Raw genomic sequence first — 112,435 nt, forward strand, 5'->3', positions numbered from 1 at the left:
CCGGCGCCGGATCCCCCGCCGCCCCGCTCTCCCGCGTCGAGGCCCGGCGCGCCGCCCGCGCCGCCAAGGAGAGCGTCGGCGTCGTCGCCAGCCGGGTCGTCGGCGAACTCTTCATCACCTTCGGCGTCGTCATGCTCCTCTTCGTCACCTACCAGCTCTGGTGGACGAACGTGCTGGCCGGTCAGGAGACCGACCGGGCCAAGGCGCAGATCGAGGACACCTGGGCCAAGGGCGAGCAGGGCGGGGCCGAACCCGACGCCTTCGAACCCGGCCAGGGCTTCGCCATCATGTACATCCCCAAGCTGGACGTCGTCGTCCCCATCGCCGAGGGCACCAACAAGACCAAGGTCCTCGACAAGGGCATGGTCGGCCACTACGGCGAGGGCGGCCTCAAGACGGCCATGCCCTCCGACAAGCAGGGCAACTTCGCCGTCGCAGGCCACCGCAACACGCACGGCGAGCCCTTCCGGTACGTCAACCGGCTGAAGCCCGGCGACCCGATCGTCGTCGAGACCCGCAACACCTACTACACCTACGAGATGGCGAGCATCCTCCCGCAGACCTCGCCCTCGAACGTCTCCGTCATCGACCCGGTGCCGAAGGCCTCGGGCTTCACGAAACCCGGCCGGTACATCACGCTGACCACCTGCACCCCCGAATTCACCAGCACCTACCGCATGATCGTGTGGGGAAAGCTGGTCGACGAGCGCCCGCGGAGCAAGGGAAAGCCCCCGGCGCTCGTAGGCTGAGTCCGCACATTTCCGGAACATCTCCGGACAGGACGACGGGACGACCTCGTGGCACGCGCGCGCAACCGGATCGCCGGGTTCATCAGCTTCCTCGGCGAACTCCTCATCACGGCGGGCCTGGTGCTCGGCCTCTTCGTCGCCTACTCCCTGTGGTGGACGAACGTGCTCGCCGACCGCGCCGCCGACAAGGACGGCGCCCAGGTCCGCGGCCACTGGGCCGAGGAGAGCCCCGGAGCGCTCGACACCAAGGACGGCATCGGCTTCCTCCACGTACCGGCGATGAAGAACGGCGAGGTCCTCGTCAAACAGGGCGTCGGCACGGACGTCCTCAACCACGGCGTCGCCGGGGTCTACGACGACCCGATCAAGGCGGCCCTCCCGCAGGAGAAGCAGGGCAACTTCACGCTCGCCGCCCACCGGGACGGACACGGCGCCAAATTCCACAACATCCACAAGTTGAGGATCGGCGATCCGATCGTCTTCGAGACCAAGGACACCTGGTACGTCTACAAGGTCTACGAGACCCTGCCGGAGACCACCAAGTACAACGTGGACGTCCTCCAGCCGGTCCCGCTGGAATCCGGCAAGACCAAGCCCGGCCGGTACATCACGCTGACCACCTGCACCCCGATGTACACCTCCGACTACCGCTACATCGTCTGGGGCGAGCTGGAGCGCACCGAGAAGGTCGACGCCGCGCGCACGCCCCCGGCCGAACTCCGCTGACCGCTCCGCCGGGGAACCGGACGGACAAGAGGGCCCCGGCATCCTGTGCGGATGCCGGGGCCCTCCCCGTCCCACCGGATCCGGTGGGACGGGCTCAGTCGAAGAGACCGGCGCCCGGGAAGCCGGGGTTGCCGCCAGGGTTGCCCCCGTCGCCGTTGCCCCCGCCGTTGTCGCCGCCGTTGTTTCCGGGACCACCGTTGCCGGGGCCGTTGCCGCCGAGGGTGTACACGACCACCGTGTCCCCGGTGTTGACCATCTGACCGGCCCCCGGGTTCGCGCCGATCACCCGGTCGTCCTCGCCGCCCGAACCCTGCTGCTGGACGACCAGGCCCATGGCCTCAAGCTGCTGCTTGACGTCCTTGAACTTCTTGCCGCCGATGTCGGTGGGGATCTGGACCTGCGTCTGCTGCGGGCCCTTGGAGACGCGCAGCTTCACCGTGGTGTCCTGCGGCGCCGACGCGTTCCCCTCCGGGGTCTGCGCCAGGACCTGGTCCTTGGGCTGCTCGCTGTCGACGTACTCCGTCGTCACGTTGAAGCCCAGCTGCTTGAGCTGCTGCTCCGCCTGCGACACCGGGTTGCCGACCACGACCGGCACCGTCTTCAGCTTCTGCTTCGAAACGGTGATCGTCACCTCGGAGTTCTTCTCCGCCTTGGTGCCGCCGTCCGGGTTCTGGCGCAGGACCGAACCGGGATCCTTGTCGGACTCCTCCTGCTCGACCTTCACCTTGAAGCCCTTGGACTTCAGGGAGTCCTCGGCGCGCTCCTGCGACTGCTCGACGACATCCGGGACCTCAAGGAGGGGCGCGCCCTCGGAGACGTACACCTGGACCGTGCCGTCGGTGTCCATCTTCGCGATGTTGTCGGCGACCGGGGTCTGACGGCAGATCGAGCCCTTGGGCTGGTCGCAGCGCTCGGTTCCGGCCTGGAGGACCTTCACCGACGCGTTGGCCGCGAGGCCCTGCGCCCCCTCCATGGTCTGGCCGACCAGTTGCGGGACGACGACCTGCGGGTTCTTGTCCTTCTTGTCGAAGAGGGAGACGACGATGAAGACCGCGCCGACCAGCAGTATGACGGCCGCCACGACCAGCATGATGGTCGAGGTGTTGGACTTCTTCTGGCCGCCCCTGCCGCGCCGGTCCGGGCGGTCGTCGTAACCGCCGTAGCCCCCGTAACCGCCGTCGTTCGGGTTGACCGGCGGCATCATCGAGGTCTGGCCGGCCGGGTCGCTCTGGTGCAGCGCCGTCGTCGGCTGGTCCTCCGGCGGATAGCCGCCGTAGCCGCCGCCGTACACGGGCGCGCCCGCCATGCCCATCCCGATGCCCATCGCGGCGGCTGCCGCGACCGGCTGCCCGTCGAGGCACGCCTCGATGTCCGCGCGCATCTCGTCGGCGGACTGGTAGCGGTAGTCGGGGTCCTTGACCAGGGCCTTGAGGACGATGGCGTCCATCTCGGGCGTGATCTCGGGGTCGAAGTTGCTCGGCGGCTGCGGTTCCTCGCGTACGTGCTGGTACGCGACGGCGACCGGGGAGTCGCCGATGAAGGGCGGCCGGACGGTGAGCAGTTCGTAGAGCAGACAGCCGGTGGAGTACAGGTCGGAGCGGGCGTCGACCTGCTCGCCCTTGGCCTGCTCGGGGGAGAGGTACTGGGCCGTGCCGATCACCGCGGACGTCTGCGTCATGGTCATGCCCGAGTCGCCCATGGCGCGCGCGATGCCGAAGTCCATGACCTTGACCTGGCCGGTGCGGGTCAGCATGACGTTGGCGGGCTTGATGTCGCGGTGCACGATGCCGGCGCGGTGCGAGTACTCCAGTGCCTGGAGGATGCCGACCGTCATCTCCAGGGTGCGCTCGGGCAGCAGCTTGCGCCCGGAGTGCAGCAGCTCGCGCAGGGTCGACCCGTCGACGTACTCCATCACGATGTACGGGATGGAGACCCCGTCGACGTAGTCCTCGCCGGTGTCGTAGACCGCGACGATCGCCGGATGGTTCAGCGAGGCGGCGGATTGTGCCTCACGGCGGAACCGGGCCTGGAAGGACGGATCGCGGGCCAGGTCGGCCCGCAGCGTCTTCACGGCGACGGTGCGGCCGAGCCGGGTGTCCTGCCCGAGGTACACCTCGGCCATGCCACCGCGGCCGAGCACCGAGCCCAGCTCGTACCGGCCGCCGAGGCGACGCGGCTCTTCCATAGCTAATCCAGCCCTCTCCGTCTGTCCCGACCGCACCCATGGGTGGTCCGGCGGTGTGTGCTGTTCGCGCATACGGTACCGGCCCGGGGCATGCCGTCCGCCAGGGACCGGTGCCCGATACCCGACCGGTACACGAGTGGGATCAGCCCTTGGTCTTCATGACCGCCTTCATGACGGCCTTCGCGATCGGGGCGGCGAGACCGCCACCGCTGATGTCCTCGCGGTCGGTGCCCTGGGAGTCCTCGACGACGACGGCGACCGCGACCGGGGAGCCCTCGGCGGTCTTCGCGTACGAGATGAACCAGGCGTACGGGCGCTTGGCGTTCTTCTCGCCGTGCTGGGCCGTACCCGTCTTGCCGCCGACCCTGACGCCGTCCATGTGCAGATCGGCGTTGCCGCCGGTGCCCTTGGTGACGACGCTCTCCATCATCTGCTGGAGGAGCTGGGCGTTCTTCGGCGAGACCGGGCGGCTCATCTCCTTGGGCTCGTTCTGCTTGACGAGGTCGACGTTCGGGGCGCGCAGCTGGTCGATCATGTACGGCTGCATCAGCTTGCCGTCGTTGGCGATCGCCGCCGTGACCATCGCCATCTGGAGCGGGGTGGTCGCGGTGTTGAACTGGCCGATCGAGGAGAGCGCGTTGCCGCCGCGGTCGGCCTTCTTGTCGTAGACCGAGGCGGAGGAGCGGACCGGGGTGAACTGCTCGGCGTTGAAACCGAACTTCTCGGCCATCTCGACCATCTTGTCGCGGCCCACGTCGTCGCCGAGCTTGGCGAAGACCGAGTTGCAGGAGACTTCCAGGGCGCGGGTGAGGGTGGCGTTGGCGCAGCCCTGGGCGTGGTTGATCATCTCCCGGTTGGAGAGGGGGATCTTCCAGCCCTCGGGGGTGTCGGTCGCCGCGTTGATGTCGGTGACCTTGCCGTTCTCCAGTGCGGCGGCGGCGGTGACGACCTTGAAGACGGAGCCGGGGGGGTAGGTCTCGCGCAGGGCGCGGTTCAGCTTCGGCTTGTTCTTGTCCTTCTCCAGGGCCACCCAGGCCTTCTCGTCCTCGCCGGAGTATCCGGCGAAGGAGGAGGGGTCGTACGAGGGGGTGGAGGCCAGCGCGAGGATCTTGCCGGTCGTCGGTTCGATGGCGACGACGGCGCCGGTCTTCTTGCCGAGCCCCTCGAAAGCGGCCTTCTGCGCGGCGCCGTTGAGGGTGGTGACGACGTCGCCGCCCTTCTTCTGCTCGCCGGTGAACATGGCGAGCGTGCGGTCGAAGAAGAGCCGGTCGTCGTTGCCGGTGAGGATGCCGTCCTCGATCTTCTCGATCTGGTTGGCGTCGTACGCCTGCGAGGCGTAGCCGGTCACCGGGGCCCACATGGGGCCGTCGATGTAGGTGCGCTTGAACTTGTAGAACGTGTCCTTGGAGTCGACGGAGCCGGTGATGGGCTTGCCGTCGACGATGATGTTGCCGCGCTCGTTCGCGTACCGCTCGATCTGCACCCGGCGGTTCTTGGGGTGGGAGGTCAGCTCGTCGGCGCGGACGAACTGGAGCCAGTTGTCGCGCAGGAGCAGGGCGAGGACGAGCAGGCCACAGAAGATCGCGACCCGCCGCAGCGGCTTGTTCACGGACGGACCACCTGGGTCATCTCGGCGTCGGGGGACGGGGCGGGCGCGGGCGCGGGGCGGCGCGCGGTGTCGCTGATCCGGATCAGGATGCCGATCAGGGCCCAGTTCGCGATCACGGAGGAACCGCCGTACGCGAGGAACGGCATGGTCATACCGGTGAGCGGGATGAGGCCCATGACACCGCCGGCGACGACGAAGATCTGGAGGGCGAAGGCGCCGGAGAGGCCCATCGCGAGCAGCTTGCCGAAGGGGTCGCGGGCGGCGAGGGCGGTGCGGACACCGCGCTCGACGATCAGACCGTAGAGCAGCAGGAAGACCATCACACCGGCGAGGCCGAGTTCCTCGCCGACGGTGGCGAAGATGAAGTCGGAGTTCGCGGCGAAGCCGATGAGGTCGGAGTTGCCCTGGCCGAGACCGGTGCCGAGGATGCCGCCGGAGCCGAACGACATCAGGACCTGGGTCATCTGGTCGCAGGCGTACGCCATGTTGGTGCCGGGAGGAGCCGTCTTCAGACACTCGAAGGGGTCGATCCAGGCCGCCACGCGGGACTGGACGTGGCTGGCGAAGGAGCTGACGGCGACCGCGCCGCCCGACGCCATCAGCAGACCCATGACGATCCAGCTGGTCCGCTCGGTGGCCACGTACAGCATGATCACGAACATGCCGAAGAACAGCAGCGAGGTGCCGAGGTCGTTCTCGAAGACCAGGATGAGGAGGCTGACCGCCCAGATCGTGAGGATCGGGCCGAGGTCGCGGCCACGCGGCAGGTAGAGCCCCATGAACCGGCGGCTGGCCAGTGCCAGCGCGTCCCGCTTCACCATCAGATAACCGGAGAAGAACACGGCGAGGACCAGCTTGGCGAACTCGCCGGGCTGGATGGAGAAGCCGCCGACGTTGATCCAGATCTTGGCGCCGAAGACGTCCGTGCCCAGACCGGGGACGAGCGGCAGCAGCAGCAGGACGAGCGCGACCGCCATCGAGATGTACGTGTAGCGCTGGAGGATCCGGTGGTCCTTCAGGACCAGCAGCACGCCGATGAGCATGGCGACGCCGATCGCCGAGTACATCATCTGACTGGGGGCGTCGGGGCTGAAACTGCCGTGCTCCCGGATGGACTTGGCGATCAGCCGGGGCGACTGGTCGAGCCGCCAGATCAGCACCAGGCCGAGCCCGTTGAGCAGGGTCGCGAGGGGCAGCAGCAGCGGGTCCGCGTACGGTGCCCACTTCCGCACCACCAGGTGCGCGACACCCGCGAGCAGGGTCAGGCCGAGGCCGTAACCGAGCATGCCTGCCGGGACCTTGCCGTCGATGGCCAGGCCCACGTTGAGGTACGCGAACACCGGGATGACGACGGCGAACGCGAGCAGCGCCAGCTCCGTGTTGCGGCGGCTCGGTGCCTCGATCGCGCCGATCGTGGTCGTGTTGGTGACAACGCTCATGGTGGTGAAAGGCCCCCTACGGGTGCTTACTGCTTGCCGCAGTTCGAGGCCAGCCGCTGCTCCTCCGCGGTAAGGGCGGGACCCGGCGACGGAGCGGCTGTGGTGGGCTTGGATTCGGGTGCGGCGGCGCCGTCCGCGTTCTCGGGCGTCTCGGCCGGCTTGGTCGGCTGGGCGGCGGCCTTCTCGGAGGCGGCCCGGCGCTGCTCGGTCTTCTTGCAGGCGGAGACCTGGAGAGCCAGCTCGGAGATCTTCGTACGGGCCTTGTCGAGGCTGCCGCCCGCGATCGTGTCCTCGACCTGCTTCCGCTGGTACGCGGGAAGGTACTTGAGCTCGATCTCGGGGTGGTCCTGCTCGACCTTCGACATCGAGATCCACGCCAGGTCCTGGCTGATGCCCTGGTAGAGCGCCACGTGCTGGTCCTTGGCCCCGACGAAGTACTGCTTCTGCGTCCAGCGCCAGCCGCCGTAGAGACCGCCGCCGACGAGGGCCAGGACGAGGACGAGGAAGAAGAGGCGCTTGAGCCACTTGAGGCCCGTCCGCGGCTTCACGAAGTCGTCGTCCGTGTACTCCTCGTAGGAGCCTTGCGGGGCCATGCCGTAGCCGTGGTCGTCGCCGCTGCCGGGCGGGCCGAACCCACCGGCGGGCGGCTGCTGGTGCGAGGCCGGGCGGCCGAGACCGGAGGCACGGCCGGCCGGGGTCTGCATCGCCCCGCCGTCGTTCAGCTGCGCCTGGTTCTCCGCGACCGCGCCCACGATGACCGGGGTGTCGCTGAGGTGACCGGCGAGGGTGTCGCCGCCGTCGACGTCCAGGACGTCGGCGACGATCACCGTGATGTTGTCGGGGCCACCGCCGCGCAGCGCGAGCTGGATCAGCTCCTGCACGGTCTCCTGCGGGCCCTGGTAGCTGGCGAGGGTGTCTTCGAGGGTCTGGTGCGAGACCACGCCGGACAGGCCGTCCGAGCAGATCAGATAGCGGTCTCCGGCCCGGACCTCACGGATCGACAGATCCGGCTCGACGTGGTCGCCGCTGCCGAGCGCCCGCATGAGAAGCGAGCGCTGCGGGTGGGTCGTCGCCTCCTCCTCGGTGATCCGGCCCTCGTCGACGAGCCGCTGCACCCAGGTGTGGTCCTGTGTGATCTGGGTCAGCACCCCGTCGCGGAGCAGATAGGCGCGGGAGTCGCCGACGTGCACCAGACCGAGCCGCTGGCCGGTCCAGAGCAGGGCGGTGAGCGTGGTGCCCATGCCTTCGAGCTGCGGGTCCTCCTCGACCATCATCCGCAGCTGGTCGTTGGCGCGCTGCACCGCCGTGCCCAGCGAGGTGAGGATGTCGGAGCCCGGGACGTCGTCGTCGAGGGTGACGAGGGTGGAGATCACCTCGGAGGAGGCGACCTCCCCGGCCGCCTGGCCGCCCATGCCGTCGGCGATCGCGAGAAGGCGCGGACCGGCGTATCCCGAGTCCTCGTTCCCCTCGCGGATCATGCCCTTGTGCGAGCCCGCGGCGAATCGCAAGGACAGTGTCATGCGCACCTGCCCTGTCGACGCCTCATCGGGGTACAGCCGGTCTCGACCCACACTGCCCACCCTCCGGTCGATCCGGTCACACCGGTCGCTTCGATCGCTCCGGTCGGGAGCGTGGCACGGACGCTGGAGGGGCCCGTCCCGACTCGCTCGCTCCGCTCGCGCCTATTCATGATGTAGCACTACTTCCGCAGCTCGATGACGGTCTTGCCGATGCGGATCGGCGCGCCCAGCGGAATCGGGGTCGCGGTGGTGAGGCGGGTCCGGTCGAGGTACGTGCCGTTGGTGGACCCGAGGTCCTCGACGATCCACTGCCCGTCCCGGTCCGGGTAGATCCGGGCGTGGCGGCTGGAGGCGTAGTCGTCGTCGAGGACGATCGTCGAGTCGTGCGCCCGGCCCAGCGTGATCGTCTGGCCCTGGAGGGCGACGGTCGTGCCGGTGAGGGTGCCCTCGGAGACGACGAGTTTGGTCGGGGCGCCCCGGCGCTGCCGCCCGCCGCCCGCGCTCTGCTGGCCGCGCTGCTGCGGTGGCGCGGCGGTCTGCCGCGCCTGCTGCTGTTGTTGGGGTCGCGCCTCCTGGCGCCGTGAACCGCGCTGGGTGACCCGCGTACCGAAAAGGTCACTGCGGATGACCTGGACGGCCACGATGACGAACAGCCACAGAACGGCCAGGAAACCCAACCGCATGACCGTCAGGGTCAGCTCTGACATTGCCCCCGCTTCACCCTTCGGCTTGCCGGTAAACGATGGTGGTGCTGCCCACGACGATCCGCGAGCCGTCGCGGAGCGTAGCGCGGGTGGTGTGCTGCCCGTCCACCACGATGCCGTTGGTGGATCCCAGATCCTGGATCGTCGAGGGCGTTCCGGTCCGGATCTCGCAGTGCCGGCGGGACACGCCGGGATCGTCGATCCTCACGTCCGCGTCGGTGCTGCGGCCGAGGACCAGGGTCGAGCGCGAGATCTGGTGGCGGGTGCCGTTGATCTCGATCCAGCGGCGCGTCTGGGCGCCTGCCCCGCCGGTGCCGCCGGGGCCGGGGGCCCCTGCCGCGGGCCGGTGACCGGGCGTGCCGGGAGGCGGGGACGCGGGCATGGGCGGGGCGCCGGCCGGGGGATACCCGTAGCCGCCGCGGCCCTGCGCCTGGCCCTGCTGCTGGTGGGGCTGGTGTCCGCCTGCGGGCGGCTGCGGCTGCGGCTGGGACGTGCTTGACGCCAGCGTGCGGCTGCGGACGCGGTACAGACCGGTGTCGAGGTCCTCGGCCTTCTCCAGATGGACCTTGATCGGGCCCATGAAGGTGTACCGCTGCTGCTTCGCGTAGTCCCGGACCAGGCCCGCGAGCTCGTCGCCGAGCTGACCCGAGTAGGGGCTGAGACGCTCGTAGTCCGGCGTGCTCAGCTCCACGATGAAGTCGTTGGGGACGACGGTCCGTTCGCGGTTCCAGATCTGCGCGTTGTTGTCGCACTCGCGCTGGAGCGCGCCCGCGATCTCGACAGGCTGGACCTCGGACTTGAAGACCTTGGCGAAGGTGCCGTTGACCAGACCTTCGAGACGCTGCTCGAAACGCTTCATGACTCCCATGGGGCACCTCCTCCGTCGTTGTCGTCCTGGTACTGCTTACAGATCGTATCCACGCGTCGGGAAATCGGCTGGTTCCCCTTCCCCGCCCTGTGGACGAGTGTCACCTCTCACAGGCTTTCCCCACGGATCGTAGAGGCGCCCTGTGGACAGTGTCCCGCACCTGGCTGTGGGGAGAGGGCGAGAGGGTTCCCGTACGGAGGCCCGGAGCGGGTGTCCCGGACGGTTCCGGGGCGGTCCGTACCGTTCCTCCGCCGATGCTCCTCCCCCGCGCCGTCGCCCCCTCCCCTCACCTTGTTCTGCCCGAGCGCGGCCGAAACAACGGATGTGAATCCACGGCCTGCGACGTGCTAATCTTCAGATGTCGCCAGGCGCTCACACCGAAAGGTGAGGGAGCCCGGAGCACACCCAATGCGCGGGTGGCGGAATAGGCAGACGCGCTGGATTCAGGTTCCAGTGCCCGAAAGGGCGTGGGGGTTCAACTCCCCCCTCGCGCACCAGAGGATATCCGTAGGGATGTCCTGGTAGGAACGACGAAACGGTCGGCATCGCAATGATGCCGACCGTTTTGTTTGCGTTCTGGGGATGCTGGGGATGGGGCGGGGCGGGGCGGGGGCGGGGGTGGGTGCGGGTGTGGGTGGTACGGGGGTACGTGGACTGCCGGTGGCCTTCGGACCGTCAGCGGCCTTCGGGGGCCCGGCGGCCTCCGAGGGTGTCGGCGGTGTGACTTCCGTCGGGTCGGGCGGTGACCTGCCGACGCATTGCGGGATGTGATCTGTCTTACTCGATCGGTTCTGCGGGGTGGCTTTCAGGGAGCCGGAAGCCGGAAGACGGAGGCCGGGCGGCGTCGTCTTGTGGAAGCGGGGGTGTCGTCGCGAGGCGACGGGTGGGGTGTCTGGGGTGTCCGGAGTGTCGGTCGACGGGGTTGACCGTCGTCGGCTGTCGGCGCGACCGTCGTACTGCCCGGAGAACCCGGTAAGGCCCAGGCCGCCGTTTCACGAAGCCGAGCCGCTGCCGACCGTGCCGACCGTGACGACGGGAGGCGCGTACAGCTTGTCCGTGTCCCAGACGGTGTCGGTCTGGTGCCCCCCCCCGGCTCTGAGCGCGTGGGGTCGTTGGGCCTTTAGTCCGCTGGGCCGCTGGGCCGTTGGTTTCCGGTGGGTGAAGTCTCTTTCGTGCCGCGACTTTTGTCGTTGCCGGGCGAGACGAAAGAGAGAAGCCGTGGGCCGAGGGCGCTGCCTAGGGTGCGAGCGTGAAAGCGATGTCGAAGTCGGAGAAGCCGGGCGCGCGGGGGTCGGTGCCCGAGGGCGGGCGGGGGGCCCGTGCGGGTGCCTGGGGCGTTCTCGGTGCCGCGTGGGCCTGGTTCGCGGTGCCGGGGCAGTGGTCGGGGCGCAGGACCACCGGTGAGCTGGCGTTCGCCGCCGTCCTCGCACTGCTGAGCGCCGGAACGGAGGAGCTTCTCGGCGGCGAGGGTCTGCGGCTGGCCGGGGTCGCCGTCGGCTCCGCCCTGCTCTTCCTGGTGCGCCGCAGACTGCCCGCGAGCGTCCTCGTGGTGACCGCGGGGCTCGCGCCCTTCCTGCCGGGCATGGGGCTGCCGCTGCTCGTCGCGGGCTGGTCGGCGGGCCGGTACGTCGTCGGGGTGGGACGGGCCCTCGCCGCGTTCATCGTGGCCTTCGTGCTGAACGTCGGCGGCACGGTCCTGGACGTCCTGGACTCGCGGCAGCTGCTCACCGTCGCCCTCATGACGACCCTCTACTACCTGGGAGCCGTCCTGGCGCCGGGGCTCGCGCACCGCTACTGGGGACAGCGGCGGACCCTGCTGCACGCCCTCCAGGAGCGCAACGCGCAGCTGTTGAGGGAGCGTTCCATGGTCGTCTGGCAGGCGCGGCAGCGGGAGCGGCAGCGGATCGCTCAGGACATGCACGACAGCCTCGGGCACCAACTGGCCCTGATCGCCGTGCACACGGGCGCCCTGGAGGTCGACCGGGAGCTGGGCGACCGGCAGCGCGAGGTGGTCGGCGTCCTGCGGAACGCGTCGGTGACGGCGATGCACGAGCTGCGGGAGGTCGTCGGGATACTCAGGGACGGCGTCGAGGCCTCGGGCGGCGAGACGGCCGGCTCCGCGCGGACCGGGGACGAGACGGGCAGGGCGGCGCGCGGGATAGCGGGCATCGAGGGACTCGTGGAGTCGGCACGGGCCGCCGGGACCGAGGTCGGGCTGCGCAGCGCGGGGGAGGAACGGCCACTGGCGCCGGCCGCCGACCACGCCGTGTACAGGATCGTCCAGGAGGCCCTGACGAACGCCTACAAGTACGCCCCCGGCTCCCCGATCGGAGTCGAACTGCGCTACGAGCCCGACACGTTCGTCGTCGAGGTCGTCAACGCCCGGCCCACGTCGGGCCCCGCGAAGGACGTCGTCAGCGGAGGACAGGGGCTGACCGGCCTCGCGGAGCGGGCGCGGCTCGTCGGCGGCATGTGCCACGCGGGCCCGGCCGACGGAGGCGGCTTCCGCGTCGCGGGAATGCTGCCGTACGGGGCCGCGCCCGTGGCGGAGGCGGCTCCTTTGGTCGATGCGGCCGACGACTTCCGGCAGCAGACCACCAGGCCCCTGGCGGGAGATGGTCGTCCGGTCGAGGTCGGACCGGCCGACTGGACGTTCACGGAGCGGGAGCTGGCCATGGCGGTTCGCGGGGGCAGGGGCAGAAGCACGGGCGGTTCGATCGCGCTGGGCTGCGGCATAGCGTTCGCCGCGCTGGTGCTGCTCGTGGTCGCGGGGGGATTCGGCCTCTACTTCCTGATGGGATCGGTGAAGGACGGCCTGATCACGGCCGACCAGTACGAGATGATCGAGGTCGGGATGACCGAGGCGGACGTACGGGATCTGCTGCCCTCGGGCGACACGATCGCCACCGCGGGCATCGAGGGCAAGGGCCCTGCCGAGCCGGAGGGTTCGGAGTGCCTGACGCTGATGTCCTACGAGTTCGGTGCCGACTCCGAGAAGGAGCCCGTCTACCGGTTCTGCTTCAAGGACGGCAAGCTGATCGAGAAGAAGTCGTACGAGATCGACGCGCGGTAGCGCGCAGGGGACCGCTCGTACCGGAGCACGGGGGAAACAGCTGTGGCAGGGCAGCCCATCAGGGTCGTGATCGCCGATGACGAGCCTCTGATCAGGGCCGGGATTCGGATGATCCTCAACTCGGATCAGGGGATCGCGGTCGTCGGAGAGGCCGCCGACGGGCGGCAGGCGGTCGAGGCGGCCCGAGCGCACGCGGCGGACGTGGTGTTGCTCGACATCCAGATGCCGGTGCTCGACGGGCTCTCCGCCCTCCCGGAGCTGCGCAGGGCGGCCCCGGCGGCCCGAGTGATCATCCTGACGACATTCGGCGAGCGGGACAACGTGCTGCGGGCACTGGAGTACGGCGGGGCAGGGTTCCTGCTCAAGGACACGGCCCCGGCCGAGCTGATCGGCGCGGTCAGAGCGGCAGCGGCGGGAGACGCCTATCTGTCGCCCGCGGCGACCCGGCACGTGGTGGAACGGCTCGCCTCGGGCCGGGAAGCAGCCCGTGCCGAGGAGGCACGAGGCCGGGTGGCGGCCCTCAGCGAGAAGGAATGCGGGGTCCTCGCCCTGCTCGGAGAAGGCCTCTCCAACGCGGACGCGGGACGCCGACTGCATATGAGCGAGGCGACGGTGAAGACATATGTGAGCCGCATCCTGTCCAAACTGGGCTGCGAGAACCGCGTCCAGGCAGCCTTGCTGGCCAGAGACGCGGGGCTGTAGGGGGACTTGGGGGCGGACGGGGGACGGGGGACGGCGGACGGACGCGGGTGGGGGCGGACGGGAGTGGGCACGGACGCGGACGCTGACGGGGGCTTGGGGACGGGGGCTTGGGGACGGGGGCTTTGGGACGGGGGCTTTGGGACGGGGGCTTTGGGACGGGGAACGGGAACAGGGCGGGAGGGGAGGGGGGGGGGGGGGAGGGCCCCAGAAGTCCGGACAGTGCGACCGCCGGGCCGCCTCAGGAGTTATCCACAGGGGAAGACGATCACCGAGGTGCGGCGGTAACGTCGGCGCCGGATGATGTTGAAAAGTCGCATCGGGGGAGGAAGTGCCATGGACGAGATCCAGGCCGTGGTGCCGGGGCAGCGCGGTTCGGGCGGGGAGCGGGACGGCGGGCGTGTGCCGTATGTGCCGGGTTTCGCGCGTCGGGCCGTCGTCGGTACCGGCGTCTCCCCCAAGGTCCGGGGCAAGGAACTGCGTGACCGCGTCCCCCGCTCCGTGCACAGCGCGCCCGCCCTCGCCGCCGACCGGCCGGACGCAGTCCGGGCCGTCGAGGAGTCGAACCGGGGCCGTGTGCCCGAGCTTGCCCCGCTGCGGGTCGGCCGGATGGCGGCGGGCCCCTTCGCGTTCCTGCGGGGTTCCGCCGGGCTCATGGCCCACGACCTCGCCGGCACCCCCGTCACCGGCATCGCCGCCCAGCTCTGCGGCGATGCCCACGCCGCCAACTTCGGTCTCTACGGAGACGCCCGGGGTCGGCTCGTGATGGACCTCAACGACTTCGACGAGACCATCGTCGGGCCCTGGGAGTGGGACCTCAAGCGGCTCGCCACCTCCCTCGTCCTCGCGGGCCGGGAGGTCGGCGCCGACGAGGACGTCTGTCGTGCCGCCGCCTTCGACACCGTCGGCGCCTACCGCCGGACCATGCGGCTGCTCGCCCGGCTCCCCGCGCTCGACGCCTGGAACGCGATAGCGGACGAGGAACTGGTCTCCCACACCGACGCCCGTGATCTCCTCGGCACCCTGGAACGGGTCTCGGCCAAGGCGCGGAACAACACCAGCGCCCGTTTCGCCTCCCGTTCCACCGAGGCCGTGACCGAGGCCGAGGGCGGCGGCCGCCGGTTCGTCGAGGCGCTCCCGGTGCTCCGCCGGGTGCCCGACGCGGAGGCCGCGGCCGTCGCCGCCGCCCTCGGCCCGTATCTGGAGACCGTGTCCGAGGACCGGCTGCCGCTCCTCGCGCGGTACGCGGTGCACGACGTCGCGTTCCGGGTCGTCGGCACCGGCAGTGTCGGCACCCGTTCCTATGTCGTGCTTCTGCTGGACCACCGGGGCGAGCCCCTGGTTCTCCAGGTGAAGGAGGCCAGGGCCTCCGCGCTGCTTCCCCACCTCCCGGCCGCCGGTTTCCTCGCGCCGGACGCCGGGCACGAGGGGCGACGGGTGGTCCTCGGCCAGAAGCGGATGCAGGTCGTCAGCGACATCCTGCTGGGCTGGACGACGGTGCGGGGGCGTCCGTTCCAGGTGCGCCAGTTCCGCAACCGCAAGGGGAGCGTCGACCCGCTCGCGCTCACCCCCGCGCAGGTCGACGACTACGGCCGGATGACCGGCGCGCTGCTTGCCCGCGCGCACGCCCACAGCGCCGATCCGCGTCTGATAGCCGGGTACTGCGGGAAGGGCGAGGAGTTCGACGAGGCCGTCGCCGCCTTCGCCGTCTCGTACGCGGACCGCACCACGGCCGACCACGCGGACCTGCTCGATGCCATCCGAACGGGCCGTATAGCTGCGGACCCGGGCGTCTGACCCCGGGGGCGGACCGTAGGCTGGGCGGGACGAGCCGGATCGAGTACGTAGGCGGGCGTGGACGTGAGCGGGCACCAGGGTGCGAACGAGGGCTCCGAGGCCGGGTCGGTGCGGGACGAGCAGACCGAGCAGGCCGGACCGGACGGTCGGGCCGGGCAGGAAGGTCCGGCCGGGCAGGACGGGCAGGACGGGCGGTCCGGGGACGGTTCGGGGCAGGACGAGCGGCCCGAGGCGCGGCTTGAGCGGGCCGTGCGGGTCGCCGAGCAGGCGCTGATCGAGTTCGAGATCGCCGTCGAGACCTTCCGGGTCGAGGTGGACAACTTCTCGCGGCTGCACCACCAGAAGCTCGGTCCGATGTACGCGCGGCTCGACGAGCTGGACGCCCGGATCGCCGAGGCCCGTGCGGCGCGTACCGGCGACCCGGAGGATCTGCGGAAGGCCCGGGAGGCGCGGGCCGCAGTGCTGCCGATGCCCGGGGTGGACGAGCTGTTCCACGACTGGCTCGACTCCGACGGCCTGTCCCCCGAGGCGGCGGCGATGCTCACCGACAGCCCGGTGCAGCCGCCCAAGCGGGTCCGTCCCGGCGACGAGGCCCGCCGGCTCTACCGGGAGCTGGCGCGCAAGGCCCACCCCGATCTGGCCCGCGAGGAGGACGAGCGCAAGCGCCGCGAGGAGTTCATCACCCGGGTGAACGCCGCCTACGCCCGCGGTGACGAGGGCCTGCTGCGCGAGCTGCTCGCCGAGTGGGAGGCGGGCCCGGTGATCGCCGAGCGGCTCAGCGAGAGCGAGGAGCTGTACGCCCGTCTCGAATGGCTGGCCGAGCGCAAGGACATGCTGTCAGTGCTGGCGCGTGAGCTGGAGGAGAGCGCGATCGGCGCGATGCTGCGGATGGCGCCGGACGATCCGGACCGTCTCCTTGAGGAGATCGCCGAGCAGCTGCTCGGGCAGGTCGCCGAGCGGGAGAACGAGCTTGCGGAGCTGGTGCAGTAGGTTTTCCGTGCGCCCGAATCCTTCGGGTCGTACGCCGTGTGAGACCCACGAGAGAAGGCCCCTCCCATGAATTTCTCCCCGCTGCCCTCGGTGGACGCGGCTTCCGTGCCGGCCGATGCCCTGGTGCTGGACGTCAGGGAGGACGACGAGTGGGCGGCCGGGCACGTCGAGGGCGCGCTGCATGTGCCGATGAGCGACTTCGTGGCCCGCTTCGGCGAGGTCACGGAGGCCGTCGCCGAGCGGGGCCGTGCGTATGTGATGTGCCGGGTGGGCGGCCGGTCGGCGCAGGTCACGCAGTACCTGGTGCAGCAGGGCTTCGACGCGGTGAACGTCGAGGGCGGAATGCTCGCCTGGGACGGCGCCGGACGGCCGATGGTCAGCGGGAGCGGCAGCCCGGCCTTCGTCCTCTGACGCACGCCCGGCCTTCGTCGGCTGACGTACGGGCCTGACGGCCCCGAGGCTGACGTTCGGCTCCGACGGCCCCGAGCCTGACGTACGGGCCTGACGGGTGGGGCCGACGCCCGCCCGAGTCCGGCGTACGGGTCCGACGGCCTCCGGGGCGCCGGAACCGGGGGCCGTCAGCCGAGCAGGTGGGCGGCCAGCAGGTCGCCCAGTGCTTCCTCGTGGGCCGGAGCGGGGCCGAGGCACAGTTCCAGGTACTTGGCCCAGGCGTGGTAGCGGTGCAGCGGGTAGTCGGTGTCGGCGCCGACTCCGCCGTGCAGATGCTGTGCGGTCTGCACCACGCGCCGGACCCCTTCGGAGGCCCAGATCTTCGCGACGGCGATGTCCCCCGCGACGGGCAGCGGGGCCTCGGCGTCGGTGCCGAGGCGCCAGGCGGCCTGCCAGAGGGTGACTTCCATGGCCCGCAGGTCGATGTAGCGGTCGGCGGCCTGGACGGCGACGGCCTGGAAGGTGGCCACGGGGTGGCCGAACTGTTCGCGTGTGCCGGTGTACCGGCTCGTCATGGTGAGGACGGCTTCGCCGAGGCCGAGGGCGAGCGCGCAGGTGCCGGTGGTGAGGAGTCCGCGCAGGCGTTCCCAGGCACCCTCGGCGTCGATGACGTCGGCGGCGTCGAGCCGGACGGAGTCCAGGCTCAGCTCGGCGAGGAGTTCGCCGTGGGTGGAGTACTGCGCGGCGAGGCCGAGGCCAGGGTGGGCGCGGGGCGACAGGGCGAGGACGGTGTGGCCGTCGGCGGTGTGCGCGGGTACGGCGATCAGGTCGGCGCGGTGGGCCCAGGGAACGCCGGTCTGGCGTCCGTCGAGGATCCAGCCGTCGCCGTCACGGCGTGCGGTGACGGCGGACTCGGCGGGTTCGTGGCCGGTGCGCCCCTGGGAGGCGGCGGTGAGGACGAGTTCGCCCCGGCCGACGCGGGGGAGGAGTCGGGCGGCGGTCGCGCGGGGCGCGTACCGCTCGATGGTCATGGCGACGGCGCTGGTCTCCAGGAGGGGGACGCGGGCGAGGACCCGGGCCGATTCGCGCAGGACGAGGCAGAGGGCGACGGGGTCGAGCCCCGCGCCCCCGTGGTCCGGGGAGACGGTGAGGGCGAGGAGCCCGGTGGCCGAGAGGTGGGACCAGAGCGGCCGGTCGAAGTCCTCGGCCACCGCTCCCCGGGTGAGGGCGGGACTGGGGACGGAGTCGGGTGCGACATCCGCGAAGACGGCCCTGGCCGCCTCGACGGCCGCCTGCTGCTCTTCGGTGAAGGTGAAGTCCACTGCCCTGACCTCCAGTTGGAGCCCACACGCATCTGACGGATCGTCAAAATAGGGCAGTGGTGAGGGGAAAGGAAGGGGTGACGCACCCCAGGCCCCGCCAGAGGCGGCCGTACGGCGCTTCGGGCGAGGCGGGCCCGAGGACATTCCGAGGCGCGTCCGAGGGTGATCGAGACGCGTCCGAGGGGGCGTCTCAGCGGTCGAAGTCCAGTTCCACATCCGGGGTCACGGGGTGGGACTGGCAGGCCAGGACGTATCCGGCGGCCGTCTCCTCCGGTTCTAGGGCGAAGTTGCGGTCCATCCGCACTTCCCCGCCGACGAGGAAGGCACGGCAGGTGCCGCACACCCCGCCCTTGCAGGCGTACGGGGCGTCGGCGCGGGCGCGGAGCACCGTGTCGAGCAGGCTCTCCCCCCGCTCCACCGGCCAGTTGCCGGACCGGCCGTGCAGGGTCGCCGTCAGGGTGGCGTGCGCGGGGGTGTCTCCGGCCGGGACCTTGGCCGGGGCGGAGCCGTCGTCGACGTGGAAGATCTCCTGATGGACGCGGGCGCGGTCGACGCCGAGCGTGCGCAGGGCCCGCTCGGCGCCCTGGACCAGGCCGAAGGGACCGCAGAGGAACCAGCCGTCGATGCTGGCGACGGGCAGCAGCGCGGGCAGCAGCGCCGTGAGCCGCTCGTGGTCGAGGCGGCCCGACGGCAGCCCGGACTGCTGCTCCTCCCGGGAGAGGACGGTGACCAGCTGGAAGCGGTCGGGGTAGCGGTCCTTGAGGTCGGCGACCTCGTCGAGGAACATCGTGGAGGCGGCCGTACGGTCGCTCCGGATCAGGCAGAACCGGGCCTGGGGCTCGCGGGCGAGCAGGGTGGCCGCGATCGAGAGGACCGGGGTGATGCCGCTGCCGCCGACGACGGCGGCGAAGTGGCCGGGGCGCGGGGAGAGCGTGAAGCGGCCCCGGGGTTCCATGACGTCGACGAGGTCGCCGACGGCCAGTTCCTTGAGGGCGTACGTGGAGAACGAGCCGCCGTCGACGAGCCGGATGCCGACCCGGAGGACGGGGGGCTCGCCGATTGGGGCGGCGGGGGTGCAGATCGAGTAGGTGCGCCGGACGTCCTGTCCGTCTCCGCCGGTGCGGCGCAGGGCGAGATGCTGGCCGGGCAGGTGTCGGTAGGCCTCGTGGAGTTCGGGCGGGACGGTGAAGGTGACGGCGACGGAGTCGTCGGTGAGCTGTTCGACCCCGCTCACCCTGAGCGGGTGGAACCCGGCCCGCTCGGCGCCTGAGGAGGCCATCTACAGCTCCTTGAAGTGGTCGAACGGTTCACGGCAGGCGGTGCAGCGGCGCAGGGCCTTGCACGCGGTCGAGGAGAAGCGGCTGAGGAGTTCGGTGTCGGTGGAGCCGCAGTGGGGGCAGCGGATGGCGAGGGTGAGCGGGACGGGGCCGTCCGCCGGGCCCTGGGGGCGGGGCGGGGCGACGCCGAACTCGGCGAGTTTGCGGCGTCCTTCCTCGCTGATGTCGTCGGTGGACCAGGCGGGGGCGAGGACGGTGACGACGGAGACCTCGGGGACGCCGTGCTCGTGGAGGGCGCGCTCGATGTCCGAGGACATGGCCTCGACGGCGGGGCAGCCGGTGTAGGTGGGGGTGAGGGAGACCTCGACGCTGCCGGGTCCGGTGACCTGGACTCCGCGCAGGACGCCGAGGTCGGCCAGGGTGAGGACGGGCAGCTCGGGGTCGGGGACGGCGCCGGCGATCCGGGCCAGCTCCTCTTCCAGGGCCGTCATGGTCACCATGTCGCCCCCGGGTGGCTGCGGTGCAGATGCTGCATCTCGGCGAGCATCCGCCCGAAGGGTTCGGTGTGCAGGCCCTGGCGGCCCGCCCCGGCGGACCAGGCGCCGGTGCGGGGGCCGGTGGGCGTGGCGAGGCCGGCCTTGCCGAGGACGTCGGTGACGGCGGCGAGCCAGTCGCCCTCCAGGGCCTCGTGGTCCACGTCGAGGCCGTCGACGGGCTGGAAGAGTTCGCCGGTGTACCGCCACAGGGCGTCGCAGGCGCGCCGCATGCGGTGGTGGCTCTCCTCGGTGCCGTCGCCGAGGCGCAGGGTCCAGTGCTCGGCGTGGTCCCGGTGGTAGGCGACCTCCTTGACGGCCTTGGCGGCGAGTGCGGCGAAGGGCCCGCTGCCGTCGGCCAGTCGCCCGTACAGAAGGTGCTGGTAAGTGGAGAAGTAGAGCTGCCGGGCGATGGTGTGGGCGAAGTCGCCGTTGGGCTGTTCGACGAGCTGCGCGTTCCGGAAGGAGCGCTCCTCACGGAGGTAGGCCAGTTCGTCCTCGTCGCCGACGAGCGAGAGCAGGACTCGGGCCTGGCCGAGGAGGTCGAGCGCGATGTTGGCGAGGGCGACCTCCTCCTCCAGGACGGGGGCGGAGCCGGCCCATTCCCCCAGCCGGTGGGAGAGGACGAGGGCGTCGTCGCCGAGGGCGAGCGCGGCCACCCGGGGGACGGACGCGTGGGGAACGGCCTCCCGGGGAGCGGACGCGGCGGAAACGGAACCGTGGGGAGCGGACGCGGGGGCGGTGGACACACCGGCGGCGGGCGCATCGGCAGGGGACGCACCGGCAGCGGGCGCACCGGCGGCGGGCGCGAGGGCGGTGGTGTCGGTCTCGGCGGTGCTCACAGGTGCTTCACCCCCTCCGGGATCTCGTAGAACGTCGGGTGGCGGTAGGGCTTGTCCGCCGCCGGTTCGAAGAAGGGGTCCTTCTCGTCGGGCGAGGAGGCGGTGATCTCCGAGGAGGGGACGACCCAGATCGAGACGCCTTCGCTCCTGCGGGTGTACAGGTCGCGGGCGTTGCGCAGGGCCATCTCCGCGTCGGGGGCGTGGAGACTGCCCGCGTGGGTGTGGGACAGTCCGCGGCGGGAGCGCACGAACACCTCCCACAGCGGCCAACCGTCGCTCGTCATTCCTGTGCCTTCCCGTCTCCGCCGTGTCCGCCGGTGTCCTGGTGCTTTCTGGCATGGGCCGCGGCGGCTTCCCTGACCCAGGCGCCGTCCTCGTGGGCCTGGCGCCGTCTGCTCAGCCGCTGGTCGTTGCACGGGCCGTTCCCCTTGAGGACGTCCCGGAACTCGGCCCAGTCGATCGCGCCGAAGTCGTAGTGCCCGCGCTCCTCGTTCCACCGCAGGTCCGGGTCGGGGAGGGTGAGGCCGAGGGCTTCGGCCTGCGGGACGGCGATGTCGACGAAACGCTGGCGCAGCTCGTCGTTGGAGTGGCGCTTGATCTTCCAGGCCATCGACTGGGCGGAGTGCGCGGACTCGTCGTCCGGGGGGCCGAACATCATCAGTGAGGGCCACCACCAGCGGTCCACGGCGTCCTGGGCCATGGCGTGCTGCGCCTCGGTGCCCCGGGAGAGGGCGAGCAGTGCTTCGTACCCCTGGCGCTGGTGGAAGGACTCCTCCTTGCAGACGCGGACCATCGCGCGGGCGTACGGCCCGTAGGAGCAGCGGCAGAGGGGGACTTGGTTGGTGATCGCGGCGCCGTCCACCAGCCAGCCGATGGCGCCGACGTCGGCCCAGGTCAGCGTGGGGTAGTTGAAGATCGAGGAGTACTTCTGGCGGCCCGAGTGAAGCTTGTCGAGCAGTTCGTCGCGGCTGGTGCCGAGGGTCTCCGCCGCGCTGTACAGATACAGGCCGTGGCCGGCTTCGTCCTGCACCTTGGCCATGAGGATGGCCTTGCGGCGCAGTGAGGGCGCGCGGGTGATCCAGTTCGCCTCGGGCTGCATGCCGATGATCTCGGAGTGGGCGTGCTGCGCGATCTGCCGGACGAGCGAGGCGCGGTAGGCCTCGGGCATCCAGTCGCGGGGCTCGATCCGCTCGTCGGCGGCCACGGCGGCGTCGAACACGGCCTCGTACGCGGCCTGCTCCGCCGCCGCGGTCGCGTCCGACGCTCCGGGCACGCCCGTGGTCCCTGCCGTCCCTGCCGTCACTGCGGTCATCGGGCCCCCTACCGACCGATCGTTCGGTTGAATGACTTCAATGGTGAGTCGGCGGCCCGTATGGTGTCAACCCTGTGGATAACCGAGTGGGCCGATCGGGATCGGGGCGGGATGGACGCGGACGTCGAGAAGGACGCGGCCGGAGTGGACGGCGGCCAATCGGCACATCGCCCACCCGACCGCACCGGGGAACCCCTCACACCGGCTCCCACCAGCGGACTTGTCCCTGCCCCCGGGCCTGATCCCACCCCCGGACCCGCCCCTGGCGACGACCCCGGCGACGACCTCGGACCTGCCCGTGGATCCGCCCCCGGGGGCGATCCCGGATCTCTCCCTGGATTCACCCCCGGATCCGTCTCGGGGTCCGTCTCAGGGGCGGCCCCCGGTGAAGACCCGGACCCGAGCCGCCCCTCCGGCGGGATCATGGCCCTGTCGCTGCCCTACCAGGTCGTCCTCGCCGTGGCGCTCGCCGTCGTCGGCGTCTTCGCCGGTGTCCATCTGGCGATGGTGTTCCTGCACGTGGCGCCGGCGAACACGCTGACCAAACGGCACGGTCAGGCCGTGGACGACTGGATCTACCCGGAGTTCGAGCAGAACTGGAAGCTCTTCGCGCCCAATCCGCTCCAGCAGAACGTCTCGGTGGAGGTCCGCGCCGAGGTCGCCGCCCCCGACGGCGCCCGTCGCACCGGCGGCTGGATCGACCTCACCGCCCAGGACGCCGAGGCGATCCGGCACAACCCGATGCCCAGCCACACCCAGCAGAACGAACTCCGCCGGGCCATCGACTTCTACCTCGGCACGCACGGCGACGACCACCGCCCCAACGGGCTGCGGGGCGCGCTCTCGGAGGAGTACATGCGCCGGATCGCGATGCTCAGGCTCGACGCCCTGCCCGGCCTCAGGGACGCCGAGGGGAAGGCGCTCTCCGGGGAGGTGCGGCGCATCCAGCTCCGTACGGTCACCCGGCCCGTCCCCGCACCCGCGTGGAGCACCGAGAAGACCGACACCGCCACCTCCACCCGTGAGTTCCCGTGGTGGCCGGTCACCGACGCCGACCGTCCCGCCGGAACCGACCGAAGCCGTACGGAGGCGGGCCGATGACCAGCCCCAACTCTGCCCCCAACTCTGCCCCCACCCCTGGCCCCACCCCTGGCCCCAGCGCCGCCCCGGAGCCCCTCTCCAGGACCCTCCCGGAGCCCGCGCCCGCGCCCGCCTCCGCCCTCGCTCCCGCGCCCGCCCCCGCCCCCGCTCCCGTCTCGGAATCCGGCTCCACGCGCGCGCGTGCCCCGAAAACCGGCTCCACGCGCGCGCGTGAGTCCTTCGAACGGCGGCTCGCGCGGGCCGTCCAGACCGTCACGAGCCGCTCCCTCGGCCCGTACCAGAGCGCGGTCATCCGGATCGGCTTCTCGCTGACCTGGCTGTTCTTCCTGCTGCGCGAGTTCCCCCACCGCGCCGAGCTGTACGGTCCCGACGGCCCCTGGTCCTGGGAGATGGCCAACCGGCTGATCGCCGACAACCGGGCCTTCACGGTGCTGCTGTGGTCGGACGGGCGCCCGTGGTTCGAGTTCGTCTACGCGGTCGCGGTGCTCTCCGCCGTCCTGCTGCTGCTCGGCTGGCGCACCCGGGCCGTCTCCGCCGTGTTCATGGTCGGCGTCCTGTCGCTCCTGAACCGGTCCGTCTTCGTGGGCGACGGCGGCGACAACGTCCTCCACCTCGCCGCGCTCTACCTCGTCTTCACCCGGTGCTCCCAGGTCTGGTCCCTCGACGCCCGGCGGGCCGCCCGCGAGGCGCGCGCCTCACGCGCGGGAGAGCCGCAGGGCCGGGACCGCGTCGGCCCGCTCCTGTGGACCGTCCTCGGCGGCTTCCTCCTCGTCACGACCTGGTTCTCGAACGTCACCGGCGAGTGGTGGCTGCCGGTGCTCCTGTGGGTGCTCTGGCTGGGGAACGGCCTGTGGTGGCTGGTCTGCCGGAGCGCGCCCGGCGAGCCGCGCACCCTGCTGGACGCGCTGGCCCACCTCGCCCACAACGCCGCCCTCCTGGTGATCATGGCGGAGGTCTGTCTGATCTACGCCACGGCCGGCTGGTACAAGATCCAGGGCTCGCGCTGGCAGGACGGCACCGCGCTGTTCTACCCGCTCAACCTCGACTACTTCACCCCCTGGCCCGCCCTCTCGGAGCTGCTCGGCGCCAGCGGGGTCATGGTGATGCTGGTGACCTACGGCACGGTGATCGTCCAGGTCGCCTTCCCGTTCACGCTCTTCCACCGCAGGGTCAAGAACGTGCTGCTGGTCGTGATGATGCTGGAGCACGCCGGGATCGCGCTGCTCCTCGGGCTGCCGGTCTTCTCGCTCGCCATGATCTCCGCCGACGCCGTGTTCCTGCCCACCCCGTTCCTGCTGGCGCTCGGCGTCAGGGCAGCCAGGGGCAGGGACCGGCTGCTGCGGCGGAAGGGCGCCGAGCCGCTGCCCGAGCAGCGCCGTACGGGTGAGGAGCCCGGCCCCCGTACCCTCGTCGGGTGAGCACCACCGAACAGAGTCCCGGATCCGGGACCGCCGAGCCGGTCCAGTACGACGAGGGTTTCGGCCCCGAGATCGGCGTCGGGCCGCACCCGGAGCCGTGGCCCGAGGGCGAGCGGTACGACCCCGAGCTGCTCGCCGAGGGCGACCGGCGCAATGTGGTGGACCGCTACCGGTACTGGACGCGGGAGGCGGTCGTCGCCGACCTCGACACCCGGCGCCACGACTTCCATGTGGCCGTGGAGAACTGGGGCCACGACTTCAACATCGGCTCGGTGGTTCGGACCGCCAACGCCTTCCTCGCCAAGGAGGTCCACATCGTGGGCCGCAGGCGCTGGAACCGGCGCGGCGCCATGGTCACCGACCGTTACCAGCACGTCCGGCACCACCCCGACACCGCGTCGCTGACCTCATGGGCGGCGGCCGAGGGCATCCCGGTCATCGGCATCGACAACCTGCCGGGCGCCGTGCCGCTGGAGCGGACCGTGCTGCCCCGCCGCTGTGTGCTGCTCTTCGGCCAGGAGGGCCCCGGGCTCACCGAGGAGGCCCGCGCCCACGTGGAGATGGTCTGCTCGATCGCCCAGTTCGGCTCGACCCGCTCCATCAACGCGGGCGCCGCCGCCGCGATCGCCATGCACGCGTGGGTGCAGCGGTACGCGGAGATCGAAGCCCCCTGACGGGAGCGGCCCCCGCGCACGTGGGCGGGCCCGATCGGCCGCACCCCCCCCCACGCGCGCGTGGCTCGCCCCGTTCAGGACTGGCGGCGGACCTCCACCACCCGGAAGCGGTGGGCGACGAAGGCGCCGTCGCACAGGGCGGCGTTCGCCGACGGGTTGCCCCCCGAGCCGTGGAAGTCGGAGAACGCGGCCGTCTGGTTCACGAAGACCCCGCCGGTGAGGTTCAGCGAGAGCTGCGCCGACTCCTCCAGGCAGACCTCCTCCACCGCGCGCTCGGTCTCCTCCGAGGTCGTGTACGCCCCCACGGTCATCGCGCCCTGCTCGCGGATCGTGCGCCGCAGCAGATCGAGGCCCTGTTCGGTGGAGTCCACCGAGACGGCGAAGGAGACGGGACCGAAGCACTCGGCGAGGAAGGCGGCCTGGTCGTCGGGCTTGGAGCCGTCCAGCTTCACGACGACCGGGGTGCGGACCACCGCGTCCGGGTACTCCGGGTTGACCACCTCGCGGGAGGCGAGGGCCACCTCGCCCAGGCCGGCGGCGGCCTCGACGCGTGCCTTCACGTCCGGGTTGACCAGGGCGCCGAGCAGCCCGTTCGCCCGGGTGTCGTCGCCCAGCAGCCCGTCGATCGCGGCGGCGAGATCGGCGACCACCTCGTCGTACGACTTGGGGCCCTGGTCGGTGGCGACGCCCTCGCGGGGGATCAGCAGGTTCTGCGGGGTGGTGCACATCTGGCCGCTGTACAGGGAGAGCGAGAACGCCAGGTTGCCGAGCATCCCCCGGTAGTCGTCGGTCGAGTCGATCAGGACCGTGTTGACCCCGGCCTTCTCCGTGTAGACCTGCGCCTGGCGTGCGTTCGCCTCCAGCCAGTCACCGAAGGCGGTGGAGCCCGTGTAGTCGACGATGCGGATCTCGGGCCGGACGGCGAGGGTCTTCGCGATGCCCTCGCCCGGCCGCTCGACGGCGAGCGCCACCAGGTTCGGATCGAAACCGGCCTCGGCGAGGACCTCGCGGGCCACGCGGACGGTGAGCGCGAGCGGCAGCACCGCGCGCGGGTGGGGCTTGACCAGGACGGGGTTGCCGGTGGCGAGGGAGGCGAACAGGCCCGGATAGCCGTTCCAGGTGGGGAAGGTGTTGCAGCCGACGAGCAGGGCGACGCCCCGGCCGACCGGGGTGAACTCCTTGCTCAGCTCCAGGGGGTCGCGCTTGCCCTGCGGCTTGGACCAGTCGACCCGTCCGGCGGGCGTGCGGGTCTGCTCCTCGTACGCGTACGCCACGGCTTCCAGGCCCCGGTCCTGCGCGTGCGGGCCACCCGCCTGGAACGCCATCACGAACGCCTGCCCGCTGGTGTGCATGACGGCGTGCGCGAACTCGTGGGAGCGGGCGGAGATCCGGGACAGGATCTCCAGACAGACCAGGGCGCGGGTCTCCGGGCCTGCGTCCCGCCAGGCGGCGGTGCCCGCGCGCATCGCGGGCAGCAGGACGTCGATGTCGGGGTGCGGATACTCGATGCCGAGCGCGGGGCCGTACGGCGACGTCTCGCGGCCGGTCCAGTCGTCGGTGCCGGGCTGGTCGAGCTCGAAGCGGGTGTTCAGCACGGCCTGGTGGGCGGCGAGACCGGCCGCGGCGTCGAGCGAGCCGTCCGCCCCGTAGGCCTTCGGGTGCTCGGGGTGCGGCGACCAGTAGGCACGGGTCCGGATGGTGGCGAGCGCCTGATCGAGCGTGGGCCGGTGCTTCTCGGCCAGACGGTCGGTGGTCAGCTGAGCGGTGGCCATGAATGGACCAACTCCTCGTCGAGCTGGGCAGGGAGACGCGTACGGAGTTAGAGTAACCGAACGATCGGTCGGGACAAGGGGGCCTGTCGAACCTGTGGATAACCCATCGGGGAGGATCACCCTATGAGCGCCAACGTGACCGGCAGGGGGAGCGCGGACGTGACCGATCAGGGGAGCGCCGACGTGGCCGACGGGGGAAGCGACGGCGCGGCCGACCGGGGAAGCGGCGGTGGGACCGGCCGGGAGGGCGGCGAGGTGACCGTGACCGGGGGCGCGTCCGCCGCCGTGGCGCGGAGCCGTGCCGTCGCCGTCGTCGGCACCGGCACCATGGGCCAGGGAATCGCCCAGGTCGCCCTGGTCGCCGGGCACCCCGTGCGCCTCTACGACAGCGCTCCCGGCCGTGCCGAGGAGGCCGCGAAGGCCCTCGCCGTCCGGCTGGACCGGCTCGTCGCGAAGGGGCGCATGGACGCCACCGCGCGCGAGGAGGCGCTGGGACGGCTGCACCCGGCCCGGGACCTCGCGGAACTCGCCGACGCGGCCCTCGTCGTCGAGGCGGTCGTCGAACTGCTCCCCGTCAAGCAACGGCTCTTCGCCGACCTGGAGGAGGTCGTCGCCGACGACACCGTCCTCGCCACCAACACCTCCTCCCTCTCCGTCACCGCCGTCGCGGGGGGTCTGCGCCTTCCGGGCCGGTTCGTCGGACTGCACTTCTTCAACCCGGCGCCGCTGCTCCCGCTGGTCGAGGTCGTCAGCGGCTTCGCCACCGATCCGGACGTGGCCACGCGCGCGTACGCCACGGTGAAGGGCTGGGGCAAGACCCCGGTGCGCTGCGCCGACACCCCCGGGTTCATCGTCAACCGGATCGCCCGCCCCTTCTACGCGGAGGCGCTGCGGGTGTTCGAGGAGGGCGCCGCCGACCCGGCCACCATCGACGCGGCCCTGCGCGAGTCCGGCGGATTCCGGATGGGTCCCTTCGAACTGACCGATCTGATCGGCCAGGACGTCAACGAGGCCGTCACCCGCTCCGTCTGGGAGTCCTTCTACCAGGACCCCAAGTTCACGCCCTCGCTCGCGCAGCGCCGCCTCGTGGAGTCCGGGCGCCTCGGCCGCAAGACGGGCCGGGGCTGGTTCTCGTACGCGGAGGGCACCGAGCCGCCCGCCCCGCACACGGCGCCGCTCGCGGAGGCGCCGAAGCGGATCGCGGTCCGGGGCGATCTCGGCCCCGCCGAGCCCCTGGTGGGGCTCTTCGAGGCGGCCGGGATCCAGGTCCGGCGCAAGGGCGGCAACGGGTACGTGCTGCTGCCCGGCGGTGGTCGGCTCTGCCTCGCCGACGGTGAGACCTCCTTCGAGTACGACACCGACGAGATCGTCTACTTCGACCTCGCGCTGGACTACGCGCGCGCGACCCGGATCGTCCTCTCGACCCGGGAAGGGACCTCGGAGGAGACGCTCGCCGAGGCGGTCGGGCTCTTCCAGGCCGTCGGCAAGCGGGTCTCCGTGATCGGCGACGTGCCCGGCATGATCGTGGCCCGTACGGTCGCCATGCTGGCCGATCTCGCGGCCGACGCCGTGGACCGGGGCGTGGCCACCGCCGAGGACGTGGACACCGCCATGCGCCTGGGCGTCAACTACCCGGCGGGACCGCTCGAATGGGCCGCGAAGCTGGGCCACGCGCGCGTACGGGAGCTTCTCGACGCGCTGCACGAGCGCTACCCCACGGGCCGGTACGCGCCCAGCCTGGCCACCGCGCGCCGGGCGTACGCCGATGCCACCGATGACGCCGAGACCGCGGAAGACGCGCAGGAGCCCCGATGACGACCGCCAAGCGCGATACGTACACCCCCGAGACGCTGCTCTCGGTCGCCGTCCGGGTCTTCAACGACCGCGGCTACGACGGCACTTCCATGGAGCACCTGTCCAAGGCGGCGGGCATCTCCAAGTCGTCGATCTACCACCATGTCTCCGGCAAGGAGGAGCTGCTGCGGAGGGCCGTCAGCCGGGCGCTCGACGGGCTCTTCGCGATCCTCGACGAGCCGGAGGCGGGGCGCGGGCGGGCGGTCGAGCGGGTCGAGTACGTCACGCGCCGCACGGTCGAGGTGCTGATAGCGGAACTGCCCTATGTGACGCTGCTGCTCCGGGTGCGGGGCAACACGGGCACCGAGCGGTGGGCGATGGAGCGGCGGCGCGAGTTCGACCAGAAGGTGGCCGAACTCCTGCGGTCCGCCGCCGAGGAGGGCGACCTCCGGGCCGATGTGGACATCCGGCTCGCGACCCGGCTCCTCTTCGGCATGATCAACTCCCTGGTGGAGTGGTACCGGCCGCACCCGGACGCCTCGGCGGACCGCGAGCAGCTCGCCGAGACCGTCGCACGCCTGGCCTTCGACGGGCTCAGGGCGGCCCGCTGAGGCGGCACCGGGCGGGGTCCTGGGAGGGTTCCCGTCAGGTCCCGAAGAGGGGCCCCGTCACGTCCTGGGAGGGGTATCCCGTCAGGCCCTGAAGGGAGTCCCCGTCGGGACCCGAAGCGGGCTGCCGGGGGCTCCTGGAGCCGGGGCCTCACACCCCCGGGTCGGCGTTCAGGTCCGTCTCCTCGAAGACCAGCAACGTGCGCGTGGACAGCACCTCCGGGATCGACTGGAGCCGGGTGAGCACCAGCTCGCGCAGTGACCGGTTGTCCGGGGTGTGCACCAGGAGCAGTACGTCGAAGTCCCCGCTGACCAGCGCGATGTGGGAGGCTCCCGGCAGTGCTCTGAGCCGTTCGCGGACCGTGCGCCAGGAGTTCTGGACGATCTTGAGCGTGATGTAGGCGGAGGCGCCGTGCCCCGCCCGCTCGTGGTTGACGCGGGCGCTGAAGCCCCGGATCACCCCGTCGTCCATGAGCCGGTTGATGCGCGCGTACGCGTTGGCCCGCGAGATGTGCACCCGCTCGGCCACCGAGCGCACCGAGGCCCGTCCGTCCGTCTGGAGCAGCCGCAGGATGTCGCGGTCGATCGCGTCGAGCGGGCGGGCCGGAAGCACCTCGGGGAACATCCCGGACGGGGCGCTCAGCTCCTCCCCCGGAGCCTCGCCCTCACCCATGACGCCGCCCAGGTCCTCTCCGACGGCCTCCCTGAGGCCCTCGCCGACGACCCCGCCGACGCCCTCCCCGACAGCCTTTCCGATGCCTCCGCCGACGCCGTCACCCGTACCGCCCCCCGGATCCCCGCCCCGATCGACGGCCATTTGTTCATCCGCCATGTCCCCCCGCCTCTCTCCGGTGGACGACCTGTACACATCCCAGGCTGTGGAGAACCGTTTGTCCACAGGCTGAAGGTGCCTGTAGCCAAAATGCCTCCACGACCGAACAATCGGTAGGTGAGGCGCGCCACACCCGCGCCACCCGCCTTCGGGTCTTATGCCCGCTCCCACGAGGAGGTGGACTCGTTGCAACAGCGCAGTTCGACAGTCCAAGAGCCGCCCGGTGCCGTCCCGTCCCACCGACCCGTCCCGCCGCCCGCCTGGCAGCCCCGTACCGACCCCGCACCCCTGCTGCCCGAAACCGAGCCGCTGCGCGTGCTCGGCACCGACGCCGTGGCCGACGCCGACCCCGCGCTGCTGCTCCGGCTCTACGCGGAGCTGGTCCGCGGCCGCCGGTACAACGCCCAGGCCACCGCCCTCACCAAGCAGGGCAGGCTCGCCGTCTACCCGTCCACCACCGGGCAGGAGGCGTGCGAGATCGCCGCCGCGCTCGCCCTGGAGGACCGGGACTGGCTCTTCCCCTCCTACCGCGACACGCTCGCGGCCGTCGCCCGGGGCCTCGACCCCGTCCAGGCGCTGACCCTGCTGCGCGGCGACTGGCACACCGGCTACGACCCGCACGAGTACCGCGTCGCACCGCTCTGCACCCCGCTGGCGACCCAGCTCCCGCACGCGGTGGGCCTGGCCCACGCCGCCCGGCTCAAGGGCGACGACGTGGTCGCCCTCGCCATGGTCGGCGACGGCGGCACCAGCGAGGGCGACTTCCACGAGGCGCTGAACTTCGCGGCCGTCTGGCAGGCACCCGTGGTCTTCCTCGTACAGAACAACGGCTTCGCGATCTCCGTACCGCTGGCCAAGCAGACCGCCGCCCCCACCCTCGCCCACAAGGCCGTGGGATACGGGATGCCCGGCCGGCTCGTCGACGGCAACGACGCGGTCGCCGTCCACCAGGTGCTCACCGAGGCCGTCACCCGCGCCCGGCGCGGCGGCGGACCGACCCTGGTCGAGGCCGTCACCTACCGGATCGACGCCCACACCAACGCCGACGACGCCACCCGCTACCGCGCGCCCGGCGAGGTCGAGGCCTGGCGTGCCCACGACCCGATCCTGCTGCTCGAACGGGACCTCACCGCGCGCGGTCTGCTCGACGAGGACGGCAGGCGCGCGGCGGCCGAAGCCGCCGAGACGATGGCGGCCGAGCTGCGCGAACGGATGAACGCCGACCCGGTGCTCGACCCGATGGACCTCTTCTCCCATGTGTACGCGGAGCAGACGGCGCAGCTGCGCGAACAGGCGGCGCAGCTGCGCGCCGAGCTCGAAGCCGAGGGCGAGGGAGAGGCGTGATGACGACCGCGACGACCGGTGCCGCGACGGGCCGGACCGCCGGAGCCGGTGGGGCCGCCGGCGCGGCCGGGCCCGGTGGGCGGCCCAAACCGGCCACCATGGCGCAGGCGCTCCAGCGCGCGATGCGCGACGCGATGGCCGAGGACCCGACCGTCCATGTGATGGGCGAGGACGTCGGCACCCTCGGCGGCGTCTTCCGGGTCACCGACGGGCTCGCCAAGGAGTTCGGCGAGGACCGCTGCACCGACACCCCGCTGGCCGAGGCGGGCATCCTCGGCGCGGCCGTCGGCATGGCCATGTACGGGCTGCGCCCGGTGGTCGAGATGCAGTTCGACGCGTTCGCCTACCCGGCGTTCGAGCAGCTGATCTCGCATGTGGCGCGGATGCGGAACCGTACGCGCGGCGCGATGCCGATGCCGATCGTCATCCGTGTCCCGTACGGCGGCGGGATCGGCGGCGTCGAGCACCACAGCGACTCCTCGGAGGCCTACTACACGGCCACTCCGGGGCTCCACGTCGTCACCCCGGCCACCGTCGAGGACGCCTACGGGCTGCTGCGCGCGGCCATCGCGTCGGACGACCCGGTGGTCTTCCTGGAGCCCAAGCGGCTCTACTGGTCCAAGTCCGACTGGTCGCCCGAGGCGCCCGCGCCCGTCGAACCCATCGGCAGGGCCGTCGTCCGCCGCCCCGGTGCCGGGGCCACCCTGATCACCTACGGCCCCTCCGTGCCGGTCTGCCTTGAGGCGGCCGAGGCGGCGCGGGCCGAGGGCTGGGACCTGGAGGTCGTCGACCTGCGCTCGCTCGTGCCCTTCGACGACGAGACCGTCTGCGCCTCGGTACGGCGCACCGGCCGCGCGGTCGTGGTCCACGAGGCGACCGGCTTCGGCGGGCCCGGCGCGGAGATCGCCGCGCGCGTGACCGAGCGCTGCTTCCACCATCTGGAGGCGCCGGTGCTGCGGGTCACCGGCTTCGACATCCCGTATCCGCCGCCGATGCTGGAGCGGCACCATCTCCCGGGCGTGGACCGGGTCCTGGACGCGGTCGCGCGGTTGCAGTGGGAGGCGGGAAGCTGATGGCCACGGTCCTTGAGTTCAAGCTGCCCGACCTCGGCGAGGGGCTCACCGAGGCGGAGATCGTGCGCTGGCTGGTCGCCGTCGGCGATGTCGTCGCCGTCGATCAGCCGGTCGTCGAGGTCGAGACGGCCAAGGCGATGGTCGAGGTGCCCTGCCCGTACGGCGGAGTCGTCACCGCCCGCTACGGCGAGGAGGGCACCGAACTGCCCGTCGGCGCCCCGCTCCTGACGGTGGCGGTGGGAGGCGGGGGGACGACGCCGAATTCAGGCGCGGGTACCGGTGCGGTTGCCGGTGCGGATCCGGCTTTCGGCGCGGGTGCGGGTGCGGGTACGGCTTCGCTTTCCGGTACGGGTACGAGTCCGGGCCCGGTGTCGGGTGGCGGCGCGGGCAGTGGTGGGGGGTCCGTCCCGGTCGCCGCTCCCGCGCGGACCGCCGCCGAGACGGCCGTCTCCTCGGAGTACTCGGGCAATGTGCTCGTCGGCTACGGCACGGCGGGCCCCGCCGCCCGTCGCCGCCGGGTCCGGCCCGAGAATCCGGCCGTGGCGCGGACCTCTGCGCGGACCTCGGCGCCGACCGCTCCGGCCACGGCCGCCGCTCCGGTCGCGGTGGCCGTGGCCGGTACCGGGCCGGTGCCGGTCATCTCGCCGCTCGTACGGAAACTGGCCAGGGACCATGGGCTCGACCTGCGGGAGGTACAGGGCTCCGGGCCCGAGGGGCTGATCCTGCGGGCCGATGTGGAACAGGCCCTCGCCGCCCCGGCGGCCCCGCCCGCCCCTGCCACGGCTCCGGTCGGCACCCCGGTCGGGGGCGTGGCAGGGGCTCCCGCCGCCGCCTCGGCCGCCGCTCGCGTCGGCGAGCGGATTCCGCTGCGCGGGGTCCGGGGCGCCGTCGCGGAGAAGCTGTCCCGCAGCCGTACGGAGATCCCCGACGCGACCTGCTGGGTCGACGCCGACGCGACCGAACTGATGGGTGCGCGGGCGGCGATGAACGCGGCGGGCGGGCCGAAGATCGCGCTGCTCGCGCTGCTCGCCCGGATCTGCGCCCATTCCCTGGCCCGGTTCCCCGAGCTGAACGCGACCGTGGACACCGCCGCCAGGGAGATCGTCCGGCTTCCGGACGTGCACCTCGGTTTCGCCGCCCAGACTCCGCGCGGGCTCGTCGTGCCCGTGGTCAGGGACGCGGGTTCCCGTACGGCGGAGTCCCTGACGGCCGAGTTCGCCCGGCTGACCGAGGCCGCCCGGGACTCCGCGCTGACCCCGGCCGATCTCACCGGGGGCACGTTCACCCTGAACAACTACGGGGTGTTCGGGGTCGACGGATCCACGCCGATCATCAACCACCCGGAGGCGGCGATGCTCGGCGTCGGCCGGATCATCCCGAAACCCTGGGTGCACCAGGGCGAACTGGCCGTTCGTCAGGTCGTACAGCTCTCGCTCACCTTCGACCACCGGGTCTGCGACGGCGGCACGGCGGGCGGCTTCCTGCGGTACGTGGCGGACTGCGTCGAACAGCCGGCGGTCCTGCTCCGCACGCTCTGACACCCACCGGGGTGACACCCGCCGGGGCTCGGGGCGGGCCCCGGCCTGGACCAGGAACGGCCCGGACCAGGAACGGGCTGAAGCGCGGCGGGTCGGGGCTTGGGACTCGGGGCTGGCGGCTCCCAGCCCCGGACGGTCCCCGGCCCCGGCCCCTGCCCCGGCCCCCAGTCCCGCCCTCTCCCGGCCGGGCCCCGCCTCGTCTCTCTGGGTGGGACGGGGCGGCCGTCCGACGGGCGCGGCGGCCCATACTGCTCGGGTGACCACCGCACATGATGTCGTCGTGCTCGCCGGAGGGGCCGCCCGGCGTCTCGGCGGTTCCGACAAGCCCGGGGTACGGGTCGGGGGGCGGACCCTGCTCGACCGGGTCCTCTCGGCCTGCCCCGACGCGGGCCGGGCCGTGGTCGTCGGGGAACCGCGCCCGACGGTCCGCCCCGTCCGCTGGACCAGGGAGGAGCCGCCCGGCGGCGGCCCGACGGCCGCCCTCGGGGCCGGAGTCCGCGAGTCGGACGCCCCCGTTCTCCTCGTTCTCTCCGCTGACCTGCCGTTCCTCGACGACGGCACCGTACGGCGCCTCCTGACCGCGCTCGACGAGAGCCCCGAGGCCGAGGTCGCGCTGCTGACCGACGCCGGAGGGCGGGACCAGCCACTCGTCGCCGCGTACCGGGCCGGGCCGTTGCGCCGCGCTCTCGACGGACTCGCGCGGGACCACGGCGGTCTCGCCCACCTGCCGCTGCGTCACCTCACGGCGGTACTGCGCCCGGTCAGGGTCGCCGGGGACCCCCTGGCCTCCTTCGACTGCGACACCTGGGAGGACATCGCCACGGCCCGCGCGCGGATCAGGGAGCATGGGACCGTGTTGGACGAATGGATCACCGCAGTCAAGGACGAACTGGGCATCGACCTGGACGTCGACACCGGCCTCCTGCTGGACCTGGCCCGCGACGCCGCCCACGGGGTGGCGCGTCCCGCCGCGCCCCTGACCACCTTCCTGGTCGGATACGCGGCGGCGCGCGCGGGTGCCGACGGCGGACCGGAAGCGGTCGCCGAGGCCGCCCGCAAGGCCGCCGCGCTGGCCCAGCGCTGGGCAGCCGAGCAGGACGAGGCCGGATGAGGCCGGAGACACCCCTCCCCGGAGCCCGGGGAGGCCCGGATGGTCAGGGTGGCCCGGGGGGTTCCGGGACCGGGGGCGACACCCCGACCGCGCGCCCGCACCGCGCCACCGCCTGGCCCGAGGCGCGAGCCGTCGCCGCCCGCGCCGGGGCCGGGGCCCGGGGTGCCCGGACGGTGGTGCGCGTACCGCTGGGACCGGCGCTGGGCCGGATACTCGCCGAGCCGCTGAGGGCCCTCACCGATCTGCCGCCCTTCGACACCTCCGCCATGGACGGGTGGGCGGTGGCGGGGCCCGGCCCCTGGACGGTCCGCACGGAGACCGCCGTACTCGCGGGCCATGCCTCCGGGCCCGGAGCGGTGCCCGAACTCGCCGAGGGCGAGACCGTACGGATCGCCACCGGCGCCCGGGTCCCGGCGGGCGCCACCGCCGTCCTCCGCACCGAGCACGCCCGCACCGAGACCTCCCCCGCCGAATCGGCCCGCACCGAGACCTCCCCCACCGAAGCGGCCCGCGCCGAAGCGGCCCCCGCCGAGTCCGCCCGTGCCGAGTCAGCCTCCGCCGAGCCTGCCCGCACCGGACCCGCCCCCGTACGGGTCGAGGAGCCCCGGACGGGCGCCGACTCCGGCGCCGGGCGGCTCGTGCTGCACGCGCTGCGCGAGGTCGTGCCCGGCCAGGACATCCGGCGCCGGGGCCAGGAGTGCCGTTCCGGCGACGGGCTGCTGCCCGCGGGCACCTCGGTGACGCCCGTGGTCCTCGGGCTCGCGGCGGCGGCGGGATACGACGAGCTTCCCGTGGTGCCCCGCCCCGGGGTGGAGATCCTCGTCCTCGGCGACGAACTGCTCACGGCGGGCCTCCCGCACGAGGGGCTTATCCGGGACGCCCTCGGCCCGATGCTCGGCCCCTGGCTGACCGCGCTCGGCGCCGAGGTCCTCGGCACCCGCCGCATCGGTGACGACGCCCAGGAGCTGTACGAGGCCGTCACCGGCTCCCCCGCCGACCTGGTCGTGACCACCGGAGGCACCGCCGCAGGGCCCGTCGACCACGTCCACGGCGTGCTCGACAAGGCGGGCGCGACCCTCCTCGTCGACGGCGTGAAGGTCCGTCCCGGCCACCCGATGCTGCTCGCCCGGCTCGCCGAGGGCCCGGACCGCTCCGGTCCCGTCCGCCATCTCGTCGGACTCCCCGGCAACCCGCTCGCCGCCGTCTCCGGCCTCCTCACCCTCGCCGAACCCCTCCTCAAGGCCCTCACCGAAGCACCCCGGGAGACCGAAGCACCCCGGGAGACCGAAGCACCCCAGGAGACCGAAGGGCCTCGGGAAGTCGAAGGGCCTCGGGCATCCCAAGCACCCAGGGAAACCGAGGCATCCAGGGAAGCCGAAGCACTCCGGAAGCCCGAGGCACCCACGGAAGTGGGGACGGCCCTCCTGGTGGGAGAGGTGCAGGGGCACCCGTACGACACGCGGCTCGTCCCGGTCGTCCGCCGGGACGGCCGGGCCCTGCCGCTGCGCTACAACGGGCCGGCCATGCTCCGCGGCATCGCGGTCGCCGACGGTCTGGCCGTCGTCCCGCCCGGCGGAGCGCACCCCGGCAGGGAGCTGGACGTCCTCGACCTTCCCTGGCCCATGGACGAGGGGGCCGCAACGGCCCAAGGAGCGTGTTTCACGTGAAACTTCCCAGTCGTGACGTGATGGCCCGCCGGGCGGACGAACGGATCGCAGGTCCGAGCATCCGACTGCCCCGGCGGATCGTCGAACGGCCCCTGCGGCAGGTCGGGAAGCGACTGCTCATGGCCTTGGCCGTGCTCGTCGTGACCGTCGTGATCGTCTACATCGACCGCGGGGGCTATCACGACAACGCCAATGAGACGCTCGACTTCCTCGACTGTGCCTACTACGCGACCGTGACGCTCTCCACCACCGGATACGGCGACATCGTCCCGTACAGCGACTCGGCGCGGCTCGCCAACATCCTGCTGGTCACGCCACTGCGCGTGCTGTTCCTGATCATCCTGGTCGGTACCACTCTCGAAGTCCTCACCGAACGGACCCGTGAAGAGTTCCGGCTGAACCGCTGGAGGTCCACCTTGCGCGACCACACCGTCATCGTCGGCTTCGGCACCAAGGGACGGTCCGCGATCCAGACCCTCTGCGCGACCGGCCTCAGCAAGGAACAGATCGTCATCGTCGATCCGTCCGGCAAGGTCATCGAGACCGCGAACGCGGACGGGTTCGTCGGTGTCGTCGGCGACGGCACCCGCAGCGCCGTACTGCTCCGTGCCGAAGTGCAGCGGGCCCGCCAGATCATCATCGCCACCCAGCGCGACGACACGGCCGTCCTGGTCACCCTCACCGCACGCCAGCTCAACCGGGGCGCGAAGATCGTCGCGGCGGTCCGCGAGGAGGAGAACGCGCCGCTGCTGCGCCAGTCCGGCGCGGACGCGGTCATCACCAGCGCCAGCGCCGCCGGGCGGCTGCTCGGTCTGTCGGTGCTGAGCCCCAGCGCCGGCACGGTGATGGAGGACCTGATCCAGCAGGGTTCGGGCCTCGACCTGGTGGAACGGCCGGTCACCAAGAGCGAGGCGGGCAAGAGCGTCCGGGAGACCGGCGACCTGGTGGTGAGCGTGCTGCGCGGGCACCGGCTGCTCAGCTACGACGACCCCGCCGCGAGCCCGCTCCAGCTCACCGACCGGGTGATCACCATCGTGCGCGCCAACCCGGTCACCCCGCTCAGGACCCCGCCCGAGGACTGAGCGCGGGGCGCCGGTCGGGGGGACGGAGGCGGGAGTAAATTCGCCACCATGCATGCGATCACGATTCCGGAATCCGGTGGTCCCGAGGCTCTGATCTGGGCCGAGGTGCCCGATCCCGTCCCCGGCGAGGGCGAGGTCCTCGTCGAGGTGGTGGCGAGCGCCGTCAACCGCGCCGATCTGCTCCAGCGGCAGGGTTTCTACGCCCCGCCGCCGGGCAGTTCCCCGTATCCCGGTCTGGAGTGCTCGGGCCGGATCGCCGCGCTCGGGCCGGGGGTGGCGGGCTGGGCGGTCGGCGACCCGGTGTGCGCGCTGCTCGCGGGCGGCGGTTACGCGGAGAAGGTCGTCGTCCCGTCCGGGCAGCTGCTTCCCGTGCCGGAGGGCGTCGATCTGGCCACGGCCGCCTCGCTGCCCGAGGTCGCCTGCACGGTCTGGTCCAACATTTTCATGATCGCGCATCTGCGGCCGGGCGAGACGCTCCTCGTGCACGGTGGTGCGAGCGGGATCGGGACGATGGCGATCCAGCTGGCGAAGGCGGTCGGGGCGCGGGTCGCGGTCACCGCCGGAAGCCCGGAGAAGCTGGCGCGCTGCGCCGAACTCGGTGCGGACATCCTCATCGACTACCGCGAGCAGGATTTCGTCGCGGAGCTTGCCGACGCGACGGGCGGGGCGGGCGCGGACGTCATCCTCGACATCGTCGGCGCCAAGTACCTGGAGCGCAACGTGAAGGCGCTGGCCGTCAACGGCCGACTGGTGATCATCGGGCTCCAGGGCGGGGTGAAGGGCGAACTGAACCTCGGGGCGCTGCTCGCCAAGCGTGCCGCCGTCATGGCGACCACGCTGCGGTCCCGTCCCGCCGACGAGAAGGCGGCGATCGTCGCCGCCGTACGGGAGCACGTCTGGCCGCTGATCGCCGCCGGTACGGTCCGTCCGGTCGTCGACCGGACGCTGCCGCTCGCGGAGGCGGCCGAGGGCCACCGGGTCCTGGAGTCCGGCGACCACGTCGGCAAGGTGCTCCTGCTCGCGCCCTCGGCCTGACCCCGGCCCCTGCCCCGGCCCCGGCCCGTCCCGGACACCCCGGTCGGGCATACGGCGAAGGGGCCCGGCACACCGAGTGCCGGGCCCCTTCGCCTTGCCGTGACGTGCCTCGCCGAGCCGTCGGACGGCTACGGACACGGGCTACAGATACGGGCCCGAGCGGACCGCGTGGCCGTGTCCGTGGTCGTCGTCATCGTCGTGGGAAGCGCCGGGCGGGAGCGCCCTGCGCATCTGCTCCAGCTGGGCACGGGCCGCCATCTGCTGGGCGAACAGTGCCGTCTGGATGCCGTGGAACAGCCCTTCGAGCCATCCCACCAGCTGGGCCTGCGCGATGCGCAGCTCGGCCTCGGAGGGGATCGCCTCGTCCGTGAAGGGCAGGGAGAGCCGCTCCAGCTCCTCCACCAGCTCGGGCGCGAGCCCGTCCTCCAGCTCCTTCACGGAGCTGGCGTGGATGTCCTTGAGCCTGACCCGGCTGGCCTCGTCGAGAGGGGCCGCGCGCACTTCCTCCAGAAGCTGCTTGATCATGCTGCCGATCCGCATGACCTTCGCAGGCTGCTCGACCATATCCGTCACCGGGACCTCGCGGGTTTCGTCGTCGCCCTGGGCGCCGCCGAGTGCCATCCCGTCCTGTCCCAAGATGAGGATCGGGGGGCTCTCCTGCGACCTGTCATTCCTCGGCATCTCCATGCCGCCATTCTCTCGTACAGGTGCGTCATCACAGGGTGTGCCCCTGGACAAGGGTGATCCACCCTTGTCCAGGGGCACAGGACGGCAACGAAGAGCGTCAGGTCGCCGCGCGCCGGGCCACCGCCCCGCGCGAACGGGTGACCAGAGCCGCGAGCAGCGCGGCGCCGAGCGGGACGACCACGAGCAGGCCCACGAGGGTCTCCCAGGGGATGACGATCGCGAGGTCCGGCCGGGTCATGTCGCTCGCCCAGCCCTCGGCGAGGTTCATCTCGTAGTAGCGGATCTGGTCGCGTTCCTGGGTGAGCCGGAGCCCCACGGCGGGCAGGATGCCGGCCGCCGAGCCCAGGACCACGCCCATCGCGGCGACGACTCCGCACTGGAAACCGCTGAGGGTACGGCGGACCCGGGGCGGGGCGCCCACGGCGGCGAGCGTCTTCAGATCGGCCTCCGCGTCGGCCTGGGCGAGACCGGTGGCGATTCCGGCGGCGCCGATGGTGACGAGGCCCGCGAAGACGGAGAGCGCGAGCAGGACGAGGGTGTACCGGGCGACGAAGCCCTCCTCCAGATGCATCTCGACGTTGCTGCCGAGCTTGGAGAACTCGGCGTCGAGCTTCTGACGGGCCTCGCCGTCCGGCATCCGCTCGGTGCTGGCGAAGGTGCCCATCGGGACCGTGGCCAGACCGGCGGCCTTGGCCGTGGCCGGGGTCATCAGGGCCCGGAGGCCGTAGGTCTTCGGCTGCCCGGGGACCCGGTAGGCGGGGATGGAGGTGATCTTCCCCGGGGCGGGGCGGCCCTCCTGGGCGGCCTTCTCGGCGGCGGCGTTGTCGGTGATCTGCTTGATGCCGATGCCGCCGTTCTTGTCGACCTGGGCACGGGAGAAGCTGACGATCTTCCCCTCGGCGAGGGCCTTCACCGCGCCCGCGTCCTCGATGCCGAGGACCTGGAGGAGCTTGGCATCGCCGACGAGAAGTCCGCCGTCGGTGTAGATGGTGCCCCTGCCGGACGAATCCGTGCAGCGCCAGTCCTCGGAGAGGAGCTTCTTCCGCTGCTCGGGGGTGAACCGGGCCGAGGGGTCGCTGCCGTCGGCTACCGGGGCGAACAGGGGGCACTCGTTGGCCGGGGGGACGACGACCTCGTAGCTGCCGCAGCCCGCCCCGCCGCCCCACAGGGAGCAGCCCGGCTTGCCGACAGAGACGCGCTCGACGTCGGCGCGTACGTCGACCGGGAAGTAGCGCGAGACGGCCTCGCGGACGGCGGGGACGTCCCGGCCGCCTTCCTCCATGACGAGGGCGGAGACCGCTCCGTAGGGCAGTTCGGCCTGGTACTGGGACCTGCTGTCCGCCTCGGTGCTCGCCATGTAGGTGGAGACGGCGACCGTGCCCGCGACGGCGGCGAGGACGGCGGCGACGGCGGGTGCCGTACGGCCCCGGTTGCGGACGGCGTCGCGTAGGGCGAGCCGGGGCGACAGCGGCAGCCAGCGTCCGACCCGCCCGAACAGGCCCACCAGGGCCGGGGTCATGGCGACGAAGCCCAGCTCGGCGAGGGCGGAGCCCGCCGCGACGAGGAAGGCTTCCTCCGAGACCATCGAGCCGAAGAGGGCTGCCGCGCCGCCCAGGAGGAGGGCGCCGAGACCGATCAGGGGCAGCACCCTGCTGCTGCGGCGGACCCCGCGCCGGCCGGTGAGCGAGGCGAGGACGGTCTGCCGGGAGGCGGTGAAGGCGGGGACGACCGCGGCGAGCAGACCGGTCAGGACGGCGAGCAGCGCGATGCCGAGGATTTCCAGCGGCCGGACGTCGAAGGCGCCGAACCGCTGGCCCATGGCGTCTTCGAGGAGCGGCTGGAGCAGCAGGGTGAGGATCACGGCGAGGACCGTGCCGATGACCGCCGCGGCGACGCCGATCACCAGACCGCCGCTCAGGACGATGGCCCGGATGTGGCTGCGGGCACCGCCGTTGGCCCCGACCAGACCCAGCTGACGGCGCGAACGCCGGGCGCCGACCGCGAAGGCGGGACCGGCCAGCAGACAGATCTCCAGCATGGCCAGGCCCACGACGGTGACGAGGGAGGCGACGGCGGCGGTGTTCGACTCCGGACCGGAGCCGTAGTCGCCCCAGCCGCCCTTCTGGAAGAGCGGGACCTCCGACTTGGCGGGCGGGTCGAGGAGCACGGCGCGCGAAGCGACGGTCACGCCCTTGGTGTTGATCTCCTGGACCGCGTTCCACGTGAAACCACCGGCCTTGCGGACCAGATACGTGGTGGAGAGGTCGGGCGCGGGCAGACCGGCCTTCTCGACGGCCTTCCCGTACGGGGCGAGGAAGGCCCCCGGCAGCGCGTTGATCTGGTCGGTCTTCAGCGAGTCGGGAATCTCGTAGGCGCCGACGATCAGGTACGGGCGATCGAAGTTGCGGGCGGAAAGGGGGGAACCGATCGACAGGCCACTGACTTCGAGGAAGTGGGAGGTCGCCATGACCTCGTCGTTCTTCTCCGGGTAACGCCCTTCCAGAAGCGGCAGGATGCCCCGGGCCATCGGGTCGGACGCCTTCAGCTCGCGTACCTCGGTGGCGAGCAAACCGTGGGCCGTCGTCAGTTTGGCCGAGCCGACGGTGTCCGTGAGGACGGTGGAGCCCGCCGGGATGGCCTTGGGCACGTCGGTGGGACCGCTCGGCCAGGGCTTGTCCTCGTAGTCCCCGACCGGAGTGTTCATGTCGCCGGTCGGGTCCTGGAGGACCGGGGCACCGCCGTAATTCGGGTCCTTGAACCGGGCGTCCGCCGCGCCGAGTTGGCGGTCGGCCTGCTCGACGGGGGAGAGCTGGGAACTGCGGTAGGTCAGATCGAAGGCGCTGACGCCCAGGATCGGCAGGGCGATCATCGCGAGCACGAGGGCGCTGCGGCCCTTGGAACGCCAGGCGTCGCGACGGGCGATGCGGATCGCGGCCCGCCAGGAGTGGAACCAGGTCTTCACGCCTCGGCCACCTGGCCCGAAAGCAGGGAGTCGGCGTCGCTGCGCACCGTCTGGTCGACGATGGCGCCGTCCCGCAGGAACACGACCCGGTCGGCCCATGCGGCGAACCGGGGCTCGTGGGTGACGAGGACCCCGGCGGCACCGGCGTCGCAGCGGCTGCGGAGCAGGGCGAGCACGGACTCGCCGGTCTCGGAGTCGAGGGCGCCGGTCGGCTCGTCGGCGAGGACCAGGCGGCGGTCGCCCACCAGGGCGCGGGCGACGGCCACGCGCTGCTGCTGACCGCCGGACATCTCGTCGGGGAAGCGGTCGGCGAGGTGCCCGAGCCCCATCTCCTCCAGGGCCTTGACGGCTTCGGCGCGCGCCTTGCGGGCGGAGGTGCCGTCCAGTTCGAGGGGGAGGGCCACGTTCTCGGCGGCGGTGAGCGCCGGGATGAGGTTGTAGTCCTGGAAGACGTAGCCGATGCTGCGGCGGCGCAGGGCGGCGAGCTGCTTGGTCCCGAGGGTGGTGATGTCGGTGCCCTCGACGACGACCTGGCCCGAGGAGGGGGCGTCGAGGCCGCCCGCGATGGTGAGCAGCGTGGACTTGCCGGAGCCCGACGGGCCCATGACGGCGACGAGTTCGCCGGGGTAGACGTCGAGGTCGATCCCGCGCAGGGCGTGCACCTCGGTGGCGCCCGAGCCGTGGACTCGGGTCAGGTTCTTGAGTTGCAGCACGGGCTGCGGTGCGGACATGAAGGGTCCCCCCTTGGACGTGCCCGATGGTCGTCCGGGCACGTGAGCGAGCGGTGGAAGGTGGTGCGAAGGAGATACGGGCGGGCGCGACCGTGCGGTCCGCGTGCTTCGCCCGGTGCCGGTGCGGCCGGTGCGGCCGGCGGGTCCGGACTTGCGGTGGGGCGGTAGGTGGCTGCTGCCCGGTGGTGGGGCGGTCAGCGGGTCCGGCCCAGTGGCGGGGCGGTGTCCCGGGCCGCCGGGGGGCCGGGTGCCGTGTCCGTCGCCGGGTCGGTGGTGTGCGGTGGGGTGGTCGGGCCCGGGTTCGGGCCGGTCGTCGAGAGGCGGATGAGGCGGGACTCGCAGTGGTCGAGCCAGCGGGCCTCGGCCTCGGTCTGGAAGATCAGCTGCTCCAGGACGAGCAGCCAGGCCACGTCGTCCCGTTCGCGGGCGCCGCCGGTCTCGACGGCGGCCAGCGCCTGGGCCTTGAGCCGGGTGTAGTCCTGCATCGCCTTCACGGTGTGGCGGCGCTGGGACTGGATGACGTCGCGGATGTCGACACCGGGGGCGCCCACGGCCATGGCGAGCTTGATGGCCAGCTCGTCGCGGGCGGGGCTGCTGCGGTCCACCGGCTTCCCGAACCAGGTTCTCAGCTCGGCGCGACCGGCGTCGGTGATCGCGTAGAGCGTGTGCCCGGCCGTGTCCTCGCCGCTCTGGGTCACCATGCCGTCGCGTTCGAGACGGCTGAGGGTCGTGTAGACCTGACCGACGTTGAGCGGCCAGGTGGAGCCGGTGCGCGACTCGAACTCCGTGCGGAGCTGGGAGCCGTACCGAGGACCGCGTTCGAGGAGGGCGAGGAGCCCATGGCGAATCGACATACTCAGTATGTATACCGGGTATGCCGAGCCCGGCAACCGTCCTGAGAGGGAAGCGGCGGGTCCGTCTCAAGGGGGACCCGGACGGCTCCGGAGGGCTCAGCGGCGTCGCATCCGCAGCCCGAGGAACCCGATGCCGAGCCCCATCAGGGAGAGCCCCACCCCCAGGGTGAACACAGGAATGCGCTGGTCGGCGAGGGGAGACGAGTTTTTCGCCGCCAGTTGCGGTGCGGCGGCGGGCCGACTGGCGGACGGGGTCGCCGGAAGGGGCGCCTCCTCCTCACGTACCGTCCCCTCCTCCTCCCCGGCGCCGTCGCGGGCCCCCGGTTCTGTAGCGGTTTCGGTACGGGTGGCCCCGCCCGGTGTGGTCCCGGCGCTCGCGGAGGCGGTCGGACCCGGTGGGCGTCCGGGCCGCACGCGCCCCTCCCCGGCGGGGAGCCCGGCCAGGGAGGCGGGGTCGCTGGGCGCGGGGGCGTCGGTGGGCTCGGCGCTCGACACGGGGGGCGCGAGGTGCCCGGGGGAAGCGCTCCCGGCGTGCGCGGGCGCTCCGGACGCGCCGGGGGGACGGCCCGGCGACGCGGATCCGGTCCCGGAGGGGGCCGCGGCGGCACCGGCCGGGGGCGGGGCGGGGGCCGGAGGCGAGGAGAGGGCGGGTCCGGGCGTGGGATCGGGAGCGGGGACGGGGGCGTGCGCGGGGCGCGCGGCCGTGTCCTCGCCGAGTGCGCGGGGCAGGGTGGGTGCGGGGAAGGGCGAGTCACCCTCCCCGAGCGCGCGGGGCAGGGTGTGGGCGGAGGAGGCGCTGTCCGCCCCGGCTCCCCGGGGCGCCGCGCCGTACCCGTGAGGAGCCCCGTACAGCGCCGCGGCGCAGGTGAACGCGCAGGCGAGCGTGGGGCCGACCCTGCGTGACCGGGCCCTGCGGAGTGCTGGAATCACCGGGTGAACCCCTCCCGTACCGAGCCGCCGAGGTGGTGCGCCCAGCGTCACACGCCGGACCGCTCCCGGCATCCGGGACGGGGCGGCGGGGGTAAGGGAAGAGTCCGGGGCGCTCTCGTGGCGGAGTACGGCGGAGTACGGCGGAGTACGTACGGGAGGAGCCCCGGGAGTCACGGCGCCGCCGGGCCGAGGGGCCGGGCGGCGCGCGGAGGGGCCGGGGGTTACTGCGGAGGGTTGCCCGTGGAGACCTTGAGGGTGAACTCGGCGTCCTTGTCGGTGATGTCCGCCCCGGCCGGCGGGTACTGCTCAAGGACCGTGCCCTCGCCGTAGGTCGACTCGTCCACCGGGGTCTGGACCATGATCTTCCAGCCCGCCGCCTGGACGCAGTCCTTCACCGACTGGATGTTCTTGTAGGTGAGGCTGGGGACCTCGAACTTCTCCGGGTCGTCGCTCGACTCGGTCGGCTGGGTGCACTTCTTCGCGTCGATGGTCTTGCTCAGGTCGGGACCCTTGTGGCCGGGCGCCGCCGTCTGCTCCTGCCGCCCGGTCCCGCCCGCCTGCTGGCCCTCGTCCTTCTTCATGAGGTCGCGGGCGAGGAACACCCCGCCGACCGCGAGGAGGACGACGACGATCGCGCCCACGACGACCGGGGTGTTCCGCCGGGGGCGCCCGGCGGACGGGGCGGGCGCGGGGGTGTGCACCGGCGCGTAGGGCGCGGGCGCGGGAGCCTGGTACATCGGCGCGGGCGTCGGAGCCTGCGGCGGGTAGCCGTAGGTGGGGGCGGGCGCGGGGGTCGCGGGGCCGTACGGGCCGGGCTGCGGCGTCGGCGGCAGATACGGCTGCTGGACGCCCTGGGGCGCGGGGTGCGGGCCGGGCTGCGGGGCGCCGATCGGCGGGAAGACGGCGGAGCCGACGCCCGCGCCGCTGCTGACGGGACCGCCCTGGACGATCACCGGGGCGCCGCTCTGGCCCGCCGAGAGCACCCGCAGGCACTCGTCGCGCATCGCGGAGGCGCTCGGGAACCGCTCGTTCGGGTTCTTTCGCAGGGCGCGGGCGACGAGCGCGTCCATCGCCGGGGTCACCGCGCGGTTGACGGAGGACGGGGCGACCGGCTCCTCCTGTACATGCGCGTAGGCGATGGCCAGCGGGGAGTCGGCGTCGAAGGGCAGCCGGCCGGTCAGCAGCTGGAAGAGCATGATGCCGACCGAGTAGAGGTCGGAGCGGGCGTCCACGGGGCGGCCCAGGGCCTGCTCGGGGGAGAGGTACTGCGGGGTGCCGACGACCATGCCGGTCTGCGTCATCGAGGTGACGCCGGACTGCATGGCCCGCGCGATGCCGAAGTCCATGACCTTGACCACGCCGCGCTTGGTCGTCATCACGTTGCCCGGCTTGATGTCCCGGTGGACCAGGCCCATCTCGTGGCTGACGTCGAGGGCGGCGAGGACGTCGGCGGTCACCCGCAGCGCCTTGTCGGCGGGCATCGCCCCGTACTGCCGGATGTCGGAGGCGAGGACCGAGCCGAGCGGCTGCCCCTCCACGTACTCCATGACGATGTACGGCATGACGGCGCCGTCGAGGGTGTCCTCGCCGGTGTCGAAGACGGAGACGATGTTGGTGTGCGACAGCTTCGCGACCGCCTGCGCCTCGCGCCGGAACCGCTCGCGGAAGGACTGCTCCCGGCCCAGCTCCGTGTGGAGGGTCTTGATCGCGACCTGCCGGTCGAGGGCGCTGTCGTAGGCCAGGTAGACGGAGGCCATGCCGCCCTCGCCGAGAAGGTCACGCAGCTGGTACCGGCCGCCCGCGACCGAACCGCCCGCGTAGCGGCCCTGTGCGCCGTCCTGGCTCATCCGTGCTTCCCCCTACGCGCGCGTGGCGGCGTCGATCCGAATTTCCTGGCCAAGTCTGCCCCAGGGCACCGACACGTCAAGCCGGGTGCCCGTTCCGTGACCCTCCGCACAGGGCGGATATCCGAAGGGTTCGCGGGCGGGCGGAGGAATCCCATCGAATTTGCACAGGTGTACGTGAACGGGGTTGGATGGCCGGTCCATCTCGGACCGTGATGTCGTACGAAGCCTGTAGCGTGACGACTGGACACGGCACGACAGACGACGGCGAGGACTGATGGCACCCGAATCCGGAGCAGGTGGCGGTGTGCCGGACGCGGCAGCGGAGTCCTGGGGCGTCGGTGGCGTCGTCGGTGACGGACGCTACCGGCTGACGCACCGTCTGGGCCGCGGCGGCATGGCCGAGGTGTTCGCGGCGGAGGACGTACGGCTCGGCCGCACCGTCGCCGTCAAGCTCCTCCGCGCCGACCTGGCCGAGGACCCGGTCTCCAAGGCCCGGTTCACCCGCGAGGCGCAGTCCGTCGCGGGCCTCAACCACCATGCGATCGTCGCCGTGTACGACTCCGGCGAGGACCTCGTGGGCGGGCGGCCCGTGCCGTACATCGTGATGGAGCTGGTCGAGGGCCGCACCATCCGCGACCTGCTGCTCAGCGCCGAGGCGCCGGGCCCCGAGCAGGCCCTCATCATCGTCTCCGGGGTGCTTGAGGCGTTGGCATATTCGCATCAGCACGGCATCGTGCACCGGGACATCAAGCCCGCCAACGTGATCATCACCCACAGCGGCGCGGTGAAGGTCATGGACTTCGGCATCGCCCGTGCCCTGCACGGCGCGCAGTCCACGATGACGCAGACCGGCATGGTCATGGGCACCCCGCAGTACCTCTCCCCGGAGCAGGCCCTCGGCAAGGCCGTCGACCACCGCTCCGACCTGTACGCGACGGGCTGTCTCCTCTACGAACTCCTCGCGCTGCGTCCGCCTTTCACCGGCGAGACGCCGCTCTCCGTCGTGTACCAGCACGTCCAGGACACCCCGGTGCCGCCCTCCGAGGTGACGCACGCCGTGCCGCCGGAGCTCGACGGTCTGGTGATGCGCTCGCTCGCGAAGGACCCGGACGACCGGTTCCAGAGCGCCGAGGAGATGCGCGGGCTCATCCAGTACGGCCTCCAGATGCTCCAGCAGCAGGGCGGCCACACCGGCACGTGGAACACCGGCCCCGTCGGTCTGCACGACGGGGTGCACACCCAGGTCAACGGGATGGCGGCGACCACCGCCATGGGCCACCCGATGCACGGCGAGACCGCGCAGGGCCCGATCCTCCCGCCGATGAACCCGGACGACGGCGGCTACGGCGGCTACGACGGCGGTCCGGTCGCCGCCGGCGGCTACGGCCAGGACGTCGGCTACCAGCAGGGCCGGGGCCGTGCCGGGCGCGGCAAGGTGTGGCTGTTCGCCGCGCTCGCGCTGATCGCGGTCGTCGTCGGCATCGTCTTCGCGCTGGACCCGCCGGGCCGTACGGACGACTCGCCCGGCAACACCCCGACGGTCACCGACGCGCCGACGACCGCCTCGGAGGAGCCCACGCCCTCGGAGGAGCCGTCCCAGGAGCCGACGCGCGACCAGGGCAACTCCGACGGCGGCGCCACCCAGCAGCCGTGGACGCCGCCGCGCACCCACCGGCCGACCACCCAGCCCGCTCCCACGGAGGAGACCACGGGCGAGCCGGTGACCGAGCCGACCCCGTCGGAGGAGCCGACCGAGGAGCCGACGAAGACGACGGCACCGCCGACGGAGCCGACCGGCGAGCCGACGACCGAGGCGCCGCCGACCTCGACCGTCAACCCGGAGACGCCTCCGACGGGCGGCGGCGCCCCGACCGGCTGACCGGCCGCTCTCCGCACGGAAGGACCGCCCGGCACGCACGAAGCGTGCCGGGCGGCCTGTTTCACGTGGAACCGCACCCTGGCACCGTCGCGTGGAGACGCCTTCGTGTGGAGGTGCCTTCGCGCGAGCACACCCGGCACCGAGCCCGTCACCGCGCCCGGCACCGAGCCCGTCACCGCGCCCGGCACCGAGCCCGTCACCGCGCCCGGCACCGAGCCCGTCACCGCGCCCGGCACCGAGCCCGGCACCGCGCCCGGCACCGCGCCCGTCACCCCGTGAACGCGTCCCGCACCGCCTCGTACTCGCGGGTCCACCACACCGCCAGGGCCGACACGGCGGGGAACTGCGGGTCGGCCCGCCGGTCGAGCAGCTGGTAGCGCCAGCGCAGGGTCCAGAAGTCGTTGAGGCGCTCCCACCACACCCGGTGGACGGCCGCCGCCAGTTCCGCGCGTCCCGCGCCCGCCGCCTCCCGGTACGCGCGCGCGTACTCCCGCACCTTGTCCAAGGCCAGCTCGCCTTCCGGGCGTACGAAGAAGATGGCCGCCGCCCTGACCGCTTCCTCGGCCCGGGGGTGTAACCCGAGCCGGTCCCAGTCGATGATCGCGGCGGGCTCGGCGCCCCGGTAGAGCAGGTTCAGCGGGTGGAAGTCGCCGTGCACCCAGCCCGCGGCGGTGGCGGGCGGCGGGCGCCGGTGCGCGTGCTGGGCGAGGAGTCTGCGCCGCTCCCTGAGGCGGTGCTCGGCGAGGGCGTCGAAGCTGTCGCGGGGGTGGTGGGCGCGGGCGAGCCGGAGCAGTTCCCCGATGGCCCGGAAGGTGTCCGGGAGGTCGGCGCTCGCGCGGGCGTCCTCGTCGGCGACCGCGCCGGGCTCCTCGTCCTCCTGCCCCGGGGCGGACATCACGAGGGCCAGGGCGGTGTGGACCTGCCCGAGGAGGGTGCCGAGGCGCCGGGAGCCGCAGGGGGAGAGCTGGGCGCCGTTCCGGTGCCGTCCGTCCACCCAGGGGTGCAGGGCGTAGCAGTGGCCGTCGACGACGGTGACCGTACGGCCCGAGGAGTCGGCGAGGGGCGGGGCGACGGGCAGTCCGAGGGCGCCGAGGCGCTGGGTGGCCCGGTGCTGGCGGGCGATGGTGGCGCGGTCGGCGGTGGGCGCGTCGAGGTGCTGCTTGAGGAAGTAGGTGCCGCGCGTGGTGGAGAGACGGAAGCCCCGGTTGAGCAGTCCCTCGGTGACAGGCACGCAGGAGAGGGGTTCTCCGGCGTGCCGGTGGTGGCGCAGCAGGGCGCCGAGGGGCGGGGTGCCCACGGGCCGGGCGGTCGGCGGCCGGTGGGTGGTCGGCGGGGTGAGCGTTTCAGATGAGCGCGGCACCCGCCAGATGTTAGATCACGCTACGTGGTGGAGGTGTCGCCGTACGGAACGCTCGGCGTTCTGCCGGGCCGAGGGGGGCCCGCCCTGACGGCCCACGGGGGCGGCCGGAGGGTGGCAGACGGGCGTCTCACCGGGGTAGTCGAGGGAGTGGACGGTCACGAACCGCGGGTCGACGCGCATGAAGACGGGGACGAAGGGCTCGCCGTCGACAGTGTCAGGTTGGGAGCCGAAGGCCCTGAGTTGCGCCTCGGTGGGCCGGACGATCTCGGCGGTGCCGGCGAACTGCACGGACCACAGGTGCTCGGATCCGGAGTTGAAGTTGTCCGCGCCGTAGGCGACGACGCTGCCGTTGCAGGCACGGTGGTAGCCGAGCCCTTCGTGGAGCCGGATCAGGACCTGTCCCTCGGACACGATGTGCCGAGCGGGGGCGACGAACGGCATCGCCCGCATGCTGGTCGCCACCCGGCCGTAGGACACGCGGCTGAGCAGCTCAATGGCGCGGATCTCGTCGGAGGACATGTTTCCACTCTCCGCCATCGCCACCCTGCCCGAAAAGGGGCCCCAGCCCCGCTTTCACGGGGACGTAGGTCCCGAAACGTGCGTCCGACCCCGCTCTCGGCCTCCGTACGGACCTCGGCGGGTGCCGTACGGGGAGAGCGGGGTCTCGGGGGACGGCTCCGTCAGTGGCGCTCCGCCTGGAGTCGTGCCACGTACGCGGCGGCCTGCGAGCGCCGCTCCATGCCCAGCTTGGACAGCAGGCTGGAGACGTAGTTCTTGATGGTCTTCTCCGCGAGGTGGAGCCGCTCGCCGATGACCCGGTTGGTCAGGCCCTCGCCGATCAGGTCCAGGATCTTGCGCTCCTGCTCGGTCAGGTTGGCGAGCTTGTCGTCGCCCTTCGGGTTGTTGCCGTCGCGCAGCCGCTCCAGGACCCGGGCGGTCGCCACCGGGTCGAGCAGCGACTTGCCGGCCGCCACGTCACGCACCGCGTTGAGCAGCTCGTTGCCCCGGATGGCCTTGAGGACGTAGCCCGAGGCCCCGGCCATGATCGCGTCGAAGAGCGCCTCGTCGTCCGCGTACGAGGTCAGCATCAGGCACTTGACGTCCTCGTCCTGCGAGCGGACCTCGCGGCACACCTCGACGCCGCTGCCGTCCGGCAGCCGTACGTCGAGGACCGCGACGTCGGGGCGGGTCGCGGGGATCCTGACCAGCGCGTCCGCCGCCGTTCCCGCCTCGCCGACCACCTCGATGTCGTCTTCCACGGAGAGCAGCTCGTGGACGCCGCGCCGGACGACTTCATGGTCGTCCAGCAGAAATACCCGGATTTTTCCTTCTTCGCGCACGCTGCCAGTCTCACATATTGGCTCTTCCCGCGCCCGGGGTGCGCGGGATAACGTCTCGGATGTTCCGGCGGCTCTCCGCAGCCGTTGCCGACGCGTTGACCAGCCGTTGTTCCCCGTTTTCTGGATTTACTTGGAAATCCAAGCAAAATCGCAGGTCAAGTGGGGTTTCGCGGGAATGTCGCGCGATGGGTAACGTGCGTATGACAGGGCGCTCGCCGGGGCACCTGTCACGCCCGACCCCGGCCGCGTCGCACCCACCCCGTGCGAAGGGCACGGATAAGGCGGAGAGCCTCCCCTTGCCCAGCGGCAGGGGGGACCCAGGCCTTACCGGCGAACCCGGGGGGCCGGACCGACGGAGGAGCACGCACGTGACCGTGGAGAGCACTGCCGCGCGCAAGACGACGCGACGCAGCAGCGGCACCAAGCGCACCGCTAGCGCGAGCACCAGCACCACCAAGAAGACGAGCGCGCGCGGCGCGGCGGAGCCTGAGCTCGTCCAGCTGCTGACGCCCGAGGGAGAGCGCGTCCAGCACCCCGACTACGACATCGACCTGAGCGCCGAGGAGCTGCGCGGTCTCTACCGCGACATGGTCCTCACCCGCCGGTTCGACGCCGAGGCGACCTCCCTCCAGCGGCAGGGCGAGCTGGGTCTGTGGGCCTCGCTGCTCGGCCAGGAGGCGGCCCAGATCGGTTCCGGCCGTGCCCTGCGGGACGACGACTACGTTTTCCCGACCTACCGCGAGCACGGTGTGGCCTGGGTCCGGGGCGTCGACCCGACGAATCTCCTGGGAATGTTCCGGGGGGTGAACCACGGCGGCTGGGACCCCAACAGCAATAATTTCCACCTGTACACGATCGTCATCGGTTCGCAGACGCTGCACGCCACCGGATATGCGATGGGTATCGCCAAGGACGGCGCGGATTCCGCCGTCATCGCGTACTTCGGCGACGGCGCTTCCAGCCAGGGCGATGTGAACGAGGCGTTCACCTTCTCCGCCGTCTACAACGCGCCCGTCGTGTTCTTCTGCCAGAACAACCAGTGGGCGATCTCCGAGCCCACCGAGAAGCAGACCCGCGTCCCGCTCTACCAGCGCGCCCGCGGCTTCGGCTTCCCCGGCGTCCGGGTCGACGGCAACGACGTCCTGGCCTGCCTCGCGGTGACGAAGTCCGCCCTGGAGCGGGCCCGCCGCGGCGAGGGCCCGACCCTCGTCGAGGCCTTCACCTACCGGATGGGCGCCCACACCACCTCCGACGACCCGACGAAGTACCGCAGGGACGAGGAGCGGGAGGCCTGGGAGGCCAAGGACCCGATCCTGCGCCTCAAGGCGTACCTGGAGCGCGAGGGCCACGCCGACGAGGCCTTCTTCGAGGAGCTGGAAGCGGAGAGCGAGACCCTCGGCAAGCGGGTCCGCGAGGCCGTGCGGTCCATGCCCGACCCGGACCACACCGCGATGTTCGAGCACGTCTACGCGGACGGGCACACGCTCGTCGACGAGGAGCGCGCGCAGTTCACCGCCTACCAGGCGTCCTTCGCGGATGACGAGGTCAAGTAACCATGCCCGTACAGAAGCTTCCGCTCGCCAAGGCGCTCAACGAGTCGCTCCGCAAGGCGCTGGAGGACGACTCCAAGGTCCTCATCATGGGCGAGGACGTCGGCAAGCTCGGCGGTGTCTTCCGGGTCACCGACGGGTTGCAGAAGGACTTCGGCGAGGACCGGGTCATCGACACCCCGCTCGCCGAGTCCGGCATCGTCGGCACCGCGATCGGCCTCGCGCTGCGCGGCTACCGGCCGGTGGTGGAGATCCAGTTCGACGGCTTCGTCTTCCCCGCGTACGACCAGATCGTCACCCAGCTCGCCAAGATGCACGCCCGTGCGCTCGGCAAGGTCAAGATGCCGGTCGTCGTCCGTATCCCGTACGGCGGCGGCATCGGTGCGGTCGAGCACCACTCCGAGTCCCCCGAGGCGCTCTTCGCGCATGTCGCGGGCCTCAAGATCGTCTCCCCGTCCAACGCCTCGGACGCCTACTGGATGCTCCAGCAGGCGATCCGGAGCGACGACCCGGTCATCTTCTTCGAGCCGAAGCGCCGTTACTGGGACAAGGGCGAGGTCGACACCGAGGCCATCCCCGGCGAGCTGCACAAGGCCCGGGTGGCGCGCGAGGGCGGCGACCTCACGCTCGCCGCGTACGGCCCGATGGTGAAGGTCTGTCTGGAGGCCGCCGCCGCGGCCGAGGAAGAGGGCAAGTCGATCGAGGTCCTGGACCTGCGCTCGGTCTCCCCCATCGACTTCGACGCCATCCAGCGCTCGGTCGAGAAGACCGGCCGACTGGTCGTCGTCCACGAGGCCCCGGTCTTCTTCGGCTCCGGCGCGGAGATCGCCGCCCGGATCACGGAGCGCTGCTTCTACCACCTGGAGGCCCCCGTCCTGCGGGTCGGCGGCTACCACGCGCCGTACCCGCCGGCGCGCCTGGAGGAGGAGTACCTGCCCGGTCTCGACCGCGTGCTCGACGCCGTCGACCGCTCGCTGGCGTACTGAGGAGAGCCGCACCGTGACCATCCGCGAATTCAAGATGCCCGACGTGGGCGAGGGCCTGACCGAGGCCGAGATCCTCAAGTGGTACGTCCAGCCCGGTGACACCGTCGCCGACGGGCAGGTCGTCTGCGAGGTCGAGACGGCGAAGGCGGCCGTCGAGCTGCCGAGCCCCTTCGACGGCACCGTCCACGAACTGCTCTTCCCCGAAGGCACCACGGTCGACGTCGGCCAGGTCATCATCTCGGTGAACGTCGGCGGCGAGGCGGCCCCCGAGGCTCCCGCGACCCCGGCGGCGACCTCCGCCCCGGCGGCGACCTCCGCCCCGGCCGAGCCCGCCCCGGCTGCCCCGGACGCCGAGGAGGAGGAGCCGCAGGGCCGTCAGCCGGTCCTCGTCGGCTACGGCGTGGCCGCCAGCTCCACCAAGCGCCGGCCCCGCAAGGCCGCACCGGGCACGGCCGCCACCCCGCCCGCCCCCGAGCGTCCCGCCGCCACGCCCGCGCCCGCCACGCCCGTCGCCGTCTCCGTACCGGAGCAGCTCAACGGGCACGCGTCCGGTGCCGCACGGCCGCTCGCCAAGCCGCCGGTCCGGAAGCTCGCCAAGGATCTCGGGGTCGATCTGACGACGGTCACCCCGACCGGTCCCGACGGCGTCATCACCCGTGACGACGTGCACGCGGCCGCCGCCCCGGCGCCCGCTCCCGCCGCCGTCCCGGCACCGGCCCCGGTCGCGGAGCCCGTGGCCGCGCCCGTCGAGACCCCGGTCGCGACGCCGGACGCCGCTCCGGCCCTCGCTCCGGCGGTCGGCGTCCGGGAGACCCGTATCCCCGTCAAGGGCGTACGGAAGGCCACGGCGGCGGCGATGGTCGGCTCGGCCTTCACCGCGCCGCATGTCACCGAGTTCGTGACCTTCGACATCACGCGCACGATGAAGCTGGTCGAGGAGCTGAAGTCCGACAAGGACATGGCGGGCCTTCGGGTCAACCCGCTGCTCCTCATCGCCAAGGCCGTCCTCGTCGCGGTCAAGCGCAACCCGGAGATCAACGCGTCCTGGGACGAGGCCGCCCAGGAGATCGTGCTCAAGCACTATGTGAACCTGGGCATCGCCGCGGCCACCCCGCGCGGACTGCTCGTCCCGAACATCAAGGACGCGCACGCCCAGACCCTGCCCGAGCTTTCGGCCTCCCTGAGCGAGCTGGTCTCCACCGCCCGCGAGGGGAAGACGACCCCGGCGGCGATGCAGGGCGGCACCTTCACCATCACCAACGTGGGCGTCTTCGGCGTCGACACCGGTACGCCCATCCTGAACCCCGGCGAGTCCGCGATCCTCGCGGTCGGCGCGATCAAGCTCCAGCCGTGGGTCCACAAGGGCAAGGTGAAGCCGCGCCAGGTCACCACGCTCGCGCTCTCCTTCGACCACCGTCTGGTCGACGGCGAACTCGGCTCCAAGTTCCTGGCCGACATCGCCGCGATCCTGGAGCAGCCGAAGAAGCTCATCACCTGGGCCTGACACCCCGTCCCGGAGGGGGCCGTTTCACGTGAAACGGCCCCGCGCTTCCCGGGGGCCTGTGTTTCACGTGAAACACAGGCCCCCGGGAAGCAGTCCCGAGACGGCCCCCAGGTGGCCCCCGGATGGCGAATCCCCAGGTGGGGAGCGTCTTGGGGCACCGAGACCCCGTCCACATGGTGGACGGGGTCCTCTGTTGCACCCCTGTTGTATCTAAGCTGTGCGCATGCCATCAGCTCCTGTCAAGCAACCTCCTGCGGCCGACCGCGTCTACACCCATGTGAAGCAGGCCGTACTCGACCGGCGCTACGAGGGAGGCACCCTGCTCACGGAGGGGGAACTCGCCACGGCCGTCGGGGTGTCCAGGACGCCCGTCCGCGAGGCGCTGCTCAAGCTGGAGATGGAAGGGCTGCTCAAGCTCTACCCGAAGAAGGGCGCCCTGGTCCTCGCCGTCTCCGTCCAGGAGATCGCCGACGTCGTCGAGACCCGGCTGCTCGTCGAGGAGTTCGCCGTCCGCCGGGCCGTCCCCGCGCCCGCGCCGCTCATCACCCGGCTCGAAGAGCTGCTGGCGGAGCAGGAGCGCCGCGCCGCCGTCGGCGACCTCGCCGAAGTCGCCGTCATCGACCGCTGCTTCCACGCCGAGATCGTGCGCCACGCGGGCAACCAGATCCTCTCCCGCCTCTACGACCAACTGCGCGACCGTCAACTGCGCATGGGAGTCGCCGTGATGCAGTCCCACCCCGACCGCATCGCCAAGAACATCGCCGAACACGCCGGGATCCTCGACCGCATCAAGGCGGGCGACGCCGAGGGCGCCGCGCTCCACGTCCGAGGCCACCTCGGCTCGGTCAAGGCCCTGGTCAGGGGCGAGGACCGGTGAGCCGGGGCAGCCGCAACGGCTACGGCTCGGCCGTCACCCTCCCCGGCGACCCGCCCGGCGGCCGCCGGGCCGCCCTCGTCTGGGGCGTCGGCGTCGCCGTCTACTTCGTCGCCGTCATCTTCCGCACGTCCCTGGGCGTCGCCGGACTCGACGCCGCCGACCGCTTCGACGTCAACGCCTCCGCGCTCTCCACCTTCTCCATACTCCAGCTGCTCGTCTACGCGGGCATGCAGATACCCGTCGGCCTCATGGTCGACCGGCTCGGCACCAAGAAGGTCCTCGCCCTCGGCGTCGTCCTCTTCACCCTCGGCCAACTGGGCTTCGCGCTCTCCCCCTCGTACGGCACCGCGCTCGCCTCCCGCGCCCTCCTCGGCTGCGGCGACGCCATGACCTTCATCAGCGTCCTGCGGCTCGGCACCCGCTGGTTCCCCGCCCGCAGGGGCCCGCTCGTCGGACAGGTCGCCGCCCTCTTCGGGATGGCGGGCAATCTGGTCTCCACCGTCTTCATCGCCCGCGCCCTGCACGGTCTCGGCTGGACGACCACCTTCGTCGGCAGCTCGCTCGCCGGTGTCCTCGTCCTCGTCCTGATGCTCGTCTTCCTGAAGGACCACCCCGAGGGGTTCGAGCCCCAGCCCATGCCGCACGCGGGCGCCGCCTTCGTACGGCGTCAGATCGCCGAGTCCTGGCGGGAGCCCGGCACCCGGCTCGGCATGTGGGTGCACTTCACCACCCAGTTCCCCGCGATGGTCTTCCTGCTCCTGTGGGGGCTTCCGTATCTCGTCGAGGCGCAGGGACTCTCCCGCTCGGGCGCCGGAAGCCTGCTCACCCTGGTCGTCCTGTCGAACATGGTCATCGGCCTGGCGTACGGTCAGATCATCGCCCGCCATCACGCGGCCCGCGCCCCGCTCGCCCTCGGGACCGTCGCCGCCACCGCCCTGCTCTGGGCGTCGACCCTGCTCTACCCCGGCGACCACGCGCCGATGTGGCTGCTCGTCACCCTCTGCGTGGTGCTCGGCGCCTGCGGCCCCGCCTCGATGATCGGCTTCGACTTCGCCCGTCCGGCGAATCCGCCGGAACGTCAGGGCACCGCGTCGGGAATCGTCAACATGGGGGGTTTCATCGCCTCGATGACGACGCTGCTCGCCGTGGGCGTGCTGCTCGACGCGACCGGGGACGACTACCGGATCGCGTTCTCGTCGGTCTTCGTCCTCGAAGCCCTCGGCGTCGTCCAGATCCTGCGGCTCAAGTCCCGCACCCACCGCAGGGAACGCGAGCGGCTCGTCGCCAGCCGCGTGGAAGCCGTCCACGTACCGGTCTGAGCGGACCGGCCGCATCCGTGCGCCCGCCCGTGCCCGTACGGGAACGCCGGGAGGGGTTCAGCGGGGCGTCACCGCGAAGTGGTCGAGGATCGCCCGCGCCAGGTCCTCGTCGCCCTCCGCCTTGACCCGGTCGGCCACCTCGGCCGGCCGGACCCGCCCGCAGGCCAGACGTACGAACGTCTCCCAGTCCGTCGCCAGGGTCACCGCCGGGCCCAGCGAGGGCGTGCCGTCGATCGTCCCCCGGCCCTGCGCGTCGACCCGTACCGTCCGCAGGAACTCCACCGGACCGGTCACGTCGACGACCACCGCCGAGGACGCGGGCGCCCCCGCGTCCTTCGCGACCACCTTCGGCAGCGCTTCGAGCAGCACGTCCCGTGTGACGTGCGCGCCCGCCGAGTCCAGATTGCCCGGCACGCCGAGGGCCGCCCGCAGGTCCTGCTCGTGCACCCACACGTCGAAGGCGCGCATCCGGTAGGCCAGTTCCAGCGACTGCTCGGCGCCGAGGGGAGCGCGGATCAGCTGCTCGGGGGAACGGTTCTCGTTGCGGAGCTTGCGTGCCCGGCGGATCAGGACGTACTCCAGCTCCGAGGTCATCTCCGGCGCGGTGTGGTGCCGCCGCACATCGACCTGCACCTCCATATAGCGCGAGAAGTCACTGCGTACGTGGTAGAGATCGCGGGGGAGCGAGTGAATCGGCCGGGGATCGCCGAGCATCTCGGTTTCCATACCGATGACATGGGAAACGATGTCCCGGACGGACCAGCCCGCGCACGGGGTCGGCCGATTCCACTCCCTCTCCACGAGCGGCTGCACCAGCTCGGCTATCGCCTCGATGGAGTGGGTCCAGGCGTCGGCGTAATTCTGGAGGCTGGGATGGACGGTCACGGGACCCCTCGGCGGTTCTTCGGTGCGCGGGCTGAAAACACGACTGGGTGGGAGGCTTGAACGCTAAGTTACGCTGCCCGGAGGCACCCGGGCAGTGCTTTCGTGTGACGATCGTAGGCCGGTGTTGACGGCCCGAATGCCAGGACGGTGGTAGTGTGCGCGCCTCGCTGATCCAGATCGCGGTAGACCCGGACGAACCGGTCGACGCCCGTCGCGCCCGCGCGGCGAGCCTCGTCAGGGCGGAATCCGGCCATGCGGACCTCGTGGTCCTGCCCGAGCTGTGGCCCGTCGGAGCCTTCGACTTCGAGCGGTTCGCCGCCGAGTCCGAGCCGTTCCACGGACCCACCCACCGGGCGATGGCGGAAGCCGCCCGGGACGCCGGGGTGTGGCTGCACGCCGGTTCCTTCGTCGAGGCGGAGGGCGGCTCCCTCTACAACACCTCGCTGATCCTCTCCCCCGAGGGCGAACCCGTCGCCTCCTACCGGAAGATCCACCGCTTCGGCTTCGACAAGGGCGAGATGGTCCTGATGGCCCGAGGCGAGAAGCTCGTCACCGTCGATCTGCCGGAGCTGACCATCGGCGTCGGCACCTGCTACGACCTGCGGTTCCCCGAGCTTTTCCGGGGGCTCGTCGACGCCGGCGCGCAGGCGTTCGTCGTCCCGGCGGGCTGGCCCGCCCGCCGCCGCGCCCACTGGAGCCTGCTCGCGCGAGCCCGCGCGGTGGAGAACCAGGCGTACGTGCTGGCCTGCGGTACGGCGGGCACGCACGCGGGCGTCGAACAGGCGGGTCACTCGATCGTGGTCGACCCCTGGGGGGAGACGCTCGCCGAGGCGGGACCCGACGAGGAGGTGCTGCGGGTCGTCCTCGACCCGGCGAAGGTCACGGCCACCCGCGAGCAGTTCCCCGCCCTCAAGGACCGCGTCCTGGGCATCGCCCCGCCCGAGCCCCGCACGCACCGAGCACCAAGCGGTACCAAGTAGCACCGCGTAGCACCAAGCGGCACCGCGTAGTACCGCGTACGGCGAGCCCCGGTTCCGGGCCTCGCCGTACCGGCGGGGCGGGTCAGTCCTCGCGCTCCCGCTCCGCCATCCGGATGACGCAGACCGCGATCGAGAGGAGCAGCGCGGTGTCGGCGTCCTCGCGGACCACGTTCACCGCGTACGCCTCCCGGATGTGGAACCACTGCCGGGAGATGTGGGCCAGCAGTTCGCCCTCGTACTCGACGGTGAACTCCCGGTCCAGGACGCGCCCGCTGACGTCGAGGACGGTGCCTTCGGCGAGGGTCACCCGGAAGTGGTTGCGCAGCAGCGAGAGGCGTTTGCGGCGCACGGTCGCCAGCGGACGCTCGTCCCGTTCGATCGTCATCGTGTCCCGGAGCGCGAACAGCTTCTTCCGCAGGGTGACGAGGATGTGCCCGTCGGGGTCCTTCAGTTCCAGCGTGTCGCGCAGCCGCAGCGCCTTCCCGTCGACGAGGAAGGCGTGGCGCCCCCGCTCGTCCTCGATCCAGTAGTCGTCACCGATCGCGAAGATCTTGTCCTTTACGAGGTATTTCACGGCGGCTATGCCTGCCCCGGGGCGCCGGTTTCCTACCGTCCCCCGCCGCCCGTCTCCCGAAGGAGGGACGGCGGACGTCCTTCGGCCCAAGCGGACGGGCTCACAGGCCGAAGTAGCGGACGAAGGGCGTCGGGCTCGCGCCGAGCATCGCGCCGAACGGCGAGTCGAGTTCCTTGATGAGCACCACGGTGAAGGTGATGAACCCGGCCAGGCCCATCACCATCACCACATGGGTGGTGCTCCGTTTGATCCCGAAGAGGAACATGAACGCCAGGGTGAGCACACCGCCGAGGAGCAGCCCCACCCACAGCACCGAGGAGAGGCTTTCCTGCGCCGCGGCCTCCCGCCCGCGCCGGGCGTCGTCGACGTTGCTGATCTGGGCGAGCACCTCCTGCCCCGCGAGCTGCTCGGGCACCTTCGCCGAGTCGGTGACCTGGCCCGCCGCCCGCAGCCGGGACAGCAGCCGCCATCCCTCGGGCCCGAGGGGTTCACGCGCCTCCATCACCGGCCACTCGACGGTGACGACATGGCGGGCGTACGTCCGGGCCGCGTCGCGCAACGGCTGGCGCTGGGCGGCGGGGAAGGCGTCCGCGAGCAGATACGTCTGGTGCAGGGCGCTGGCCTCGGCCTGGACGTCGTCGGACGCGGCGGACCGGGTGTCCCAGACGGAGACCAGACAGAGCCCGAGCACGAGCGCGTAGAGCACCGAGACCATCATGGCGATGTACTCGGCGACGTCCTCGCGGGGCTCCTCGTCCTCGCCGACCGGGAACAGCCTGGTCTTGGCGAAGACGGCGGCGGCGGCGACGGCGGCGACGCCGAAGACGACGAAGAGCGTTTCGAACATGTCCACGGTCAGAACCTCCGTTTGCCGATGAGGGCGGCGGCGAGGGCCGCCGGGATCAGGAGCAGCAGCAGGATCGACACGACCCCGACCTCACTCGCCTGCCGCCCGCGCCGCCGGATCCGCGCGAGAAACCCCTCGTTCTCGGAGGCGGCCCGCCGGGCGGCGACGGAGGGGGTGGTGGCGCCGGTGGTACCGGTGGCTCCTGCGGTGCCGGTGCCGGCGTTGGTGCTTGCGGTGCTGGTGGTGCCGGTGCTTCCGGTGATGCCTCCTGTGCCAGTGCCGGTGCTTCCGGTGGCACCTTCTGTGCCGGTGGCACCGGAAGCACCACCTTCCCCACCGGATACGCCTCCGCCACCGGCTCCACCGGCTCCACCGGCCCCACCAGTTCCTCCAGCCCCACCAGCCCCACTGGCTCCTCCCGCCCCACCTCCACTTCCAGCACCACCCGCTCCACCTCCACCTCCACCTCCCGCTCCTGCACCACCCACGCCACCTCCCGCACCACCCACGCCACCTCCCGCACCACCCACGCCACCTCCCGCACCACCCACCCCGGCACCCCCTCCAGCCGCACCCCCGACCCCGCCGGCACCGACTCCCCCCGTCCCGCCCCCCGGCGGTACGCCAGCCCTGGGCAGGACGAGCCCCGGCACCACGAACCCGGGTACGGGCACCCCGGGGACCGCCACACCAGCCACACCAGCCACACCGGCCACGCCCGGCACAGCCGCCACGCCCGGCGCGGCGATCGGCCCGGCCGCCCCCGGCACCGGGGTGCCGCCCCCCGGCAACGCGGCGCCCGGCCCGGCAGGGGCTCCCGGGGCGCCCCCTACGGGTCCGGTCGGGCCCGTAGGGGGCCGCTCTCCCGGCACCGTGAAGTCCGCCGAGGCGTGCGCCACGAGGGTCGGCGCGGGGACGCGTTCGCCGTCGGGCCCGTAGGTGACGACCCGGTCGCTCCCGGAGGCGGTGCCGGTGCTCCGGTAGGTGCCAGGGGGGCGCCGTACGGTGCCGGTGCAGCGGGCGGAGGCGCCCGGGGCGAGGAGCGGGACGGTGCCGGGCCGCCCGGCGCAGTCGATGTCCCCGGCGCGCAGCCCGAGCGCGGGATCGGTCACCTGGACGGCGTGCAGGGGCCGGTCGCCCCGGTTGGTCACGGTGTAGACGAGGGCGGCCGAGGCGGCGCGCCCGGTGCCCGCCACGGTGACCTGCTCGGTGAGGGCGAGGGACGCGGCGATCCCGGTGTACCCGGCCGTGGCGGTGGCCTTGAGCAGCATCCCGAGGGAGGGGACGGAGCCCTCCGCCCGTACCGTTCCCCGGTGCCGCCCCGGGGCGGCGGTGAACCGGGCGACGCACTCGCGCTCCCCGAGCGCGGGGAGCGGGCCCCCGGGGCAGTGGACGGACCCGGAGGGGACCTCGGGGTCGACGACGCGCACCTCGTACAGATGCGCCTCGCCCCGGTTCTGGAGCCGGTACCGCTTCACGACCGGTCCACCGGCCCGTACGTCGGGCGGGTGGGCTCCGGTCTCGTCCCGCGCGTTGACGGTGACGACGAGCCGGAGGGCCGTGTCTCCCACGCCCCCGGCCCGCGCGGAACCGGCGGGCGGCGCGAGGGCGGAGAACAGCACGAGCCCGGACGCGACCCCGAGACGCAGGATCCGGGAGGTACCGGAGAGGACCCCGAGACGCAGGATCCGGGAAGTACCGGAGAGGACCCCGAGGAGAGGGGTCCGCGAGGGACCCGACGCGCCCCCGAGGCGAAGGACCCCCACAGGACCGGGCCCCCGTACAGGCTCGGCTACCCGCCCAGGCTCGGCCACCCGCCCAGGCTCGGCTACCCGCCCCGGCTCGGCCGCCCGCGCGGTCCCCCGTCGGCGGGAGTAGTCCGATGATCCGATTACATGCTCCGCCATCCCGCCATGCTGACCAGACTCCCGCGCGCCCCCGCCGCCGGACACGCGCCCCCGCCCCGCCCGGACCCCGGATTCCACCCGTACGGCACCCTTGTCCCATGAGCGACTCCGCCTCCGCGGCACCGTCCGCGACCACGCCCGCGCACCCGTCCCGCCGTGCCCGTGTCCGCGCCCCCGAGCTGATCGGCAAGGGCGGCTGGCTGAACACGGGAGGCGATCAGCTGACCCTCGCCGACCTGCGGGGAAAGATCGTCCTGCTCGACTTCTGGACCTTCTGCTGCGTCAACTGCCTGCATGTCCTCGACGAGCTGCGCGACCTGGAGGAGAAGCACCGGGACACCCTGGTGATCATCGGGGTGCACTCGCCGAAGTTCGTCCACGAGGCCGAGCACCAGGCGGTCGTGGACGCGGTCGAGCGGTACGAGGTCCACCATCCCGTACTGGACGACCCGGAGCTGACGACCTGGAAGCAGTACGCCGTCCGGGCGTGGCCGACGCTGGTCGTCATCGACCCTGAGGGGTACGTCGTCGCCCAGCACGCGGGCGAGGGGCACGCCAACGCGCTCCGCACGCTCGTCGAGGAGCTGGAGACCGAGCACGAGGCCAAGGGGACGCTGCGGCGCGGGGACGGCCCGTACGTGCCGCCGGAGCCGGTCGCCACCGATCTGCGTTTCCCCGGCAAGGCGGTGCTGCTGCCCTCGGGGAACTTCCTGGTCTCCGACACCACCCGGCATCAGCTCGTCGAGCTGGCGGCGGACGGCGAGAGCGTCGTGCGCCGGATCGGCGAGGGCGTCTTCCGCGAGCCGCAGGGGCTCGCCGCGCTGCCCGACGGCCGGGTCGTGGTCGCCGACACCGTCCACCACGCGCTGCGCGTGCTCGACCCGGAGACCGGCGGGATCGAGCGGGTCGCGGGCACGGGCAGGCAGTGGTGGCAGGGCTCGCCGACCTCGGGCCCGGCCCTTGAGGTCGACCTGTCGTCGCCGTGGGACGTGGCCTGGTGGCAGGGGAAGGTGTGGATCGCCATGGCGGGCGTCCACCAGCTGTGGACGTACGACCCGGAGACCGGGACCGTCGGGGTCGCGGCGGGCACCACCAACGAGGGTCTCGTGGACGGTCCGGCGGGCGAGGCGTGGTTCGCGCAGCCGTCCGGGCTCGCCGCCACCGAGGACCGCCTCTGGGTGGCCGACTCGGAGACCAGCGCGCTGCGCTGGATCGAGCGGGACGGCGACGGATACGCGGTGCGGACGGCCGTCGGCACCGGTCTCTTCGACTTCGGGCACCGGGACGGCGCCGCCGGTCAGGCCCTCTTCCAGCACCCGCTGGGCGTGACGGCGCTGCCGGACGGCTCGGTCGCGGTCTGCGACACGTACAACCACGCCCTGCGCCGCTACGACCCGGCGACCGGCGAGGTCACCACGCTCGCCACGGATCTGCGCGAGCCGAGCGACGCGGTCCTGGTGGACGGGGACATCGTGGTCGTGGAGTCGGCCCGGCACCGGCTCACCCGGCTGCGGCTGCCCGAGGAGGCCGTGCGGGTGGAGGCGGTCGCGCACCGGACCCGCCGCGAGGCCACCGCGATCGCCCCGGGACGGCTCCGTCTCGATGTCGTCTTCCGGGCCCCGACGGGGCAGAAGCTGGACGAGCGGTACGGTCCCTCGACCCGGCTCCTGGTCTCCTCGACCCCGCCGGAACTGCTGCTCGGCGGCGCGGGCACGGGCACGGACCTCTTCCGCGAGCTGGATCTGAACCCGGAACTCCCGGAGGGCGTCCTGCACGTCTCGGCGATGGCCGCGTCCTGCGACGACGACCCGGCCAACGAGTACCCGGCCTGCCATGTGCACCAGCAGGACTGGGGCGTCCCGGTGACGATCGCGGACACGGGCGTCTCCCGGCTCCCGCTGATCCTGGCGGGGCTGGACGAGGCGCCGGAGGACTGACCGGGCCGGGGCGGGACCCCGTGCGGCGGGCCGGGGGATCGTACGGTGGACGATCCCCCGGCCCGCAGCCGGTTGACGCGTTCGGTTGACGAGGCCGTTCGACGCGGTCGGCTGACGCAGCCGTTCGACGCGGCCGGTCGGCGGGCGGGTCAGCCCTCCAGGAACGCGACCAGGGCGTTGGCGAGGTGGTACGGGTCCTCGGCACCGCAGAGTTCGCGGGCGCTGTGCATGGAGAGGATCGCGACGCCGATGTCGACGGTCTTGATGCCGTGGCGGGCGGCGGTGATGGGGCCGATCGTGGTGCCGCACGGCATGTCGTTGTTGGAGACGAACGACTGCCACGGCACGCCCGCCTTCTCGCAGGCGGCGGCGAAGATCGCGCGGCCGCTGCCGTCGGTGGCGTACCGCTGGTTGACGTTGACCTTGAGGATCGGGCCGCCGTTGACGTGCGGCTGATGGGTCGGGTCGTGCCGCTCGGTGTAGTTGGGGTGGACGGCGTGGCCGGTGTCGGAGGAGAGGCAGACGGTGCCCGCGAAGGCCCGCGCCCGGTCCTCGTAGCCGCCTCCGCGCGCGTAGACCGAGCGTTCGAGGACGTTGCCGAGGAGCGGGCCCTGGGCGCCGGTGTCGGCCTCGGAGCCGTTCTCCTCATGGTCGAAGGCGGCGAGGACGGGGATGTACGGGAGGTCGTCGCGGCCCGCGAGGGAGACGAGCGCGGCGACGGAGGCGTGCACGGAGATCAGGTTGTCCATGCGCGGCCCGGCGAGGAGTTCGCGGTCGCGGCCGAGGTAGGCGGGGGCTTCGACGGGGGAGACCATCAGGTCCCAGCCGGTGACGTCCTCGGCGTCGACGCCCGCTTCGGCGGCGACGAAGGAGATCAGGTCGCCCTCGTGGACCTCGCCGGTGCCCCAGACGGGCTGCATGTGCCGCTGCCGGTCGAGCTTGAGACCGTCGTTGACCTGCCGGTCGAGGTGGATGGCGAGCTGCGGGACGCGGAGCAGCGGCCGGTCGACGTCGATCAGGCGGTGGCTGCCGTCGCGGAGGGTGAGGCGCCCGGCGAGGCCGAGATCGCGGTCGAGCCAGGTGTTGAGGAGGGTGCCGCCGTAGATCTCGACGGCGATCTGGCGCCAGCCCCTGGCACCCATGTCGGGGTGCGGCTTGACGCGCAGGTTGGGGGAGTCGGTGTGCGCGCCGACGATGCGGTACGGGGTGTGGGCGGCGGCGCCCGCCGGCACGTACCAGGCGATGATCGCGCCGCCCCTGACCACGTACTTCCCGCCGCTCGTCCCGTCCCAGGACGCGGTCTCCTCGACTTGGCGGAATCCCGCCTTCTCCAGCCGCTCGGCGGTGTTGGCGACCGCGTGGTACGGCGAGGAGGAGGCCGCCAGGAAGGTCATCAGGTCGTCGGTGTGTCCGCGGTCGAAGGGGCCGGCGGTGGGACGGGAAGCTGCGCTGCTCATGGGTTCACCTTACGCAGGGGCAGGTCCGCCGCTCACGGGGTTCCCGGGGATGGCGCGGCGCCTGCGGGAAGGAGGGGCCATGCTCGGTGGGACCCCTCTGAAACCCGCCGCGCGCGGGACCCGAAGGCGCCTGTCGGGAACCCGCCAACCGTAGGGCCGGCGAACCGAGCCTCGAAAGAAGGGGGAGGGAAACGGCCCGCCCCCCTCCCCGGGGACGGGCCGTTTCGGCAGGACGGGGCGCGTTCCTAGAACGCGGCCTCGTCCAGGTCCATCAGCGAGCCGTCGACCTTCTCGGCGAGGGCGCGCTCGGCGGTGACGCCGGGCAGGACGGTGGCGGCGAAGAACTTCGTGGCGGCGATCTTGCCCTGGTAGAAGGCGACGTCCTTGCCCGCGGCGCCCGCGGCGAGCTTCTCGGCGGCGACGGCGGCGCTCTTGAGGAGCAGGTAGCCGACGACGACGTCGCCGGAGGCGAGCAGCAGGCGGGTGGTGTTGAGGCCGACCTTGTAGATGTTCCGGACGTCCTCGCCGGTGGCGGTGAGGTCGGTCAGCATGACGCCGACGATGCCTTCGAGGTCGACGGCGGCCTTGGCGAGCGCGTCGCGGGCGGCGGCGAGGTCCTCGCCCCCGGTGCCGACGGCGAGGAACTTCTTGATCTCCTCGGCGAGGGCGTTCAGGGAGGCGCCCTGGTCGCGGACGATCTTGCGGAAGAAGAAGTCCTGGCCCTGGATGGCGGTGGTGCCCTCGTAGAGGGTGTCGATCTTGGCGTCCCGGATGTACTGCTCGATCGGGTACTCCTGGAGGAACCCGGAGCCGCCGAAGGTCTGGAGGGACTGCGCGAGCTGCTCGTAGCCCTTCTCGGAGCCGTAGCCCTTGACGATGGGGAGCAGCAGGTCGTTGAGGCCGTGCAGGGCCTTGGCGTCCTCGCCCGCGGCTTCCTTGACGGCGATCTCGTCCTGGACGGAGGCGGTGTAGAGGACGAGGGAGCGCATGCCCTCGGCGTACGCCTTCTGCGTCATCAGGGAGCGGCGCACGTCGGGGTGGTGGGTGATGGTGACCTTGGGGGCGGCCTTGTCCATGAAGTCGGCCAGGTCGGTGCCCTGGACGCGCTCCTTGGCGTACTCCAGGGCGTTGAGGTAGCCGGTGGAGAGGGTGGAGATCGCCTTCGTGCCGACCATCATGCGGGCGAACTCGATGATGAGGAACATCTGGCGGATGCCGTCGTGCTTGTCGCCGACGAGCCAGCCCTTGGCGGGGTGCTGGTCGCCGAAGGTCATCTCGCAGGTGTTGGAGGCCTTGAGGCCCATCTTGTGCTCGACGTTGGTGGCGTAGACGCCGTTGCGGGCGCCCAGTTCGCCGGTCTCCCAGTCGAACTCGTACTTGGGGACGAGGAAGAGGGAGAGGCCCTTGGTGCCGGGTCCCGCGCCCTCGGGGCGGGCGAGGACGTAGTGGAGGATGTTCTCCTCCATGTCGTGCTCGCCCGAGGTGATGAAGCGCTTGACGCCCTCGATGTGCCAGGAGCCGTCCTCCTGCCGGACGGCCTTGGTGCGGCCCGCGCCGACGTCGGAGCCCGCGTCGGGCTCGGTGAGGACCATGGTGGAGCCCCAGCGGCGCTCGACGGCGATCCGGGCGACCTTCTTCTGCGCCTCGTTGCCCTCGTTGTGGAGGATGCCCGCGAAGGCGGGGCCGGAGGAGTACATCCAGATGGCCGGGTTGGCGCCGAGGAGCAGTTCCGCGTAGGCCCAGATCAGGGAGCGGGGGGAGACGGTGCCGCCGATCTCCTCGGGGATGCCCAGGCGCCAGTACTCGGAGTCCATGAAGGCCTCGTAGGACTTCTTGAAGCTCGCGGGTACGGGGGCGGTGTGGGTCGCCGGGTCGAAGACCGGGGGGTTGCGGTCGGCGTCCGCGAAGGACTCCGCCAGCTCGTTCTCGGCGAGGCGGCGGATCTCGTCGAGGATGCTCTTGGCGGTCTCGACGTCCATCTCCTCGAACGGCCCGGAGCCGTACACCTTGTCGCGGCCGAGCACCTCGAAGAGGTTGAACTCGATGTCGCGGAGATTCGACTTGTAGTGCCCCATGGCGACGGCTCCGTAAGGCTCGGGGAGGCAGGTTCCTCGTACACGTACCAGCGAGTAGCAAAACGCTCTCCCATGATGCTACCCACCGGTAATAAGAGCAACCCCTCTCCGTGGAACTGTGACGCAGTAGGCTCGTGGCCCATGTACGGCTACGACCAGAATCCGGGCGCGCAGCAGTACGCGCAGCCCCAGCAGCAGTACGACCCGCAGGGCGGGATGCAGGGGGGCATGCAGGCCGGCGGGTACGGCCAGCAGCAGCCGCCGCTCTACCCGGAGCCCTCGCCGCCCTCCCTCGCCGACGCCGTACGCGCCTTCACCACCGGCACCCTCGCGCCCGAGGACTTCCAGCAGATCTTCGCGACCTCCAAGGTCTACTGCCCGCGCGGCGACAACCCCGGATTCCTGGCCCTGCACAACACCCAGCACCCGGTCATCCCGATGTTCACCTCGCTCAAGGAGCTGCGGCGGTACGCGGGCAAGGAGTCGAAGTACTTCGTGATCACCGGCGCCGAGGTGATCGACCTGCTGCCCACGGGCTACGGCTTCGTCCTCGACATGGAGGGCGACCACCGGATGGTCTTCGACGCGAAGGCCGTGGAGCAGATGGTCGACTTCGCGATGCGGCGGATGTACGGCTGACGCAGGCTTGAGGCAGGGAGAGCGCCCGGGAGGAATACCTCCCGGGCGTTCGTCGTTCCGACTGGCAGAAAGTTCACTGTTCAACTAAAGTGAAGCCACGAGGTCGCAGAAGACCGCTTTAGGAGGTCCTGTCATGCCCGCCGTGACTGTCGAGAACCCGCTCACCCTGCCGCGCGTCGCCGCATCCGCCGACGCCGTCGCCCGCCCCGTCCTGGCCGTCACCACGGCACCCTCGGGCTTCGAGGGCGAGGGCTTCCCGGTCCGCCGCGCGTTCGCCGGGATCAACTACAAGTACCTCGACCCGTTCATCATGATGGACCAGATGGGCGAGGTGGAGTACGCGCCGGGCGAGCCCAAGGGAACCCCCTGGCACCCCCACCGCGGCTTCGAGACCGTCACCTACATCATCGACGGCGTCTTCGACCACCAGGACTCGCACGGCGGCGGCGGCACCATCACCAACGGCGACACCCAGTGGATGACCGCGGGCGCCGGCCTCCTCCACATCGAGGCCCCGCCGGAGTCCCTCGTCGTCAGCGGCGGCCTCTTCCACGGCCTCCAGCTCTGGGTCAACCTGCCCGCCGCCGACAAGATGATGGCCCCCCGCTACCAGGACATCCGGGGCGGCCAGGTCCAGCTGCTGACCTCCCCCGACGGCGGCGCGCTCCTGCGCGTCATCGCCGGAGAACTCGACGGCCACGAGGGCCCCGGCGTCACCCACACCCCGATCACGATGATCCACGCCACCCTGCGGCCGGGCGCCGAGATCACCCTGCCGTGGCGCGAGGACTTCAACGGTCTCGCGTACGTCCTCGCCGGACGCGGCACGGTCGGCGAGGAGCGGCGCCCGGTCCACATGGGCCAGACCGCCGTCTTCGGCAAGGGCGGTTCGCTCACCGTCCGCGCCGACGAGTCGCAGGACGGGAACACCCCGGACCTGGAGGTCGCCCTCCTCGGCGGGCAGCCGATCCGCGAGCCGATGGCCCACTACGGCCCGTTCGTCATGAACACCCAGGCCGAACTGCGCCAGGCCTTCGAGGACTACCAGGCCGGCCGCCTCGGCAAGATCCCGGCGGTGCACGGGATGGGCGAGTAACCGTTCCTTCCCCCCCCACCTCCGACCCGTGGCCGGGCGGGGCGCCACGGCGCCTTGCCCGGCCACGGTCGTACGCGGGCGCGGCTCGTGCACCCTGTACGGCGTGCATCCGGATGCCGTACGCCCGTACGCCGTGCACCCGCAGGCCCGGCCACCCGGCCACCCCGCACCCGTAACGATTGAGGGATTTTCCCCCTTTCGGCCGTCGGTGCGTGACGGGGTCGGCCGTTCATGATCGGGTGGTGAGGTGCAGCCGATATCCCCGCTCCTCCCCGAACCCGCCCGCCGATTCGCCGCCTGGTGCGTCGTCCTCCTGTTGGCCGCCGGGGTGGCCGCCGTCGGGATCAAGCTCTGCGTCGTCTTCCAGACGGCCGTCACCCCCGTCCTGCTCGCGGTCCTCGGCACCGCGCTCCTCGGCCCGCTCTACCGGCGGCTGCTTCAGATGGGCGTCAAGCCCTCGCTCGCCGCCGGGCTCACCGTCGTCGCCGTCCTCGCGGTCGTCGGCGGAGCCACGTACATCGTGGTGGCCGCCCTCGTCGACACCGGGGACCAGATCATCACCTCGGTCCGGCAGGCGGGCACCGACATCGCCCGGCACTTCGGCGCCGCCGGGACCTCGCTCGACGACCTCGCGCGGAACGCCGAGAGCCTGCTGCGCCAGTTCGGCGGCACCGCCGCCTCCGGCGTCCTCACCGGCATCAGTGTCGTCGGCGAGATGCTCGCCACCGCCCTTCTCGCGCTGCTCCTCATCTTCTTCTTCCTGCGCGACTCCGACCGGGCCGTCGGCGCCCTGCGCTCCTTCGTGCCCTCCGCCACCGGGGACATCGCCGAGGCCATGGCCCGCCGTGCCTTCGAAGCGGTCGAGGGCTTCATGCGGGGCACCACCCTGGTGGCCCTCGTCGACGCGGTCCTCATCGGCATCGGGCTCGTCGTCCTCGAAGTGCCCGGCGCGGTGGGGCTCGCCGCGCTGGTCTTCGTCACGGCGTACATCCCCTACCTCGGCGCCTTCCTCTCCGGCGCGATCGCGGTCCTCGTCGCCCTCGCCGACCGGGGGTTCGTCATCGCCCTCTGGGTCCTCGGCATCGTCCTCGCCGTGCAGGTCATCGAGGGCAACGTGCTCCAGCCGGTGGTGCAGAGCAGGACCGTGCAGATGCATCCGGCGGCGGTGATGCTGGCGATCACGGCCGGGGCGTCCGTCGCGGGCATCCTGGGCATGCTCCTCGCCGTCCCGCTGACCGCCGCCGTGACGGGCGTCCTCAGCGAACTGCGCACCCGCTACGCGGCCAAGCACGCACCCCCGGAGGAGCCCGGCACCTCCCCGGAGACGTCGAAGGCGTAGGACCGGCCGTCACGGGACGGGCCTCCGGTCTCGTACGGACCCTGCCTTCCGGGCGTTACGGGACGGGCCTCCGTATCCGTACGGGCCCCGCCTTCCGGGCGTTACGGGACCGGCCTCCGTATCCGTACGGGCCCTGCCTGCCACGCGTTACGGGCCCGGCCTTCCCGCCCGTACAAGAACCCCTTGCTGACTCCCGTACAGGACCGGCTCCGGCTCCGGCCCCGGCCCAGGCTCCGTCACCTCGCCGTTCCCGGTTCGTTCAGTTCGAACCAGATCGCCTTGCCCTCGCCGCGCGGGTCGACGCCCCACGCGTCCGCCAGCATCTCCATCAGGACCAGGCCCCGGCCGCTGGAGGCCATCTCGCCCGGGTGGCGCTTGTGGGGCAGTTCGTCGCTGGTGTCGGAGACCTCGACGCGCAGCCGCCGGGTTTTCTCCGTGCAGGCGACCTCCGCCGTCAGCAGCGCGTCGCCGTCCGTGTGGACCAGGACATTGGTGACCATCTCGGAGACCATGAGGACGGCCGCGTCGAGTTGGTCCTCGTCCGTCCAGTCGTGCAGCAGCTGCCGGACCTGCTCCCGGGCCTCGGCGATCCGTTCCGGCTCCGCCTGGGCGATCGTCATCAGGGTGCGGCGCGGGGCCTCCTTCGGCGCGCCCGCCGGGCGCAGGGAGAGCAGCAGGACCGCGATGTCGTCCTCGCGCCGGTCGGCGAGGGGCCCGGTGGCGTGGTGCGAGCGGGGCCCGTGGACGCCCTCCACGAGCGAATCGGCGAGCCGCTCCAGATCGTCGCCCTCATGGGCTTCGAGGAGTGCGCGGAGCCGGTCCCAGCCGCTGTCCAGATCGTGTCCGCCGGTCTCCAGAAGACCGTCGGTGCAGATCATCAGGGTCTCGCCGGGGTCGAGGGTGAGACGGGTGGTGGGGTAGTCGGTGTCGGGGACGATGCCGAGGGGCAGGCCCCCGGCGGTCGGCCGGAGCAGAACCGTTCCGTCGTTCATCCGTATGGCCGGATCGGGGTGTCCGGCCCGTGCGATGTCCACTGTCCCGGTCTCCAGGTCGACTTCCAGATAGAGACAGGTCGCGAAGCGCGGCCCGCCCCGGCCCCCGTCGTCCTCCCCCTCTCCGTCGCCGTCGGTGATCCCGTAGAGGAAGCGCGAGGCGCGCGAGAGGACCGCGTCCGGGCGGTGGCCCTCGGCGGCGTACGCGCGCAGGGCGATCCGCAGCTGCCCCATCAGGCCCGCCGCCCGCACGTCGTGACCCTGGACGTCGCCGATGACGAGGGCGATCCGGCCGGCGCCGTGCCCGCCGGTCCGCGAGGTGCCGCCGGGCAGCCGGATCACGTCGTACCAGTCGCCGCCGACCTGGAGTCCGCCGCCGGTCGGCACGTACCGCGCGGCCACCCGGACGCCGGGCAGGCCGGGTCCCAGGGCGGGCATCATCGTCCGCTGGAGGCCGAGGGAGAGTTCCCGCTCGGACTCGGCCACGCCCGCGCGTGCGAGGGCCTGGGCGAGCATCCGGGCCACCGTGGTGAGGACGGACCGCTCGTCGGGGGTGAAGGCCACCGGGTGCTTGAAGGCGGCCATCCACGCCCCCATCGTGCGCCCGGCGACGACCAGCGGCAGGAAGGCCCAGGAGCGGCGGCCGAAGCGCCGGGCGAGCGGCCAGGTCACCGGGTAACGGCGCAGATAGTCCTCGGGGGCGGGCAGATAGATGGCGTGGCCGGTCCTCGCGACCTCCGCCGCCGGGTAGTCGGTGGCCAGGGACATCGAGGAGAACGGGTCCTCGTCGCCCTCGCTGTGCCCGTGGTGGCCGATGATCGTCAGCCGGTCGCCCGCGAGCCCGAAGACGGCGAGCCCGTCGGGGGAGAAGCCGGGCATGGAGAGGGAGGCGGCGACCCGCAGCACCTCGGCGGTCGACCGCGCCTCGGCGAGCGCCCGTCCCGCGTCGAGCAGGAAGGCCTCGCGGGAGCGGCGCCAGTCGCCGGTGACGGGGGTGCGGGCGGCGGTGCCCGGCGGCTGCTCGGCGACTTCCTGGAGGGTGCCGACGAGCTGGTAGCCCCGGCCTTCGACGAGGGGCTTGGACCGGCTCCGTACGGTGCGCAGGACCCTGCCCCGCTCGTCCATGACGCGCAGTCGGGCCTCGGCGAGGGTGCCTTCGGCGACGGCGAGGGCCACGACCCCGTCGATCTCGTTCCAGTCGACGGGGTGGAAGCGGGAGCGGGCGGTGGCCTCGGTGAGCCGGGCGGGTTCGGCGGGCAGGCCGAGCAGCCGGGCGGCCTCGGCGTCGAGCGAGACGATCCCGGAGGCGTTGTCCCAGCGCCATAGGCCGGTCGCGATCGCCGTCAGGACGTCCTCGGTACGCATTGCCCTACTTTATGAATATCGGATACGAGATCGCCACCGAGCGTATTCGAAGGGTGATCATGGGCTGGCCGGTAGGCTGGGGAGGGCTTGACACCGTCACGCCATACACACCGATCCCGAAGACTGGATGAACGACGATGCATCGGTACAGGTCCCACACCTGCGGCGAGCTCCGCGCCTCTGACGTCGGCACCGACGTCCGGCTGAGCGGCTGGCTGCACAATCGGCGCGACCTGGGCGGCATCCTCTTCATCGATCTGCGCGACCACTACGGCATCACGCAGCTCGTCGCCCGGCCCGGCACCCCCGCGTACGAGGCCCTCGACAAGCAGACGAAGGAGTCCGTCGTCCGCATCGACGGCAAGGTCGTCTCGCGTGGCGCGGAGAACATCAACGCGGAGCTGCCGACCGGCGAGATCGAGGTCGAGGTCGCCGAGGTCGAGGTGCTCGGCGCGGCCCAGCAGATCCCCTTCACCATCAACGCCGACGACGGCGTCAACGAGGAGCGGCGCCTGGAGTACCGCTTCCTCGACCTGCGCCGCGAGCGCATGCACCGCAACATCATGCTGCGCTCCGCCGTCATCGCCGCCATCCGCTCCAAGATGGTGGCCCTCGGCTTCAACGAGATGGCGACGCCGATCCTCACCGCGACCTCCCCCGAGGGCGCCCGTGACTTCGTCGTCCCGTCCCGCCTCAACCCGGGCAAGTTCTACGCGCTGCCGCAGGCGCCGCAGCAGTTCAAGCAGCTGCTGATGATCTCCGGCTTCGACCGGTACTTCCAGATCGCGCCCTGCTTCCGCGACGAGGACGCCCGCGCCGACCGTTCGCCGGGCGAGTTCTACCAGCTCGACGTCGAGATGAGCTTCGTCGAGCAGGAAGACGTCTTCCAGCCCATCGAGAAGCTCATGACCGAGCTGTTCGAGGAGTTCGGCGGCGGTCGCCACGTCACCTCGCCGTTCCCGCGCATCCCGTTCCGCGAGTCGATGCTGAAGTACGGCAACGACAAGCCCGACCTGCGCACCTCGCTCGAACTCGTCGACATCACCGACGTCTTCGCGAACTCGGAGTTCAAGGCGTTCGCGGGCAAGCACGTGCGTGCGCTCGCGGTGCCGGACACGGGTGACCAGCCGCGCAAGTTCTTCGACGGGCTCGGCGACTTCGCCGTCTCCCTCGGCGCGAAGGGCCTGGCCTGGGTCCGCGTCGGCGAAGCCAACGCGCTGACCGGCCCGATCGCCAAGTTCCTCACCGAGGAGAACGTCAAGGTCCTCACCGAGCGTCTGGGCCTGGAGCCCGGCCACGCGGTGTTCTTCGGCGCCGGCGAGTTCGACGAGGTCTCCAAGATCATGGGCCCGGTCCGGGTCGAGGCCGCCAAGCGCGCCGGCCAGTTCGAGGAGAACGTCTTCCGCTTCGCGTGGATCGTGGACTTCCCGATGTACGAGAAGGACGAGGAGACCGGCAAGATCGACTTCTCGCACAACCCGTTCTCCATGCCGCAGGGCGGCCTTGAGGCCCTGGAGACCAAGGACCCGCTGGACGTCCTCGGCTGGCAGTACGACATCGTCTGCAACGGCATCGAGCTGTCCTCCGGCGCCATCCGGAACCACGAGCCCGACATCATGTTCAAGGCCTTCGAGATCGCGGGCTACTCGCGCGAGACCGTCGAGACCGAGTTCGCGGGCATGCTGCGCGCCTTCCAGTTCGGCGCCCCGCCGCACGGTGGCATCGCCCCGGGCGTCGACCGCATCGTCATGCTCCTCGCGGACGAGCCGAACATCCGCGAGACCATCGCGTTCCCGCTGAACGGCAACGCGCAGGACCTGATGATGGGCGCCCCGACGGAGCTGGACGAGTCCCGTCTGCGCGAGCTGAACATCCAGCTGCGCAAGCCGGTCGAGAAGAAGACCGTCGACATCACGGACGCGGTCCACCCGGACGCGGCGCGGTAGTCGGCGACACGTGGAAGGGCCCGGGATCCCCTCAAGGATCCCGGGCCCTTCGCCGTACCCGCTCTCCCTCCCCGCTCACCCCTGCTTGATCGCGGAGATGTCGAACTCCAGGACCACCTTGTCGCCGACGAGGACGCCGCCGCCCTCCAGAGCCGCGTTCCAGGTGACGCCGTACTCCTTGCGGGAGATGGTCACCGAGCCTTCGAGGCCGACCCGGAGGTTGCCGTAGGGGTCGACGGCGTTCCCGGTGTACTCGAAGTCGATGGTGACCGGGCGGGTGGTGTCCTTGACGGTCAGATCCCCGGTGACGCGGTACTCGCTCTCCGAGCGCACCTCGACGCCGGTGGTACGGAAGGTGATGTCGGGGAAGTGCGGGGCGTCCAGGAAGTCGTTGGTCCGCAGGTGCTGGTCGCGCTGCTCGACCCCGGTGTCGATGCTCTCCGTCTTGATCACCACCTGCGCGGTGGACCGGGCGGGATCGGCGCCGTCCAGATGGGCGGTCCCCTCGAACTGGTGGAACGCCCCCCGGACCTTGGTCACCATCGCGTGCCGGGCGACGAAGCCGATCCGGGTGTGGGCGGGATCGAGGACGTAGTCCCCGGTGAGCTCGGACAGGCTGACGGCCATCTTCGACATGCCTCCGTAAGACCGGGATCCCGGCAGCGGCCCCGCCCGGATCGTTCCCCGCCCAGGCTAGGCGCAGACGGGCCGGGGGGCCTGTCGGGAGCGCGGGGGGTGGGCCGAGCGGGGGCCGGGCCACCCGGCCGGACGCGCCCCGGCTTCCGGGCCACCCGGCGGTACGGGGAGGGGCCCGCGCTACCGGTACGGGGACACCTGAGGCACGATGGGCGCCGAAGGGGGTTTGAATGCGTTCAAAAACAGGGGTTCCGGGGCAGCTGCGGGTCCGGGACCGCCACGGTTCGGCCGTCAGGGTCTCGGCGGCGGTGCTGTGCGCCGAAGGGGTGATCGGGCTGACCGCCCTGCTCCTGTGGACCACGACGCGGGAGGCTCCGCCCGCCCAGGCCCACGCCGTCGGGATCTTCCTGCTCCTGCCGTTCCTGCTCGCGGCGGCGGCCTTCCTGGCGGCTTTGCTGTCGAGGGTGACGGTGCTGCCGCTCGTCGAGGCGTCGGCGTGGCTCGGCCGGCGGTACGGCGGCCGGGAGGCGTGGTGGTGGGTCCCGGCGACGGCGGGCGCGGTCTGCGTGCCGGTGGTCCCGGTCGTGACGCTCGTGTGCGGTGCCGGTCTTCCGGCTGCCGTCGCCTGGTGGGGGGCGCTCGCCCTCGCGCTCGCCGTCCCCGCGCTGGTCGTCCGCCGACTGCTGCTGCCCGCCCGCCCGAGGCTCACCTGCAGGGAGATGCTCGGCCGGGTCGGGCTCCTCGGCACGCTCGCCGTCGTCACCGCCTGGGCCGCGACGGGAGCCGCCTTCTCCGCCGGGTTCGGCTACGACCCGCCGGGCCTGGACGCCGCGCGGATCGTGGGGACCTGGTCGGACGGCCGGGGCGGCACCCTGACCTTCACGGCCGACGGCCGGGTCGTCTCCGACGGCGCCGAGGTCCACAGCCTCGGCTTCGATCCCGACGACGCCGTCGGCCGCCCCTGCGACGGCACGGGCACCTGGACGTACGAGCCGGGCAAGAGCACGTGGGGCCAAGAGGTGGTGACGACGGTGGACGGCTGCCACCTCGGCCCCTGGAACGTCCTCGGCACTCCGGAACGGCCCAAGCTCTACGTGCACTTCGGCGACATCGACGCGCCGGACCTCTACGTCCTCGTCCGCGAAGACCAGGGCTGACGACGGCGTACGGGGCCTCCGGACTTCCCGCGCCCTAGGCTTCCTCGTCCGCGAAGATCTCCTCGGCGGCGCTGACGGTGACCGCTCGGGTGAGCCAGTGGCGAAGGACGGCGGGGTCGTCGCATTGCTGGACGCGTTCGCGTACGGCGTCGGTGACGGTGATCCCGCGCTGCTCCAGGACGATCAGTATGGCGTCGGCACTGCCCTGAGCCAGGCCTTCGTCGCGGCCCTGCGCCCGGCCCTCCGCCCGGCCTTCGTCGCGGATTTCCTCGGAGAGGTAGGAGGTGTAGAAGGAGAGGTCCACGGCCACCAGATTCCTCCGGATTTCCCTGGCCGGGCGGTTGCCCAGGCCGGGCCCTGGGCAGTGAATTGGACTTTCCTGGGCCGGGCCGTGATTGCCCGCTGCCGTAGGCCCGGCCCGGCCCGGAAGGTGCGCTCTAGGCTTCCTCGTCCGTGAAGATTTCCTTGGCGGTGGTGACGGTGACTGCCCGGGTGAGCCAGTGGCGAAGGACGGCGGGGTCGTCGCATTGCTGGACGCGTTCGCGTACGGCGTCGGTGATGGCGATCCCGCGCTGTTCGAGGACGATCAGTATGGCGTCGGCACTGCCCTGCGCCCGGCCTTCGTCGCGGCCCTCCGCCCGGCCTTCGTCGCGGATTTCCTCGGAGAGGTAGGAGGTGTAGAAGGAGAGGTCCACGGCCACCAGATTCCTCCAGATTTCCCTGGCCGGGCGGTTGCCCAGGCCCTGTGCGGTGAATTCGACGATCGGGTCGGCGACGTCCTCGGGGACGTCCCGCAGTGCGGCGGACAGTGCTTTCAGTATCACATCGATCTCCGGATCGGCCGCGTGCGTGATGGCCGACAGAGTGGTCAGCGCCAGGTCGGCGCCCGCCTCGGCCGGGTCGGTGATCCTCGGCATGTTGTGCGGGCCCACGACGACCGGCTGCACGGTCAGTGTGGGCATGTGCGAGGGCCCGCTGCTCACCGGCCGGCCGGCCCATTCCGCCGTCGCGCGGTCCTGGCAGACGACCAGCAGTGCGGTCGGCAGCCGGTACTTCGTCCAGAGGTACGCGGTGTAGTACGCCCAGCTGGCCGGTTTCGACGGGTCCTTCTTGCCCTGCGCCTCGATGGCGAGCAGCAGGGAGCCGTCCTCGGCGCTGTCGAGCCGCAGCAGGGTGTCCACCCGCCGCTCGACGGGGCTCGCCTCGGTGAGGTCGGTGGGCAGGACGGTGACGTCGATGGGCGGCGGCAGGGGAAGCCCCAGCCGTACGGACAGGCGGCTGAACAGTCGGGTGTCGTGCTGGAAGAGGCGGTGCATCGCCTCATGGGGAGAGCTGACCATCGGGTTCCTTGGTTTGGCACGAGCGGTATGCGGTGAGCCCGCGCTGTTCCAGGACGATCAGCAGGGCTTCGGCACTGCCCTGCGCCCGGTCCTCGTCGCGGCCTTCGTCGCGGATTCCGTCGCGGATTTCCTCGGAGAGGTAGGAGGCAGGGGGTGTGGAAGGGGAGGTCCAGGGCCGCCGGATCCCTCCAGGTTTTCCTGGCCGGGCGGCTGCCCGGCCTCTGGTCGCGTACGTGGTCCCCGGGACGGCCGGTCTACGGGTGGCCCGGCTGGTTGCGCCAGACCGTACGGGTGGTGAGCTTGCCGTTCGGCGTGGGTACCCTGTCGCGTCGCAGGTAGCCGTGGGCCTCCAGCTCCCGCAGGGCGTGCGGGATCCAGGTCCGGTCTTCCGGGAACTGCTCGGTGAGGGACGTGATGTCCACGGACGATCCGGCGGGCAGCGACTGGATGTGCACCGCCAGGCCGATGGCCGTCAGCGACCGTTTCTCGTGCTGCGCCGGATGGCTGTCCACCACCGTGAACGGAGCCGTTGGCGGGCTGTCGTCGTGGATGAGTCCGTAGGGCTCCGGCTCGGAGAGGTGGTTCTCGGCCACGTCGCAGGCCGGGTCGGGCGCCTGGGCGCCGGTGTTCTGGTTTTCCATCGGGAAGGGCCTGCTCTCTTGGTGGTCGGGCTTCGGGAAGCGCCGGTTGGTCACAGCCAGTCCTCATCGGGGGACTGGCGTTCAGGCGGGTCCTCCGGCCGGCTGCGGTCGGCTCTGCGTCCTTCCGGGACGAAAGAGGAGCCGTACGGCATCGGTGTGCTCGCGGCGGCGCGGCCAGGGCTCGGAAGCGGACCCGGAAGTCCCGGCGGCGGCGGATTCTTCGCCCGTTGATCCGGTGGCGTGCAGGCGCCGCAGGTCCCTGGTTCCTCGCCCCGGTAGGCGCGGTCGCAGACGTCGCAGTTCTGGAGGGGGAGCGGTGGCGGTGGCGGTGGCTTCGGGGTCCGGAAGTACGGCAGGGGTGGGAGCTGGGCCGTCAGCCGGTGGGCCAGGAAGGCTGCCGGGCGGTACAGGGGCTCGCGCGGGAGCGCATGGGCCAGCGCTCGTCCGACCAGCTCCGGCGGCACTTCGCGTTCCATCCAGGCGACCACGCCGGGCGCGAGGTGGGCGGCTTCCTCCGCGGAGAGCAGCAGGCGGGGGTCGGTGTGGCAGAGGCGTGCGAGCATCCCCTCGGCCTGTCGGAGAAGCTCGGCATCGCAGTACCCCGGTGCCGGTACGGGCGGCAGGGCCGGGCGTCGGTTCCTCGGGCGTTGTGCCGCCCACCGGGGCGGTGCTTTCGGCTCGCGGGCCGACCGTGTCGGCATCCGCTGTGCGTGCCTTCGTGGGGCGGTCTTCTCGCGCCCGCGGCTCCCCGCGGAATCCGTCCCTACGGCTTCCGGCTCGGGGCCGGCCGGGGCCGTGACATCCGTTACGTCGGGGTCCGCGGTTTCCGGGGCGGCCTCTTCCGGCTCGGGGCTTTCCGGCTCCGCACCCTTCCCGTCCGCGAGGTCCCCGTCCGCACCCTCCCCGTCCGCGATGTCCCCGTGCGCGAGGCCCCCATCCACGCGGCCCCCGTCCGCGAGGTCCCCGTCCGCGCCACCCCAGCCCCCGACGTTCGCGTCCATCCCACCCCAGCCCCCGTCTCCCCAGACCGCCTCGCCCAGCTCCGGCGAGGGGACTTCGGGGGCTTCGTAGGGGATGACCTGGGGCCTTGGGGCGGCGAGCGGCCTATTCCTTGCGTTCCTTTCGGCCTTCACCCGGCCGATCCCCGGCCTGTGGCCACTGGCCGCCGGGAAGTTGCAGGAGACCGTGCGGCTCACGATCTTTCCTCCCGGAGTCCGTTCCCGGGTGCGGCGCAGGTAGCCGTAGTACTCCAGCTCGCGCATGGCGGAGGCGATGACGACGGCTCCCTCGCGGAACCGGCCGACGAGGCTCTTGATCGTTACGGGGGTGCCGTCGGGCACCGACTGGATGTGTGTCGACAGGCCGATCGCCGTCAGTGACAGGTCGGTGTTCTGGGCGAGGTGGTTGCCGACGACGGTGAAGTGGGAGGTGTGCCGGTAGTTGTCGTGGATGATTCCGCCGGAAGTCCCCCTGGAAGAGTGGTTCTTGGCGTTGTTACCCGACGCGGAGGCGGCGTACCCGGTAGTGTTCATGACGTCCATGGGGAAGGTAGTGGTTCCTCGTGAGATGAGGCCATGAGGGATCTGTTGAGTCCCTCTGGTCAGGCCCTCGCCGGGGTTGCCGTCCTGGCGGGGGCCGACGCATTTCTGCGCCGTGCTCTGATGCGCCGACCATAGATCACCCAACCCGCTCGGATGCTAATCGAGTTGGGGTTTTTCACCCGTGCGGGTGAGCCGCCTTTTCCGGGAGGGAAAGGGTGGGGTTTGGCGGGGTTCCTTTCCCTCCCTGTTTCTTTGGTGGTAGTCACCCGAGCCACCGAAACTCGGGAAACCGGGTCCCGGTGAGAACTGTTCGAATATCGTTCGGTGGCGGCGATTCCGGGACCCTCGAACCCGTGACGTACGCCGTGATCACACGAGATCGAGCTCCGCCCAGACCGTCTTCCGGGGTACGGGTCCGGGTTCCACGCCCCACCGGTCGGCCAGCGCCTCGACGAGCAACAAGCCGCGTCCGGAATCGCGTTCGAGGCGGGGCTGTTGGGGGCGCGGGAGTTCGGTTCCCCGGGTGTCGGTCACCTCGATCCGGAGGACGCCCGGCCGCGCCAGAAGCCCGAGCCGGAAGCTCCGGCCGGCGACCCGGCCGTGCGTGGCCGCGTTCGCGGCGAGTTCGGCGACGACGTGGGTGGCCGCCTCCGTCACGCCGTACGGCAGCTCGTGATTCCGCATCCACGCGACGGCGAGCAGCCGGGCGAGCCGGGCTCCGCGAGGCGTGGGCGACAGGAGGACGCTGAAGTGGCCGGTGGGGGTGTTGACTTGGGTGGTGTTCTGCTGATTCACGGCACCGAGCGTGGCCGCGCTTGAGTACCGTGCCTAGTGACTCGGCTGATACGTAGAGTCACTGTCCGGCGCTTGTCCACTGCTGTCCGGGCTGTCCGGGCCTTCCTCAGGGGTAGGGGCATCGCGCCACGGAGCGGCGAGGGAAAGGTGCGGAATGTCGGTGGACGGCGGGACACAGCGACTCAAGACCGAAGCGGACGAGCCGGGTTGGGAGGTCGATCCGGACGATGACTGGGGTGTGGCCGTAGTCGCCACGGTGGGGCGGCAGTTGAGGCTGCGGAGGGAGACGGTGGGCATGCGCGCCGCCGAGCTGGGCACGGCGACCGGCTACGGCGAGGACCTCATCTACAAGATCGAGAGCGGGAAACGGATCCCGCGGCCCGAGTTCCTGGACAGGGCGGACGAGGTCCTGGGGGCGGGCGGGCTGCTCTCGGCCATGAAGGAGGACGTGGCGAAGGTCCGGTATCCGAAGAAGGTTCGAGACCTGGCGAAGATGGAGGGCAAGGCGGTCGAGATCGGGGTGTACGAGTGCAACAGCATCAACGGGCTGTTGCAGACGCCGGAGCATGCCCGGGCCGCGATGGAGGCGGCGCAGCCCCCGTACTCGCCGGACGATGTGGACCGAATGGTGGCTGCCCGTCTGGCCCGGCAGTCGGTCTTCGAGCGGGACCCGGCTCCGTCCCTCCATTTCGTGCTGGAAGAGGCGCCGCTTCGCCGGCAGGTTGGGGGCACAATGAAGTGGCGACGGCAGCTCGAACATCTTCTGGAGGTAGGGCGGTTGCGCAACGTCACGCTTCAGGTCATGCCGACGAACACTGAGGCCCACCCTGGTCTGGACGGCAGGATCGAGCTGCTGAAGTTCCCGGACGGTACGGCGGTGGGACGTTCCGATGGAGCGTTCAGCGGCCGTCCGGTTACTGACCCGAGGCAGCTCCGCATCCTTGAGCTGCGATATGGCACCATCCGGGCGCAGGCTTTCTCGCCGAGGGAGTCGCTGGCCTTCATCGAGCAACTGCTGGGAGAAACATGATCCACAAGGCCTCCGCCGGGGACGCCTCCGAACTGGCGTGGTTCAAGAGCAGCTACAGCAGCGGCACCGACGGTGAGTCCTGCGTCGAGGTCGCCGCCGCGCCCGGCGTGGTCCGTGTTCGTGATTCCAAGTGCGTCGGCGGGCCGCAGCTCGCGCTCACGCCGGGTGCGTGGGCGGGGTTCGTCTCGTACGCCCTGGCGTAACGGTGGGGAGAGACATGGTCCGAAGCGTCTCGGTCGGGGGCTCCTCCGAACTGGCGTGGTTCAAGAGCAGCTACAGCGGCGGCAACGACGGCGAGTCCTGCATCGAGGTCGCCGCCGCGTCCGGCGTGGTCCGCCTACGTGACTCCAAGAGCCTCGCCGGTCCCCAGCTCGCGCTGAACCCGGCCGCGTGGGCGGGGTTCGTCTCGTACGCCCAGGCGCAAGAGAGGGGAGAGACGTGATCCGAAGCACCTCGGCCGGGGACATCTCCGAACTGGCCTGGTTCAAGAGCAGTTACAGCAGCAGTAGCGAGGGTGACTCCTGCGTCGAGTTCGCCGCCGCGTCCGGCACGGTTCGCGTCCGTGATTCCAAGTGCGTCGATGGCCCGCAGCTCGTGCTTACGCCCGGCGCCTGGGCAGGTTTCGTCTCGTACGCCCTGGCGTGACGACATCGTTCACCAAGCGACCGTTGGGAGAGACATGATCCGCAACACCCCCGCTGGGGACGCCTCCGAGCTGGCGTGGTTCAAGAGCAGCTACAGCAGCGGCAGCGAGGGCGACTCCTGTATCGAGGTCGCCGCCGCCCCCGGCGCGGTCCATGTTCGTGACTCCAAGTGCGTCGACGGCCCGCAGCTCGCGCTCACCCCCGGCGCCTGGGCTGGATTCCTCCCGTACGCGGCCCGCTGAGGCGTCCGTACGGCGAAGGCCGCCGCCCTCGGAAAGGGCGCGGCGGCCTTCGGCTTCGGCTGCGTCGGGGTCATCACGCTGTCGACTCGCCCTCGGATGTCCGCTCGTTCGCCCACCGCCGGGCCTCCGCGAGGTTCGCGGCGGTGCCCACGGGCTCGTACGAAAATCCGTTCCACTCCTCCAGGGCCCGTGGGGCGTGCGGCCGGAGGTGGCTGCCGCCGCCGTGCAGCGGGCGGTGCCGACGCCAGATGTCCAGCGGCGGGCGGCGCCGCTTCTCGTACGCCGCGAGCGGGTCGCCGGCATCGATACGCGGGACGGCGCGCGACGGCTGGTTCGGCGGTCCGGGTCGGGAGTGCTTGCCCATGGGCCCATGGTCGCAGGGGCCGACCGGGCCGGGGGCCGTACGGCGAAGGCCGCCGCCCCCGGAAAGGGAGCGGCGGCCTTCGCGTACGTCCAGCGCGTGGACGTCAGTCCTTCTTCTCCTCCAGGCGGGGGAACAGCACCGCGCCCTTCGTCACCGTCGCGCCCGCCGGGAGCGTGCCCCACGTGCCCGCGTCCTGGACCCGCTGGTCCGACAGGGCGCCCAGGGACGCTTCCGCGCCCAGGGACTCCCACAGGGCCTGCGAGGTCTCCGGCATGACCGGGTTCAGCAGGACCGCCACCGCGCGGAGCGACTCGGCGGCCGTGTAGAGGATCGTCGCCAGACGCGCCCGGCCCTCGGCCGACTCGTCCTTCGCGACCTTCCACGGCTCCTGCTCCGTGATGTAGCCGTTGACCTGCTTCACGAAGTCGAAGATCGCCAGGATGCCGGCCTGGAAGTCCAGCTCCTCGCCGATCTTCGCGTCCGCCGTCGCGACCGCCTTCGCCAGTCCCTCGTGGACCGCCGTCTCGGCCTCGCCGTCCGCCTCCGACGCGGGCAGCGCCCCGCCGAAGTACTTGCCGACCATCGCCGCCACGCGCGAGGCGAGGTTGCCGTAGTCGTTCGCCAGTTCGGACGTGTACCGGGCGGTGAAGTCCTCCCACGAGAACGAGCCGTCCTGCCCGAACGCGATCGCCCGGAGGAAGTACCAGCGGTACGCGTCCACGCCGAAGTGCGAGGTCAGGTCCTGCGGCTTGATGCCCGTCAGGTTCGACTTCGACATCTTCTCGCCGCCGACCATCAGCCAGCCGTTCGCCGCGACCCGGCCGGGCACCGGCAGGCCCTGCGCCATCAGCATCGCCGGCCAGATCACCGCGTGGAACCGCAGGATGTCCTTGCCGATCAGATGCACGTTCGCCGGGAACGTCTCGTCGAACTTCGCCGGGTTCTCGTTGTAGCCGACGGCCGTCGCGTAGTTCAGAAGCGCGTCGATCCACACGTAGATGACGTGCTTCTCGTCCCACGGCACCGGGACGCCCCAGTCGAACGTCGAGCGCGAGATGGAGAGGTCCTCCAGGCCCTGCTTGACGAAGTTCACGACCTCGTTGCGCGCCGACTCCGGCTGGATGAAGCCCGGGTTCGCCTCGTAGAACTCAAGGAGCTTCGGGCCGTACTCGCTCAGCTTGAAGAAGTAGTTCTCCTCCTTGAGGATCTCCACCGGCTTCTTGTGGACGGCGCACAGCTTCGTGCCGTCCTCCGCCTCGATGAGATCGCCCGGGAGCTTGTACTCCTCGCAGCCCACGCAGTACGGGCCCTCGTAGCCGCCCTTGTAGATCTCGTCCTTGTCGTACAGGTCCTGCACGAATTCCTGGACGCGGTCCGTGTGACGCTTCTGCGTGGTGCGGATGAAGTCGTCGTTCGCGATGTTCAGGTGCTCCCAGAGGGGCTTCCACGCCTCGTCCACGAGCTTGTCGCACCAGGCCTGGGGCGTGACGCCGTTCGCCTCGGCCGTGCGCATGATCTTCTGACCGTGCTCGTCCGTGCCGGTGAGGAACCACACCTTCTCGCCGCGCTGACGGTGCCAGCGCGTGAGCACGTCGCCTGCGACGGTCGTATAGGCGTGGCCCAGGTGAGGAGCGTCGTTGACGTAGTAAATGGGGGTCGTGACGTAAAACGCCTTCGCCCCCTGCTTCTCGGATCCAGTGGCCGCCATGGTCGAAATCCTAACGGTCGCGGGATGCTCCCCTCACCTTGATAAACCTGCGCGCAGGGGCCGTGACCCCGTGTGACGGTGACCCGGTCGGTCACCGTCCACACCACCGCACCCGCTCAGAACTCCAGACCGGCCAGCAGCCCCCGGTAGAACGCCGGGTGCGCCGTCTCGACCGGCGTCGCACCCGCGAGGAACGTCGCCGTACGCGGAGTGCCGTCGAGCTTCCGCACGAAGTCGAACGCCTTGTTGTCCGCCTCGCCCCAGGCCACGAACCGCCAGTGCAGCGGGCGGTCCGCCGCCTCGGCCAGCGCCTGCGCCGCCGCCGTCTTCGACTCCGGCGCGCCGTCCGTCTGGAAGACCACGAGGGCGGGCCGCGTCGGGTCCTCCTTCGCGTGGTGGGCCAGGACCTCTTCCACCGCACGGTGGTAGTTCGTACGGCCCAGCCGGCCGAGCGTCGCGTTGACCTCCTCCACATGGGTGGGGGTCAGCGTCGCCGGAGTCAGTTCGACCGTGCCGTCGATGTCCGTCGAGAAGAACACCGTCGTCACCGACGCGCTCTCGTCGAGATGCGCCGCCAGCGCCGTGACCTGCTCGGCCAGCCGCTGCACGGAACCGTCCTTGAAGTACCCGCGCATCGAACCCGACCGGTCGACCACCAGATAGACGGCCGCCCGGCTCCCCACGAGCCCCTGCTTCCGCAACTGCGCCCCGGCCGCCTTGTAGGCGTCGGCGAGGTGCGGCGCGAGGGCCTTGAGCCGGGGGAGGGGGAGGGCGGGGGTAGGGGCGGGAGCCTGGTGGGTGGTGGCCTCCGGCTCTGTGGCCTGCGCCTCCGTGACCTGTGCCTCCGGCTGCTCCGGGGCCTCGGTGGGCTCCGATTCCGGTACGGCGACGGCCTCCGGCTCGGCCTCGGCGACCGGCTCGGTCTCCTCGGCGGCAGTGGCAGTGGCAGCGGCAGTGGCAGCGGTGTCGGTGGTGTCGGTGTCGGTGTCGGCGGCGTTTACGGCCTCCGGCTCGGTGGCCGTCTCCGTCACCGGCTCCGTGACAGCCTCGGCCTCCGGCTGCTCCGAGGTCTCCGCAGCACCCGCCTTGGGCTCCGCCTCGGCGACCGGCTCGTCCACCGTGACCGGCTCGACCTCGGCGACCGGCTCGGTCTCCGTAACGACATCCGCGTCCGCAGGGGCGTCCGCAACGGCGTCCGTCGTCGTATCCACCGCCGGTTCCACCGACTCCGTCGCCTCCGGCGCACCCGCCTCGGCCACCGGCGTGTCGTCCTTCGCGTCCGCCTCGGCCTCGACGGCCTCCGGCGTGTCGGACGTGTCCCCAGCGGTCACCGACGCGTCGGTCTCCACCTCGGCCGCGACCGTCTCCGCCGACGCGGCCACAACCTCAGCCACATCTGCCGCAGGCGCAACCTCGGCCACATCGCCAGCCGCAGCCGCGGCCACAACCTCAGCCACGTCGGCAGCCGCAGCCGCAGGCACAACCTCAGCCCCGGCCTCAGCCACCTCAGCCACCTCAGCCGCCGCAGGCACAACCGTCCCCTTCCCCGAAGACGCGCGGGCCCTCGGGATCTGGGGGTTGTCGAAGGAGGCCGCCACCAGGTCGTCCGCCGCTTGGCGGGCCTTGGTTTCCGGGGCCTCCTGGGAGGGTGTGGTCTCCGTGGTGGGGGTCTCACGGGTCTGGGGCGGGACGGAGGTCGTCGGGGAGTCCTCGCGGTCCCGGCCGAACACCTTGCGCAGCATGCTCCGAATACCCATGGGCGAACCCTTTCGCATGAGTGGGGTGCTTGTGATGGTGGTCCGTACGGGCGTTTCGGGGCTTTCATCCCTGGCCAGGACGGATACGTAAGGTTAGCGGCCGTCCTGTCCCTCTCCGGTGACCCGGTCGCCCACGGCCGCTGTGCGTTCACACGTCGTTCACCCCGCCGCCGTCCCCGGGCAGACGTGCGGCCCTAGCGTCGCGGCCGAAGCAATCCCGACACCAGGGGCGGCGCGGTCCGCGCCCGAGGAGGACGAAGTGCGCAAGCTGCTGCCGCTGTTGAGCACCCACCCGCACGGAGGCGGCCGTTCCGCTCTCACGTGCCGTTACCGCTGCGGTGACGCCTGTTTCCACGAGGTGCCCAACACCAGCGCCAACGAGTACGTCGGCGACGTCATCGCGGGCGTCCTCTCGCGCCGGTCCGCCCTGCGCGCCGCCGCCCTCGTGACGGTCGCCTCGGCTGCGGGCGGCGCCCTCGCCCTCGGCACCGCCCCCGAGGCCTCCGCCCACCCGGCGAAGCCCGGGAAGGGACAGGGGAACGGCAACGGTCACGGTCACGGCAAGGCCGACGGCGCCCGCGGGCTGCGCTTCACCCCGGTCGCGCCCAACACCGCCGACCAGGTCACCGTCCCCGCCGGCTACTCCCAGAACGTGGTCATCCGCTGGGGCGAGCCCATCCTGCGCGGCGCGCCCGCCTTCGATTCCGAGAAGCAGTCGGCGAAGGCCCAGGCCGGTCAGTTCGGCTACAACAACGACTTCCTCTCCCTGCTGCCGCTCCCCGGCGAGCACGACCGGCAGGTCCTCGTCGCCAACCACGAGTACACCGACGAGAACCTGATGTTCCGGGGCTACGACCCCGCGAACCCGACCCGCGAGCAGGTCGAGATCGCCTGGGCCGCGCACGGCCTCTCCGTCGTCGTCGTCCAGGAGGAGCGCCGTACGGGCAAGCTCACCCCGGTCGTCCGCCACCGCCTCAACCGGCGGCTGCACACCACCAGCCCGTTCGAGGTCACCGGTCCCGCCGCGGGAAGCGCGCTGCTGCGCACCTCCGCCGACCCGAGCGGACGCCGGGTCCTCGGCACCCTGAACAACTGCGCGGGCGGCACCACCCCGTGGGGCACGACCCTGCACGGCGAGGAGAACTTCAACCAGTACTTCGCCAACGGCTCCAGCGCCACCGACAAGCGCTACGGCATCGGCACCGGCGCCACCGAGCGCAAGTGGGAGCGGTTCGACAAGCGCTTCGACCTGAAGCAGGAGCCGAACGAGGCCCACCGGCACGGCTGGGTCGTCGAACTCGACCCGTACGACCCCGACTCCACGCCCCGCAAGCGCACCGCGCTCGGCCGCTTCAAGCACGAGGCGGCGCAGCCCCGGCTCACCGACGACGGGCGTCCGGTCGTCTACATGGGCGACGACGAGCGCTTCGACTACTTCTACAAGTTCGTCTCCTCGAAGCGGATGAAGAAGGGGAACTCGCGCGCCGCCCGCGAGCACAACCTGACCCTGCTCGACGAGGGCACCCTGTACGTCGCCCGGCTCACCGGCGACTCCCCGGCGGCCGAGATCGACGGCACGGGCAAGCTGCCCTCCGACGGCGAGTTCGACGGCACCGGCAGCTGGATCCCGCTGGCCACCGGGAACGTCTCGCACGTCCCCGGCATGAGCGCCGAGGAGGTGTACGTCTTCACCCGGCTCGCCGCCGACAAGGTCGGCGCGACGAAGATGGACCGCCCCGAGGACGTCGAGCCGAGCCCCCGCACCGGCCGCGTGTACATCGCCCTCACCAACAACACGGACCGCGGCAAGCCCGGCAAGGCGCCCGCCGACGAGGCCAACCCGCGCAACCTCAACAAGCACGGCCAGATCCTGGAACTCGCGGAGAACTGGGACGACCCGGCGGCCGACGGCTTCGCCTGGCGTCTCTTCCTGGTCGCGGGCGACCCGAACGACCCGGCCACCTACTTCGCGGGTTTCCCCAAGGAGAAGGTCTCCCCGATCTCCTGCCCGGACAACGTGGCCTTCGACCCGCACGGCAACCTGTGGATCTCCACCGACGGCAACCAGCTCGGCTCGCACGACGGGCTGTTCGGCGTGGCCACGCACGGCGAGCGGCGCGGTGAGCTGAAGCAGTTCCTGACCGTGCCGAGGGGCGCCGAGACCTGCGGTCCGCTCGTCCAGGACCGCCGGGTCCTGGTCGCGGTGCAGCACCCGGGCGAGATCGACGGCGCCTCCGTCGAGAAGCCCGCCTCGGTCTGGCCCGACGGCCCCGGCAGGATCGTCCGCCCGTCGGTGGTGGCGGTCTGGCGCACGGACGGCGACGACATCGGCGTCTGAGCCCCCAGCGGTACGGCACGGCCCGGGGGTGGAGAAACCTTTACTCCACCCCCATGGCCTGCCGGAACCTTCCGAACTGCTCCTCGGGGTCCCCGGTGTAGGCCCAGGGCACCCACGCCGCCCGCGCCCCGAGCATCCCGAGGAGCTCCCGGGCCAGCTCCCGCTGGCCCGCGTAACAGGCCGCGTGCGCCAGGAAGTTGAGTTCGGCGACCTCCTCCGGGGCGACCGGCAGACCCGGCTCCCGGCCGCCGATCCAGCGCGCGTGCGTCCGCCGCAGCTCGGTGACCGCCAGCTCGTGTTTCCAGTGCTGGTCGAAGCCGCGCACCGGGCCGCGCCCGTGCGCCCCGTCCGCGATGTACCGGTACTCCTCGACCCGGGCGACCTGGACGAGCACCGGCAGCGGGGAGCCGGGCGGCGCCACGCCCGCCGCGTCGCGGGCGAAGTCGTACATGCTGCCGTGCGTGCCGTGCCACCGTGCCGACCAGTAGCGCAGCACCTGGATGTGCCCCTCCGTGTTGTACGGGTCCCGGCGCCGCAGCTCGTCGAACCAGCGCCGCAGGTCCCGGCGCGGCACCCCGCCCGCGTACAGCCGGGCGACGGAGAGCAGCGACACCCACGGCATCGGGTCGGCGGGCGCCGCCTCGGCCGCGCACCGGCAGGCGTCGACGGCGGAGTCGATCCGGGCCCGGTCGACGACGGCGCCCCGGCCGGCCGCGATGGCCGCGTCGAAGACCCGTACGACCTCGGTCGCCGCCCGCAGCACGGCCGCGTCCGGGTTGCCCGGTTCGGCGGCCCGCCAGGTCTCCACGGTGGAACTGCCCGCGGCCGCGTGCGAGAGCAGCCGCAGCCGGTGGGTGCGGCGCGCCCAGTGGTCGCCGGTGGCGGCGAGCAGGTCCCGTACGCCCTGCCAGCGGCCGATGACGATGTCGTGTCGGGCCTCGGTCAGTGCGCGGTCCCCGAAGTCCGGGTCGAAGTCGGGGGTGAACCGGGCCGCGCGCGCCGAGCGTGCCGAACGGCGGCGTACGCGCATCGGGGGTCTCCTCTCAGAAGTCCGTGGCGTAGCTCTTGTCCCTGCCGTCCGTGCGCGGACGGCAGGCGGGGACCGAGGCGTCGGCGGCGGCGAGCACGGCGGCGGCGTCGAGCCGGGCCGGGCGGTAGTAGCCGCTGCCCTTGCGCCAGTAGACGAGCATCGGCACGACGCCGAGGAGCAGCCCGCCGAGGCCGATGGTGAGGGCGGTGGTGGAGAGGGCGCCGAGGGACTGGACGAAGGCCCACAGCAGGAAGCCGGAGCCGAACAGCGGCCAGAGCCCGCCGAGGACCAGGTTCCGTACGGAGCGCAGGAGCAGCGAGCGGTAGGCGACGACGGCGGCGAGCCCGGCGAGCCCGTAGTAGAACGCGATCTGGAGGCCGATGGCGGAGACGGCGTCGCGCAGGACCTGCTGGAGGGAGCCCTTGGCCGCGGCGGCGGCCGTGAACATGAGGAGGGCGGCGGCGCCGACGGTGAGGACGGCGACCCACGGGGTGTTCCAGCGGCGGTGCACGGCGCCGAGCGCGGCGGGCAGGGTCCGGTCGCGGCCCATCGCGAAGAGCGAGCGGGTGACCTGGAGGAGGGTGGTCTCCAGGGTGGCGACGGTGGAGAGGAGGACGGCGACGACGAGGAGCTTGCCGCCGACGCCGGGCCAGATCTCCTGGCCGAGGACGGCGAGGATGTTGGGGCCCGCCGCCCGGATCTCCTCGGCGGAGAGCAGGATGTTCACGGAGACGGTGAAGGCCATGAAGAGCAGGAAGACGAAGCCGACGCCGACGAGGGCGGCGAGCCCGGCGGTGCGCCTGCTGTTCCTGGTCTCCTCGCTGAGGTTGCTGGTGACGTCCCAGCCCCAGTAGTAGAAGGCGGCGATGAGGGCTCCGGCGGCGAAGCCGTGGGTCCCCTCGAAGCCGTCGACGGCGAACCAGGACCAGTCGAAGGCGGTGGCCCGCCCCCGGTGGACGACGGCGGCGAGCACGAACCCGCCGAGGATCAGCATCTCGACGCCCGACAGGACGAGCTGCGCCCGCACGGTCAGCCGGGTGCCGCCGAGGACGATGAGCAGCATGACGAGGAACCAGCCCGCGCCGACGAGGGCGGAGAGCGTGGTGTCCCCGGCCAGGTCCTGGTCGAGCAGGGAGAGCGTGAGCGATCCGGCGGGCAGCGAGCCCGCCACCATGAAGACGGTGGCGGCGAAGACGAGGGCCCAGCCGCAGAGGAAGCCGAGGAAGGGGTGGAGGGTGCGGCCCACCCAGGAGTATCCGGCGCCCGCGTTGACGTCGATCCGGCCCAGGCGCGCGTAGGCGAGGACGATGCCGAACATGGGGACCGCGCAGTAGAGCAGGGCGCCGGGTCCCGCGTAGCCGACGGCGCTGAAGAGGACGGCGGTGGTCGCGGTGAGCGAGTAGGCGGGCGCGCTGCCCGCGACGGCCATGACGATGGTGTCGAAGGTGCCGAGGACATTGGGCTGGAGCCCTCTGTTCGTGGTGGTGCGCATGGCGGGTCCTCGGGGCGCGGCGGTCCGGCGGGGGTCGGGCGGTGGTCGGGCCTTGGTCGGCCGACGGTCGGGCGGTGGTCGGGCCCTGGCCGGGTGGCGGGTCAGGCGGTGGTCGGGCCTCGGTCAGGGCGGGGTCGGGTGGCGGTCGGGCCGGGGTCGGGCGGTGGTCGGGCCTCGGTCAGGTCAAGGCCAGGCCGGGGTCAGGCCGGGGTCAGGCCTTGGCCAGGTCGGGGCCGGGCCTTGGTAGGGCAGGGCGAAGTGGCCCGTCCGCCCGACCGGTTGCCGGGGACGGTGGGCGCGGATCACGGTGGGTCGAGCGCATCGTAGTCGCCCGGTGCGCGGACGGTGACGGCGGTGGGGAGGGTTCCGTTACGTGACCGTCGGTAAGCCCCTGCCGGAGACCGCCGGAGCGGGGTCATCGCAGGTCGGGGCCGGTGATGGCGCGGGCGGCCCGGACCTCGTGGCGCAGCGGCGCGAGGACTCCGTTCTCGTCGCCGGGCAGCTCGGCGCGTACCTCGGTGAGGGTGGCGCTCGCGCGTACGCCCTCGGCGAGTCCGCGCAGCTCCCGCTCGACGGCGGCGACCTCGGCGGGCGCGGGCGGGGGCGCGCCGTGGTCGACGCGGATCCGGGCGGCGGTGGTGGCGTCCACGATCCGTTCGACGGCGACGACGAGCGGCCACCAGGCGGCGGCGCGGGGCCCGGTGGGCGGCGGTTCGGTCAGGGCGCGCTGGAACTCGGAGCGTACGGCGGACAGGTCGCGGTAGAGCTTGCGGCGGGCCCGCAGCCGCGCGCCCCGGGCGGCGGGGTCCGCGGACTCGGGCGTGAAGGCGCGGGCCACATAGGCGGCGGTGTCGGTGACGGAGTCCGCGAGGCGGTCGCCGATGCGGGTGTGCCAGGACTCGGGCCAGAGCAGGTATCCGGCGATGAGCGCGATGCCGCAGCCGATGAGGGAGTCGTACAGGCGGGGCAGGACCAGGTCGAAGCCCTGCCGGTTGAGGGTGTCGGAGAGCAGCAGGATGACCGGGGTGATGGCGGCGGTCTGGAAGGCGTATCCCTTGGCGGAGAAGGCCGGGATGAGGGCGGCGAGCACGCACATGACGGGCACGTCCCACCAGCCGCGCGGGACCTCGGCGAGGACGAGGGCGGCGAGGACCAGGCCGAGGGCGGTGCCGAAGGCGCGGAGCACGGCGCGCGAGAAGACCGAGCCGAAGTCGGGTTTGAGGACGAAGGTGACGGTGAGGGCGACCCAGTAGGAGCGGGGGACGGGGATCAGCGAGACGAGTGCCTGGGCGAGTCCGATGCAGAGGGCGAGCCGCAGCCCGTACCGCCAGGACGCCTCGGAGAACAGGACGGTGCGGGCGGCGCGGCGGGCGCGGACGCCGAGCGCGGCGGGTCTGCCGAGCCGGTCGTCGACGTTGTACGGGTCGGGTTCGGCCTTGAGGACGATGGTGGCGGCGTGCCGCAGGGCGTGGTCGACGGCCTTCTCCGCGGGCCGTTCGGCGGGGGGCAGGGCGAGGTCGGGGGCGCCGGTGCGGGCCTCCTCGACGGCGTCGGCCAGCTCCCGTACGGCCGCCGGGACCGCTTCGGGCAGGGGGCCGTGCAGCAGGGCCCTGAGGTGGGCGGCGGGGGCGGCTTCGACGAGCGGGATGACCACGTTGAGCTGGGCGAGCAGCCGGACCAGGGAGGACGAGCGGCCGTGCCCGCGCGTGCGGTGGGCCAGGATCAGATCGTAGGACTGGTTGAGGGAGGCGGTGACGGCCTGTCGTTTCTCCTCGTACGCGGGGGTGCCGGTGGCCTCGTAGAGGTCGGCGACCGTGCGGTAGGTGGCGGCGACGGCGGCGCGTTCGGGGGCGGCGCGGCGGAAGGGCCAGCCGAGCAGGGTCAGGGCGAGGACGAACAGGCCGCCGAGGGTGAGCAGGAGCGGCGCGGTCCACCAGGGCGAGGGCATCGGCAGTCCGGCGCCGACGACCGCGTTGAGCAGCAGCAGAAGGCCGGAGACCGAGGCGACCGCGCCGATCGAGGAGATCATCCCGGAGACCAGCGCGACCAGGGTGAGCGCGGCGACGGCGAGCCATCCCTGACCGAAGACGAGGGTGCCGAGGGTGACGCCGAGGGCGCCGAAGAGCTGCGGGACGGCGATGTTGTAGATCCGCATCCGGTACGCGTCGGCGGTGTCGCCGATGACCCCGGAGAGGGCGCCCATGGAGACGAGCGCCCCGTAGGCGGGCTGCCCGGCGGCGAGTCCGACGGCGATCGGCACGGAGAGGGCGACGGAGGCGCGCAGGACGGCGGCGCGGGGGATCGGCGCGGGGCCGGGCCGCAGCCCGGCGGTGAGCCAGCCGGGCGGGCCGAGCCGTACGGGCCGGGGCGGCCGTGGGGGACCTGCGGGTCGTGCCATGTCCACCAACGTACGTCCGGCGGGGGCGGGGTCCCGCCCCGGGTCTCAGTTGCGGTAGGACTCGACCTCGCCGGCCGGGCGGACGGCGGCGCTGTCCGGGTCCTCGCCGTACTCGGCCTTGGCGCGGCGCTGGCGCAGCAGGTCCCAGCACTGGTCGAGCCGGACCTCCAGCTCGGTCAGCCGGGTCTTCTCCTCGGGGAGGAGGCCGCCGGTACGCCCGCGCAGGGCCCGCTCCTCCTCCACGAGCGCGCCGATGTCGTCCAGGATCTGCTCGTCTTTCATGGTTCAAGCGTGGCGGACGAGCGCGGTCCCCGCAGGTCGAGAGCGGGGAGGCCACGGGGGGGCGGGGAGGACAGGGTGAGTGCGGGGAGGTCTCAGTGCCGCAGGGCCTGGGAGACGTCCGCCTTGATCTCGCCCGAGAGGGTCCGGTTGCTGCGGGCCGTTCCGGTCTTGGAGCCGTGCGGGGGGACGCCGTCGATGCCGAGGACGACCGAGTCGAGGAAGTTCCCCTGGGCGTCCCGGAAGGTCACCAGGACCGTGTAGTCGGCCTTCTCGTCCTTGGGGTTGGCGGCGGTGACGTCGGCGACCGTGCGGTCCCCGTCGGCGCGGGCGGGCCCGGCGCTGACGTCCTTGGTGGCGTTCACCCCGTCCTTGATCTCGTTCATCTTCTGCTGCGCCGCCGAGGCGACCGCCGCCGTGGCGGTCGCGAAGGCGTTGCCCGCCGTCTCCCTGGCCTCGTCGCAGCCGGTGAGGGCGAGTACGGCGGTGGCGGCGAGGACCAGGGCGGTGCCGGTGGTGCGTCTCATGGGTCGCTCCCGCCTCAGATCTTCATCGCGTTCTTGCCGTACGTGTCGTCCGTGGCCAGCGCCCAGATCACGAAGACCGAGATGGACATGGAGAAGAGCGCCCACCAGGGCTGGTACGGCAGGAAGAGGAAGTGGAGCAGGATGTTGAGGGCGGCGAGCGTGATGCCCGCGACCCGGCCCCACCCGGCGCCCATGAGGATGCCGAAACCGGTGACCGCGACGATGACGCCGAGGACCAGGTGGATCCAGCCCCAGGTGGTGAGGTCGAACTTGAAGACGTAGTCGCCGAGTCGGGCGTAGATGTCGTTCTCGGCGATGCCCGCGACGCCCTGGAAGACGTCCATGACTCCGGTGACCAGCATGAGGACACCCGCGAAGAGGGTGCCGCCCGCTGCCCAGGCGTTGTCCGCGGGGGGCTGTTCCGGCGCGTGCGGGGGCGGCGGCGGTGGCGGTGGCGTGTTCTGGGTCATGTGCTCATCCTCGGAGCGGCGGGGCGTTCGCGAACGCCGGGCGGGACCGTTCGGGTGAGGAGCCGGATTTCGCTCGCGGTCCGGCTCGCCCCGGCTGCCCGGTCCGCCGGTCCGGTCCGGTCCTCCGTCGCCGCCCGGTCCGCCGCCTGATCCACTTGCGGGCGCCCGGTCCCGGGTGTGCCCTGGAGGGTGCGGGACCAGAGGGCCGGGGCCCTTCCGGCCGTCCGGCCGGGTCCGGCCCGAGAGGCGAAGGAGTCTGCCATGGCCGCACACGCAGAGGTGCCCCTGAGGCGCCCGTTCCGACCGCACGGCTGGCTTTTCCCGGCCGTCGTGGGCGTCTTCTACGGCCTGTACGCGACGACGGTGGCCCGCCACGGCGGCCCCGCCACCCTGGGCCAGCTCTGGCTCGGTCTGCTCTCGGCGGCGCTGCTCGCGGGCGGGATCCACGCCCTGCGGCGCTACGGCCGGGCCTTCCACCGGGAGGCGCGCTCGGCCGCCTGGGGTGTCCTGACGGGCGTGGCGGTCGGCTTCCTGTACAGCCTGTCCGGAGCGAGCGTCTTCTCCTCCAGCGGTCTGGGCCTGGCGTTCGCCGGGCTCGCCGGGGTGGGCGCGTACTACCTCTTCTACACGCACGAGGACGCGGAGGGGCATCCCGCGCCGTACTGACCGGCGAGGGGGCATCCCGCGCCGTACTGACCGGCGACCCGTGCGCGGACGCGTCGGCGCCCCGGGCTCAAGGCTCCGGGGCGCCGACGCGTACGGGTGTATCGGGAGGTCAGTCGTCCTCGCCGCCCCGGACCACGACCACCGGGCAGGGCGCGTGCTGGGTGACGTGGGTGGAGACCGAACCGAGGACGGCGGCCTTGAAGCCGCTGTAGCCGCGGTCGCCCACGACCAGCAGGTTCGCGCCCCGGGCCGCGTCGAGCAGCGCCTGTGTGGGGTTGCCGCCGATGACCGTGCGGGTGGCGGCGGCGGCCTGCTCGGGGGTGAGGGCCTGGCTCAGGGACTCGTCGAGGATCTGCTGCGCCAGCTGCTCGGGATCGAACTCCGCCGGTACGCCGGGCATGAGCGTCGCCCACGAGGCCGGGTACTCCCAGCCGATCACCGTCTCCAGGGTGTCTCCGGTGAGGGCGGCCTGTCCGGCCGCCCACTTCAGCGCCTTCAGGGAAGGCGCCGATCCGTCCACGCCCACCACGATCCTGCCGGCCATCGCCGACCTCCGTTCGCTGTACGGCACATATGAACCATGCGCCTCCAACGTAACAAAGAGATCAATCCAGGCGGAGGTCGGCCAGCTGCTTCTCGAAGGGAACGACCTCGTCGGCCTCCTCGGCGCGTTCCGGACGGGCCGCGACCGCCTCGGCGAACTCGACGCCCGCGCGGGTGATCCGGCCGGGCAGCCCCTCGGTGTACTCGTCGCCTCCGGTGCCCCAGTCCTCCGAGGCCGCGTAGACCCCGGTGGGGACGGTCTGGGCCCGCAGATAGCCGAAGAGCGGGCGCAGGGCGTGGTCGAGGACGAGCGAGTGCCGGGCGGTGCCGCCGGTGGCCCCGATCAGGACCGGGGTGCCGGTGAGCGCGGCGGGGTCGACCAGGTCGAAGAACGACTTGAACAGACCGCTGTACGAGGCGGTGAAGACCGGGGTCACGGCGATGACCCCGTCCGCGCCGGTCACCGTGTCGATCGCCGTGCGCAGCTGCTCGGAGGGGAAGCCGGTGACGAAGTTCTTCGCGATGTCGACGGCCAGGTCCCGCAGTTCGACGACCTCGACCTCGACGGCGTACTCCCGCTCGGCCAGCCGGTAGCGGGCGGCCTGGAGGAGCCGGTCGGCGAGGAGCCGGGTGGAGGACGGGGAGCTGAGCCCGGCGGAGACGGCGACCAGTTTCAGGGTCCGCATGGCTCAGACCTCCTCGGGGGTGTCGGACCGCTCGGCCTGCTCGGGGTGGCGGGCCGTGACGGCGGGGTGGAGCGGGGCGGACTCGGGGACGCCGGCCGGGCGCAGGTTCGCGAACTCCTTGCGGAGCACCGGCACGACCTCCTCGCCGAGGATGTCGAGCTGTTCGAGGACCGTCTTGACGGGCAGTCCCGCGTGGTCGATCAGGAACAACTGGCGCTGGTAGTCGCCCACGTAGTCGCGGAAGGAGAGGGTGCGCTCGATGATCTCCTGCGGCGAGCCGACGGTCAGCGGGGTCTCGCGGCTGAACTCCTCCAGGGAGGGGCCGTGGCCGTAGACCGGCGCGTTGTCGAAGTACGGGCGGAACTCCCGTACCGCGTCCTGGGAGTTCTTGCGGATGAAGACCTGGCCGCCGAGGCCCACGATGGCCTGCTCGGGGGTGCCGTGGCCGTAGTGCGCGTACCGCTGCCGGTAGAGGCGGACCATCTTCTCGGTGTGCTGCTTGGGCCAGAAGATGTGGTTGGCGAAGAACCCGTCCCCGTAGTACGCGGCCTGCTCGGCGATCTCGGGGGAGCGGATGGAGCCGTGCCAGACGAACGGCGGGACGCCGTCGAGCGGGCGCGGGGTGGCGGTGAAGCCCTGGAGGGCGGAGCGGAACTTGCCCTCCCAGTCGACCACGTCCTCCCTCCACAGCTTGTGCAGGAGCGCGTAGTTCTCGATGGCGAGCGGGATGCCCTGGCGGATGTCCTGCCCGAACCACGGGTAGACCGGGCCGGTGTTGCCCCGGCCCATCATCAGGTCCACGCGTCCGTCGGCGAGGTGCTGGAGGGTCGCGTAGTCCTCGGCGATCTTCACCGGGTCGTTGGTGGTGATCAGGGTGGTCGAGGTGGAGAGGATCAGGTTCTCCGTACGGGCGGCGATGTGCCCGAGGAGGGTGGTGGGGGAGGAGGGCGTGAACGGAGGGTTGTGGTGCTCCCCGGTCGCGAAGACGTCGAGCCCGACCTCCTCCGCCTTGAGCGCGATGGCGACGGTGTCCTTGATGCGCTCGTGCTCGGTGGGGGTGCGGCCGGTGGTGGGGTCGGTCGTCACGTCGCCGACGGTGAAGATCCCGAACTGCATCGTGCTCACCTCTCGCCTTCCTTGTCCGCCTCGGGTCTCCCGGGGCTATTGGTTGAACCTTAAACCATCCCGTCCAACCGTGCGACCCCCTTTCCTATTCCGCGCCTCCCTCTTCCACGCCCCCCTCCCATTCCGCGCCTCCGCGACCGGTTCCGCGCCCCGGGGCGGCGCCGGTCCGCCCGTACCCTGGTACGCATGACCGAACAGGCTGACGCGCGCAAGGAGCGCCGGGCGAGCGACTACGAGCGCTGGAAGGAACGCGGAGTGATGCTCCGCGTCTTCGTGTACGTCTTCGCGACCCACGCCTTCGCGGGCTTCGTCTGGCTCCTCTTCTACGTGGGGGAGCACGCGAAGAAGTGACGGCGGGGTCCCGGCGCCGGGACCCGCCCCCGGAATCCCCCGGAATCCCCCCGGGTTCCGCCCAGGTTCCGCCCCGGGTTCCGCCCCGGAAGGGCCCGACCGCACTCGTCACGTAGAGTCGCCGACGTGAACGGTGAGATAGCGGTCGTCGGAATCGGCGCGGACGGCTGGGACGGACTCCCCGAGGGCTCCCGCCGCGTCCTGCGCGCCGCCGAGGTCCTCATCGGCGCCCCCCGGCAGCTCGACCTGCTCCCCGCCGGGGACTGCCCCGGCACCCGCGTCACCTGGCCCTCCCCGCTCCGCCCCGCCGTCCCCGGCCTGATCGCCGCCCACGAGGGCCGTGCGATCGCCGTCCTCGCCAGCGGCGACCCCTCCTTCCACGGCATCGGCCGCACCCTCGCCGAGACCCTCGGCGCGGACCGGCTGCGCGTCCACCCGCACCCCTCCTCCGTCTCCTACGCCTGCGCCCGCCTCGGCTGGCCCCTGGAAGGCACCGACACCGTCTCCCTGGTCGCCCGGCCGCTCGCCGCGCTCGGCGCGGTCCTGCACCCCGGGCGCCGCCTCCTCGTCCTCGGCGAAGGGCCCGAGACCCCCGCACGGGTCGCCGCCCTCCTCCGGGAGACCGGCTGGGGCGGCACCCGCGTCCGCGTCCTCGAACAGCTCGGCGGCCCCCGCGAACGGCTCCTCGACGCCACCGCCGCCGACTGGCCGCACGAGCGGACCGACGCGCTGCACGTCCTCGCCCTCGACTGCGTCCGCGACCCCGGCACCCTCCGGCTCGGCACCGTCCCCGGACTCCCCGACGAGGCGTACGAGCACGACGGACAGCTCACCAAGCGGTACGTGCGCGCCGCCACGCTCGCCGCCCTCGCCCCCGCGCCCGGCGAACTCCTCTGGGACGTCGGCGGCGGCTCCGGCTCCATCGGCATCGAGTGGATGCGGGCCCACCGCGACTGCCGGGCCATCGCGGTCGAGAAGTCCCCCGAGCGGGCCGCGCGCATCACCCGCAACGCCGACGCCCTCGGCGTCCCCGCGCTCCGCGTCGTCACGGCCCCCGCCCCGGCGGGGCTCGCCGGGCTCGACACCCCCGACGCGATCTTCATCGGCGGCGGGCTCACCGCCCCCGGTCTCCTCGACGCCTGCTGGGACGCGCTGCCCGAGGGCGGCCGGCTCGTCGCCAACACCGTGACCCTGGAGTCCGAGGCGCTGCTCGCCGCCCGGCACCGCCGCCACGGCGGCGAACTGGTCCGGCTCGCCGTCGCCGCAGCCGTCCCCGTCGGCGGCTTCACCGGCTGGCGCCAGGCGATGCCGGTCACCCAGTGGTCCGTCACCAAGGAAGAAGCCTGATCGTGGCGGAAACGGCCTGATCGTGGAAGCGAACGCCTGATCGCGGAATGAACGCCTGATCGTGGAAGAGGAAGCATGACCGTCTACTTCATCGGCGCGGGTCCCGGCGCCGCCGACCTCATCACGGTGCGCGGTGCCCGGACGCTCGCCGCCTGCGGGGTCTGCCTGTACGCGGGCTCCCTCGTCCCCGCCGAACTGCTCGCCGAGTGCCCGCCCGGCGCGCGGCTCGTCGACACCGCGCGGATGGACCTCGACCAGATCGTCGCCGAGATCACCGCCGCCCACGCGGCGGGACAGGACGTGGCCCGGCTGCACTCCGGCGACCCGTCCGTCTTCAGCGCCATGGCCGAGCAGATGCGCCGACTGGACGCGGCGGGCATCCCGTACGAGGTCGTCCCCGGCGTCCCGGCGTTCGCCGCCGCTGCCGCCGCGCTCAAGCGGGAGCTGACCGTGCCCACCGTCGGGCAGACCGTCATCCTCACCCGCATCGCCCAGCAGGCCACCCCGATGCCCGAGGGCGAGGACCTGGCGACCCTCGGCCGCAGCGGCGCGCTCCTCGTCCTGCACCTCGGCGCCCGCTACGCCGACCGGATCGTCTCCGAACTGCTCCCGCACTACGGCGCCGACTGCCCCGCCGCCGTCGTCGCCCTGGCCTCCCGCCCCGACGAGATCGTCCTGCGCGGGACCCTCGCGGACATCGCGGAGCAGGTGAAGGAGGCGGGGATCACCAAGACCGCCGTCATCCTCGTCGGCCGGACGCTCGCCGCCTCGGAGTTCCGCGACAGTCACCTCTACGACCCGGCCCGGGACCGCCACGGCTGCTGAGACGGTCCCGGGGCCGAACGGATCAGGTGCGGATCAGGTGTTCGGCCGCTTGCCGTGGTTCGCGCCCTTCTTCTTCCGGGCCCGGCGCTTGTTGCCCCGCTTCGACATGGCGTTCCTCCCTGCGTTTTCGTGAGGGTTTGCCCTGGAAAGCCTAGATTCGGCGGGTGGGGGGCGCATGTCGGCGGCCGGGCCGGATGCGGTCTCATGGACCCGTGACCGTTTACGACGTGGCCCGCGCACTGCCGGGCATCGAGGAACTGCGCGACCACTCCCGGGGGCTCGCGATGCTCGACGCCGTCCTCAGCCCCGAGTGGGAGGGCCGGTACTACTCCTACGACGCGCACTGGTCGCCGGCCGAGCAGCTGGCGTCCATGAGGGACGGCGAGGGCGGCGAGTACACGATCGTCCTCTCCCCGGCGGGCGCCTTCGCCCGGGTCTTCGACCACGAGTCCCCGCTGAGCCCGTACGGGCCCCTCGCCGACGGCGCGACCTGGCCCGGCGTGCTCGACGGGGTCCCCGAGGCCTTCCGCGAGTACCTGACGGAGCCCGCGTTCACCGACGAGGACGACGTCCACGTCACCACCGCCTGCCTGTGGCGCGAGACCGGCGACACCGCCTGGCGCACCGGCCCGGTCGACTTCACGGACGTCGAGGACCACCCGGACCCGGACGGCTCCGCCCGCTTCCTCCACCTCCTCGTCGACCGCACCCCCGAGGCGTACGCGACCTGGGCCGCCGACTTCTACGAATGCCCGGTCGACCTCGAAGCCGTCCGCCACGTCCTGGCCCTGCGCCCCCTGACGGCGGAGACCGTCGCGGCACTCAACCCGGAGACCACGCTCACGGCCCTGGCGGAGGACATCGCGGAGATCGGCTACCCCACCGCCTGACGGGCCGCCCACTCCGGCGCGAGAATCGACATCACCGTCGCGTCCACCCGCTCGCCCGCCCACAGCAGGGCCCCGCGCAGCACGCCCTCGGCACGGAAACCGGCCTTCTCGTAGATGTGGCGGGCGCGCGGGTTGAAGGCGTAGACCTCCAGCCAGACGCGGTGGAGGCCGAGGCCCTCGAAGGCGTGCCCCAGGATCAGCCGGGTCGCCTCCGTGCCGAGCCCGCGACCGGTGCCCGCCGGGGTGAAGCAGATCCGGAACGCACAGCTCTCGTTGGGCTCGTCCCACTCGTTGAGCACGACCTCGCCGACGACGGCGCCCGTGGCCCGCTCCACCACGACGAGGTCGAGCCGGTCGTCCTGCTCGCCCCGGGACCCGTACCAGCGGCGTAACGCCGCCTCGCCGAAGACGGTATGCATTCCGGTGAGCCGGGCGGTCTCCGGGTCCTGGAACATCGGCGACAGCGCGGCCACATCGTCCTCCGCCGGAGGACGCAGGACCACCAGGTCCCCGGTGAGGGTGGGCTTGTAGGAGAAACGGGTGCACTCGGTCATCGAAGGATTCTGCGCCGGACAGGGGGCGGACGTCATGGAGATTTCCCAGGACGCGTCCCGGACCTCGTCACCTCCGGCCCCCGCCACGGCCCGGGGGACGACGTCCGGGTGTCGGGGGCCCGCTCCAGGAGGACGATGTCCGGGACCCGGCACCCCGCCCCAAGAGGACGACGTCCGGGTGCCCGGGGCCCCGCTCTAGGAGGACGACGGCCGGGGGCCCGCCAGGGACGAGCGGCCCACCACCGTGCCCGCGCGGTCGATACAGATCACGTCGACCGCCACCGGTGCGCCCCGCAGGACGCTCAGGGCCTCGTCGCGGGCACGGGCGGCGACCAGGTCGCCGAGGGGGACGCCGGCCGCCTCGCAGAGGCGGAGGGCCGCCAGGCCCGTGTTCGCGGCGGCGACCTCCGCCGCGAGGGCCTCGCCCGCGCCGCCCGCCCGCGCCAGCTCCGCCAGGAAGCCCTTGTCGACCTGGGAACGGGCCGAGTGCAGGTCCAGATGGCCCGCCGCCAGCTTGGAGAGCTTGGCGAAGCCGCCGCAGAGGGTGAGCCGGTCGACCGGGTGGCGGCGGATGTACTTGAGGACGGCGCCCGCGAAGTCGCCCATGTCGAGCAGGGCGATCTCCGGCAGCTCGTACAGCTCCGTCACCGTCCGCTCCGACGTCGAGCCGGTGCAGCCCGCCACATGGGTGAGGCCGCCCGCACGGGCCACGTCCACACCCCGGCGGATCGAGTCGATCCACGCCGAGCAGGAGTACGGGACCACGACCCCCGTCGTGCCCAGGATCGAGAGCCCGCCCAGGATGCCGATGCGAGGGTTCCACGTGAAACGTGCGATCTCGGCGCCGTCGTCGACGGAGATCGTGATCTCGACGTCGCCGCTCCCGCCGTGCGCCGCCGCGACCTCCGCCACGTGCTCCCGCATCAGCTGCCGGGGCACCGGGTTGATCGCAGGTTCGCCCACGTCGAGGGGGAGTCCGGGCAGGGTGACCGTGCCGACGCCCTCGCCCGCCCGGAAGACGACACCCGAGCCCGCCGGGAGGAGCCGTACGGTCGCGCGGATCACCGCCCCGTGCGTCACGTCCGGGTCGTCGCCCGCGTCCTTCGTCACCGCCGCCATCGCCGTACCGTCCGCGAGGGACTCGGCGGTCAGCGCGAACGAGGGCCGCTGCCCCTTCGGCAGCGTCACCGTCACGGGGTCGGGGAAGTCCCCGGTCAGCAGCGCGGTGTACGCGGCGGTGGTCGCCGCCGTCGCACAGGCACCCGTGGTCCAGCCGGGGCGCAGGCCGGTGTGCTTGAGTTGGGCCTCACGCCCGCCGCCAGACGTCACGAAGGGGCTCCTGTGCACATTCTCATTCTCGGGGGCACCACCGAGGCCCGCGCCCTCGCCGGGCTGCTGCACGCGGAAGGCCGCCCCGACCTGCGGGTGACCAGCTCGCTCGCGGGCCGGGTGGCCCGCCCCCGACTGCCCGAGGGCGAGGTCAGGATCGGCGGCTTCGGGGGTGTGGACGGGCTCGTGGAGTGGCTCGGCGGGCATGCCGTGGACGCGGTCATCGACGCCACGCATCCCTTCGCCGGGCGGATCAGTTTCAACGCGGCACGGGCGGCCGCCACCGCCCATGTTCCCCTGCTGGCGCTGCGCCGCCCCGGCTGGGTCCCGGCCGAGGGTGACCGCTGGCACTCCGTACCGTCCCTGGAAGCGGCGGCGGAGACGCTCGACGGCCTGGGCGACCGGGTCTTCCTGACCACCGGCCGGATGGGGCTCGCGACCTTCGCGGGGCTCCCGCAGTGGTTCCTGGTCCGCTCGGTCGACGCCCCCGAAGGCCCGGCCCCGGCCCGCACCGAGCTGCTGCTCGACCGGGGCCCCTTCACCCTGGACGGGGAACGGGACCTGCTGGCCCGGCACCGGATCGACGTCGTGGTGACGAAGGACAGCGGAGGCGCGGCGACCGCCCCGAAACTCACCGCCGCCCGCGAGGCAGGCCTCCCGGTCGTGCTGGTCCGCCGCCCCCCGGCCCCGGGGGGCGTCCCGGTGGCGGAGACGGCGGGGGAGGCGGCGGGGTGGGTGTCGGGGGGTTTCCGGGCGGCGGCTTTGGGCGGCTGAGGGCGGTGGCGGAGGGAGGCGGTCGCGTCATTTGACGGTCTTCGACCACCCGTGACACGAGAAGGCCGGACCACCGTTCCCGTACGCGGTCAGGGCTTGCAAGGTGGTCGGGAACGCGGGCTCCGGAAGGCGGCTCGCGGTGACCCATCGGGCCTCCAGGTGCTTGTCCGGTTCGGTGTTGGTCGGTTCGCCGGTCCAGGTGTCGGTGGCGAAGACGAAGACGATGAGCTGGCCGGCCTGGTCCCAGCCCTGTTCGACGTGGACGACGTGGACGAGGGCGAGGTCGGCCGGGTCGACGAGCAGGCCGGTCTCCTCCTTGAGTTCGCGGGCGGCGGCCTCGTCGAGGGCTTCGCCGGGTTCGGCCTTGCCGCCGGGGAGGGTCCAAGACGGCTGCGGGGACCAGTTGCGGGCGGCGTAGTGCACGGCGGCGATCGTGTCGGTGTCCTTGTCGTGGACGATCACGCAGACGGCGTTGCGGCTGTTCATCACGCTGGTGTTCATCGCGGTGCCCCATCCGTGGAGACGTGCCGGAAGGTGGTGCCGGTCGGTGGTCCGGGCGGCAGGCTCGGGGGTCGACCTGACCTGCCGCCCGGAATGCGGGGACGGTGTTCAGCGCCCGGTCGTGAGGCGGTCGGCGTCGGTGCGGGAGAAGACCAGGTCGGTCATGTCCCTCGGGGGCTCGGTGCACCGGACGGGCGGCTGGGGGCGGCGCATGGCCTGGGGGTAGGTGGCCGGGTCGTAGTCGTTGGTGAGCGTGTACGCGTGAAAGCCGTGTGCGCGCAGGGTGTCGAGGATGCCGGCGGCGCTCTCACCCTGCTTGGCCAGGAGCCTCGGGGTGACTTCCAAGACGAGTTCCGCGTCGTCACGCAGGTGCGGGAGCGCGGGCAGGAGCCCGCGGATCGCGGCTGCTTCGGCGCCTTCGACGTCGATCTTGATGACCCGGGCGGCGGCGAGTTCGGCCCGGCTGATCAGGTCGGCCAGGGGTGCGGTGGGCACCTCCACGGTCTCGTGGACGTGGCGGGGGCGGATGGCGGTGGTGTGGCCGAGGTTGGCCGGGTCCTCCAGGTAGAGGGGCAGGGTGCCGTGGGTGTCGGAAGCGGCAGAGCGGACGGCCCGGATGTTGGTGCGGTGGTTGGTGGTGGCCGCGGTGGTCAGGTTGTCGTGGAAGCGGGGGTGGGGCTCGATGGCGACGACGCGGCCGTGGGCGCCGACGGCGTGGGAGGCCAGGAGGGTGAACGCGCCTCGGTGGGCTCCGACGTCGATGAAGGTGTCCCCGGGGCGGAGCCGGTCGCGGAGGAAGGCGCTCAGGTTCGGTTCCCACTCGCCGAACAGGTATTGGTAGCGCTGGATGACGTCGCTGGTGGTGATGGTGACCGTGTCGCCGGTACGCAGCCGGGCGGTGGTGTGGAGGGGGTGGGTGCGCAGGTGCTCGTCGAGGAAGCGGCCGACGAGCCGGGCCTTGCCGAGGGTGCCGGGAGCGTGGCGGACGTAGGCCCGTAATGCGCGGGCGAGGGCGGAGGCGGACATGGGCGACTCCTTCGTACGGCGGCCCGGGAACGGGGTCCTGGGCCGGCCGGTGGTGACAGACTGGCGAGAGAACGCTGGTGGTGCTGAAGGGAGTTGGTCGTGGCTGTGAGCGACGCTGCGGTGGTGTACCTGCTGGTCGGGCTCACCGGTTCGGGGAAGACGACCTACGCCCGGCGGGTGCTGGAGCCTCAGGGGGCAGTGCACCTTTCGGTGGACGAGGTCGTCTACGAGCGGCACGGCCGGTACGGCGTCGACTACCCGGAGAACACGTACTTCGAGAAGGAGACTCCGGTCATCGCCGAGCTGCACCGGCGGCTTGCCGAGCTGGTCGCGGAGGGCCGGGACGTGGTCTGGGACCACGGGCTGTGGCCGCGCAAGGACCGCGAGGAGATGAAGGAACTGGTCCAGGCCGCCGGCGGCCGGTGGCGTCTGCTGTACTTCCCGGTGGAGCGCGACGAGCTGCTGCGCAGGCTGGCGGAGCGCAACGCGCGGGGAGACGCGAACGCGCTGCTCGTTACCCCGGAGGCCCTGGACGACTTCTTCGCCCGCTTCGAGGTGCCTCAGGGCGAGGGCGAGGAGATCGTGGAACCCGGCTGGTTCTGAGGCGCCGGAGGCCGCCAGGCGGTGGCGAGTTGGGCCGCTTCGGAGGCCCAGCCGTCTGGCAGCCGGTCGAGGTTGACGCGGCGGAAGGCCAGGCGGGGGTCGGAGACGTCGATACGGCCGTGATGGCGGTCGATGTGCTGGAGTAGGTGGGACGCCTCGCTGCGGACGGCCGGGGTGTGCTCGGCCCACTCGCCGGAGGTGAACCGCTCGACCCGGCGCCGCAGGTCGTCCAGGATGCCGGCTCGCCACTTGAAGTGGTGCACGCACGCGAGCGCGTTCGGGTCGGGCTTGTGGCCCGGTGCCCGGTGGTTGCCGGACGCGACGGTCACCGAGGAGTGGGCGAGGACGATCTTGCGAGGGTCGCCCTGGAGGAGGCGCCGGGTGAGGTGTCCGCCGAGCGGGAAGGTCCGGTCGAGGCCGGTTTCCGGGCGCCACATGGCCAGGCGGCCGTCGTTCGTGACCCGGTCGAGTATCAGCCTGCCGACCACCTTCCGCCCGGCTTCCTCGGCCTGAGCGAGCACGTCGGCGAGCGGGGCGGAGTAGGTCTGGAACTCGTCGGAGTCGGCGAGCAGGTGCCAGCCGGTCCCGGCCCGCTTGCGCAGGGAGTCGCGGAGCTGGGTGTTGGTGTGCTCGTGCCAGGGGCCGGTGCTGATCTCGGCGGGGGCGTTGCCGAGGTCGCGGCAGGCCGCGATCAGCTGGTGCCGCCAGGCGTCCGGGACGTGGTCGGGGAAGTGGAAGGCGAGGTGGAACCGCTCGATGCCGAGTCGGCGGTAGTGGGCGGTCCAGGCGGCCAGCAGGGCCGGCTCGACCGGGCCGATGACCGCGACCAGGGCGGGAGGGACGAACATCAGCAGCGCTCCTTGGCCAGGTGGAGGCAGAGGCGGGTGTAGGTGTCGGTGAGGAAGGCGGCCTGCTCGGCCGCCGGGTGCATGTCCAGCTCGGCGGGTGCCGTTGGTCCCGGCCGGGCGGGTGCCTCGGCCGTGAGCTTGTCCAGCGTCTCGGCGAGGGCGTTCGGGTCTTCGGCGGGGAAGAGCCGGGCCCACGGCTGACCGGTCAACCGGGCAGACAGCTCGCTGTCGTGCGCGGAGACGACCAGCGGGACCCCGAGTCGTACGGCGTCCATGACCAGCCCCGACTCCTTGCCCACCCCAGGCTTGCGGACGACGAGGGCCGTGTCGGCGGCGGCGTAGACGAGCCGCAGGACCTCGTCGGCCACCGGGCCGGGCACCGTGTGGAGGCGGACGTGGGGCAGCCGGTGCCAGCGGTCGAGGACGGCGTTGTCCAGCGGGGTGCCGCACACCAGGACGTGCAGCGGGGCGGTGAGGCGGGCGAGGGCTGCGTCGACGGTGGCGATGTCCTTGTACGGCCACCAGCCGCCGACCAGGCACACCGCCCTCGCACCGGCGGGGACGGTGAAGGCGGCGCGGGCGCCGTCGCGCTCGGCGTCGGTCAGGCGTCGTCCGTCGTCGACCGCGAACGGCCGCACCTCACCGCGCAGGCGGGGGAAGCGCGCTGCGACCTGGTCGCGGACGTCGGTGGTCGGGCACAGTGCGATCACCTGCTTCTCGCCCTGGCGGGCGAGCCTGCCCAGCCACCGGACCGGCCGGTCCTCGGTGGTGACGACCTCGTGGACGAATCGCAGGTGTGGCACCCCGCCGAGCAGGGCAGCGGCACCGTGCAGGGCCTCGCTCGCGCTGAGGATCGCCACGGCCGACGCCCGCGGGGCGAGACGGCGCGCGGTGCGAAGGCACGCGGCCTCGGTCAGACACCGGGCGAGGAGCGTGACTTGGTGCGGGAGCCTGCGGACTCCCCTCGGCCAGCTCCGGGAGGCGAACGCCCGCTGACCGGCGGCCGAGACACGTTCCGCCGCCCGCGCGGCGGCCAGCAGGGCCCTCGCCGCCGACCCGACCGGGACGGCGGCGATCCGGGCCCCGTACCGCGCCAGCTGGCCCAGGCCCTCGCCCAGCCCCTCAGGCGCTACGACCAGGCTCTTCGGCCGCGCGGCGGCGAGCGCGGTCAGCGTGCGCTGATGGTGCCCGCCGCCCTGGTGCGCGTACGGCTCGATCAGGACGAGCGGAGAGCCGGTCACGAGGTGACCGCCTCGAACGGGTACAGGCGGGCGTGGTGGGCGCGCAGCCGGACCGGGTCGTTGAGCAGCTCGAACTCTTCCGGGCTGCGGGCGGCCTCGCGGGCGAAGGCGATGCCGTCGCGGGCGCCGGCTGCGGCCTGCGCGGCGAACTCGCCGCCGCTGCTTGCCGTCCACGCGTTGATCCGGGTCTGCGCGCTCTGGTCGTTCATGCCGTACTCGCTGCCGTGCGCGAGCATCGCGCACTCGCGAAAGCCGGCCTTCCACGCCAGGTACGGGCTCTGGTTGAATCGGGTCACGCCGGCCGGGCGCGGGCAGAACTCCACGCGGCCGGGCAGGGCGGCGAGGACGTCGACGGCCTCGCCCATCTCCCGCAGGGCCGTACGGCGGATCAGCTTGAGGCCGCCGTAGCCGTAGGTCAGGCCGTTGACCGGGTTGACCGCCTGCCACACCCGCATCGCCACCCCGTCGGCGAGCGGCTCCACGGCGGCGTCGAACCGCAGGTCGATCTCGAAGTCGCCGTCGGCGAGGAAGAACATCTCGGTGTCGACGAGTTCGGCGGTGAGCCGGTAGGCCCGGCGCATCCCGTGGACCCCGTGCAGTCGTTTGACCCGCCGGTCCAGCGCGCGTTCGAGCCGGGTGTGCAGGGTCGCCGCCCGTGGTTCGTCGTACGACAGCTGGACCGCGTCGAAGCCGGTCACCGGATCGCCTCCAGGTAGCGGGCGGCCACCGTGGCGGGCGCGAGGTCGGTGGTGGAGGTGTGGGCGCGCTTGGCGTGCAGGAGGTAGAACTCGGGGTCGGTGGCGAGGCGGGTGGCGATCCGGACGGCCTGCTCGTCGGTGTCGAACAGAAGCTCGTTGTCGATGTGTTCGGCCAGCCAGCCGGTGCGCGGGCCGATCACGGGCAGGCCCATGGCCTGGCAGTCGATCACCGACATGGACCAGGGGCAGCCGGGCCGGAAGGGGGCGATGCCGAAGTGGGCGCCGGCCAGCAGGTCGCGGTAGCGGACGCGGTCGCCCCGGTCGGAGGCGATGGCGACGCCGTCGGTGGTCGCGAGTTCTTTCAGGTGCCGTTCGGGGCTGGGGTCGAGGCGGACGCGTTCGGGGCTGCGGGTGCCGAACAGGTCCATCACCGTGAGCCGTACCGGGGCGTCGGCGACGAGGCGGCGGGCGAGCCCGGTGAAGCGGGCGGTGCCGTAGTGCGCGTACAGGCGGTGGTTGTAGATGCCGGTGGCCCGGCCCTCGGGCGGGGTGATGTCGGCCGGGTCGCGTACCAGCCGTACGTCCCCGGGGGCGGGGACGATGTGCAGCTTGTCGCCGAGGTCGACGCCGCTGTGGGCGGCTGCCGCCGTGGTCCAGGAGGCGGCGGTGGAGGAGTGGACCAGGACGCGGTCACAGGCCGCGAGACCGGCCGCGAACGCCAGCAGCACGCTCCGGCCGAGGCCACCGTCGTCCATCGCCGGGTCCAGCTCCAAGGCGCCGGGGTCGGTGTCCGTGCCGGTGCCGGAGCCGGTGTCGGCGAAGGAGAACGGCAGGTAGTGGCAGTAGCCCGCGACCAGCGCGTCCACCCCGGCTTCCAGAAGCGCGGCCCGGATCGCGGGAGCGGCCTCGATCTGGTTGGCCACCACCACCTCGGGCAGCCGCTCGCGGAACAGGGCGACCAGGGCGTCCATGCCGGGCTCGAAGCGGGCCCGGTACTTGGTGGACGGCGAGGTGGTGAGCGCGAAGTGCACGCGGGGGTCGCCGACCGGGACGGGGGAGGCCACGGTCACCTCCGCCCCGGCGTCGGTCAGGGCCGGGGCGAGCAGGTCGGCGAAGGTGAAGCCGGAATCGGCGGCCAGCTGACTGGAGTTGGAGACGTTGAGCAGATACAGCACACGCATCTCTGTGGCCCTCCTTCTTCGGGGCCGGGAATCGACCCGGCCCGGTGAAGGAAGGAAACCGGCGACCACGACCGTGACAGAATGGTGAATCGAGATCACTCACGGTTCATTCATCTCATCCGGCAGCCAGGGCGGGGGCTTTGATGGACGCGCGGGACGATGCCTTGACGGTCGAGGAAGCGGCTGAGGCGTTCGCGGCGGATGTGGCCCACTGGCGCGAGGTACGCGGCCTTGCCAAACGGGAGTTAGCCAGACGGATGGGCTTCGACCCGTCCTACGTCAGCCACGTCGAGTCGGGCCGGCACAAGCCGACGGAGGACTTCGCGCTGCGCGCGGAGGAGGCCCTGAACGCGGGCAAGGCCATCTGGAAGCGATGGCTGGACTACGAGGCGGCCAAGGCCCGCACCGCCCCGGCGCCACCGACACCGGCTCCCCGCAGGCCCGAGCAGCCGTACGCGACCGGCTCGGCGATCGTCGTCGAACACGACGCGGCCCGTCTGGACTACGACGGCAGCCACTACCGGCTGACGATGCGCCGCCCGCTGCGGAACACCGGCAGCGAACCGATCAGCCGCTACCTGATCCGCATCAGCGTCGACCGCTACCCCGGCGAGCCCGAACGTTCCAATGCCCACTACCGCGAACACCCGCTGACCTGGGATGAACTCGCCCTGACCGCAACCTGCCGTGGCGAGGCGATGCACTGGCAGACCAAGCACGACCGCGACGCCTTCAAGGAGGTGTGGCTGGCGTTCGAGAACAGCGAGGGCCGCTTCCCCCTCTACCCCGGCGAGTCGGTCTGGATCGAGTACGCCTACTCGGTGAGCGACCAGAAGTGGGGCCGCTGGTTCCAGCGCGCCGTCCGCCTGCCCACTGAGCACCTAGCGGTCGAACTCGCCTTCCCGGTCT

The 112,435-nt window shown here is 72.1% G+C and carries 103 protein-coding genes, 1 tRNA gene and 1 pseudogene (1 of these 105 cut by a window edge); 48 read left to right on the forward strand and 57 right to left on the reverse strand.

What is annotated here, in order from left to right:
* Both BU197_RS10915 and BU197_RS10920 read left to right on the forward strand, forming a co-directional pair.
* Window positions 1-749: class E sortase (locus BU197_RS10915; RefSeq protein WP_188268077.1), on the forward strand; the 749-nt coding region annotated here is incomplete at its 5' end.
* A 48-nt stretch (window positions 750-797) separates the two neighbouring features.
* A complete protein-coding gene (locus tag BU197_RS10920; RefSeq protein WP_188267506.1) occupies window positions 798-1,475 on the forward strand; it encodes a class E sortase in 678 nt (225 codons plus the stop codon).
* 94 nt (window positions 1,476-1,569) lie between these two features.
* Here BU197_RS10920 and pknB read toward each other — a convergent pair whose 3' ends face one another.
* The 6 genes from pknB to BU197_RS10950 form a co-directional block, all read right to left on the reverse strand.
* Window positions 1,570-3,660 (reverse strand): Stk1 family PASTA domain-containing Ser/Thr kinase, encoded by a 2,091-nt coding sequence (pknB, locus tag BU197_RS10925; RefSeq protein WP_188267507.1) that lies wholly within the window; start codon window positions 3,658-3,660, stop codon window positions 1,570-1,572.
* Between the two features lie 142 nt (window positions 3,661-3,802).
* Window positions 3,803-5,269: a peptidoglycan D,D-transpeptidase FtsI family protein gene (locus BU197_RS10930; protein WP_188267508.1), complete on the reverse strand. Its 1,467-nt coding sequence runs from the start codon at window positions 5,267-5,269 to the stop codon at window positions 3,803-3,805.
* Window positions 5,266-6,708: an FtsW/RodA/SpoVE family cell cycle protein gene (locus BU197_RS10935; RefSeq protein ID WP_188267509.1), complete on the reverse strand. Its 1,443-nt coding sequence runs from the start codon at window positions 6,706-6,708 to the stop codon at window positions 5,266-5,268. Before BU197_RS10935 ends, BU197_RS10930 begins: the two co-directional genes overlap by 4 nt.
* 26 nt (window positions 6,709-6,734) lie before the next feature.
* Window positions 6,735-8,228 carry a Stp1/IreP family PP2C-type Ser/Thr phosphatase gene (locus BU197_RS10940; protein WP_188267510.1) on the reverse strand — a complete coding sequence of 498 codons (1,494 nt, stop codon included), beginning with the start codon at window positions 8,226-8,228 and terminating at the stop codon, window positions 6,735-6,737.
* Window positions 8,229-8,407: 179 nt separating this feature from the next.
* Window positions 8,408-8,935: an FHA domain-containing protein gene (locus BU197_RS10945; protein ID WP_188267511.1), complete on the reverse strand. Its 528-nt coding sequence runs from the start codon at window positions 8,933-8,935 to the stop codon at window positions 8,408-8,410.
* Between the two features lie 10 nt (window positions 8,936-8,945).
* Entirely contained in the window at window positions 8,946-9,800 is an 855-nt protein-coding gene (locus BU197_RS10950; protein ID WP_188267512.1) for an FhaA domain-containing protein, read from the reverse strand.
* Window positions 9,801-10,210: 410 nt separating this feature from the next.
* Between BU197_RS10950 and BU197_RS10955 the strand changes: the two genes are divergently transcribed.
* From BU197_RS10955 to BU197_RS10980, 6 genes are all read left to right on the forward strand, one after another.
* A tRNA-Leu gene (locus tag BU197_RS10955) sits at window positions 10,211-10,297 on the forward strand.
* A gap of 761 nt (window positions 10,298-11,058) precedes the next feature.
* On the forward strand, window positions 11,059-12,873 hold the full coding sequence (locus BU197_RS10960) for a sensor histidine kinase (RefSeq protein ID WP_188267543.1): 1,815 nt from the start codon (window positions 11,059-11,061) through the stop codon (window positions 12,871-12,873).
* Between the two features lie 42 nt (window positions 12,874-12,915).
* The gene (locus BU197_RS10965) at window positions 12,916-13,575 is read left to right on the forward strand and encodes a response regulator transcription factor (RefSeq protein WP_188267513.1); all 660 of its coding nucleotides are present in this window, start codon (window positions 12,916-12,918) and stop codon (window positions 13,573-13,575) included.
* A gap of 333 nt (window positions 13,576-13,908) precedes the next feature.
* The gene (locus BU197_RS10970) at window positions 13,909-15,369 is read left to right on the forward strand and encodes a DUF2252 domain-containing protein (RefSeq protein WP_188267514.1); all 1,461 of its coding nucleotides are present in this window, start codon (window positions 13,909-13,911) and stop codon (window positions 15,367-15,369) included.
* 249 nt (window positions 15,370-15,618) lie between these two features.
* Window positions 15,619-16,359, forward strand: coding sequence for a hypothetical protein (locus BU197_RS10975; protein ID WP_188267544.1), 741 nt, complete (start codon window positions 15,619-15,621; stop codon window positions 16,357-16,359).
* Between the two features lie 66 nt (window positions 16,360-16,425).
* Window positions 16,426-16,770 carry a rhodanese-like domain-containing protein gene (locus BU197_RS10980; protein ID WP_188267515.1) on the forward strand — a complete coding sequence of 115 codons (345 nt, stop codon included), beginning with the start codon at window positions 16,426-16,428 and terminating at the stop codon, window positions 16,768-16,770.
* 167 nt (window positions 16,771-16,937) lie between these two features.
* On the opposite strand, the gene BU197_RS10985 is transcribed toward BU197_RS10980, so the two are convergent.
* The 6 genes from BU197_RS10985 to paaA all read right to left on the reverse strand — a co-directional run bounded on the left by BU197_RS10985 (window position 16,938) and on the right by paaA (window position 22,035).
* A complete protein-coding gene (locus BU197_RS10985; RefSeq protein WP_188267516.1) occupies window positions 16,938-18,071 on the reverse strand; it encodes an acyl-CoA dehydrogenase family protein in 1,134 nt (377 codons plus the stop codon).
* A gap of 190 nt (window positions 18,072-18,261) precedes the next feature.
* Complete coding sequence (locus BU197_RS10990; protein WP_188267517.1) at window positions 18,262-19,350, reverse strand: 2Fe-2S iron-sulfur cluster-binding protein; 1,089 nt, start codon at window positions 19,348-19,350, stop codon at window positions 18,262-18,264.
* Window positions 19,351-19,848 carry a 1,2-phenylacetyl-CoA epoxidase subunit PaaD gene (gene paaD / locus BU197_RS10995; RefSeq protein ID WP_188267518.1) on the reverse strand — a complete coding sequence of 166 codons (498 nt, stop codon included), beginning with the start codon at window positions 19,846-19,848 and terminating at the stop codon, window positions 19,351-19,353.
* On the reverse strand, window positions 19,842-20,540 hold the full coding sequence (paaC, locus tag BU197_RS11000; protein WP_317452229.1) for a 1,2-phenylacetyl-CoA epoxidase subunit PaaC: 699 nt from the start codon (window positions 20,538-20,540) through the stop codon (window positions 19,842-19,844). The genes paaD and paaC overlap by 7 nt, the downstream gene beginning before the upstream one ends.
* Before the next feature lie 179 nt (window positions 20,541-20,719).
* Window positions 20,720-21,007, reverse strand: coding sequence for a 1,2-phenylacetyl-CoA epoxidase subunit PaaB (gene paaB / locus BU197_RS11005; protein WP_188267519.1), 288 nt, complete (start codon window positions 21,005-21,007; stop codon window positions 20,720-20,722).
* Window positions 21,004-22,035, reverse strand: a complete 1,032-nt coding sequence (paaA, locus tag BU197_RS11010) for a 1,2-phenylacetyl-CoA epoxidase subunit PaaA (protein ID WP_188267520.1) — start codon at window positions 22,033-22,035, stop codon at window positions 21,004-21,006. The genes paaB and paaA overlap by 4 nt, the downstream gene beginning before the upstream one ends.
* Before the next feature lie 423 nt (window positions 22,036-22,458).
* Between paaA and BU197_RS11015 the strand changes: the two genes are divergently transcribed.
* From BU197_RS11015 to BU197_RS11025, 3 genes are read left to right on the forward strand one after another with little or no spacing between them, the layout of a single operon-like run.
* The gene (locus tag BU197_RS11015) at window positions 22,459-23,136 is read left to right on the forward strand and encodes a DUF5819 family protein (RefSeq protein WP_411158457.1); all 678 of its coding nucleotides are present in this window, start codon (window positions 22,459-22,461) and stop codon (window positions 23,134-23,136) included.
* The gene (locus BU197_RS11020; protein WP_223183497.1) at window positions 23,133-24,554 is read left to right on the forward strand and encodes an HTTM domain-containing protein; all 1,422 of its coding nucleotides are present in this window, start codon (window positions 23,133-23,135) and stop codon (window positions 24,552-24,554) included. Before BU197_RS11015 ends, BU197_RS11020 begins: the two co-directional genes overlap by 4 nt.
* Complete coding sequence (locus tag BU197_RS11025; RefSeq protein WP_188267521.1) at window positions 24,551-25,228, forward strand: TrmH family RNA methyltransferase; 678 nt, start codon at window positions 24,551-24,553, stop codon at window positions 25,226-25,228. The genes BU197_RS11020 and BU197_RS11025 overlap by 4 nt, the downstream gene beginning before the upstream one ends.
* 74 nt (window positions 25,229-25,302) lie before the next feature.
* On the opposite strand, the gene paaN is transcribed toward BU197_RS11025, so the two are convergent.
* The gene (paaN, locus tag BU197_RS11030) at window positions 25,303-27,000 is read right to left on the reverse strand and encodes a phenylacetic acid degradation protein PaaN (RefSeq protein WP_188267522.1); all 1,698 of its coding nucleotides are present in this window, start codon (window positions 26,998-27,000) and stop codon (window positions 25,303-25,305) included.
* 123 nt (window positions 27,001-27,123) lie between these two features.
* Between paaN and BU197_RS11035 the strand changes: the two genes are divergently transcribed.
* Window positions 27,124-28,815: a 3-hydroxyacyl-CoA dehydrogenase gene (locus BU197_RS11035; RefSeq protein WP_188267523.1), complete on the forward strand. Its 1,692-nt coding sequence runs from the start codon at window positions 27,124-27,126 to the stop codon at window positions 28,813-28,815.
* On the forward strand, window positions 28,812-29,405 hold the full coding sequence (locus BU197_RS11040) for a TetR/AcrR family transcriptional regulator (RefSeq protein WP_188267524.1): 594 nt from the start codon (window positions 28,812-28,814) through the stop codon (window positions 29,403-29,405). Before BU197_RS11035 ends, BU197_RS11040 begins: the two co-directional genes overlap by 4 nt.
* Window positions 29,406-29,553: 148 nt before the next feature.
* Here the strand turns inward: BU197_RS11040 and BU197_RS11045 are convergent, their stop codons facing one another.
* On the reverse strand, window positions 29,554-30,027 hold the full coding sequence (locus tag BU197_RS11045; protein ID WP_188267546.1) for an Lrp/AsnC family transcriptional regulator: 474 nt from the start codon (window positions 30,025-30,027) through the stop codon (window positions 29,554-29,556).
* 384 nt (window positions 30,028-30,411) lie between these two features.
* Between BU197_RS11045 and pdhA (BU197_RS11050) the strand changes: the two genes are divergently transcribed.
* The 7 genes from pdhA (BU197_RS11050) (at window position 30,412) to BU197_RS11080 (ending at window position 39,084) form a co-directional block, all read left to right on the forward strand.
* Window positions 30,412-31,578 (forward strand): pyruvate dehydrogenase (acetyl-transferring) E1 component subunit alpha, encoded by a 1,167-nt coding sequence (gene pdhA / locus BU197_RS11050; RefSeq protein WP_188267547.1) that lies wholly within the window; start codon window positions 30,412-30,414, stop codon window positions 31,576-31,578.
* The gene (locus tag BU197_RS11055; protein WP_411158458.1) at window positions 31,578-32,651 is read left to right on the forward strand and encodes an alpha-ketoacid dehydrogenase subunit beta; all 1,074 of its coding nucleotides are present in this window, start codon (window positions 31,578-31,580) and stop codon (window positions 32,649-32,651) included. The genes pdhA (BU197_RS11050) and BU197_RS11055 overlap by 1 nt, the downstream gene beginning before the upstream one ends.
* Entirely contained in the window at window positions 32,651-34,189 is a 1,539-nt protein-coding gene (locus BU197_RS11060; protein WP_188267525.1) for a dihydrolipoamide acetyltransferase family protein, read from the forward strand. Before BU197_RS11055 ends, BU197_RS11060 begins: the two co-directional genes overlap by 1 nt.
* 256 nt (window positions 34,190-34,445) lie before the next feature.
* Window positions 34,446-35,300, forward strand: coding sequence for an NTP transferase domain-containing protein (locus BU197_RS11065; RefSeq protein ID WP_188267526.1), 855 nt, complete (start codon window positions 34,446-34,448; stop codon window positions 35,298-35,300).
* A 173-nt stretch (window positions 35,301-35,473) separates the two neighbouring features.
* The gene (locus BU197_RS11070; protein ID WP_411158459.1) at window positions 35,474-36,967 is read left to right on the forward strand and encodes a molybdopterin-binding protein; all 1,494 of its coding nucleotides are present in this window, start codon (window positions 35,474-35,476) and stop codon (window positions 36,965-36,967) included.
* 20 nt (window positions 36,968-36,987) lie between these two features.
* On the forward strand, window positions 36,988-38,049 hold the full coding sequence (locus BU197_RS11075) for a potassium channel family protein (protein WP_223183155.1): 1,062 nt from the start codon (window positions 36,988-36,990) through the stop codon (window positions 38,047-38,049).
* Window positions 38,050-38,097: 48 nt separating this feature from the next.
* Window positions 38,098-39,084 (forward strand): NAD(P)H-quinone oxidoreductase, encoded by a 987-nt coding sequence (locus tag BU197_RS11080; protein ID WP_188267529.1) that lies wholly within the window; start codon window positions 38,098-38,100, stop codon window positions 39,082-39,084.
* 141 nt (window positions 39,085-39,225) lie between these two features.
* Here BU197_RS11080 and BU197_RS11085 read toward each other — a convergent pair whose 3' ends face one another.
* The 6 genes from BU197_RS11085 to BU197_RS11110 form a co-directional block, all read right to left on the reverse strand.
* On the reverse strand, window positions 39,226-39,771 hold the full coding sequence (locus BU197_RS11085) for a bacterial proteasome activator family protein (protein WP_188267530.1): 546 nt from the start codon (window positions 39,769-39,771) through the stop codon (window positions 39,226-39,228).
* Between the two features lie 97 nt (window positions 39,772-39,868).
* Window positions 39,869-42,733, reverse strand: a complete 2,865-nt coding sequence (locus BU197_RS11090) for an FtsX-like permease family protein (RefSeq protein WP_188267531.1) — start codon at window positions 42,731-42,733, stop codon at window positions 39,869-39,871.
* Complete coding sequence (locus tag BU197_RS11095; protein WP_188267532.1) at window positions 42,730-43,464, reverse strand: ABC transporter ATP-binding protein; 735 nt, start codon at window positions 43,462-43,464, stop codon at window positions 42,730-42,732. Before BU197_RS11095 ends, BU197_RS11090 begins: the two co-directional genes overlap by 4 nt.
* 194 nt (window positions 43,465-43,658) lie before the next feature.
* Window positions 43,659-44,318, reverse strand: coding sequence for a PadR family transcriptional regulator (locus tag BU197_RS11100; protein ID WP_188267533.1), 660 nt, complete (start codon window positions 44,316-44,318; stop codon window positions 43,659-43,661).
* A 96-nt stretch (window positions 44,319-44,414) separates the two neighbouring features.
* On the reverse strand, window positions 44,415-45,248 hold the full coding sequence (locus BU197_RS11105; protein ID WP_188267550.1) for a hypothetical protein: 834 nt from the start codon (window positions 45,246-45,248) through the stop codon (window positions 44,415-44,417).
* A 221-nt stretch (window positions 45,249-45,469) separates the two neighbouring features.
* Window positions 45,470-47,095 carry a protein kinase domain-containing protein gene (locus BU197_RS11110; protein ID WP_188267534.1) on the reverse strand — a complete coding sequence of 542 codons (1,626 nt, stop codon included), beginning with the start codon at window positions 47,093-47,095 and terminating at the stop codon, window positions 45,470-45,472.
* A 274-nt stretch (window positions 47,096-47,369) separates the two neighbouring features.
* On the opposite strand from BU197_RS11110, the gene BU197_RS11115 reads away from it, so the two are divergent.
* Both BU197_RS11115 and BU197_RS11120 read left to right on the forward strand, forming a co-directional pair.
* Window positions 47,370-48,974, forward strand: coding sequence for a protein kinase domain-containing protein (locus tag BU197_RS11115; RefSeq protein WP_188267535.1), 1,605 nt, complete (start codon window positions 47,370-47,372; stop codon window positions 48,972-48,974).
* Window positions 48,975-49,079: 105 nt separating this feature from the next.
* On the forward strand, window positions 49,080-49,253 hold the full coding sequence (locus tag BU197_RS11120; RefSeq protein ID WP_188267536.1) for a hypothetical protein: 174 nt from the start codon (window positions 49,080-49,082) through the stop codon (window positions 49,251-49,253).
* Here the strand turns inward: BU197_RS11120 and BU197_RS11125 are convergent.
* From BU197_RS11125 to BU197_RS11135, 3 genes are all read right to left on the reverse strand, one after another.
* Window positions 49,243-50,334: a phosphotransferase gene (locus BU197_RS11125; RefSeq protein ID WP_411158460.1), complete on the reverse strand. Its 1,092-nt coding sequence runs from the start codon at window positions 50,332-50,334 to the stop codon at window positions 49,243-49,245. The genes BU197_RS11120 and BU197_RS11125 overlap by 11 nt on opposite strands.
* Window positions 50,335-50,349: 15 nt before the next feature.
* Window positions 50,350-50,853, reverse strand: coding sequence for a pyridoxamine 5'-phosphate oxidase family protein (locus tag BU197_RS11130; protein ID WP_188267537.1), 504 nt, complete (start codon window positions 50,851-50,853; stop codon window positions 50,350-50,352).
* Window positions 50,854-51,014: 161 nt separating this feature from the next.
* Entirely contained in the window at window positions 51,015-51,674 is a 660-nt protein-coding gene (locus BU197_RS11135; RefSeq protein ID WP_188267538.1) for a response regulator, read from the reverse strand.
* A 368-nt stretch (window positions 51,675-52,042) separates the two neighbouring features.
* Here BU197_RS11135 and pdhA (BU197_RS11140) point away from each other — a divergent pair, with 368 nt between their 5' ends.
* The 5 genes from pdhA (BU197_RS11140) (at window position 52,043) to BU197_RS11160 (ending at window position 57,910) form a co-directional block, all read left to right on the forward strand.
* A complete protein-coding gene (gene pdhA, locus BU197_RS11140; protein ID WP_188267539.1) occupies window positions 52,043-53,227 on the forward strand; it encodes a pyruvate dehydrogenase (acetyl-transferring) E1 component subunit alpha in 1,185 nt (394 codons plus the stop codon).
* A 2-nt stretch (window positions 53,228-53,229) separates the two neighbouring features.
* A complete protein-coding gene (locus tag BU197_RS11145) occupies window positions 53,230-54,210 on the forward strand; it encodes an alpha-ketoacid dehydrogenase subunit beta (protein ID WP_188267540.1) in 981 nt (326 codons plus the stop codon).
* Between the two features lie 34 nt (window positions 54,211-54,244).
* On the forward strand, window positions 54,245-55,714 hold the full coding sequence (locus BU197_RS11150) for a dihydrolipoamide acetyltransferase family protein (protein ID WP_188268129.1): 1,470 nt from the start codon (window positions 54,245-54,247) through the stop codon (window positions 55,712-55,714).
* Between the two features lie 223 nt (window positions 55,715-55,937).
* Window positions 55,938-56,591 carry a GntR family transcriptional regulator gene (locus BU197_RS11155; protein ID WP_188268078.1) on the forward strand — a complete coding sequence of 218 codons (654 nt, stop codon included), beginning with the start codon at window positions 55,938-55,940 and terminating at the stop codon, window positions 56,589-56,591.
* Entirely contained in the window at window positions 56,588-57,910 is a 1,323-nt protein-coding gene (locus BU197_RS11160; protein ID WP_188268079.1) for an MFS transporter, read from the forward strand. Before BU197_RS11155 ends, BU197_RS11160 begins: the two co-directional genes overlap by 4 nt.
* A gap of 57 nt (window positions 57,911-57,967) precedes the next feature.
* Here the strand turns inward: BU197_RS11160 and BU197_RS11165 are convergent, their stop codons facing one another.
* The gene (locus BU197_RS11165) at window positions 57,968-58,795 is read right to left on the reverse strand and encodes a maleylpyruvate isomerase family mycothiol-dependent enzyme (RefSeq protein WP_188268080.1); all 828 of its coding nucleotides are present in this window, start codon (window positions 58,793-58,795) and stop codon (window positions 57,968-57,970) included.
* A gap of 155 nt (window positions 58,796-58,950) precedes the next feature.
* Between BU197_RS11165 and BU197_RS11170 the strand changes: the two genes are divergently transcribed.
* Window positions 58,951-59,775: a carbon-nitrogen family hydrolase gene (locus BU197_RS11170; protein WP_188268081.1), complete on the forward strand. Its 825-nt coding sequence runs from the start codon at window positions 58,951-58,953 to the stop codon at window positions 59,773-59,775.
* An 82-nt stretch (window positions 59,776-59,857) separates the two neighbouring features.
* On the opposite strand, the gene BU197_RS11175 is transcribed toward BU197_RS11170, so the two are convergent.
* The 3 genes from BU197_RS11175 to BU197_RS11185 all read right to left on the reverse strand — a co-directional run bounded on the left by BU197_RS11175 (window position 59,858) and on the right by BU197_RS11185 (window position 62,818).
* A complete protein-coding gene (locus BU197_RS11175) occupies window positions 59,858-60,349 on the reverse strand; it encodes an LURP-one-related/scramblase family protein (protein ID WP_188268082.1) in 492 nt (163 codons plus the stop codon).
* Window positions 60,350-60,449: 100 nt separating this feature from the next.
* Window positions 60,450-61,196 (reverse strand): DUF4239 domain-containing protein, encoded by a 747-nt coding sequence (locus BU197_RS11180; RefSeq protein ID WP_188268130.1) that lies wholly within the window; start codon window positions 61,194-61,196, stop codon window positions 60,450-60,452.
* Between the two features lie 8 nt (window positions 61,197-61,204).
* Window positions 61,205-62,818 carry a hypothetical protein gene (locus BU197_RS11185; protein ID WP_188268083.1) on the reverse strand — a complete coding sequence of 538 codons (1,614 nt, stop codon included), beginning with the start codon at window positions 62,816-62,818 and terminating at the stop codon, window positions 61,205-61,207.
* Between the two features lie 383 nt (window positions 62,819-63,201).
* Here BU197_RS11185 and BU197_RS11190 point away from each other — a divergent pair, with 383 nt between their 5' ends.
* A complete protein-coding gene (locus BU197_RS11190; RefSeq protein ID WP_188268084.1) occupies window positions 63,202-65,040 on the forward strand; it encodes an NHL domain-containing thioredoxin family protein in 1,839 nt (612 codons plus the stop codon).
* A gap of 149 nt (window positions 65,041-65,189) precedes the next feature.
* Here the strand turns inward: BU197_RS11190 and BU197_RS11195 are convergent, their stop codons facing one another.
* A complete protein-coding gene (locus tag BU197_RS11195) occupies window positions 65,190-66,497 on the reverse strand; it encodes a M18 family aminopeptidase (protein ID WP_188268085.1) in 1,308 nt (435 codons plus the stop codon).
* A gap of 245 nt (window positions 66,498-66,742) precedes the next feature.
* Window positions 66,743-68,572 (reverse strand): acyl-CoA dehydrogenase, encoded by a 1,830-nt coding sequence (locus BU197_RS11200; RefSeq protein WP_188268086.1) that lies wholly within the window; start codon window positions 68,570-68,572, stop codon window positions 66,743-66,745.
* 141 nt (window positions 68,573-68,713) lie between these two features.
* Here BU197_RS11200 and BU197_RS11205 point away from each other — a divergent pair, with 141 nt between their 5' ends.
* From BU197_RS11205 to BU197_RS11215, 3 genes are all read left to right on the forward strand, one after another.
* A complete protein-coding gene (locus BU197_RS11205; RefSeq protein ID WP_188268087.1) occupies window positions 68,714-69,211 on the forward strand; it encodes an SseB family protein in 498 nt (165 codons plus the stop codon).
* A 133-nt stretch (window positions 69,212-69,344) separates the two neighbouring features.
* Window positions 69,345-70,307: a pirin family protein gene (locus BU197_RS11210; protein WP_188268088.1), complete on the forward strand. Its 963-nt coding sequence runs from the start codon at window positions 69,345-69,347 to the stop codon at window positions 70,305-70,307.
* A 247-nt stretch (window positions 70,308-70,554) separates the two neighbouring features.
* Window positions 70,555-71,646: an AI-2E family transporter gene (locus tag BU197_RS11215; protein ID WP_188268089.1), complete on the forward strand. Its 1,092-nt coding sequence runs from the start codon at window positions 70,555-70,557 to the stop codon at window positions 71,644-71,646.
* Window positions 71,647-71,882: 236 nt separating this feature from the next.
* Here BU197_RS11215 and BU197_RS11220 read toward each other — a convergent pair whose 3' ends face one another.
* On the reverse strand, window positions 71,883-74,003 hold the full coding sequence (locus BU197_RS11220) for a SpoIIE family protein phosphatase (RefSeq protein ID WP_188268090.1): 2,121 nt from the start codon (window positions 74,001-74,003) through the stop codon (window positions 71,883-71,885).
* Window positions 74,004-74,140: 137 nt separating this feature from the next.
* On the opposite strand from BU197_RS11220, the gene aspS reads away from it, so the two are divergent.
* Entirely contained in the window at window positions 74,141-75,949 is a 1,809-nt protein-coding gene (gene aspS / locus BU197_RS11225; RefSeq protein WP_188268091.1) for an aspartate--tRNA ligase, read from the forward strand.
* Between the two features lie 75 nt (window positions 75,950-76,024).
* Here the strand turns inward: aspS and BU197_RS11230 are convergent, their stop codons facing one another.
* Window positions 76,025-76,576, reverse strand: coding sequence for a YceI family protein (locus BU197_RS11230; RefSeq protein WP_188268131.1), 552 nt, complete (start codon window positions 76,574-76,576; stop codon window positions 76,025-76,027).
* A gap of 239 nt (window positions 76,577-76,815) precedes the next feature.
* On the opposite strand from BU197_RS11230, the gene BU197_RS11235 reads away from it, so the two are divergent.
* Entirely contained in the window at window positions 76,816-77,742 is a 927-nt protein-coding gene (locus BU197_RS11235) for a hypothetical protein (protein ID WP_188268092.1), read from the forward strand.
* Between the two features lie 34 nt (window positions 77,743-77,776).
* On the opposite strand, the pseudogene BU197_RS11240 reads toward BU197_RS11235, so the two are convergent.
* The 5 genes and pseudogenes from BU197_RS11240 to BU197_RS11260 form a co-directional block, all read right to left on the reverse strand.
* A pseudogene (locus tag BU197_RS11240) lies at window positions 77,777-78,094 on the reverse strand (hypothetical protein); the annotation flags it as partial.
* An 85-nt stretch (window positions 78,095-78,179) separates the two neighbouring features.
* On the reverse strand, window positions 78,180-79,082 hold the full coding sequence (locus tag BU197_RS11245; RefSeq protein WP_188268094.1) for a hypothetical protein: 903 nt from the start codon (window positions 79,080-79,082) through the stop codon (window positions 78,180-78,182).
* Window positions 79,083-79,336: 254 nt separating this feature from the next.
* Complete coding sequence (locus tag BU197_RS11250) at window positions 79,337-79,723, reverse strand: hypothetical protein (RefSeq protein WP_188268095.1); 387 nt, start codon at window positions 79,721-79,723, stop codon at window positions 79,337-79,339.
* Between the two features lie 50 nt (window positions 79,724-79,773).
* Window positions 79,774-81,255: a hypothetical protein gene (locus BU197_RS31295; protein ID WP_188268096.1), complete on the reverse strand. Its 1,482-nt coding sequence runs from the start codon at window positions 81,253-81,255 to the stop codon at window positions 79,774-79,776.
* Window positions 81,256-81,633: 378 nt separating this feature from the next.
* Window positions 81,634-82,059, reverse strand: a complete 426-nt coding sequence (locus tag BU197_RS11260; RefSeq protein ID WP_188268097.1) for an ATP-binding protein — start codon at window positions 82,057-82,059, stop codon at window positions 81,634-81,636.
* Window positions 82,060-82,213: 154 nt separating this feature from the next.
* Between BU197_RS11260 and BU197_RS11265 the strand changes: the two genes are divergently transcribed.
* The 5 genes from BU197_RS11265 to BU197_RS11285 are packed head-to-tail and all read left to right on the forward strand — an operon-like array spanning window position 82,214 to window position 83,975.
* A complete protein-coding gene (locus tag BU197_RS11265) occupies window positions 82,214-83,089 on the forward strand; it encodes a helix-turn-helix domain-containing protein (RefSeq protein ID WP_188268098.1) in 876 nt (291 codons plus the stop codon).
* Entirely contained in the window at window positions 83,086-83,292 is a 207-nt protein-coding gene (locus BU197_RS11270) for a DUF397 domain-containing protein (RefSeq protein WP_188268099.1), read from the forward strand. Before BU197_RS11265 ends, BU197_RS11270 begins: the two co-directional genes overlap by 4 nt.
* Window positions 83,293-83,306: 14 nt before the next feature.
* The gene (locus BU197_RS11275) at window positions 83,307-83,531 is read left to right on the forward strand and encodes a DUF397 domain-containing protein (RefSeq protein ID WP_188268100.1); all 225 of its coding nucleotides are present in this window, start codon (window positions 83,307-83,309) and stop codon (window positions 83,529-83,531) included.
* On the forward strand, window positions 83,528-83,734 hold the full coding sequence (locus BU197_RS11280; RefSeq protein WP_188268101.1) for a DUF397 domain-containing protein: 207 nt from the start codon (window positions 83,528-83,530) through the stop codon (window positions 83,732-83,734). The genes BU197_RS11275 and BU197_RS11280 overlap by 4 nt, the downstream gene beginning before the upstream one ends.
* A 34-nt stretch (window positions 83,735-83,768) precedes the next feature.
* A complete protein-coding gene (locus BU197_RS11285) occupies window positions 83,769-83,975 on the forward strand; it encodes a DUF397 domain-containing protein (RefSeq protein WP_188268102.1) in 207 nt (68 codons plus the stop codon).
* 73 nt (window positions 83,976-84,048) lie between these two features.
* On the opposite strand, the gene BU197_RS11290 is transcribed toward BU197_RS11285, so the two are convergent.
* The 3 genes from BU197_RS11290 to BU197_RS11300 all read right to left on the reverse strand — a co-directional run bounded on the left by BU197_RS11290 (window position 84,049) and on the right by BU197_RS11300 (window position 87,441).
* A complete protein-coding gene (locus BU197_RS11290) occupies window positions 84,049-84,339 on the reverse strand; it encodes a DUF6087 family protein (RefSeq protein ID WP_188268103.1) in 291 nt (96 codons plus the stop codon).
* Window positions 84,340-84,442: 103 nt separating this feature from the next.
* Complete coding sequence (metG, locus tag BU197_RS11295) at window positions 84,443-86,047, reverse strand: methionine--tRNA ligase (RefSeq protein ID WP_188268104.1); 1,605 nt, start codon at window positions 86,045-86,047, stop codon at window positions 84,443-84,445.
* Between the two features lie 116 nt (window positions 86,048-86,163).
* The gene (locus BU197_RS11300; RefSeq protein ID WP_317452242.1) at window positions 86,164-87,441 is read right to left on the reverse strand and encodes a VWA domain-containing protein; all 1,278 of its coding nucleotides are present in this window, start codon (window positions 87,439-87,441) and stop codon (window positions 86,164-86,166) included.
* A 622-nt stretch (window positions 87,442-88,063) separates the two neighbouring features.
* Between BU197_RS11300 and BU197_RS11305 the strand changes: the two genes are divergently transcribed.
* On the forward strand, window positions 88,064-90,142 hold the full coding sequence (locus tag BU197_RS11305; RefSeq protein ID WP_188268106.1) for a PhoX family protein: 2,079 nt from the start codon (window positions 88,064-88,066) through the stop codon (window positions 90,140-90,142).
* Window positions 90,143-90,182: 40 nt separating this feature from the next.
* On the opposite strand, the gene BU197_RS11310 is transcribed toward BU197_RS11305, so the two are convergent.
* The 6 genes from BU197_RS11310 to BU197_RS11335 form a co-directional block, all read right to left on the reverse strand.
* Window positions 90,183-91,172, reverse strand: a complete 990-nt coding sequence (locus tag BU197_RS11310; protein ID WP_188268107.1) for a hypothetical protein — start codon at window positions 91,170-91,172, stop codon at window positions 90,183-90,185.
* A gap of 13 nt (window positions 91,173-91,185) precedes the next feature.
* Window positions 91,186-92,664, reverse strand: coding sequence for an APC family permease (locus BU197_RS11315; RefSeq protein ID WP_188268108.1), 1,479 nt, complete (start codon window positions 92,662-92,664; stop codon window positions 91,186-91,188).
* Between the two features lie 415 nt (window positions 92,665-93,079).
* On the reverse strand, window positions 93,080-95,062 hold the full coding sequence (locus BU197_RS11320; RefSeq protein ID WP_188268109.1) for an FUSC family protein: 1,983 nt from the start codon (window positions 95,060-95,062) through the stop codon (window positions 93,080-93,082).
* Between the two features lie 45 nt (window positions 95,063-95,107).
* Entirely contained in the window at window positions 95,108-95,344 is a 237-nt protein-coding gene (locus tag BU197_RS11325; protein ID WP_188268110.1) for a DUF2630 family protein, read from the reverse strand.
* Between the two features lie 92 nt (window positions 95,345-95,436).
* A complete protein-coding gene (locus BU197_RS11330) occupies window positions 95,437-95,868 on the reverse strand; it encodes a hypothetical protein (RefSeq protein ID WP_188268111.1) in 432 nt (143 codons plus the stop codon).
* Between the two features lie 14 nt (window positions 95,869-95,882).
* Window positions 95,883-96,338, reverse strand: coding sequence for a hypothetical protein (locus tag BU197_RS11335; RefSeq protein WP_188268112.1), 456 nt, complete (start codon window positions 96,336-96,338; stop codon window positions 95,883-95,885).
* A 261-nt stretch (window positions 96,339-96,599) separates the two neighbouring features.
* Between BU197_RS11335 and BU197_RS11340 the strand changes: the two genes are divergently transcribed.
* Window positions 96,600-97,004, forward strand: a complete 405-nt coding sequence (locus tag BU197_RS11340) for a hypothetical protein (RefSeq protein WP_188268113.1) — start codon at window positions 96,600-96,602, stop codon at window positions 97,002-97,004.
* A 109-nt stretch (window positions 97,005-97,113) separates the two neighbouring features.
* Here the strand turns inward: BU197_RS11340 and BU197_RS11345 are convergent, their stop codons facing one another.
* The 3 genes from BU197_RS11345 to BU197_RS11355 form a co-directional block, all read right to left on the reverse strand.
* Entirely contained in the window at window positions 97,114-97,548 is a 435-nt protein-coding gene (locus BU197_RS11345) for a universal stress protein (protein ID WP_188268114.1), read from the reverse strand.
* 61 nt (window positions 97,549-97,609) lie between these two features.
* Complete coding sequence (locus BU197_RS11350; protein WP_188268115.1) at window positions 97,610-98,233, reverse strand: FMN reductase; 624 nt, start codon at window positions 98,231-98,233, stop codon at window positions 97,610-97,612.
* Window positions 98,234-98,236: 3 nt separating this feature from the next.
* Window positions 98,237-99,349 (reverse strand): LLM class flavin-dependent oxidoreductase, encoded by a 1,113-nt coding sequence (locus BU197_RS11355; protein ID WP_188268132.1) that lies wholly within the window; start codon window positions 99,347-99,349, stop codon window positions 98,237-98,239.
* Window positions 99,350-99,544: 195 nt separating this feature from the next.
* Between BU197_RS11355 and BU197_RS11360 the strand changes: the two genes are divergently transcribed.
* From BU197_RS11360 to cobM, 3 genes are all read left to right on the forward strand, one after another.
* Window positions 99,545-99,709 (forward strand): DUF6126 family protein, encoded by a 165-nt coding sequence (locus BU197_RS11360; RefSeq protein ID WP_188268116.1) that lies wholly within the window; start codon window positions 99,545-99,547, stop codon window positions 99,707-99,709.
* Between the two features lie 126 nt (window positions 99,710-99,835).
* Window positions 99,836-101,056 (forward strand): precorrin-6y C5,15-methyltransferase (decarboxylating) subunit CbiE, encoded by a 1,221-nt coding sequence (gene cbiE / locus BU197_RS11365; protein WP_188268117.1) that lies wholly within the window; start codon window positions 99,836-99,838, stop codon window positions 101,054-101,056.
* Window positions 101,057-101,131: 75 nt separating this feature from the next.
* Window positions 101,132-101,881 (forward strand): precorrin-4 C(11)-methyltransferase, encoded by a 750-nt coding sequence (cobM, locus tag BU197_RS11370; protein WP_188268118.1) that lies wholly within the window; start codon window positions 101,132-101,134, stop codon window positions 101,879-101,881.
* Between the two features lie 33 nt (window positions 101,882-101,914).
* On the opposite strand, the gene BU197_RS31460 is transcribed toward cobM, so the two are convergent.
* A complete protein-coding gene (locus BU197_RS31460) occupies window positions 101,915-101,989 on the reverse strand; it encodes a 50S ribosomal protein bL37 (protein WP_372460710.1) in 75 nt (24 codons plus the stop codon).
* A gap of 86 nt (window positions 101,990-102,075) precedes the next feature.
* Between BU197_RS31460 and BU197_RS11375 the strand changes: the two genes are divergently transcribed.
* The gene (locus BU197_RS11375) at window positions 102,076-102,771 is read left to right on the forward strand and encodes a hypothetical protein (protein ID WP_188268119.1); all 696 of its coding nucleotides are present in this window, start codon (window positions 102,076-102,078) and stop codon (window positions 102,769-102,771) included.
* On the opposite strand, the gene BU197_RS11380 is transcribed toward BU197_RS11375, so the two are convergent.
* Together BU197_RS11380 and BU197_RS11385 are read right to left on the reverse strand one after the other, a co-directional pair.
* Entirely contained in the window at window positions 102,756-103,325 is a 570-nt protein-coding gene (locus BU197_RS11380) for a GNAT family N-acetyltransferase (RefSeq protein ID WP_188268120.1), read from the reverse strand. The two genes, BU197_RS11375 and BU197_RS11380, sit on opposite strands and share 16 nt — an antisense overlap.
* Window positions 103,326-103,520: 195 nt before the next feature.
* Window positions 103,521-104,654 (reverse strand): cobalt-precorrin-5B (C(1))-methyltransferase, encoded by a 1,134-nt coding sequence (locus tag BU197_RS11385; RefSeq protein WP_188268121.1) that lies wholly within the window; start codon window positions 104,652-104,654, stop codon window positions 103,521-103,523.
* A 12-nt stretch (window positions 104,655-104,666) separates the two neighbouring features.
* On the opposite strand from BU197_RS11385, the gene BU197_RS11390 reads away from it, so the two are divergent.
* Window positions 104,667-105,428, forward strand: coding sequence for a cobalt-precorrin-6A reductase (locus tag BU197_RS11390; RefSeq protein ID WP_188268122.1), 762 nt, complete (start codon window positions 104,667-104,669; stop codon window positions 105,426-105,428).
* A 27-nt stretch (window positions 105,429-105,455) separates the two neighbouring features.
* On the opposite strand, the gene BU197_RS11395 is transcribed toward BU197_RS11390, so the two are convergent.
* Both BU197_RS11395 and BU197_RS11400 read right to left on the reverse strand, forming a co-directional pair.
* A complete protein-coding gene (locus BU197_RS11395; protein WP_188268123.1) occupies window positions 105,456-105,929 on the reverse strand; it encodes an NUDIX domain-containing protein in 474 nt (157 codons plus the stop codon).
* Window positions 105,930-106,037: 108 nt separating this feature from the next.
* Window positions 106,038-106,955 carry an FkbM family methyltransferase gene (locus tag BU197_RS11400; protein WP_188268124.1) on the reverse strand — a complete coding sequence of 306 codons (918 nt, stop codon included), beginning with the start codon at window positions 106,953-106,955 and terminating at the stop codon, window positions 106,038-106,040.
* 99 nt (window positions 106,956-107,054) lie between these two features.
* On the opposite strand from BU197_RS11400, the gene BU197_RS11405 reads away from it, so the two are divergent.
* Window positions 107,055-107,558 carry an ATP-binding protein gene (locus tag BU197_RS11405; protein ID WP_317452243.1) on the forward strand — a complete coding sequence of 168 codons (504 nt, stop codon included), beginning with the start codon at window positions 107,055-107,057 and terminating at the stop codon, window positions 107,556-107,558.
* Here BU197_RS11405 and BU197_RS11410 read toward each other — a convergent pair.
* The 4 genes from BU197_RS11410 to BU197_RS11425 are packed head-to-tail and all read right to left on the reverse strand — an operon-like array spanning window position 107,516 to window position 111,526.
* Window positions 107,516-108,406, reverse strand: coding sequence for a hypothetical protein (locus BU197_RS11410; RefSeq protein WP_223183562.1), 891 nt, complete (start codon window positions 108,404-108,406; stop codon window positions 107,516-107,518). The genes BU197_RS11405 and BU197_RS11410 overlap by 43 nt on opposite strands.
* A complete protein-coding gene (locus tag BU197_RS11415) occupies window positions 108,406-109,647 on the reverse strand; it encodes a hypothetical protein (RefSeq protein ID WP_188268125.1) in 1,242 nt (413 codons plus the stop codon). Before BU197_RS11415 ends, BU197_RS11410 begins: the two co-directional genes overlap by 1 nt.
* Window positions 109,644-110,345 carry a hypothetical protein gene (locus BU197_RS11420; RefSeq protein ID WP_188268126.1) on the reverse strand — a complete coding sequence of 234 codons (702 nt, stop codon included), beginning with the start codon at window positions 110,343-110,345 and terminating at the stop codon, window positions 109,644-109,646. Before BU197_RS11420 ends, BU197_RS11415 begins: the two co-directional genes overlap by 4 nt.
* A complete protein-coding gene (locus BU197_RS11425; protein ID WP_188268127.1) occupies window positions 110,342-111,526 on the reverse strand; it encodes a glycosyltransferase family 1 protein in 1,185 nt (394 codons plus the stop codon). Before BU197_RS11425 ends, BU197_RS11420 begins: the two co-directional genes overlap by 4 nt.
* 164 nt (window positions 111,527-111,690) lie before the next feature.
* Here BU197_RS11425 and BU197_RS30385 point away from each other — a divergent pair, with 164 nt between their 5' ends.
* On the forward strand, window positions 111,691-112,435 hold the 5' portion of the coding sequence (locus BU197_RS30385; RefSeq protein ID WP_223183563.1) for a multiprotein-bridging factor 1 family protein. 206 nt of this gene lie beyond the right edge of the window; 745 of the gene's 951 nt are visible here — the first part of the coding sequence; the start codon lies at window positions 111,691-111,693; its stop codon lies off the right edge, out of view.

Origin of the sequence: Streptomyces sp. CBMA291 (assembly GCF_014596525.1) — a bacterium.
In the GTDB taxonomy this organism is placed as follows: domain Bacteria; phylum Actinomycetota; class Actinomycetes; order Streptomycetales; family Streptomycetaceae; genus Streptomyces.

What these genes read in the sequence shown, in the direction of transcription:
- pknB (WP_188267507.1), bottom strand. Translation starts at nt 3,660, where the DNA reads ATGGAAGAGCCGCGTCGCCTCGGCGGCCGGTACGAGCTGGGCTCGGTG.
- BU197_RS10935 (WP_188267509.1), bottom strand. Translation starts at nt 6,708, where the DNA reads ATGAGCGTTGTCACCAACACGACCACGATCGGCGCGATCGAGGCACCG.
- BU197_RS10940 (WP_188267510.1), bottom strand. Translation starts at nt 8,228, where the DNA reads ATGACACTGTCCTTGCGATTCGCCGCGGGCTCGCACAAGGGCATGATC.
- BU197_RS10945 (WP_188267511.1), bottom strand. Translation starts at nt 8,935, where the DNA reads ATGTCAGAGCTGACCCTGACGGTCATGCGGTTGGGTTTCCTGGCCGTT.
- BU197_RS10950 (WP_188267512.1), bottom strand. Translation starts at nt 9,800, where the DNA reads ATGGGAGTCATGAAGCGTTTCGAGCAGCGTCTCGAAGGTCTGGTCAAC.
- BU197_RS10960 (WP_188267543.1), top strand. Translation starts at nt 11,059, where the DNA reads ATGTCGAAGTCGGAGAAGCCGGGCGCGCGGGGGTCGGTGCCCGAGGGC.
- BU197_RS10970 (WP_188267514.1), top strand. Translation starts at nt 13,909, where the DNA reads ATGGACGAGATCCAGGCCGTGGTGCCGGGGCAGCGCGGTTCGGGCGGG.
- BU197_RS10980 (WP_188267515.1), top strand. Translation starts at nt 16,426, where the DNA reads ATGAATTTCTCCCCGCTGCCCTCGGTGGACGCGGCTTCCGTGCCGGCC.
- BU197_RS10990 (WP_188267517.1), bottom strand. Translation starts at nt 19,350, where the DNA reads ATGGCCTCCTCAGGCGCCGAGCGGGCCGGGTTCCACCCGCTCAGGGTG.
- paaD (WP_188267518.1), bottom strand. Translation starts at nt 19,848, where the DNA reads ATGGTGACCATGACGGCCCTGGAAGAGGAGCTGGCCCGGATCGCCGGC.
- paaB (WP_188267519.1), bottom strand. Translation starts at nt 21,007, where the DNA reads ATGACGAGCGACGGTTGGCCGCTGTGGGAGGTGTTCGTGCGCTCCCGC.
- paaA (WP_188267520.1), bottom strand. Translation starts at nt 22,035, where the DNA reads ATGACCGCAGTGACGGCAGGGACGGCAGGGACCACGGGCGTGCCCGGA.
- BU197_RS11015 (WP_411158457.1), top strand. Translation starts at nt 22,459, where the DNA reads ATGGCCCTGTCGCTGCCCTACCAGGTCGTCCTCGCCGTGGCGCTCGCC.
- BU197_RS11020 (WP_223183497.1), top strand. Translation starts at nt 23,133, where the DNA reads ATGACCAGCCCCAACTCTGCCCCCAACTCTGCCCCCACCCCTGGCCCC.
- paaN (WP_188267522.1), bottom strand. Translation starts at nt 27,000, where the DNA reads ATGGCCACCGCTCAGCTGACCACCGACCGTCTGGCCGAGAAGCACCGG.
- BU197_RS11035 (WP_188267523.1), top strand. Translation starts at nt 27,124, where the DNA reads ATGAGCGCCAACGTGACCGGCAGGGGGAGCGCGGACGTGACCGATCAG.
- BU197_RS11040 (WP_188267524.1), top strand. Translation starts at nt 28,812, where the DNA reads ATGACGACCGCCAAGCGCGATACGTACACCCCCGAGACGCTGCTCTCG.
- BU197_RS11045 (WP_188267546.1), bottom strand. Translation starts at nt 30,027, where the DNA reads ATGTTCCCCGAGGTGCTTCCGGCCCGCCCGCTCGACGCGATCGACCGC.
- BU197_RS11055 (WP_411158458.1), top strand. Translation starts at nt 31,578, where the DNA reads ATGACGACCGCGACGACCGGTGCCGCGACGGGCCGGACCGCCGGAGCC.
- BU197_RS11060 (WP_188267525.1), top strand. Translation starts at nt 32,651, where the DNA reads ATGGCCACGGTCCTTGAGTTCAAGCTGCCCGACCTCGGCGAGGGGCTC.
- BU197_RS11075 (WP_223183155.1), top strand. Translation starts at nt 36,988, where the DNA reads ATGGCCCGCCGGGCGGACGAACGGATCGCAGGTCCGAGCATCCGACTG.
- BU197_RS11080 (WP_188267529.1), top strand. Translation starts at nt 38,098, where the DNA reads ATGCATGCGATCACGATTCCGGAATCCGGTGGTCCCGAGGCTCTGATC.
- BU197_RS11085 (WP_188267530.1), bottom strand. Translation starts at nt 39,771, where the DNA reads ATGGAGATGCCGAGGAATGACAGGTCGCAGGAGAGCCCCCCGATCCTC.
- BU197_RS11095 (WP_188267532.1), bottom strand. Translation starts at nt 43,464, where the DNA reads ATGTCCGCACCGCAGCCCGTGCTGCAACTCAAGAACCTGACCCGAGTC.
- BU197_RS11100 (WP_188267533.1), bottom strand. Translation starts at nt 44,318, where the DNA reads ATGTCGATTCGCCATGGGCTCCTCGCCCTCCTCGAACGCGGTCCTCGG.
- BU197_RS11110 (WP_188267534.1), bottom strand. Translation starts at nt 47,095, where the DNA reads ATGAGCCAGGACGGCGCACAGGGCCGCTACGCGGGCGGTTCGGTCGCG.
- BU197_RS11115 (WP_188267535.1), top strand. Translation starts at nt 47,370, where the DNA reads ATGGCACCCGAATCCGGAGCAGGTGGCGGTGTGCCGGACGCGGCAGCG.
- BU197_RS11130 (WP_188267537.1), bottom strand. Translation starts at nt 50,853, where the DNA reads ATGTCCTCCGACGAGATCCGCGCCATTGAGCTGCTCAGCCGCGTGTCC.
- BU197_RS11145 (WP_188267540.1), top strand. Translation starts at nt 53,230, where the DNA reads ATGCCCGTACAGAAGCTTCCGCTCGCCAAGGCGCTCAACGAGTCGCTC.
- BU197_RS11150 (WP_188268129.1), top strand. Translation starts at nt 54,245, where the DNA reads ATGCCCGACGTGGGCGAGGGCCTGACCGAGGCCGAGATCCTCAAGTGG.
- BU197_RS11155 (WP_188268078.1), top strand. Translation starts at nt 55,938, where the DNA reads ATGCCATCAGCTCCTGTCAAGCAACCTCCTGCGGCCGACCGCGTCTAC.
- BU197_RS11180 (WP_188268130.1), bottom strand. Translation starts at nt 61,196, where the DNA reads ATGTTCGAAACGCTCTTCGTCGTCTTCGGCGTCGCCGCCGTCGCCGCC.
- BU197_RS11190 (WP_188268084.1), top strand. Translation starts at nt 63,202, where the DNA reads ATGAGCGACTCCGCCTCCGCGGCACCGTCCGCGACCACGCCCGCGCAC.
- BU197_RS11195 (WP_188268085.1), bottom strand. Translation starts at nt 66,497, where the DNA reads ATGAGCAGCGCAGCTTCCCGTCCCACCGCCGGCCCCTTCGACCGCGGA.
- BU197_RS11200 (WP_188268086.1), bottom strand. Translation starts at nt 68,572, where the DNA reads ATGGGGCACTACAAGTCGAATCTCCGCGACATCGAGTTCAACCTCTTC.
- BU197_RS11205 (WP_188268087.1), top strand. Translation starts at nt 68,714, where the DNA reads ATGTACGGCTACGACCAGAATCCGGGCGCGCAGCAGTACGCGCAGCCC.
- BU197_RS11210 (WP_188268088.1), top strand. Translation starts at nt 69,345, where the DNA reads ATGCCCGCCGTGACTGTCGAGAACCCGCTCACCCTGCCGCGCGTCGCC.
- BU197_RS11220 (WP_188268090.1), bottom strand. Translation starts at nt 74,003, where the DNA reads ATGCGTACCGAGGACGTCCTGACGGCGATCGCGACCGGCCTATGGCGC.
- aspS (WP_188268091.1), top strand. Translation starts at nt 74,141, where the DNA reads ATGCATCGGTACAGGTCCCACACCTGCGGCGAGCTCCGCGCCTCTGAC.
- BU197_RS11230 (WP_188268131.1), bottom strand. Translation starts at nt 76,576, where the DNA reads ATGGCCGTCAGCCTGTCCGAGCTCACCGGGGACTACGTCCTCGATCCC.
- BU197_RS11235 (WP_188268092.1), top strand. Translation starts at nt 76,816, where the DNA reads ATGCGTTCAAAAACAGGGGTTCCGGGGCAGCTGCGGGTCCGGGACCGC.
- BU197_RS11245 (WP_188268094.1), bottom strand. Translation starts at nt 79,082, where the DNA reads ATGGTCAGCTCTCCCCATGAGGCGATGCACCGCCTCTTCCAGCACGAC.
- BU197_RS11250 (WP_188268095.1), bottom strand. Translation starts at nt 79,723, where the DNA reads ATGGAAAACCAGAACACCGGCGCCCAGGCGCCCGACCCGGCCTGCGAC.
- BU197_RS31295 (WP_188268096.1), bottom strand. Translation starts at nt 81,255, where the DNA reads ATGAACACTACCGGGTACGCCGCCTCCGCGTCGGGTAACAACGCCAAG.
- BU197_RS11265 (WP_188268098.1), top strand. Translation starts at nt 82,214, where the DNA reads ATGTCGGTGGACGGCGGGACACAGCGACTCAAGACCGAAGCGGACGAG.
- BU197_RS11270 (WP_188268099.1), top strand. Translation starts at nt 83,086, where the DNA reads ATGATCCACAAGGCCTCCGCCGGGGACGCCTCCGAACTGGCGTGGTTC.
- BU197_RS11275 (WP_188268100.1), top strand. Translation starts at nt 83,307, where the DNA reads ATGGTCCGAAGCGTCTCGGTCGGGGGCTCCTCCGAACTGGCGTGGTTC.
- BU197_RS11285 (WP_188268102.1), top strand. Translation starts at nt 83,769, where the DNA reads ATGATCCGCAACACCCCCGCTGGGGACGCCTCCGAGCTGGCGTGGTTC.
- BU197_RS11290 (WP_188268103.1), bottom strand. Translation starts at nt 84,339, where the DNA reads ATGGGCAAGCACTCCCGACCCGGACCGCCGAACCAGCCGTCGCGCGCC.
- metG (WP_188268104.1), bottom strand. Translation starts at nt 86,047, where the DNA reads ATGGCGGCCACTGGATCCGAGAAGCAGGGGGCGAAGGCGTTTTACGTC.
- BU197_RS11310 (WP_188268107.1), bottom strand. Translation starts at nt 91,172, where the DNA reads ATGCGCGTACGCCGCCGTTCGGCACGCTCGGCGCGCGCGGCCCGGTTC.
- BU197_RS11315 (WP_188268108.1), bottom strand. Translation starts at nt 92,664, where the DNA reads ATGCGCACCACCACGAACAGAGGGCTCCAGCCCAATGTCCTCGGCACC.
- BU197_RS11320 (WP_188268109.1), bottom strand. Translation starts at nt 95,062, where the DNA reads ATGGCACGACCCGCAGGTCCCCCACGGCCGCCCCGGCCCGTACGGCTC.
- BU197_RS11325 (WP_188268110.1), bottom strand. Translation starts at nt 95,344, where the DNA reads ATGAAAGACGAGCAGATCCTGGACGACATCGGCGCGCTCGTGGAGGAG.
- BU197_RS11330 (WP_188268111.1), bottom strand. Translation starts at nt 95,868, where the DNA reads ATGAGACGCACCACCGGCACCGCCCTGGTCCTCGCCGCCACCGCCGTA.
- BU197_RS11335 (WP_188268112.1), bottom strand. Translation starts at nt 96,338, where the DNA reads ATGACCCAGAACACGCCACCGCCACCGCCGCCGCCCCCGCACGCGCCG.
- BU197_RS11340 (WP_188268113.1), top strand. Translation starts at nt 96,600, where the DNA reads ATGGCCGCACACGCAGAGGTGCCCCTGAGGCGCCCGTTCCGACCGCAC.
- BU197_RS11345 (WP_188268114.1), bottom strand. Translation starts at nt 97,548, where the DNA reads ATGGCCGGCAGGATCGTGGTGGGCGTGGACGGATCGGCGCCTTCCCTG.
- BU197_RS11350 (WP_188268115.1), bottom strand. Translation starts at nt 98,233, where the DNA reads ATGCGGACCCTGAAACTGGTCGCCGTCTCCGCCGGGCTCAGCTCCCCG.
- BU197_RS11355 (WP_188268132.1), bottom strand. Translation starts at nt 99,349, where the DNA reads ATGCAGTTCGGGATCTTCACCGTCGGCGACGTGACGACCGACCCCACC.
- BU197_RS11360 (WP_188268116.1), top strand. Translation starts at nt 99,545, where the DNA reads ATGACCGAACAGGCTGACGCGCGCAAGGAGCGCCGGGCGAGCGACTAC.
- cobM (WP_188268118.1), top strand. Translation starts at nt 101,132, where the DNA reads ATGACCGTCTACTTCATCGGCGCGGGTCCCGGCGCCGCCGACCTCATC.
- BU197_RS11375 (WP_188268119.1), top strand. Translation starts at nt 102,076, where the DNA reads ATGCGGTCTCATGGACCCGTGACCGTTTACGACGTGGCCCGCGCACTG.
- BU197_RS11380 (WP_188268120.1), bottom strand. Translation starts at nt 103,325, where the DNA reads ATGACCGAGTGCACCCGTTTCTCCTACAAGCCCACCCTCACCGGGGAC.
- BU197_RS11395 (WP_188268123.1), bottom strand. Translation starts at nt 105,929, where the DNA reads ATGAACACCAGCGTGATGAACAGCCGCAACGCCGTCTGCGTGATCGTC.
- BU197_RS11400 (WP_188268124.1), bottom strand. Translation starts at nt 106,955, where the DNA reads ATGTCCGCCTCCGCCCTCGCCCGCGCATTACGGGCCTACGTCCGCCAC.
- BU197_RS11410 (WP_223183562.1), bottom strand. Translation starts at nt 108,406, where the DNA reads ATGTTCGTCCCTCCCGCCCTGGTCGCGGTCATCGGCCCGGTCGAGCCG.
- BU197_RS11425 (WP_188268127.1), bottom strand. Translation starts at nt 111,526, where the DNA reads ATGCGTGTGCTGTATCTGCTCAACGTCTCCAACTCCAGTCAGCTGGCC.